Source organism: Massilia sp. Masssp94 (assembly GCF_059491305.1).
Genome location: NZ_CP168501.1, coordinates 2,336,078 through 2,449,148 on the forward strand (window position 1 = coordinate 2,336,078; position 113,071 = coordinate 2,449,148).

At 65.5% G+C, this 113,071-nt stretch carries 109 protein-coding genes, 1 tRNA gene and 1 riboswitch (1 of these 111 only partly in view); of the genes, 35 read left to right on the plus strand and 75 right to left on the minus strand.

The genetic code is table 11. From position 1 onward, the window contains the following. Positions 1-33 precede the first annotated feature (33 nt). Positions 34-402, plus strand: a complete 369-nt coding sequence (locus ACEN9G_RS10275; RefSeq protein WP_413338979.1) for a VOC family protein — start codon at positions 34-36, stop codon at positions 400-402. A gap of 3 nt (positions 403-405) precedes the next feature. Here ACEN9G_RS10275 and ACEN9G_RS10280 read toward each other — a convergent pair whose 3' ends face one another. The 8 genes from ACEN9G_RS10280 to ACEN9G_RS10315 form a co-directional block, all read right to left on the minus strand. Further along, a complete protein-coding gene (locus ACEN9G_RS10280) occupies positions 406-1,545 on the minus strand; it encodes a deoxyguanosinetriphosphate triphosphohydrolase (protein ID WP_413338981.1) in 1,140 nt (379 codons plus the stop codon). Further along, positions 1,542-3,167 (minus strand): bifunctional shikimate kinase/3-dehydroquinate synthase AroKB, encoded by a 1,626-nt coding sequence (gene aroKB / locus ACEN9G_RS10285; protein ID WP_495605554.1) that lies wholly within the window; start codon positions 3,165-3,167, stop codon positions 1,542-1,544. The genes ACEN9G_RS10280 and aroKB overlap by 4 nt, the downstream gene beginning before the upstream one ends. A gap of 116 nt (positions 3,168-3,283) precedes the next feature. Then, complete coding sequence (locus ACEN9G_RS10290) at positions 3,284-5,233, minus strand: hypothetical protein (RefSeq protein WP_413338985.1); 1,950 nt, start codon at positions 5,231-5,233, stop codon at positions 3,284-3,286. Between the two features lie 25 nt (positions 5,234-5,258). Beyond that, the gene (locus ACEN9G_RS10295) at positions 5,259-7,412 is read right to left on the minus strand and encodes a type IV pilus secretin PilQ (protein WP_483126623.1); all 2,154 of its coding nucleotides are present in this window, start codon (positions 7,410-7,412) and stop codon (positions 5,259-5,261) included. Beyond that, the gene (locus tag ACEN9G_RS10300) at positions 7,409-7,948 is read right to left on the minus strand and encodes a pilus assembly protein PilP (RefSeq protein WP_413340198.1); all 540 of its coding nucleotides are present in this window, start codon (positions 7,946-7,948) and stop codon (positions 7,409-7,411) included. Before ACEN9G_RS10300 ends, ACEN9G_RS10295 begins: the two co-directional genes overlap by 4 nt. Continuing rightward, on the minus strand, positions 7,945-8,613 hold the full coding sequence (locus ACEN9G_RS10305; protein WP_413340196.1) for a type IV pilus inner membrane component PilO: 669 nt from the start codon (positions 8,611-8,613) through the stop codon (positions 7,945-7,947). The genes ACEN9G_RS10300 and ACEN9G_RS10305 overlap by 4 nt, the downstream gene beginning before the upstream one ends. After that, a complete protein-coding gene (locus ACEN9G_RS10310) occupies positions 8,610-9,239 on the minus strand; it encodes a PilN domain-containing protein (RefSeq protein WP_413340195.1) in 630 nt (209 codons plus the stop codon). The genes ACEN9G_RS10305 and ACEN9G_RS10310 overlap by 4 nt, the downstream gene beginning before the upstream one ends. Beyond that, positions 9,239-10,312, minus strand: coding sequence for a pilus assembly protein PilM (locus ACEN9G_RS10315; protein ID WP_413340193.1), 1,074 nt, complete (start codon positions 10,310-10,312; stop codon positions 9,239-9,241). Before ACEN9G_RS10315 ends, ACEN9G_RS10310 begins: the two co-directional genes overlap by 1 nt. 298 nt (positions 10,313-10,610) lie before the next feature. Here ACEN9G_RS10315 and ACEN9G_RS10320 point away from each other — a divergent pair, with 298 nt between their 5' ends. Together ACEN9G_RS10320 and ACEN9G_RS10325 are read left to right on the plus strand one after the other, a co-directional pair. After that, positions 10,611-12,962, plus strand: coding sequence for a penicillin-binding protein 1A (locus tag ACEN9G_RS10320; protein WP_413340191.1), 2,352 nt, complete (start codon positions 10,611-10,613; stop codon positions 12,960-12,962). A gap of 158 nt (positions 12,963-13,120) precedes the next feature. Beyond that, complete coding sequence (locus ACEN9G_RS10325) at positions 13,121-13,714, plus strand: PEP-CTERM sorting domain-containing protein (protein WP_413340190.1); 594 nt, start codon at positions 13,121-13,123, stop codon at positions 13,712-13,714. A gap of 36 nt (positions 13,715-13,750) precedes the next feature. Here the strand turns inward: ACEN9G_RS10325 and cyaY are convergent, their stop codons facing one another. Next, positions 13,751-14,080, minus strand: coding sequence for an iron donor protein CyaY (gene cyaY / locus ACEN9G_RS10330; protein ID WP_056126539.1), 330 nt, complete (start codon positions 14,078-14,080; stop codon positions 13,751-13,753). Positions 14,081-14,121: 41 nt separating this feature from the next. On the opposite strand from cyaY, the gene lptM reads away from it, so the two are divergent. Together lptM and lysA are read left to right on the plus strand one after the other, a co-directional pair. Beyond that, positions 14,122-14,397: an LPS translocon maturation chaperone LptM gene (gene lptM, locus ACEN9G_RS10335; RefSeq protein WP_229412148.1), complete on the plus strand. Its 276-nt coding sequence runs from the start codon at positions 14,122-14,124 to the stop codon at positions 14,395-14,397. An 11-nt stretch (positions 14,398-14,408) separates the two neighbouring features. Continuing rightward, positions 14,409-15,686 (plus strand): diaminopimelate decarboxylase, encoded by a 1,278-nt coding sequence (lysA, locus tag ACEN9G_RS10340; RefSeq protein WP_413340188.1) that lies wholly within the window; start codon positions 14,409-14,411, stop codon positions 15,684-15,686. 47 nt (positions 15,687-15,733) lie between these two features. Here the strand turns inward: lysA and ACEN9G_RS10345 are convergent, their stop codons facing one another. The 6 genes from ACEN9G_RS10345 to ACEN9G_RS10370 all read right to left on the minus strand — a co-directional run bounded on the left by ACEN9G_RS10345 (position 15,734) and on the right by ACEN9G_RS10370 (position 21,792). Beyond that, positions 15,734-15,916, minus strand: coding sequence for a hypothetical protein (locus ACEN9G_RS10345; RefSeq protein ID WP_036239466.1), 183 nt, complete (start codon positions 15,914-15,916; stop codon positions 15,734-15,736). Positions 15,917-15,920: 4 nt separating this feature from the next. Then, entirely contained in the window at positions 15,921-16,562 is a 642-nt protein-coding gene (msrQ, locus tag ACEN9G_RS10350) for a protein-methionine-sulfoxide reductase heme-binding subunit MsrQ (RefSeq protein ID WP_413340186.1), read from the minus strand. Between the two features lie 13 nt (positions 16,563-16,575). Next, on the minus strand, positions 16,576-17,553 hold the full coding sequence (gene msrP / locus ACEN9G_RS10355) for a protein-methionine-sulfoxide reductase catalytic subunit MsrP (protein ID WP_413340185.1): 978 nt from the start codon (positions 17,551-17,553) through the stop codon (positions 16,576-16,578). Positions 17,554-17,673: 120 nt separating this feature from the next. Next, positions 17,674-18,840, minus strand: a complete 1,167-nt coding sequence (ccsB, locus tag ACEN9G_RS10360; RefSeq protein WP_413340183.1) for a c-type cytochrome biogenesis protein CcsB — start codon at positions 18,838-18,840, stop codon at positions 17,674-17,676. A gap of 30 nt (positions 18,841-18,870) precedes the next feature. Further along, on the minus strand, positions 18,871-20,964 hold the full coding sequence (locus ACEN9G_RS10365; protein WP_483126624.1) for a cytochrome c biogenesis protein ResB: 2,094 nt from the start codon (positions 20,962-20,964) through the stop codon (positions 18,871-18,873). Between the two features lie 144 nt (positions 20,965-21,108). Next, on the minus strand, positions 21,109-21,792 hold the full coding sequence (locus tag ACEN9G_RS10370) for a c-type cytochrome (RefSeq protein WP_413341176.1): 684 nt from the start codon (positions 21,790-21,792) through the stop codon (positions 21,109-21,111). A gap of 175 nt (positions 21,793-21,967) precedes the next feature. Between ACEN9G_RS10370 and yihA the strand changes: the two genes are divergently transcribed. From yihA to ACEN9G_RS10385, 3 genes are all read left to right on the plus strand, one after another. Next, positions 21,968-22,654, plus strand: coding sequence for a ribosome biogenesis GTP-binding protein YihA/YsxC (yihA, locus tag ACEN9G_RS10375; RefSeq protein WP_413341174.1), 687 nt, complete (start codon positions 21,968-21,970; stop codon positions 22,652-22,654). Positions 22,655-22,668: 14 nt separating this feature from the next. Beyond that, a complete protein-coding gene (hemB, locus tag ACEN9G_RS10380; RefSeq protein WP_056126520.1) occupies positions 22,669-23,682 on the plus strand; it encodes a porphobilinogen synthase in 1,014 nt (337 codons plus the stop codon). 84 nt (positions 23,683-23,766) lie between these two features. Beyond that, the gene (locus ACEN9G_RS10385; protein ID WP_413341173.1) at positions 23,767-25,014 is read left to right on the plus strand and encodes an MFS transporter; all 1,248 of its coding nucleotides are present in this window, start codon (positions 23,767-23,769) and stop codon (positions 25,012-25,014) included. A 176-nt stretch (positions 25,015-25,190) separates the two neighbouring features. Here ACEN9G_RS10385 and ACEN9G_RS10390 read toward each other — a convergent pair whose 3' ends face one another. After that, positions 25,191-26,111, minus strand: a complete 921-nt coding sequence (locus ACEN9G_RS10390) for a LysR family transcriptional regulator (protein ID WP_413341171.1) — start codon at positions 26,109-26,111, stop codon at positions 25,191-25,193. Between the two features lie 106 nt (positions 26,112-26,217). Between ACEN9G_RS10390 and ACEN9G_RS10395 the strand changes: the two genes are divergently transcribed. The 4 genes from ACEN9G_RS10395 to ACEN9G_RS10410 all read left to right on the plus strand — a co-directional run bounded on the left by ACEN9G_RS10395 (position 26,218) and on the right by ACEN9G_RS10410 (position 31,139). Continuing rightward, positions 26,218-27,303 carry a tartrate dehydrogenase gene (locus tag ACEN9G_RS10395; RefSeq protein WP_413341169.1) on the plus strand — a complete coding sequence of 362 codons (1,086 nt, stop codon included), beginning with the start codon at positions 26,218-26,220 and terminating at the stop codon, positions 27,301-27,303. A gap of 130 nt (positions 27,304-27,433) precedes the next feature. Continuing rightward, a complete protein-coding gene (locus ACEN9G_RS10400; protein WP_413341167.1) occupies positions 27,434-28,531 on the plus strand; it encodes a tartrate dehydrogenase in 1,098 nt (365 codons plus the stop codon). Then, positions 28,528-29,502 carry a M14 family metallopeptidase gene (locus tag ACEN9G_RS10405; protein ID WP_413341166.1) on the plus strand — a complete coding sequence of 325 codons (975 nt, stop codon included), beginning with the start codon at positions 28,528-28,530 and terminating at the stop codon, positions 29,500-29,502. The genes ACEN9G_RS10400 and ACEN9G_RS10405 overlap by 4 nt, the downstream gene beginning before the upstream one ends. Before the next feature lie 155 nt (positions 29,503-29,657). After that, complete coding sequence (locus tag ACEN9G_RS10410) at positions 29,658-31,139, plus strand: NAD-dependent succinate-semialdehyde dehydrogenase (RefSeq protein WP_483126625.1); 1,482 nt, start codon at positions 29,658-29,660, stop codon at positions 31,137-31,139. 133 nt (positions 31,140-31,272) lie between these two features. Here the strand turns inward: ACEN9G_RS10410 and ACEN9G_RS10415 are convergent, their stop codons facing one another. The 16 genes from ACEN9G_RS10415 to ACEN9G_RS10490 form a co-directional block, all read right to left on the minus strand. Continuing rightward, the gene (locus ACEN9G_RS10415) at positions 31,273-32,412 is read right to left on the minus strand and encodes an IS4 family transposase (RefSeq protein WP_413346176.1); all 1,140 of its coding nucleotides are present in this window, start codon (positions 32,410-32,412) and stop codon (positions 31,273-31,275) included. A gap of 360 nt (positions 32,413-32,772) precedes the next feature. Continuing rightward, complete coding sequence (locus ACEN9G_RS10420; protein ID WP_413339448.1) at positions 32,773-33,747, minus strand: porin; 975 nt, start codon at positions 33,745-33,747, stop codon at positions 32,773-32,775. A 202-nt stretch (positions 33,748-33,949) separates the two neighbouring features. After that, entirely contained in the window at positions 33,950-34,921 is a 972-nt protein-coding gene (locus tag ACEN9G_RS10425; protein ID WP_413339450.1) for a threonine/serine dehydratase family protein, read from the minus strand. Beyond that, positions 34,914-35,882 (minus strand): ornithine cyclodeaminase family protein, encoded by a 969-nt coding sequence (locus ACEN9G_RS10430; RefSeq protein ID WP_495605538.1) that lies wholly within the window; start codon positions 35,880-35,882, stop codon positions 34,914-34,916. The genes ACEN9G_RS10425 and ACEN9G_RS10430 overlap by 8 nt, the downstream gene beginning before the upstream one ends. 64 nt (positions 35,883-35,946) lie before the next feature. Then, entirely contained in the window at positions 35,947-36,873 is a 927-nt protein-coding gene (locus ACEN9G_RS10435; RefSeq protein ID WP_413339454.1) for a 2-hydroxyacid dehydrogenase, read from the minus strand. 48 nt (positions 36,874-36,921) lie between these two features. Beyond that, the gene (locus tag ACEN9G_RS10440) at positions 36,922-37,698 is read right to left on the minus strand and encodes a cupin domain-containing protein (protein WP_413339456.1); all 777 of its coding nucleotides are present in this window, start codon (positions 37,696-37,698) and stop codon (positions 36,922-36,924) included. Positions 37,699-37,735: 37 nt separating this feature from the next. Next, positions 37,736-38,881 (minus strand): NAD(P)/FAD-dependent oxidoreductase, encoded by a 1,146-nt coding sequence (locus ACEN9G_RS10445; RefSeq protein WP_413339458.1) that lies wholly within the window; start codon positions 38,879-38,881, stop codon positions 37,736-37,738. Continuing rightward, positions 38,878-40,254 carry an FAD/NAD(P)-dependent oxidoreductase gene (locus ACEN9G_RS10450; RefSeq protein ID WP_413339460.1) on the minus strand — a complete coding sequence of 459 codons (1,377 nt, stop codon included), beginning with the start codon at positions 40,252-40,254 and terminating at the stop codon, positions 38,878-38,880. Before ACEN9G_RS10450 ends, ACEN9G_RS10445 begins: the two co-directional genes overlap by 4 nt. Next, positions 40,236-40,544, minus strand: coding sequence for a (2Fe-2S)-binding protein (locus ACEN9G_RS10455; protein ID WP_413339462.1), 309 nt, complete (start codon positions 40,542-40,544; stop codon positions 40,236-40,238). The genes ACEN9G_RS10450 and ACEN9G_RS10455 overlap by 19 nt, the downstream gene beginning before the upstream one ends. Continuing rightward, a complete protein-coding gene (locus ACEN9G_RS10460; protein WP_413339464.1) occupies positions 40,541-42,394 on the minus strand; it encodes an ABC transporter ATP-binding protein in 1,854 nt (617 codons plus the stop codon). Before ACEN9G_RS10460 ends, ACEN9G_RS10455 begins: the two co-directional genes overlap by 4 nt. Position 42,395: 1 nt before the next feature. Beyond that, positions 42,396-43,247 (minus strand): ABC transporter permease, encoded by an 852-nt coding sequence (locus ACEN9G_RS10465; RefSeq protein ID WP_413339466.1) that lies wholly within the window; start codon positions 43,245-43,247, stop codon positions 42,396-42,398. Next, on the minus strand, positions 43,244-44,197 hold the full coding sequence (locus ACEN9G_RS10470; RefSeq protein WP_413339468.1) for an ABC transporter permease: 954 nt from the start codon (positions 44,195-44,197) through the stop codon (positions 43,244-43,246). Before ACEN9G_RS10470 ends, ACEN9G_RS10465 begins: the two co-directional genes overlap by 4 nt. A gap of 2 nt (positions 44,198-44,199) precedes the next feature. Then, positions 44,200-45,780, minus strand: coding sequence for an ABC transporter substrate-binding protein (locus tag ACEN9G_RS10475; protein ID WP_413339470.1), 1,581 nt, complete (start codon positions 45,778-45,780; stop codon positions 44,200-44,202). Positions 45,781-45,809: 29 nt separating this feature from the next. Beyond that, positions 45,810-47,087 carry an NAD(P)/FAD-dependent oxidoreductase gene (locus ACEN9G_RS10480; protein WP_483126629.1) on the minus strand — a complete coding sequence of 426 codons (1,278 nt, stop codon included), beginning with the start codon at positions 47,085-47,087 and terminating at the stop codon, positions 45,810-45,812. Between the two features lie 46 nt (positions 47,088-47,133). Next, entirely contained in the window at positions 47,134-47,805 is a 672-nt protein-coding gene (locus tag ACEN9G_RS10485; protein WP_413346226.1) for a haloacid dehalogenase type II, read from the minus strand. Between the two features lie 203 nt (positions 47,806-48,008). Continuing rightward, positions 48,009-49,493, minus strand: a complete 1,485-nt coding sequence (locus tag ACEN9G_RS10490) for an aldehyde dehydrogenase family protein (RefSeq protein WP_483126630.1) — start codon at positions 49,491-49,493, stop codon at positions 48,009-48,011. A gap of 215 nt (positions 49,494-49,708) precedes the next feature. On the opposite strand from ACEN9G_RS10490, the gene ACEN9G_RS10495 reads away from it, so the two are divergent. Together ACEN9G_RS10495 and ACEN9G_RS10500 are read left to right on the plus strand one after the other, a co-directional pair. Continuing rightward, a complete protein-coding gene (locus ACEN9G_RS10495; protein WP_413344653.1) occupies positions 49,709-50,572 on the plus strand; it encodes a GNAT family N-acetyltransferase in 864 nt (287 codons plus the stop codon). A gap of 15 nt (positions 50,573-50,587) precedes the next feature. Next, complete coding sequence (locus ACEN9G_RS10500; RefSeq protein ID WP_413344651.1) at positions 50,588-51,433, plus strand: GNAT family N-acetyltransferase; 846 nt, start codon at positions 50,588-50,590, stop codon at positions 51,431-51,433. A gap of 4 nt (positions 51,434-51,437) precedes the next feature. On the opposite strand, the gene ACEN9G_RS10505 is transcribed toward ACEN9G_RS10500, so the two are convergent. Together ACEN9G_RS10505 and ACEN9G_RS10510 are read right to left on the minus strand one after the other, a co-directional pair. Further along, positions 51,438-52,379: a 2-hydroxyacid dehydrogenase gene (locus tag ACEN9G_RS10505; RefSeq protein ID WP_483126631.1), complete on the minus strand. Its 942-nt coding sequence runs from the start codon at positions 52,377-52,379 to the stop codon at positions 51,438-51,440. 7 nt (positions 52,380-52,386) lie between these two features. Continuing rightward, entirely contained in the window at positions 52,387-53,961 is a 1,575-nt protein-coding gene (locus ACEN9G_RS10510; protein WP_483126632.1) for a methyl-accepting chemotaxis protein, read from the minus strand. Between the two features lie 185 nt (positions 53,962-54,146). Here ACEN9G_RS10510 and ACEN9G_RS10515 point away from each other — a divergent pair, with 185 nt between their 5' ends. Both ACEN9G_RS10515 and ACEN9G_RS10520 read left to right on the plus strand, forming a co-directional pair. After that, the gene (locus ACEN9G_RS10515; RefSeq protein WP_413340548.1) at positions 54,147-55,532 is read left to right on the plus strand and encodes an aspartate aminotransferase family protein; all 1,386 of its coding nucleotides are present in this window, start codon (positions 54,147-54,149) and stop codon (positions 55,530-55,532) included. Positions 55,533-55,624: 92 nt separating this feature from the next. Beyond that, a complete protein-coding gene (locus ACEN9G_RS10520) occupies positions 55,625-56,122 on the plus strand; it encodes an Lrp/AsnC family transcriptional regulator (protein WP_371759419.1) in 498 nt (165 codons plus the stop codon). A gap of 25 nt (positions 56,123-56,147) precedes the next feature. Here ACEN9G_RS10520 and ACEN9G_RS10525 read toward each other — a convergent pair whose 3' ends face one another. The 5 genes from ACEN9G_RS10525 to ACEN9G_RS10545 form a co-directional block, all read right to left on the minus strand. Beyond that, positions 56,148-57,044: a cell envelope integrity TolA family protein gene (locus tag ACEN9G_RS10525; protein WP_413340546.1), complete on the minus strand. Its 897-nt coding sequence runs from the start codon at positions 57,042-57,044 to the stop codon at positions 56,148-56,150. Between the two features lie 165 nt (positions 57,045-57,209). Continuing rightward, positions 57,210-60,326: an efflux RND transporter permease subunit gene (locus ACEN9G_RS10530; RefSeq protein WP_413340544.1), complete on the minus strand. Its 3,117-nt coding sequence runs from the start codon at positions 60,324-60,326 to the stop codon at positions 57,210-57,212. A gap of 5 nt (positions 60,327-60,331) precedes the next feature. Further along, on the minus strand, positions 60,332-61,507 hold the full coding sequence (locus tag ACEN9G_RS10535) for an efflux RND transporter periplasmic adaptor subunit (RefSeq protein ID WP_413340542.1): 1,176 nt from the start codon (positions 61,505-61,507) through the stop codon (positions 60,332-60,334). A gap of 148 nt (positions 61,508-61,655) precedes the next feature. Continuing rightward, positions 61,656-63,023: an ATP-binding protein gene (locus tag ACEN9G_RS10540; protein ID WP_413340540.1), complete on the minus strand. Its 1,368-nt coding sequence runs from the start codon at positions 63,021-63,023 to the stop codon at positions 61,656-61,658. After that, on the minus strand, positions 63,020-63,748 hold the full coding sequence (locus ACEN9G_RS10545) for a response regulator (RefSeq protein WP_413340538.1): 729 nt from the start codon (positions 63,746-63,748) through the stop codon (positions 63,020-63,022). Before ACEN9G_RS10545 ends, ACEN9G_RS10540 begins: the two co-directional genes overlap by 4 nt. A 228-nt stretch (positions 63,749-63,976) precedes the next feature. Here ACEN9G_RS10545 and ACEN9G_RS10550 point away from each other — a divergent pair, with 228 nt between their 5' ends. After that, on the plus strand, positions 63,977-64,471 hold the full coding sequence (locus tag ACEN9G_RS10550; protein WP_413340537.1) for a Spy/CpxP family protein refolding chaperone: 495 nt from the start codon (positions 63,977-63,979) through the stop codon (positions 64,469-64,471). 107 nt (positions 64,472-64,578) lie between these two features. Here ACEN9G_RS10550 and dsbD read toward each other — a convergent pair whose 3' ends face one another. From dsbD to ACEN9G_RS10700, 30 genes are all read right to left on the minus strand, one after another. Continuing rightward, positions 64,579-66,417, minus strand: coding sequence for a protein-disulfide reductase DsbD (gene dsbD, locus ACEN9G_RS10555; RefSeq protein ID WP_483126633.1), 1,839 nt, complete (start codon positions 66,415-66,417; stop codon positions 64,579-64,581). 111 nt (positions 66,418-66,528) lie between these two features. Then, on the minus strand, positions 66,529-66,924 hold the full coding sequence (gene rplQ / locus ACEN9G_RS10560; protein ID WP_413344803.1) for a 50S ribosomal protein L17: 396 nt from the start codon (positions 66,922-66,924) through the stop codon (positions 66,529-66,531). A gap of 114 nt (positions 66,925-67,038) precedes the next feature. Continuing rightward, positions 67,039-68,016, minus strand: a complete 978-nt coding sequence (locus ACEN9G_RS10565) for a DNA-directed RNA polymerase subunit alpha (RefSeq protein ID WP_056449152.1) — start codon at positions 68,014-68,016, stop codon at positions 67,039-67,041. Positions 68,017-68,257: 241 nt separating this feature from the next. Then, positions 68,258-68,881 carry a 30S ribosomal protein S4 gene (gene rpsD, locus ACEN9G_RS10570; protein ID WP_036240371.1) on the minus strand — a complete coding sequence of 208 codons (624 nt, stop codon included), beginning with the start codon at positions 68,879-68,881 and terminating at the stop codon, positions 68,258-68,260. 238 nt (positions 68,882-69,119) lie between these two features. After that, positions 69,120-69,524 (minus strand): 30S ribosomal protein S11, encoded by a 405-nt coding sequence (rpsK, locus tag ACEN9G_RS10575; protein WP_036172227.1) that lies wholly within the window; start codon positions 69,522-69,524, stop codon positions 69,120-69,122. A 14-nt stretch (positions 69,525-69,538) separates the two neighbouring features. Beyond that, positions 69,539-69,904 carry a 30S ribosomal protein S13 gene (gene rpsM, locus ACEN9G_RS10580; protein ID WP_036240369.1) on the minus strand — a complete coding sequence of 122 codons (366 nt, stop codon included), beginning with the start codon at positions 69,902-69,904 and terminating at the stop codon, positions 69,539-69,541. A gap of 15 nt (positions 69,905-69,919) precedes the next feature. After that, positions 69,920-70,033, minus strand: coding sequence for a 50S ribosomal protein L36 (gene rpmJ / locus ACEN9G_RS10585; protein ID WP_005663407.1), 114 nt, complete (start codon positions 70,031-70,033; stop codon positions 69,920-69,922). Positions 70,034-70,070: 37 nt separating this feature from the next. Further along, positions 70,071-70,289, minus strand: coding sequence for a translation initiation factor IF-1 (gene infA, locus ACEN9G_RS10590; protein ID WP_005663428.1), 219 nt, complete (start codon positions 70,287-70,289; stop codon positions 70,071-70,073). Positions 70,290-70,321: 32 nt separating this feature from the next. Continuing rightward, positions 70,322-71,656 (minus strand): preprotein translocase subunit SecY, encoded by a 1,335-nt coding sequence (secY, locus tag ACEN9G_RS10595; RefSeq protein WP_413339836.1) that lies wholly within the window; start codon positions 71,654-71,656, stop codon positions 70,322-70,324. 29 nt (positions 71,657-71,685) lie between these two features. Then, the gene (rplO, locus tag ACEN9G_RS10600; protein WP_036240364.1) at positions 71,686-72,117 is read right to left on the minus strand and encodes a 50S ribosomal protein L15; all 432 of its coding nucleotides are present in this window, start codon (positions 72,115-72,117) and stop codon (positions 71,686-71,688) included. Positions 72,118-72,144: 27 nt separating this feature from the next. Further along, the gene (rpmD, locus tag ACEN9G_RS10605) at positions 72,145-72,324 is read right to left on the minus strand and encodes a 50S ribosomal protein L30 (protein WP_036240361.1); all 180 of its coding nucleotides are present in this window, start codon (positions 72,322-72,324) and stop codon (positions 72,145-72,147) included. Between the two features lie 11 nt (positions 72,325-72,335). Beyond that, positions 72,336-72,854 carry a 30S ribosomal protein S5 gene (gene rpsE / locus ACEN9G_RS10610; protein ID WP_036240359.1) on the minus strand — a complete coding sequence of 173 codons (519 nt, stop codon included), beginning with the start codon at positions 72,852-72,854 and terminating at the stop codon, positions 72,336-72,338. A 12-nt stretch (positions 72,855-72,866) separates the two neighbouring features. Next, complete coding sequence (gene rplR, locus ACEN9G_RS10615; RefSeq protein WP_036240357.1) at positions 72,867-73,229, minus strand: 50S ribosomal protein L18; 363 nt, start codon at positions 73,227-73,229, stop codon at positions 72,867-72,869. 12 nt (positions 73,230-73,241) lie between these two features. Beyond that, positions 73,242-73,775, minus strand: coding sequence for a 50S ribosomal protein L6 (gene rplF, locus ACEN9G_RS10620; protein WP_056126497.1), 534 nt, complete (start codon positions 73,773-73,775; stop codon positions 73,242-73,244). A gap of 10 nt (positions 73,776-73,785) precedes the next feature. Then, the gene (gene rpsH / locus ACEN9G_RS10625; RefSeq protein WP_036240352.1) at positions 73,786-74,181 is read right to left on the minus strand and encodes a 30S ribosomal protein S8; all 396 of its coding nucleotides are present in this window, start codon (positions 74,179-74,181) and stop codon (positions 73,786-73,788) included. A gap of 14 nt (positions 74,182-74,195) precedes the next feature. Then, positions 74,196-74,501: a 30S ribosomal protein S14 gene (gene rpsN, locus ACEN9G_RS10630; RefSeq protein WP_036240351.1), complete on the minus strand. Its 306-nt coding sequence runs from the start codon at positions 74,499-74,501 to the stop codon at positions 74,196-74,198. Positions 74,502-74,505: 4 nt separating this feature from the next. Next, complete coding sequence (gene rplE / locus ACEN9G_RS10635; RefSeq protein WP_036240349.1) at positions 74,506-75,045, minus strand: 50S ribosomal protein L5; 540 nt, start codon at positions 75,043-75,045, stop codon at positions 74,506-74,508. A gap of 6 nt (positions 75,046-75,051) precedes the next feature. After that, complete coding sequence (rplX, locus tag ACEN9G_RS10640) at positions 75,052-75,366, minus strand: 50S ribosomal protein L24 (RefSeq protein WP_036240348.1); 315 nt, start codon at positions 75,364-75,366, stop codon at positions 75,052-75,054. 10 nt (positions 75,367-75,376) lie between these two features. Next, on the minus strand, positions 75,377-75,745 hold the full coding sequence (gene rplN / locus ACEN9G_RS10645) for a 50S ribosomal protein L14 (protein ID WP_056126494.1): 369 nt from the start codon (positions 75,743-75,745) through the stop codon (positions 75,377-75,379). Between the two features lie 288 nt (positions 75,746-76,033). Continuing rightward, positions 76,034-76,306 carry a 30S ribosomal protein S17 gene (rpsQ, locus tag ACEN9G_RS10650; RefSeq protein WP_036240344.1) on the minus strand — a complete coding sequence of 91 codons (273 nt, stop codon included), beginning with the start codon at positions 76,304-76,306 and terminating at the stop codon, positions 76,034-76,036. Then, positions 76,303-76,494: a 50S ribosomal protein L29 gene (rpmC, locus tag ACEN9G_RS10655; protein WP_036240341.1), complete on the minus strand. Its 192-nt coding sequence runs from the start codon at positions 76,492-76,494 to the stop codon at positions 76,303-76,305. The genes rpsQ and rpmC overlap by 4 nt, the downstream gene beginning before the upstream one ends. A 12-nt stretch (positions 76,495-76,506) precedes the next feature. Next, on the minus strand, positions 76,507-76,926 hold the full coding sequence (gene rplP / locus ACEN9G_RS10660; RefSeq protein ID WP_005663456.1) for a 50S ribosomal protein L16: 420 nt from the start codon (positions 76,924-76,926) through the stop codon (positions 76,507-76,509). A 2-nt stretch (positions 76,927-76,928) separates the two neighbouring features. Further along, complete coding sequence (gene rpsC / locus ACEN9G_RS10665) at positions 76,929-77,723, minus strand: 30S ribosomal protein S3 (RefSeq protein ID WP_036240339.1); 795 nt, start codon at positions 77,721-77,723, stop codon at positions 76,929-76,931. A gap of 11 nt (positions 77,724-77,734) precedes the next feature. Beyond that, positions 77,735-78,067: a 50S ribosomal protein L22 gene (gene rplV, locus ACEN9G_RS10670; RefSeq protein WP_179966292.1), complete on the minus strand. Its 333-nt coding sequence runs from the start codon at positions 78,065-78,067 to the stop codon at positions 77,735-77,737. Further along, positions 78,064-78,339, minus strand: a complete 276-nt coding sequence (gene rpsS / locus ACEN9G_RS10675) for a 30S ribosomal protein S19 (RefSeq protein ID WP_056449183.1) — start codon at positions 78,337-78,339, stop codon at positions 78,064-78,066. Before rpsS ends, rplV begins: the two co-directional genes overlap by 4 nt. Positions 78,340-78,348: 9 nt before the next feature. Next, a complete protein-coding gene (rplB, locus tag ACEN9G_RS10680) occupies positions 78,349-79,176 on the minus strand; it encodes a 50S ribosomal protein L2 (RefSeq protein WP_036240335.1) in 828 nt (275 codons plus the stop codon). Further along, positions 79,176-79,493, minus strand: a complete 318-nt coding sequence (gene rplW / locus ACEN9G_RS10685) for a 50S ribosomal protein L23 (RefSeq protein ID WP_036240333.1) — start codon at positions 79,491-79,493, stop codon at positions 79,176-79,178. Before rplW ends, rplB begins: the two co-directional genes overlap by 1 nt. Then, complete coding sequence (gene rplD, locus ACEN9G_RS10690) at positions 79,490-80,110, minus strand: 50S ribosomal protein L4 (protein ID WP_056126492.1); 621 nt, start codon at positions 80,108-80,110, stop codon at positions 79,490-79,492. The genes rplW and rplD overlap by 4 nt, the downstream gene beginning before the upstream one ends. Before the next feature lie 3 nt (positions 80,111-80,113). After that, positions 80,114-80,770 carry a 50S ribosomal protein L3 gene (gene rplC, locus ACEN9G_RS10695; protein WP_036240330.1) on the minus strand — a complete coding sequence of 219 codons (657 nt, stop codon included), beginning with the start codon at positions 80,768-80,770 and terminating at the stop codon, positions 80,114-80,116. Positions 80,771-81,058: 288 nt separating this feature from the next. Continuing rightward, positions 81,059-81,135 (minus strand) — tRNA-Val (locus ACEN9G_RS10700). Between the two features lie 346 nt (positions 81,136-81,481). On the opposite strand from ACEN9G_RS10700, the gene ggpS reads away from it, so the two are divergent. Further along, the gene (gene ggpS, locus ACEN9G_RS10705) at positions 81,482-83,788 is read left to right on the plus strand and encodes a glucosylglycerol-phosphate synthase (RefSeq protein WP_483126634.1); all 2,307 of its coding nucleotides are present in this window, start codon (positions 81,482-81,484) and stop codon (positions 83,786-83,788) included. 35 nt (positions 83,789-83,823) lie between these two features. Further along, the gene (locus ACEN9G_RS10710) at positions 83,824-84,879 is read left to right on the plus strand and encodes a mechanosensitive ion channel family protein (protein WP_413342250.1); all 1,056 of its coding nucleotides are present in this window, start codon (positions 83,824-83,826) and stop codon (positions 84,877-84,879) included. A 4-nt stretch (positions 84,880-84,883) separates the two neighbouring features. Here the strand turns inward: ACEN9G_RS10710 and ACEN9G_RS10715 are convergent, their stop codons facing one another. Continuing rightward, positions 84,884-85,885: a LacI family DNA-binding transcriptional regulator gene (locus tag ACEN9G_RS10715; RefSeq protein WP_413342248.1), complete on the minus strand. Its 1,002-nt coding sequence runs from the start codon at positions 85,883-85,885 to the stop codon at positions 84,884-84,886. 434 nt (positions 85,886-86,319) lie between these two features. Here ACEN9G_RS10715 and ACEN9G_RS10720 point away from each other — a divergent pair, with 434 nt between their 5' ends. After that, entirely contained in the window at positions 86,320-87,672 is a 1,353-nt protein-coding gene (locus ACEN9G_RS10720; protein ID WP_413342246.1) for a nucleobase:cation symporter-2 family protein, read from the plus strand. Between the two features lie 79 nt (positions 87,673-87,751). Further along, the gene (locus ACEN9G_RS10725; RefSeq protein ID WP_413342244.1) at positions 87,752-89,113 is read left to right on the plus strand and encodes an 8-oxoguanine deaminase; all 1,362 of its coding nucleotides are present in this window, start codon (positions 87,752-87,754) and stop codon (positions 89,111-89,113) included. Positions 89,114-89,290: 177 nt separating this feature from the next. Here the strand turns inward: ACEN9G_RS10725 and rpsJ are convergent, their stop codons facing one another. From rpsJ to rpsL, 5 genes are all read right to left on the minus strand, one after another. Further along, on the minus strand, positions 89,291-89,608 hold the full coding sequence (gene rpsJ / locus ACEN9G_RS10730) for a 30S ribosomal protein S10 (protein ID WP_005663509.1): 318 nt from the start codon (positions 89,606-89,608) through the stop codon (positions 89,291-89,293). Between the two features lie 180 nt (positions 89,609-89,788). Continuing rightward, positions 89,789-90,979, minus strand: a complete 1,191-nt coding sequence (gene tuf / locus ACEN9G_RS10735; RefSeq protein WP_160406738.1) for an elongation factor Tu — start codon at positions 90,977-90,979, stop codon at positions 89,789-89,791. Positions 90,980-91,065: 86 nt separating this feature from the next. Beyond that, complete coding sequence (fusA, locus tag ACEN9G_RS10740) at positions 91,066-93,171, minus strand: elongation factor G (RefSeq protein ID WP_413344049.1); 2,106 nt, start codon at positions 93,169-93,171, stop codon at positions 91,066-91,068. 135 nt (positions 93,172-93,306) lie between these two features. Then, entirely contained in the window at positions 93,307-93,777 is a 471-nt protein-coding gene (rpsG, locus tag ACEN9G_RS10745; protein WP_036240559.1) for a 30S ribosomal protein S7, read from the minus strand. Positions 93,778-93,904: 127 nt separating this feature from the next. Further along, a complete protein-coding gene (gene rpsL, locus ACEN9G_RS10750) occupies positions 93,905-94,288 on the minus strand; it encodes a 30S ribosomal protein S12 (protein WP_036240557.1) in 384 nt (127 codons plus the stop codon). 378 nt (positions 94,289-94,666) lie between these two features. On the opposite strand from rpsL, the gene ACEN9G_RS10755 reads away from it, so the two are divergent. From ACEN9G_RS10755 to ACEN9G_RS10820, 14 genes are all read left to right on the plus strand, one after another. Beyond that, positions 94,667-96,523 carry a phosphoethanolamine transferase gene (locus tag ACEN9G_RS10755; protein ID WP_483126635.1) on the plus strand — a complete coding sequence of 619 codons (1,857 nt, stop codon included), beginning with the start codon at positions 94,667-94,669 and terminating at the stop codon, positions 96,521-96,523. A 159-nt stretch (positions 96,524-96,682) separates the two neighbouring features. Continuing rightward, positions 96,683-97,873: an IS4 family transposase gene (locus ACEN9G_RS10760; protein ID WP_413346191.1), complete on the plus strand. Its 1,191-nt coding sequence runs from the start codon at positions 96,683-96,685 to the stop codon at positions 97,871-97,873. A 395-nt stretch (positions 97,874-98,268) separates the two neighbouring features. Then, positions 98,269-98,378: riboswitch (guanidine-I (ykkC/yxkD leader) on the plus strand. A 54-nt stretch (positions 98,379-98,432) separates the two neighbouring features. Continuing rightward, positions 98,433-99,434: an ABC transporter substrate-binding protein gene (locus tag ACEN9G_RS10765; protein ID WP_413345916.1), complete on the plus strand. Its 1,002-nt coding sequence runs from the start codon at positions 98,433-98,435 to the stop codon at positions 99,432-99,434. Positions 99,435-99,437: 3 nt separating this feature from the next. Next, positions 99,438-100,274, plus strand: coding sequence for an ABC transporter permease (locus ACEN9G_RS10770; protein ID WP_483126636.1), 837 nt, complete (start codon positions 99,438-99,440; stop codon positions 100,272-100,274). Between the two features lie 3 nt (positions 100,275-100,277). Further along, the gene (locus ACEN9G_RS10775; protein ID WP_413343918.1) at positions 100,278-101,111 is read left to right on the plus strand and encodes an ABC transporter ATP-binding protein; all 834 of its coding nucleotides are present in this window, start codon (positions 100,278-100,280) and stop codon (positions 101,109-101,111) included. Positions 101,112-101,128: 17 nt separating this feature from the next. After that, positions 101,129-101,884: an urea amidolyase associated protein UAAP1 gene (locus tag ACEN9G_RS10780; protein WP_413343919.1), complete on the plus strand. Its 756-nt coding sequence runs from the start codon at positions 101,129-101,131 to the stop codon at positions 101,882-101,884. 10 nt (positions 101,885-101,894) lie between these two features. Then, positions 101,895-102,557: an urea amidolyase associated protein UAAP2 gene (locus tag ACEN9G_RS10785; RefSeq protein WP_413343921.1), complete on the plus strand. Its 663-nt coding sequence runs from the start codon at positions 101,895-101,897 to the stop codon at positions 102,555-102,557. A 9-nt stretch (positions 102,558-102,566) separates the two neighbouring features. Then, positions 102,567-106,175 carry an urea carboxylase gene (gene uca, locus ACEN9G_RS10790; protein WP_483126637.1) on the plus strand — a complete coding sequence of 1,203 codons (3,609 nt, stop codon included), beginning with the start codon at positions 102,567-102,569 and terminating at the stop codon, positions 106,173-106,175. A 32-nt stretch (positions 106,176-106,207) separates the two neighbouring features. Then, positions 106,208-107,077, plus strand: coding sequence for a TorF family putative porin (locus tag ACEN9G_RS10795; RefSeq protein WP_413338252.1), 870 nt, complete (start codon positions 106,208-106,210; stop codon positions 107,075-107,077). A gap of 19 nt (positions 107,078-107,096) precedes the next feature. Continuing rightward, positions 107,097-108,869: an allophanate hydrolase gene (gene atzF, locus ACEN9G_RS10800; protein WP_413338250.1), complete on the plus strand. Its 1,773-nt coding sequence runs from the start codon at positions 107,097-107,099 to the stop codon at positions 108,867-108,869. 319 nt (positions 108,870-109,188) lie between these two features. Then, the gene (locus ACEN9G_RS10805; RefSeq protein ID WP_413338248.1) at positions 109,189-110,457 is read left to right on the plus strand and encodes an efflux RND transporter periplasmic adaptor subunit; all 1,269 of its coding nucleotides are present in this window, start codon (positions 109,189-109,191) and stop codon (positions 110,455-110,457) included. 20 nt (positions 110,458-110,477) lie between these two features. Beyond that, positions 110,478-111,194 (plus strand): ABC transporter ATP-binding protein, encoded by a 717-nt coding sequence (locus ACEN9G_RS10810; protein WP_413338246.1) that lies wholly within the window; start codon positions 110,478-110,480, stop codon positions 111,192-111,194. A gap of 10 nt (positions 111,195-111,204) precedes the next feature. Continuing rightward, complete coding sequence (locus tag ACEN9G_RS10815) at positions 111,205-112,515, plus strand: ABC transporter permease (RefSeq protein WP_413338244.1); 1,311 nt, start codon at positions 111,205-111,207, stop codon at positions 112,513-112,515. A 12-nt stretch (positions 112,516-112,527) separates the two neighbouring features. Then, on the plus strand, positions 112,528-113,071 hold the 5' portion of the coding sequence (locus ACEN9G_RS10820; RefSeq protein ID WP_413338242.1) for an ABC transporter permease. The gene runs 692 nt beyond the window's last position; only the first 544 of its 1,236 coding nucleotides appear in the window; the start codon lies at positions 112,528-112,530; its stop codon lies beyond the right edge, outside the window.

The following is a 113,071-nucleotide window of genomic DNA, read 5'->3' on the forward strand; positions in this document are numbered from 1 at the left end:
TGGCCGCACTGTCAACCAACGAAGGAGAACACCATGCTGACCCCGACCTATACCATCCTCTACGTCGCCGATCCGCACGCCAGCGCACGCCTGTATGGCAAGCTGCTGGACGCGCAGCACGTCGAGAGCTCGCCCACGTTCGTGCTGTTCCCGCTGGAGAATGGCCGCATGCTGGGCCTGTGGGCGAAGTCCGATGCGGTGCCGGCCGCCGACTTCCACGGCTGCGGCAGCGAGCTCGCGTTCCGCGTGCCCGACGACGCGCAAGTCGATGCGCTGCACGGCAAGTGGCGCGAGGCCGGCCTGCGTATCCTGCAGGCCCCGGCCAAGGTGGATTTCGGCTACACGTTCAGCGCGGCCGATCCGGATGGACACCGGCTGCGCGTGTTCGCGCGCGGCGAGTGAGCGTCAGAACGTATCGAGCGAATAAATGCGCCGGTGTTCCTTGATCGCATACCGATCCGTCATCCCGGCGATGTAATCCGCGATCTTGCGCGCCTGCTTCACCGTGTCCCCAAGCGCCACCTGGTAGTCCGGCGGCAGCAGCACGGGATCGGTCATGAAGGCGTCGAACAGCTCGTGCACGATGCGGCTCGCCTTCACGCGCATGCGGTTCACCTGGTAGTGGCGGTACAGGTTCGCGTGCAGGAAGCGCTTCAGTGCCGTCGTCTCCTCGCGCATCTTCCGGGAGAAGCGGATCAAAGGCGGACCGGCACGCACGTCCTCGATGCTCTGCGGCGAAGCGTCCGCCAGCAGCTCGGCCGACGTCGCGGCCAGGTCGGCCGTCATCGCCGTGATCATCAAACGGATCGTCTCGTACAGCTCGCGCCGGCCCTGCAGGCCCGGGTACTGCCGCACGACCTCGCGGTGCAGGCGCGCGAACAAATCCACCTCTTCCATCTGCTTCATCGTCAGCAGGCCCGAACGCAGGCCGTCGTCGATGTCGTGGTTGTTGTACGCGATTTCGTCGGCCAGGTTCGTCAGCTGCGCTTCCAGGCTCGGTTGCGTCCTGTCGATGAAGCGCTGGCCGAGGTCTCCCAGCTGGCGCGCGTTCGTCAGCGAGCAGTGCTTCAGGATGCCTTCGCGCGTCTCGAACGTGAGGTTCAGGCCGTCGAAGGCGCCGTAGTGTTCCTCGAGATGGTCGACGACGCGCAGGCTTTGCAGGTTGTGCTCGAAGCCGCCGTAGTCCTTCATGCAGTCGTTCAGCACGTCCTGGCCGACGTGGCCGAAGGGCGTGTGCCCGAGGTCGTGCGCGAGCGCGGTCGCTTCGACGAGGTCTTCGTTCAGGCGCAGGCTACGCGCCAGCGTGCGCCCGATCTGCGCGACTTCGATCGAGTGCGTGAGGCGGGTGCGGAATAAATCTCCCTCGTGATTCAGGAAGACCTGGGTTTTATACTCGAGCCGGCGGAACGCGGTCGAGTGGATGATGCGGTCGCGGTCGCGCTGGAATTCGCTGCGCGAGCCAGGCGACGGTTCCGGATGACGACGCCCACGGCTCTTCGACGACTGCGCCGCGTAGGGAGCCAGGTGGGCGTCGAAGTCAATCATGACGATGGTGTTCCAACCAAGGCCTTCAGCGTGGCGTCGAGCAGTTCGCGCGGCGCATTCGTGATGCTCGGGCTGCCCAGCGGTTTCAGCAGGATGAACTTGATGGCGCCGCCCTCGTTCTTCTTGTCGACTTCCATCAGCTCGATCCAGCGCTCGATGCCCAGGTCCGGCGCGACGACCGGCAGCCCGGCCGCCTTCACGAGCGCGCGCACGCGCTCGAGCGCGGCGTCGTCGATGAGGTTCAAACGGCGCGACAGGTCGGCCGCCATCACCATGCCGCAGCCGACGGCCTCGCCGTGCAGCCACGCGCCATAGCCCAGGCCCGCCTCGATGGCGTGGCCGAACGTGTGGCCGAAGTTCAGCACCGCGCGCAGGCCGCCTTCGCGCTCGTCGCGGGCGACGACGTCGGCCTTGATCTCGCACGAGCGCGCGATCGCGTGCGCGAGCGCCGCGTGGTCGCGCGCCACCAGTTTCTCGATGTTCGCCTCGATCCAGTCGAAGAACGGGGCGTCGAGGATGGCGCCGTGCTTGATGACTTCCGCCAGGCCGGCCGACAGCTCGCGGTCCGGCAGGGTGTCGAGCGTGGCGGTGTCGGCGATCACGGCGCGCGGTTGATAGAACGCGCCGATCATGTTCTTGCCCAGCGGGTGGTTGATGCCCGTCTTGCCGCCGACCGAGGAATCGACCTGCGCGAGCAAGGTGGTCGGGATCTGCACGAACGGCACGCCGCGCATGTAGGTCGCGGCCGCGAAACCGGTCATGTCGCCGATCACGCCGCCGCCCAGCGCCACGAGGGTCGTCTTGCGGTCGCACTTGTTGGCCAGCAGCGCGTCGAACACCTCGTTCAGGCTCTCCCAGTTCTTGAACTCTTCGCCGTCGCGCAGGATGATGGGCACGACCTCGCGGCCGGCCGCCCGGAGCGGGCCCGCGACCTTGTCCAGGTACAGCGGGGCGACGGTGGTGTTGGTGACGATGGCCACCTTGCCGCTGCCGCCGATGTGACGGTTGAGTAAAGAAGAATCGTCCAGCAGGCCGCGTCCGATCGCGATCGGATAGCTGCGGTCGCCCAGCTCGACGTTAAGAGAGATGCATGCCTGTTCGTTCATTGTCGTCTTTGCGTTGGCCTGCTCGCGCGCGGCGTTGTCCGCGTCGAGCTGGTCCAGGATTGTCTGAACCATCGATTGTACGTTAGGTCGGCCCGTGTCGATGACCATGTCGGCGATCTCGCGGTACAGCGGCTCGCGCTGCGCGGTCAGGTCTTCCAGCTTCCTGCGCGGGTCGGCCGTCTGCAGCAGCGGGCGGTTCTTGTCGTGCGCCGTGCGCGCGAGGATGCTGGAGACGCTCGCGCGCAGGTAGATCACGGTGCCCCGCTCCGCCAGCAGCGCGCGGCTGGCCGGGTTCAGCACGGCGCCGCCGCCGGTCGCCAGCACGATGCCGTTCTGCGCGGTGAGTTCGCGGATCACGTCGGCTTCGCGGCGGCGGAAGCTGGCCTCGCCCTCGATCTCGAAGATCCACGGAATCGTGGCGCCCGTACGCGCCTCGATCTCGTGGTCGGAATCGATGAAGGTCATGTCCAGGCGCCGCGCCAGCAGGCGGCCGATGGTGGTCTTGCCGGCCCCCATCAGGCCGACGAGGAAGATGTTGTTGTTCTTACAGTCAGACACGTGTACGCGTTCAAATAAAAACGGCCAGGTAACCCCTGGCCGCTTTGTTGCAATTGGGCATCCCTTAAGAAAACTTATGGGCAGGTGAACGACAGTTTAAACGGAATACTGGTTACGGAGCCAGCGGGCGTCGTGACCGTGACGTTGAACTTGGCCGTGGACGGTCCCGTGCAATTGGTCGGGCTCGTGCTGCCGACGCTGAACAAATGCGTATAGCCCTGCGGGATGCTGCCCACCGTCAGGCCGGTCGGATCGTCGACGGCGCTGTTCGTGTGCGGCGCGACGTTCGGCACCGTGGCGGGCACCACCGGCGCGGCGTTGCCGCCGAGCATACCCGTGATCGCGACCGTGGAATTGGCCGGCATCGGGTTGTTGTTCACGTCGTTGAACTGCAGCCGGAAGCTCTTGGTCGCACTGGACGGCAGGGTGCCCAGGTCGATCTCGCCGCTCGCCAGCGGCGTGGGGCTGGCGTCCATGTAGACGTATTTGACGGCGCTGCCGCTCATGAAGATCGCGGTCCGGGTGTAGACGGTATTCGTGCCGTCCGTCGAGCTGGCGCAGATCGTGGCCAGGCCGGGGCGGGTCGCGTCCGGGGTGGCGGCGTTGCACGGCGTGGCCGGCGTGCCCGGGATCGCGACGCGCGGCGCCTGGGTGCGGAACGCGACCGAGCATACGCCGTTGACGGTGTTGCAGCCGCCTTTGTCGGACGAGCCGATGGCCCCCATGTTCGTCTGGAACACGACCGGCGTGCCGTCCGGGACCGGGTTGCCGAAGGCGTCGGCCACCATCACCTGCACGGTCGTGGCGGACGGGTTGTCCACGCTCCAGCCCTCGACGTTGAACGAGCCCGAGCTCAGCGAGAACCCGCGCTGCGCCGGCAGGCCGGTCGTCACGACGATCGAGTCGGACAGGGTCGAAATGTCCGGACCGCCGTTGGTGCCGGTGCCCTTCAGCGTGGCCTGCACGCGGAACGACGTCGGGGTCGCGCCCGAGTTGACCGTCGTGACCACGCTGCCGGTGGCATCGGTCGTGTCGCTGGCCTTGTTGATGACGACGTCGGCGCCCGCGGGCACCGGCGTGAAGTCCACGCGCTGGCCGGCCAGCGGATTGCCGAAGATGTCGACGACCTTGTACGTCAGGATCGCGGTTTCGGTGCGGCCGTTGCCGCCGTTGCCGCGCACGACGATCGATTGCGTGGTCGGCGTGGCGCCCACGAACTGCACCGACGCGGCGGCCGGCGGCGCGATCGCCAGCGTGGCCGACGCCGACTTGGCGATGCCGGCGGCCGTCACGGTGATGATGTCGTTGTTGGCGCAGCCCTTGTCGCGGTAGACCGTCTGCACGGTGCCGTTATTGGTCGGCACGGTCGCGGCCAGCGTTGCCTTGCCGGCCGTGACGCACGCGGAGCTGAAACTGACGTTGACCTGCTGGTCCGTGTACTTGCTGGAACCATTCAGCACGTCGACCGACAGCACGGTCGAACCGTAGGCCTGGATGCTGGCCGGGCTGGCGGACAGGGTGCCGAACGTCAACGCCGTGGCACCGACCGTGTAAGCTGTTTTGCCGGTCACTGTAGCCCCATCCACCTCCGTAGCGACACTCACGTAACCAGCGCCCTCGGCGGACAAACTGGCCGCGTACATGCTGATTGTAGCCACGCCGTTGACGTCGGTGCGAACGGTACCGCTCGTCGGTTTGAAGGTGGCCAAGGTGCCGTCGGTGACGAAGGTCACGACCTTGTCAGCGATCGGCTTTCCATTCTTATCCAGGACGGTTGCTGTGGCGGTCAACGGCGTGCCGGCAGTAAGCATGCCACCGCCACTGAATGCCACCGCAATCGTTGGCTCCGCCGTCACCGTGGATCCGGTACCGGTCCCCGTGCTGCCGGAACCGGAGCCGGTCCCGCCGCTCACGGCGCCCGGATTGCCGCCGCCGCCGCCGCATGCGGTCAGCACCATGGCCATCAGCAGGCCGGCCACGCGCACGCCGTGGCGCGCCGTGGAGTCGTTCTTGAAGTCGTTCATGTGTGGGTTCTTGTTGATGATTCCGTCAATGACCGTTCTGCAGGCGCTCGGCCACGATCTTCGGCGTGATGAAGACGAGCAGCTCGGTCTTGGTGTTCTGGCGCGACGTCGACTTGAACAGATTGCCCACGACCGGGATGTCGCCGAACAGCGGCACCTTGTTGTCGTTGCGGGTCTCGGTCATCTGGTAGATGCCGCCCAGGACCACCGTGCCGCCGTTCTCGACCATCACCTTGGTCTTCACGTGCTGCGTGTTGATGGCGAAGCCCGACGCGGTCGCCTCGCCCTTCGAATCCTTGGCCACGTCCACGTCCAGCACGACGTTGCCGTCCGGGGTGATCTGCGGCGTGACTTCCAGCTTCAGGTTCGCTTTCTTGAACGTGACCGACGTGGCGCCGCTGCTCGTGGCCTGCTGGTACGGCAGCTCGACGCCCTGCTCGATGATGGCCGGGACGTTGTCCTCGGTGACCACGCGCGGGCTGGAGATGATCTTGCCCTTGCCGTCCGCTTCCAGCGCGGACAGTTCCAGGTTGAGGAAGCGGTTCGCCGCCGACGAGAACAGGGAGAATGCGATCGACGGCGCATTCGTGCCGTTGATGCCGGCCGCCGGCAGGTTCACGAGCGTGGAGTTGGTGTAGCCGTCGCCCTTGTCCGGCGTCTGGCCCGTGACCTGGCCCACGCCCGTCAGGTTGCCGCCGATGGCCACGCGCTGGTTGCCGCTAACCTGGTAGCCCGTGTCGCCGCCGCGCAAGGTGCGCAGGTCGGCAAAACCGAGCTTGGCGCCGAGGTTGCGCGAGAAACCGTCGTTCGCTTCCACGAGGCGCGCCTCGACGAGCACCTGCCTGGTGGCGATGTCGGTCTTCTGGATCAGTTTGCGGATGTCTTCGATCTTCGATGCGATGTCCGTGACGAACAGCTGGTTCGTGCGCGGGTCGATGATGGCGCTGCCGCGCTTGGACAGCACGCGGTTCTTGCCGCCGCCGTCGCCGCTGGCGCCGCCGTTCTGGTCGAGGCCGAACACGGTGCGGAACGACTCGGCCTTCTGGTAGTTCAGCTGGAAGATCTCGGAGCGCAGCGGTTCCAGGTCGGAGATCTGGGCCTTCTGCTCGAGCTCCAGTTTTTCCTTGGTCAGCAGTTCTTCCTTCGGCGCGATCCACAGCACGTTGCCGTTCTTGCGCATGTCGAGGCCCTTGGCCTGCAGGATCACGTCAAGGCCTTGGTCCCACGGCACGTCCTTCAGGTGCAGCGTGAGGTTGCCGGTGACGGAATCGCTCGTGATGATGTTCAGGCCGGACAGGTCGGCGATCGCCTGCAGCGCCTGGCGCACTTCGATGTTCTGGAAGTTGAACGAGACCTTCTCGCCGCGGTAGCCCACGCCGCCTGCGCCGCCGGCCGGCCGGTTCGGATCTTCCTTGACGGGCTTGACGTCGATGACGAGCTGCGTGTCGCTCTGGTAGACGCTCTGCTCCCAGTTGCCGTGCGCTTCGACGACCATGTGCGTGTTCTCGCCCTTGGTCGTCGTCGTGATGCGCGTCACGGGCGTGCCGAAGTCGGTCACGTCCAGGCGCCGGCGCAAGGTCGGCGGCACGCCGGTTTTCATGAAATCGACGAGGATCTGCGAACCGACCTGGCGCACGTCGACGGCGACCTGGCCGTTCGGCAGGTCGACGACGATGCGGCCTTCGCCATGGGTGCCGCGGCGGAAATCGAGGTCGCGCAGCAGCGGCAGGCTGGCCGGGGCTGCGCTCGCCGCGCGGGCCGGCGCGCCGGCGGCGTCGATGGCGCGCGCAGGGGCGCCCGAGCCTTCGACGGTGACGATGACATCCTTGCCGTCGACGGCGGTCGCGTAGTTCAGCACGCGCTTGAGGTTCAGCACGAGGCGCGTGCGCTCGCCCGCCTGCACGACGTTCACGCCGCGCACGTCGCCCAGGTTGATGTCCTGGACGTTCTTGCCGGTGGCGTTGGCGGTGGCGCCGAAATCGAGCGCGATGCGGGCCGGGTTGGTGATCGAAAAGCCGATCGGCAGCTGCTTTGGCGGCGCCTTCATGCCCACGCGAATGACGACGTTGCCGCCCTGCTGGTTGGCGCTGATCGACTCGATCGCGTTGTCCTGGGCCCAGGCGCACACCGTGGCGAGCGCCAGCAGCATGCCGCCCGCGGCGGAAAGGAATCGGGTCATTTACGGTTCTCCTTGATTTGCAGCTCCAGCTTCGTCATGCGTTGCGTCCATTCTCCGGCGGCGTCCTGCACCACTTCGCGGATGTCCACGGCGTCCTCGCCTACGTGCGTCACGACGCCGAAGTTCTGGCCGATGCGCTGGCCGGCCTTCACCTGGTACAGCGCGCGTTCGATCTGCAGCAGCGCGAAGCGCGTGCCGCCCTTTTCCATCGTGCCGACCATCTGCATGGTGTCGAGCGGGAAGGTCTCCAGCTGCTCGCGCGGGCGCTGCAGGTCCGGCTGGTTCGGGTTGTTCGACGTCGCGGCCGTGCGGGCCAGTTCGCCCAGCAGCTTGTTCGCATCGAACGGGTCGACGGCATCCTTCGCGCCGTACGCGTAAGGCAGGAAATCCTTCGGCTCGGGCAGCGGCTTCACGGCCGGGCGCGTGTCGCGCTTGACCTGTTCCATCCAGTCGCGCACTTCGCGCACGTCGGAATCGCCGCAGCCGGCCAGCAGCAGGGTCGCCATCAGGGCGCCGATCGCGATGCGCGGGCTCATGCCTTCCCCTTCTTGGCGGTCTTCTTCGCCTTGCGGGCCTTGGCCTGCGCATCCAGTTCGTCCTGGTCGAGGTAGCGGAAGGTCTTGGCGATCGCGTCCAGCGACAGCGTGCCGTCCTTGCCGGCGGTGAGCGCCAGGTTGTTCAGGGTGACGATGCGGGGCATCCTGGCCATGTCGGCCGCGAATTCGCCGATGTCGTGGTAGTGGCCCGTGACCTTGATGTCGATCGGCAGCTCGGCGTAGTAATCCTTGACGACGACCTGGCCCGGCTTGAACAGTTCGAACTGCAGGCCGCGGCCGATGCCGGCCTGGTTGATGTCGGACAGCAGCGCGGCCATCTCGGCCTTGCTCGGCAACTGCTTTTCCAGGCGCTCGACGTAGCGGTTCACCTGCCGCTGCTGGGCTTCCAGCGCGTCCAGGTTGATCGCCTGCGCCATCTTGACCTTGTAGTCGTCGCGCAGCTTGAGTTCCTGCGTGGCCAGAGCGGCCTGCTCCTCGAACTGGCCGCTCCAGTAAAAGAAGTAGCCGAGGCCGAGGACGGCCGCCATCACGCCAGCCGCGCACAACAGGCGCGGCGCCAGCGGCCACAGGCCGGGATGGCGTCCCTGCAGGCCCTCGAACTGGGCGGCCAGGTCGGCGAAAGACTGTTTCAGATCGATGTTCATGACTTGGTGCCCGCGCTGTTACCCGATTTTGTCGTGGACGGCTTGGCATCCTTGTCGTCGTCCTCGGCGCGGGCGCGCTTGATCGCGACGTTCAACGTGAATTCGACGACCTTGCGGCCGGTCTTGCTCTGCGCGAGCGTGGCCGCGCGCACCTCGGTCAGGTCCGGGCGCTCCAGCCACGGCGAGCTGCCGGACAGGTTGCGCAGCAGCTCCGCCACGCGCTCCTGCGACTGCGCATAGCCGTTCAGCAGCACGCGCTGGCCGTCCTGCTTGAAGCTTTTCAGGTACACGCCGTCCGGCGTCTGGCGCACCAGTTCGTCGAGCAGGTAGACGGGCTGGTTGCGGTCGCCCTGCAAGTCCTCGACGGCCTGCTGGCGCGCCTTCAGCGCCTCGATCTCGGCCTTCAGGCTGGCGATCTTGCCGATCTTCTTGTCCAGTTCCGCGTTGGCGTTCTTGAGCACCAGGTTGCGTTCGTTCTGCGTGGCGATGCGGCTGGCGTTGTACGCGCCGACGAGCAGCACGAGCGCGACGCCGACCAGGCCGCCCAGCGCCATCAACGCGATGAACGCGGCCTGTTTCTGCTTGCGCTTCGCTTCCCGGTGCGGAAGCAGGTTAATGCGGATCATCAGCCGAACCTCCGCAGTGCCAGGCCGCAGGCGACGAGATAGCCGGGACCGTCCGTGCGCAGCTGCTGCTCGCGCACGGCGGGAGCCAGCTGCATGCCGGCGAACGGCGCCACGACGGAGGTCGCGATGCGCGTGCGGCCCGCGATGATGTCGGGCAGGCCGGGCAACTGGGCGCTGCCGCCGGCGAGGACGATCTGGTCGATGCGCGTGTACGGCGTCGACGTGTAGAAGAACTGGATCGCGCGCGTGACTTCCAGCGCGGCGTTTTCGAGCCAGGGCGCCAGCAGGTCGGCGCGGTAGTTGTCCGGCAGGTCGCCCGTCTTCTTGCGCGTTTCCGCTTCCTCGAACGACAGGCCGTAGGCGCGCACGACGTCCTGCGTGAGCTGCACGCCGCCGAACGGCTGCTCGCGCTCGTAGACGGTGTCGCCGTTCTGCAGCACGGAGACGTGGGTCGCGTTGGCGCCGATCTGGAACAGCGCGACGATGCGGTCGCGCGGACCGTTGTCGTTGTCGAGGAGGCGCTGCAGCGCGGCGCGGGCGGCGTACGATTCGATGTCCATCACGGTGGCCGTGAGCCCGGCCGCTTCGGCGATGGCCACGCGGTCCTCGACCTTTTCGCGGCGCGCGGCGGCCAGCATCACTTCCATGTCCTCGGGCGAACTGGCGACGGGGCCGATCACGTCGAAGTCGAGGCTGACCTCGTCCAGCGCGAACGGGATGTACTGGCTGGCCTCGGACTCGACCTGCACTTCGAGCTGGTCTTCCGGCAGGCCGGCCGGCAGGATGATCTTCTTGGTGATGACGGCGGCCGGCGGCATGCCGAGCGCCACGTGCTTGATGCGGGTGCCGCTCTTCTGCACGACGCGGCGCACGGCGTCCGACACCGCGTCGATGTTCTCGATGTTGCCGTCGACGACGGCGCCGCGCGGCAGCGGTTCCGCCGCATGGCGCTCCAGCCGCAACTCACCCTTGCCGCCGTCGGACAACTCGACCAGGCGCACGCCGGACGTACTGATGTCGAGCCCGACGAGCGGCGGGCTCTTTTGTCCGAACAAGGAACCTAGACTGATCACGAGCGCACTCCCCTATCTGCTGCTTCTTTGAACGCCCGCTTGGGGAACTGTTGAAATGGTAGAAATACAGTGCATATATATCAGGCACCGTATTGAATCGTAGCAATACTGATCTATGAGGACAAGAAATTTCTACACGGGAACATAATAGTGCGCAGCATGAAAACGACACTCCTTTCACTCTGATATCAATCAATCTTGCCTCTGTTTTCACACCTATTGTCCGCTTGTCTAGCCGTGCCTCAGATACAAGCGTGACTTATAATGAAATGGATCAATAAAGCGACCGACATTACGCATGAAAGCATCCCAAAACGGGGCCAGCCCCGCGCCGCAGTCTCCTTCGCCGAAGCACACACCCAAGCGCATCCTCCTGACCATCCTCGCCACGCTGGCCGGTCTGGCCGTCTGCGGGGTGCTCGTGGTCGTGTTCGCGCTGGCGATGGCGTACCCGAACCTGCCCGCCCTCGACACCCTGACCGACTACCGGCCCAAGATGCCGCTGCGGATCTTCACGGCCGATAACGTCCTGATCGGCGAATTCGGCGAGGAGCGCCGCACCCTCGTCCACTTCAAGGACATCCCGGACGTGATGAAGAAGGCCGTGCTGTCCATCGAGGACGACCGTTTCTACGAACACGGCGGCGTGGACTACTGGGGCATCCTGCGCGCGGCCATCCACAACGCCACCGGCGGCGCGCGCCAGGGCGCGTCCACCATCACGCAGCAGGTGGCCCGCAACTTCTTCCTGTCGTCCGAGCAGACCCTCAAGCGCAAGGCGTACGAGGCCCTGCTCGCGTACAAGATCGAAAAGAACCTCACCAAGGACCAGATCCTCGAGGTTTACATGAACCAGATCTACCTGGGCCAGCGCGCGTTCGGCTTCTCGTCGGCCGCGCAGATCTACTTCGGCAAGGATCTGAAAGACATCTCGGTCGCGGAAGCGGCGATGCTGGCCGGCCTGCCGAAGGCGCCGTCCGCGTACAACCCGGTCGTCAATCCGAAGCGCGCGCGCGTGCGCCAGCAGTACATCCTGCAGCGCATGCACGACCTGCGCTACATCACCGACGCCCAGTACGAACAGGCGAAGAACGAGGAACTCAAGATCAAGATGGACAGCACGGCGTTCGGCGTGCATGCGGAATACGTGGCCGAGATGGCGCGCCAGCTCGTGTACGAGCAGTTCAAGGAAGACACCTATACGCGCGGCCTGAACGTGTTCACGACGATCACCAAGGCCGACCAGGACGCCGCCTACCTCGCGCTGCGCCGCGGCGTGATGGACTACGAGCGCCGCCACCCGTACCGCGGCCCGGAAAAATACATCGAGATCCCGTCCGCCAAGGGCGAAGCCGACGAAGCGATCGAGGCGGAGCTGGCCGAGCATCCGGATTCGGACGGCATCGTCGCGGCAGTCGTGATGGCGGCGTCGCCCACGCAGGTGAAGGCGGTGCTGGCGTCCGGCGAGGACATCACGATGACGGGTGCCGGCCTGGCGTTCGCCCGGGACTGGCTGTCACCGAAGGCGGCCGAGACCCGGCGCCTGCGCCGCGGCGCCGTCATCCGCGTCATGCAGGACGACGATTCGTCATGGCGCATCACGCAGATGCCGGAAGTGGAATCCGCCTTCATCGCGGTGAGCCCGGACGACGGCGCGATCCGCGCGCTGGTGGGCGGCTTCGACTTCAACCGCAGCAAGTTCAACCACGTGACGCAGGCGTGGCGCCAGCCGGGATCGTCGTTCAAGCCGTTCATCTATTCGGCGTCGCTGGAGCGCGGCTTCTCGCCCGCTACCCTGATCAACGATGCGCCGATCTCGTTCGACGCGGGTGCGACGGGCGGCCAGGCGTGGGAACCGAAGAACTACGACAACAAGTACGAAGGCCCGATGACGATGCGGCGCGGCCTGACCAAGTCGAAGAACATGATCTCGATCCGCATCCTGAACAAGATCGGCGCCCGCTACGGCCAGGAATACGCGACGCGCTTCGGCTTCGATCCGGACAAGAACCCGCCGTACCTGACGCTCGCGCTGGGCGCGGGTGCGACGACGCCGCTGCAGATGGCCGGCGCTTATTCCGTGTTCGCCAACGGCGGCTACCGCATCAGCCCCTACATCATCTCCAAGGTGACGGATGCCGACGGCAAGGTGTTGTCGGAAGCGCGTCCGGACCGGGCCGGCGTCGACGCCAACCGCGTCATCGACGAGCGCAATGCGTGGCTGATGGACAGCATGCTGAAGGACGTGGCCCGCTACGGCACGGCGGCGAAGGCATCGCAGGTGCTGAAGCGCACGGACATCGCGGGCAAGACGGGGACGACGAACGATTCGATCGACGCGTGGTTCGCCGGCTACCAGCCGCACCTGGTGGGCATCGCGTGGATCGGCTACGACCAGCCGCGCAACCTGGGCAACAGGGAAACGGGCGGCGGCCTGGCGCTGCCGATCTGGATCGGCTTCATGCAGAAGGCGCTCAAGTCCGAGCCGGTGGTCGAGCGTCCGGTGCCGCCGGGGCTCGTGCAGTACGGCGACGAGTACTATTACGCCGAGAATCCGCCAGGCACGGGCGTGCAGTCGCTGGACGTGGGGCCGGTGGCCCCGGCGGCCGAGCAGAAGTCGCGCGACGCCGTGCGCAACGAGTTGTTCTGAAACTGTCGGAAGTCTTTACAGTTGAATTGCTCGCTTGGAACACTGTTCGTTCAAGTTGTTGTTTCTAAAAGGCAAAGCGTTTGCATTGCAAAATGGCATGAAGATTGCTCAACAGGAAGCCGACGTCCAACACTGTCCTTTCCTGGTGAGCCAATAACATGATCAAAAAAATACCTGCAATCGCTTTCGCTCTTCTTTCCGGCATCTTTTCGGTACAGTCCGCCAACGCGACCGTGTATTCGGTGGCCTACACCGCGACGGCGCCCAGTTTCTCGATCCTGTCCGGGACGGGCGACGTCGGCGCGACGCTCTCTGTGGGCGATTCGTTGACGGTGACGGTCAACGCCCCCGCCAACAAGGCGTTCAAGACCACCGGGGGATTCTTTTTCAATTACCAGATGTGGAACGGCAGCAGCCAGCTCACCGAGGATGCCACCTACGACTTCTCGCTGGGCGGACTCAGCGTCCTGTCCGGAACCGTGAACAACGCGACGGGATGCTGCTCCGACGTGCGCCTGCCCCTCTACAGCCTGCCTCCGCTGACCTGGGATACCCTGACCTTCACGGCGACGATCGTCAGCGCGAACGGTCCTATCCAGCTGCTGAACCTGTTCGCCTCCCAGCAGGACAACACGCAGTTCATCGACACCGCGGCCGTGCCGGAACCGGCGTCGATCGCACTGATGGCCATCGGCGCGCTGGGCTTCGCGCAGCGGCGCCGCCAGCGCGGCAAGCAGGCCACGCTGGCCTGACCTGGAAGCCGGCGCCCGCCGGCTTTTTTTTCGCCGTCAGCGCAGCTTGACCGGGGCGCCGCCCTGCTGGGTGGCGAAGTCGGACAGCGACGTGAAGAACTCCGTGTCGTCGCGCGTATTGCGCCACTCGTCGCCCACGCGCTTGTAGTGGAAGCCGCCGGCGCGGGCGGCGATCCACATTTCCTGCAACGGCGCCTGGCTGTTGACGATGATTTTCGAGCCGTTGTCGACGAACTCGATCTCGAGCACGTTGCCGCTGCGCTTGCACTCGACGTCGACGATATCCTGCTCGAACAGGCGGTCGAATGCCTGCTCGATATCGTTCAGGGTGGACTCGGCCAGGGCCAAAAATTCGGATTCGGTCATGCTACACTCCAAGGTCTGCTAATCAAACCGTGATTCTAATCGTGAAGTCCCCATTTGCGCTCCTGACAAGCCTGGCGACCCTGATGGCGCTGTCGGCCTGCGGCCAGACCGGTCCGCTCTACATGCCCAAGCCCCCCGCCCGTCCCGGAGCCGCGCCTACCAGCGCCGCCCCGGCCGGCACCACCACGAACACGGCCACTCCGGCGGTCCAGATCTCCCCGCCGGCACCCGCTGCCGGCGTGACCGTCCCCGCCGCCGGTTCGAATGCGAACAATACCGAAGCGAACAACCAGACGCCGCCGGCCACCCAACAGTAAGCACCGATTTCATGTCTCACTTCACTTATCAAGACGGCGTCCTGCACGCCGAACGCGTTCCCCTGTCCAGGATCGCCACCGAACACGGCACCCCGACCTACGTCTACTCGAAAGCCCAGTTGCTGGAAAACTTCGCCGGCTACGCGCGCCCGTGCGCGGGCCGCGACGCGCTGGTCTGCTATGCGATGAAGGCAAACTCCAACCTGGCCATCCTCGACCTGCTCGCGCGCCAGGGCGCCGGCTTCGACATCGTGTCGGGCGGCGAACTGCTGCGCGTGATCGCGGCCGGCGGCGACCCGGGCAAGGTCATCTTCTCGGGCGTCGGCAAGACGGCGGCCGAGATCGCGCTGGCGCTGGAAAAGGGCATCCTGTGCTTCAACGTCGAGTCGATTCCCGAGCTGCACCGCATCAACGAAGTCGCCGGCCGCATGGGCAAGCGCGCGCCCATCTCGCTGCGCGTGAACCCGAACGTCGACCCGAAGACCCACCCGTACATCGCCACCGGCCTGAAGGCGAGTAAATTCGGCGTCGCGTTCTCGGACGCGCTGGACACCTACCGCACCGCCGCGCAGCTGCCGCACCTGGACGTCGTCGGCATCGACTGCCACATCGGCTCGCAGCTGCTGGACGACGCGCCTCTGCTGGAAGCGCTGGACAAGCTGATCGAACTGATCGACGCATTGGCGGCCGAGGGCATCCACCTGCACCACGTGGACGTGGGCGGCGGCCTGGGCATCGACTATGGCACGGGCGAGGACTCGCCGGTACCGATCTCGCATTACGTCGAGCGCGTGTTCGCGCGCGTGGACGCGTGGCGCGCGGAAAAGCACGGCGGCCAGCCGATCAAGGTGATTTTCGAGCCGGGCCGCTCCATCGTGGGCAACACGGGCGTGCTGCTGATGTCCGTCGAATTCCTCAAGCCGGGCGAGGAAAAGAACTTCTGCGTCGTCGACGCCGCCATGAACGACATGGCCCGTCCGACCCTGTACCAGGCCTGGATGGACGTCAAGCCGGTCGTGCAGCGCGATAGTAGCGCGGTGACCTACGACCTCGTCGGCCCCGTGTGCGAATCGGGCGACTGGCTCGCCCGCGACCGCGCGCTGGCCGTCGAGCCGGGCGACGTGCTGGCCATGATGGCGGCCGGTGCCTATGGCTTCACGATGGCGTCGAACTACAACACGCGCGGCCGCGCGGCCGAGGTGCTCGTCGACGGGGACCAGGTGCATGTCATCCGCAAGCGCGAGAATCCGGCCGACCTGTTCGCGCTCGAGACGATTGTGAAGGCCTGAAAACCGTCGCCCCCGCGCAGGCGGGGGCCCAATTTCTCGCGCAGCACCTACTCCCTCCCCCGTGACCGGTCATCCGGCCACATCTGCGCCGCGCACGCGGCAGCCTGCTCGTTCCAGCGACCGCCCAGGTCGAGACAGCGTTCGAGCAGGCCATAGCGCGGCCGCCCCATGCCGAATACGAGCACGAGGGCCAATACGACGACGATCACCAGCGCAAGGGGCCACTTCATGTCGTCATGATCGCACGGAAGCAGGTGTAATACGTTTTTCGGCACGCGTGCGGCTGAGGCTCCACCACACGCGCAACAGCAGCAACACGCCGACGACGCTGCCCCACACGATGGGCTGCTCGAAGTTGTGCTTGCCCGCCTTCATCCACCAGTAGTGCAGGATCGCCAGCGGCGCGATCACGTAGATCACCTTGTGCAGCAGGGCCCAGTTGCGGCCGAGCCGCCTGATCATCGCATTGGTGCTCGTCACGGCCAGCGGGATCAGCAGCACGAAGGCGGCGAAACCCACCGTGATGAACGGGCGCTTCAGCACGTCCTTCCACATGGCGGCCACGTCGAAGAAATGGTCGAACCACAGGAACGTCATGAAGTGCATGAACGCGTAGAAGAACGTGAACAGGCCCGCCATGCGCCGCAGTCGTACGACCCAGTTCCAGCCCGTCAGGCGGCGCAGCGGCGTGATGGCGAGCGTCGCGCACAGCAGGTACAGGGCCCAGTCGCCGCTGCCGTGCGTGAGGAATTCGACCGGGTCGACGGGCACCCCGGCCGCCGTCAGCCACGCCATGCGCAGGAACGGCAGCAGCGCCAGCACGAAGATGACCGCCTTCAGGGCCTTGAACTGCGTCGAGCTCGGGTTGAATGCCATGACAGCCCCCGGCTCAGAAATTTTTCTTGAGATCCATGCCCGTGTACAGCGAGGCGACCTCGTTATAGCCGTTGAACAGCAGCGTCTTGCGCTTGGGCGTGAACAGGCCGCCCTCGCCGATGCGCCGCTCGGTCGCCTGCGACCAGCGCGGGTGGTCGACGTTCGGGTTCACGTTCGAATAAAAGCCGTATTCGTCGGGCGCGATGCCGTTCCACGCCGTGCGCGGCTGGTCGCGCAGGAAGCGGATCCTGACGATGGATTTCGCCGACTTGAAGCCGTATTTCCACGGCACGACGATGCGCACGGGCGCGCCGTTCTGGTTCGGCAGCACCTGGCCGTACATGCCGACGGTCAGCAGGGTCAGCGGGTGCATCGCCTCGTCCATGCGCAAACCTTCCACGTACGGCCATTCCAGCACGCGGCTTTTTACGCCCGGCATCTGGCTGCGGTCGGCCAGGCTCGTGAATTCGATGTATTTCGCGTTGCTCGTCGGTTCGACCTGGCGGATCAGGCTCGAGAGCGAATAGCCGACCCACGGAATCACCATCGACCAGCCCTCCACGCAGCGCAGGCGGTAGATCCGCTCTTCCAGCGGCGCCAGTTTTACCAGGCGGTCGAGGTCGATCGTTTGCGGTTTCTTGACTTCGCCTTCGATCTGCACGGTCCACGGTCGCGTGCGCAGCGTATGCGCGTTGGCGGCCGGGTCGGCCTTGTCCGTGCCGAATTCGTAGAAATTGTTGTAGTGGGTCGCGTCGTCGAACGAGGTCTGCTTCTCGTTCGTCGAAAAGGCCGGGTTGCGCGTGGCCGGCAGTTTCGGCACGGTGCCCTGCGCGAATGCCTCGCGGGTGGCCATTTCCCACAGCGACGAGCCGACGACGGCCGAGGCCGCGACCTTGGCGAGGAACGCGCGCCGGCCTTCGTAGACCTCGCGCGGCGTGATTTCGGACGGGAACGGCAAATCGATGCCGTTCGGATTTTTTCTGATCAACATGGCGGCTCCGGCTGTATGTAATGTTTCTCGCGACATATCAACGTTACACCATCTGGCGCCACCGGGTTGTCCGGGCGGCGATTTGTTACCAATTGCCGCCAACGGACATAAACGAACACATTACAGCTTGCCGTACGAATGCAGGCCCGACAGGAACATGTTCACGCCCAGGAAGGCGAACGTCGTCACGACGAGGCCGACGAGGGCCCACCACGCCGCCGCGCGGCCGCGCAGGCCGGACATCAGGCGCATGTGCAGCCAGGCCGCGTAGTTCAGCCAGACGATCAGCGCCCACGTCTCTTTCGGGTCCCACGACCAGTAGCCGCCCCACGCCTCGGCCGCCCACAGCGCGCCCAGGATCGTGGCGACGGTGAAGAACGCGAAGCCGACGGAGATCGCCTTGTACATCACGTCGTCCAGCACTTCCAGGGACGGCAGGCGGTCGGCCAGGATGCCGTGCGACTTCAGCAGATAGGCCGAGCCGACCATCGCCGCCAGTGCGAACGTGCCGTAGCCGATGAAGTTCGCCGGCACGTGGATCTTCATCCACCAGCTCTGCAGCGCGGGCACGAGCGGCTGGATCTCGGCGGCATCGCGCGCGACCGTGTACCACAGCAGGAAGCCGACGGCGGCCGAGATCACGAGCAGCACGAACGGGCCCAGCTGGCGCGTCTGGTAACGCTGTTCGTAGTACAGGTAGAACATCGCCGTGATCATCGAAAACAGGATGAACACTTCGTACAGGTTCGACACGGGGATGTGGCCGACGTCGGTACCGATGAGGTACGACTCGTACCAGCGCACCATCATGCCCGTAAAGCCGAGCACGACGGCGGCCCAGCACAGCTTGGAGCCGACGCTGCCGCCGAACGGCGAACGCGTGAGCAAACCGAGCCAGTAGAACACGGTCGAGAACACGAACAGCGCGCTCATCCACAGGATCGCGGACTGGCTCGACAGCATGTATTTCAGGAAAAATTTCTGGTTCGCGGCATCGAGCGAGCCGCCGTACAATTGCACGGCCCACAGCGCCAGCAGCGCGACGAGCGGCATCAGCCAGCGTACCGGCTTGAAGGTCCAGCCGACGAAGGCGAACGTCGGCGCGGCCAGCACCAGAATCGCCCGTTCGTAGATGTCCATGTAGGCGCCGAAACGGCTCAGCGCGTACAGCGCGGCGGCCAGGAGGCCGGCGCCGAACAGCCAGTCGATGGCCGTGAGGCGCTTGAAGAAGCCCGGCGGGCGGGTGTACGCCGCGCCTTGCGCTTGCGATGCGGATGAAATGTCCATGGGTGTCTCCTGTTTCCTTGCTCTGCTAGCTTACGCCGATTGCGGCAATTTGGTCTTCAAGTCTTCGAATTCGCGCTCGAAATCGAGCGTCTTGCGCTGCGTGCTCATCGCCATCAGCGCATGCGTGCCGCCGCCAGGTGCCGGTTTCACCCAGACCCAGACGCGACGCTCGCGGATGTAGAACATCGAGAAAATGCCCAGCACCAGCAACAGGCAGCCCACATAGACCACTTTCTTGCCGGGCGAGCGCGTCACCTGCAGCACCGACGCCTTCACTTCCTTGAAATCGTCCAGCGCGAGGAACACGGGAGCGCCGTAGAAAAAGCTGTCCGACAAGGCGTTCGTCGCCTGCTGCAGGAAGCGGCCGTGGGCCTCGGTGGGCGTGGCGGGTTGCTCGCCGGCGCGCGCACGCGCAGCCTGCCACAGCTCCCACATGGCGCCGTTGAGCATCTTCATGAACACGGTGGCCGCCTTTTCCTGCTCCGCGGCGGGGATGCGCTCGAGGAATTTTGACACGGCCAAATAACCGCCCTGGTTGCCGTCGCCCGCGAAGATGGCCAGCGTCTTGGCGGCCGATTCCTGCAACTGCGCGGACAGCGCGCCGCTCGCGTCGCCCGGCGGCAGCGCGCGCGCGGCATAGCGGCGGGCCGCTTCTTCCCGCAGCGACGGGTCGGCGAGCGCGGCGCGCAGGCGCATCCATTCGCGCAGGCCGTGCTCGTCGTCGGCCGGGATGCGCAGGAAGCTGAATTGGTCGGACGGATTGTTGCGCACGCCGGCCAGGTACACTTCATGACCGTCCAGGGTCACGGGCTGCATGTAGTTCAGGAATTCGCGCGCCTGGCCCGTCTTGTCGCGCAGCTTGTATTGCACGCTGGGACCGACGTTTTTCAGGTCCTTGTTGCCCACGTTCTTCGCGGCCGAGCCGGAGTGCTGGGACAAGGTCTGGGCAAACTGTTCCTCAAGGCTCTTGCCCTTGGTGACGGCGCGCGCATCGTTGTTCTGGCTCGTGTTCTCGACGTTGAACGGACGGAAGCCCGACCACTCGACCGAATACACGTCGGCGCCCTGCTTCAACTCGGTCGCATTGCCGACTTCGCCATCGAACGAGAACGATTTGTCGCTCGTGCCCGTCATGGGCCAGCCCGTCAGCTTGAGCTTGCTGCCGCCATCCTCGAAGCTGGACTGGTAGACGGCAATGCCGCGGTAGATCAGCGGCTCGTTGACCTTGATGGTGGCGGGGAACGCCTTGCCCGTCTCGTGGTCGCGGATCACGACTTCGCTGGCGAACAGCTTCGGCATGCCCGTCGAGTAGAAGTCGATGATGAATTTGCGCAGCTCGATCGTGAACGGCAGATCCTGCACGAGCACGCCGTCGGCCTGCTGGAGCAGCGCCGTGTCGCTGGCCTGGCCTTCTGGAATCATCGTGTTGCCGCGGAAGGTCGGGTTGCCGAGACCCAGGCGGTGCTGCGGTGGGATGGCGGAGATGAGGCCCGTGCCGGCATACGGCGTCTTGCCCATGAACCATTGCTGGAAGCGGATAGGCAGGTTCGAATCGAGCAGGCCGCCCAGCAGGATGACGATGATGGCCGTGTGCGCGAAGATGTAGCCGAACTTGTTGCCGGCGCCCTTTTTCGCGGCGACGAGCACGCCGCCCGCCTTGTCGACCATCTTCGTTTTATAACCGGCGTCGACGAGGCGGGACGCCGTCTGCTGCGCGAGCGGGACCATGTCCAGCGGCGCCGTCCATTCGCTTCGGTGGTGGAAATTGCGCAGCGATTCTTCGCGCACGGAATCGCGCCAGCTCCGCATGTCGCGGATGAACTTGGGCGCATTGCGCGCGATGCACAGGCTCGTGGACACGATCAGGAACGCGAGGATCAGCAGGAACCACCAGGCCGAATAGACCGTGTACAGGCTGAGCTTGCGGAACACTTCGAACCAGAACGGCCCGAACTGGTTCACGTAGTCCGGCATCGCCCGGTCCTGTTGCAGGATGGTGCCGATGATGGCGGCAATCGCGATCATGACCAGCAGGGTGATCGCGAAACGCATCGAGGACAGCAGTTCGACCGTTTCCGCTACGCCGCGCCGGCGCGTCTTCAGTTCAATTCCGGTGGTACTCATCGACTTTCACTCTAGACACAACATTCATTGAGGATACAACAAAAGGGCGCACCGCTTGCGCGGCCGCCCTTCCCTGTTGTCCTGCTTTTTTTATTGTAGGCCGATTATTCGGCTCTATTCACTCTGACCGGCTGATACCGGGTATCACTTCAGGCCGGCGATATAGTCCGCCACTGCCTTCATTTCGTCGTCAGACAGGCGCTTGGCCAGCGTGGCCATCTGCGGGCTGTTGCTGCGCCCGCCCGCCTTGAACGCCTGCAACTGGGCGACAGTGTAATCTTGGTGCTGGCCGGCCACGCGCGGATACTGGGCCGGGATGCCGGAACCGGTGGCGCCGTGGCAGCTGGCGCAGGCGGCCACGCCGCGGTCGGCGATGCCGCCGCGATAGATCTTGCGGCCCAGTTCCAGCGTGTCCTTGTTGCGTGCGGCGCCCTGCTTGGGCTGCTGCGTGGCGAGGTAGGCGGCGATGTTCTTCTTTTCGTCGTCGCTCAGCATCTTGGCGTACGTCGTCATCACGGGCTGGTTGCGGGCCGGCGTCGTGAAGTCGACGAGTTGCTTGTGCAGGTAATTGTCGATCTGTCCTGCCAGCTTGGGGTTCGTGTTGATGGTCGAATTGCCGCCGGCGCCATGGCACGACGCGCAGGCCGGCAGGCCGCGGGCATTGTCGCCGGTGTCGTAGAGGGAACCGCCCTTGGCCGGATCGGCCTTGGCGGCGGCCGGGGGCGCGTGGGCCGCGTCCGCTGCAAAAGCGCTGCCCACGATGAGGAAACTGGCCAGCAAGGATTTCACGATCGCCGCACATGCGGCCGGTTGGAACACACGATTCATTCAAGCACCCTGAAAAAGTCAAAGATAAACTTGCAGTTGCAGTGCAGCGGTCATGCTCGTGCCCCCGCGCCGGCAATGACGCCTTCAGGCTCGCCGGCGGCAGGTAACTCCCTATTGTACAATAGCCTTTGTTTCCCGCCCTCACCTTCGTTGTCTTTTTCGCTCCACTTCCCTCATGTCCAAACTCTGGCAAGCCCGTTTCTTCACGACCGTCAACCAGTTGCGGGATCTTCCCAAGACCCAGGTACCGGAAATCGCCTTCGCCGGCCGGTCCAATGCGGGCAAATCGACGGCGATTAATATCCTGACGAACCAGAAGGGCCTCGCGTTCGCGTCCAAGACGCCCGGCCGTACGCAGCACATCAATTTCTTCTCGATCGGCGGAGCGCACGTCGCCATGCACCGCAAGGATCCGACCAAGGTCGAGGAAATCGAGGGCCTGCTCGTCGACCTGCCGGGCTATGGCTATGCAGAAGTGTCGGGCGATGCCAAGCTGCACTGGCAAAGGCTGCTGGGCGACTATGTGCAGCGGCGGGAACAGCTGGCCGCGCTCATCCTGATCATGGATTCGCGCCGCCCGTTCACCGAGCTCGACATCCAGATGCTGGAATGGTTCGCCCCGACGGGCAAGCCGATCCACTGCATCCTCACGAAGGTCGACAAGCTCAACCGCAACGAATCCGTCAACACGTTGCGCCAGGCGCAGCAAGTGCTGGACAGCTATGTCGACGAGGAAGGCAACGGCTTCCCGTTCACCGTCCAGCTGTTCTCGGCGCTGAAACGCATCGGCATAGAGGAAGCCAACGACAAGATCATCGAACTGCTCGGCCTGGAGGACGATCCGGCCGATCCCGAACAATAACCTTTGGAACCGCCATGCCGATCATCACGCCTTCGCAATACCCCGCCGTGCGCATGCGCCGCATGCGCCGCGACCCGTTCTCGCGCGCCCTGATGCGCGAAAACGTCGTCACCGCCTCCGACCTGATCTATCCCGTGTTCATCCTCGACGGCCAGAACCAGCGCCAGCAGGTCGCGTCGATGCCGGGCGTGGAGCGGCTGTCGGTCGACCTGCTGCTGAAGGTGGCCGAGGAAGCGGTCGCGCTGGGCATCCCCGTGCTCGCGCTGTTCCCCGTCATCGAGGCATCGCTGAAGACCTATGACGGCGTGGAAGCGACGAATCCGGACGGCCTCGTCCCGCGCGCCGTGCGCGAGCTGAAGCGCCACTTCCCGCAGTTGGGCATCATGACGGACGTCGCCCTCGACCCGTACACGACCCATGGCCAGGACGGCCTGCCGGACGAAAACGGCTACATCGTCAACGAAAAGACGATCGCGATGCTGACGCGCCAGGCGCTGGCCCAGGCCGAGGCCGGCGTCGACGTCGTCGCCCCGTCGGACATGATGGACGGCCGCATCGGCGCGATCCGCGTGGCGCTGGAAGAGAAGGAACTGATCCACACGCGGATCATGGCCTACTCGGCCAAGTACGCGTCGGGCTACTACGGCCCGTTCCGCGAAGCCGTCGGTTCGGCCGCCAACCTGGGCAAGGCCGACAAGAACACGTACCAGATGGACCCGGCCAACAGCGACGAAGCCCTGCGCGAAGTGGCGCTGGACATCGCGGAAGGCGCGGACATGGTGATGGTCAAGCCGGGCATGCCCTACCTGGACGTCGTGCGCCGCGTGAAGGACGAATTCAAGGTGCCGACCTTCGCCTACCAGGTCAGCGGCGAGTACGCGATGCTGCAGGCCGCGTTCCAGAACGGCTGGCTCGATCCGGACAAGGTCATCATGGAGACCATGATGTCGTTCAAGCGTGCCGGCGCGGATGGCGTGCTCACCTATTTCGCGATGGATGTGGCGCGGCGCCTGAAGGCCGCGGCATAAAACACGCTTGAAACGTTACACATCGTTCATGTGTGACATTTCGATAGCGTCCGGCAATCCTGGATCGGTAACATCTCCAGTTTTATGCCTGCCTTTCCCAAGGATTCCCGGACGTCCCCCTACCGCTGGCTGATCCTGGCCGTCGCCACCGTGCTCCAGGCCGGCGCGGCGTTCGTCACGCAAGGTATCGCCGTGCTGGCCGGGTACCTGCAAAAGGATCTGCACCTGTCCGCCACCCAGGTGGGCCTGCTCATCACCGCCTCGACCGTGGCGCCGATCTTCACCCTGCTCTTCGTCGGCGACCTGCTCGACCGCAAGTCGGAGCGGGCCATCATCGGCGCGGGCATGCTGATCATGGCCCTCGGCCTCGTGGGCGCGTGCGTGGCACCCGGTTTCCTCGCCTTGTGCGCCGCCCTGTTCGTGATCGGCATGGGCTACAGCACGGTCCAGCCGGGCGGTAGCCGGTCGGTATCGCAATGGTTCCACGGCCATCAACTGGGGATCGCGATGGGCATCCGGCAGGCGGGCCTGCCGCTCGGCGGCGCCGCGGCTGCGGCGGCCTTGCCGTTCCTGGTCGGCGTGCGCGACTGGCGCGCCGCCTTCCTGTTCAGCGTCGCCGTCGTCCTGGCTTCCGGCTTGCTGTTCTGGGCGGTCTATCGTCCGCCCACGCTGGCGGACCGTCCCGGCAAGCGTGCCGTGCTGACCGTCTTCTTCCTGGTCCGGATGGTGCGTCAACGGTGGATGCAGCGTGTCGTCTGGTCCGGCATGGCCCTGGTCGGCACGCAATACGGCATCGTCGTCTTCCTGATGCTGTTCCTGCGCGACCGGTTCGGCCTGCCGTTGCGCGAGGGCGGCTGGATGCTGCTGTCGATGCAGCTGTGCGGCGGCGTCGGCCGCATCGTCCTGTCGATCTGGAGCGACCGCTGCGGCAAGACCGGCGACCGGTTCGTGCCCGTGGCGGTCAGCATGCTGGCCACGGGCATCGGCCTGCTTGCCCTGATCGGCCTGCCCGTCGACGCGCCGCGATCCTGGCTGTTCGGGCTGATCGCCGTGCTCGGTTTTTTTGCGCTGGGCTGGTATGGTCCCTGGGTGACCTATATCGCGGATTCGGCACCGGCGGACAGCGTCGGGCTGGCCCTCGGCGCCGCCATGACCGTCAATCAGATCGCCATCGTCCTGACGCCGCCGGCGCTCGGCATGCTCCACGATGCGGCGCGCGATTACGATGCCGTGTGGAGCATCTTGATCGGATGGATCGTGGCGACGCTCGTGCTCCTGCACGTGCTGGGCCGGTTCCACAAGCCGCAGGCGGCCGCGGCGGGCCGGCCGTAGGCTCAGCGGGCTTTCTGGTTCGCGGCGATACACGTACACCGTCGTGTCGTCCAGCTTTTCGATTTCCCGGTGCATCGTGCGGCACGGTGCGCAATCCACGTCGGAAAAGATCGCCACGGCCCGGTTGCCGTTGCCGAATTTGTAGGCCAACGTTTCTCGGATCTCCACGGTGATATTTATTCGCGGCGAAACGAAACGTCGAATGCCTGCGCCAGGAAAGCAACCAGCGTGCGCACGCGCGCCGACTGCTGCCGGTGCTGCGGATAGACCGCATAGATGTCCGCATCGGGCGTAAGGAACTGCGGCAAGACCTGCACGAGCCGTCCGCTGTCGAGGTAGCGCGCGACATCCCATTCCGCACGCAGCAGGATGCCGTGGCCGTCGAGCGCCCAGTTGACCGCGGTTTCGCCGTCATTGGTCGCCAGGTTGCCGCGCACCTTGACGGTTTCGCCGGGGCCGTCGGCGCCGTCCCGGTGCAGGCGCCACGTCCCGTGGGCGTCGTCGCCTTGGCGGATGCAGATGCAGTTGTGGCGCGCGAGGTCGGCGGGACTCGCCGGCGCGCCGCGGGCCGCGAGATACCCGGGCGACGCGCACAACAGGCGGCGGTTGTTCGCCAGTTTCTTCGCGATCACGCGTGCGTCGGCGGGCGCGCCGAACCGGATGCAGACGTCGAACTGGTCGTCCGTGAGGGGCGGCGGCCTGACCGACAACTGCAGCTGGACGTCGACCTCGGGATACCGCAGCGCGTACTGCGAGATGGCGGGGGCGACATGAAGACGGCCGAAACCCAGCGTCGCGTTCACCCGCAGCTGGCCCTTCGGCTGGCCTTTCGACGCGCCCAGCAACTGGTCGAGGTCGGCGATATCGTCCAGGATGCGCCGGGCGTGCTCGAGCAGGACTTCGCCATCGGGCGTCAGGCTCATGCGGCGCGTCGTGCGATTCACCAGGGGCAGGCCCAGCCGTGCCTCCATCTGCGCCAGGCGCTTGCTGACGGCGGCCGTGCTGACGCCGAGCTCACGCGCCGCGCCGCTCAGGCTCCCGCAGGTTGCCAGCGACACGAAAAACCCCAGCTCGGCCGGCTGTAAGCCCGTACTCATCCCGATTCTTGATCCCAGGTTAAAGATGCATTGAGTCTAGCCATGCTGTTTCCGTTCGTCCAGCACCTACAGTAGCGCCACATCATCGAGACAGGAGACAGGCACCATGAAGACATATCGGATCGCAACCATTCCCGGCGACGGCATCGGCAAGGAAGTCGTGCCGGCGGGGCGCGAGGTACTGGAAACACTGGCCGCGGCGGGCGCCGGGTTCAGCGTCGAGTTCGAGGACTTCGACTGGGGCGGCGACTATTACCGGCGCCACGGCGTCATGATGCCGGCCGACGGCCTCGACGCGCTGCGCGGCAAGGACGCCATCCTGTTCGGCTCGGCCGGCGACCCGGACATTCCCGACCACATCACCCTGTGGGGCCTGCGCCTGAAGATCTGCCAGGGTTTCGACCAGTACGCGAACGTGCGTCCGACCCGCATCCTGCCCGGTATCGACGCACCGCTGAAACGCTGCGCGCCGCAGGACCTGGACTGGGTCATCGTGCGCGAGAACTCGGAGGGCGAGTACGCGGGCGTGGGCGGCCGGGTGCACCAGGGTCATCCGATCGAGGCCGCGACCGACGTCTCGATGATGACGCGGGCCGGGGTCGAGCGCATCCTGCGCTTCGCGTTCCGGCTGGCGCAGTCGCGTCCGCGCAAACGGCTGACCGTCATCACCAAGAGCAATGCGCAACGCCACGCGATGGTGATGTGGGACGAGATCGCGCTGCAGGTCTCCAGGGAATTCCCGGACGTCGCCTGGGACAAGGAACTCGTCGACGCCGCGACCGCCCGCATGGTGAACCGCCCCGCAACGCTCGACACCATCGTCGCGACGAACCTGCACGCCGACATCCTCAGCGACCTGGCCGCGGCCCTGGCCGGCAGCCTGGGCATCGCGCCGACCGGCAACATCGATCCGGACGGCCGCTATCCGTCGATGTTCGAACCGATCCACGGCTCCGCCTTCGACATCATGGGCCGTGGCCTCGCCAATCCGATCGGCACGTTCTGGTCGGTCGCCATGCTGCTCGACCACCTGGGCGAGTCCGGCGCGGCGCTGCAGGTGATGCGCGCGATCGAAAGCGTGACCGCCACGCCGTCGCTGCACACCCGCGACCTCGGCGGGACGGCGACGACGGCGGACGTCACGCGGGCCGTGTGCGGCTTCCTGGCGGGGCAGGCGGTTCGTGCCGCATAACATGCCGAACCGGGCCTGAAAAACACAACATCCCCCAACTTGCGCCCCCCACGACGGCCGTTCCCGCCGGCGCTTCGCGCCTACGATAAGGAGATCCATCGTCCCAACCGATCTTCGAGGAGCGTTCTTCATGGGGAAGCACATCTACAACATCGCCGTCATCCCGGGTGACGGCATCGGCAAGGAAGTCATGCCCGAGGGCTTGCGCGTGCTCGATGCCGCCGCCAGCCGGTTCGGCATCCGGCTCGAATACAAGCACGTCGAATGGGCCAGCTGCGACTACTACGCGGCCACCGGCAAGATGATGCCCGACGACTGGAAGGCGCAGTTGTCCGGCATGGACGCGATCTACTTCGGCGCCGCCGGCTGGCCCGCCACCGTGCCCGACCACGTGTCGCTGTGGGGCTCGCTGCTGAAATTCAGACGCGAGTTCGACCAGTACGTCAACCTGCGCCCGGCCCGCCTGTTCGACGGCGTGCCCTGCCCGCTGGCCAACCGCAGGCCGGGCGACATCGACTTCATGATCGTGCGCGAGAATACCGAGGGCGAGTACTCGTCCGTCGGCGGCATCATGTACGAAGGCACCGAACGCGAAGTGGTGATGCAGCAATCGGTCCATTCGCGCATCGGCAGCGACCGCGTGCTGCGCTTCGCCTTCGAGCTGGCGCGGCAGCGGCAACGCAGGCACGTCACGGTCGCCACCAAGAGCAACGGCCTGGCCGTCAGCATGCCGTGGTGGGACGGGCGCGCGGCGGCGATGGCGGCGCAGTATCCCGACGTGGACTGGGACAAGCAGCACATCGACATCCTGTCCGCGCGCTTCGTGCTGCAGCCGCAGCGCTTCGACGTGGTGGTCGCCTCGAACCTGTTCGGCGACATCCTGTCCGACCTCGGTCCCGCCTGCACCGGCACGCTGGGCCTGGCGCCGTCGGCCAACCTGAATCCGGAACGCGCCTTCCCGTCGCTGTTCGAGCCGGTGCATGGCTCGGCACCGGACATCTACGGCAAGAACATCGCCAATCCGATCGGGATGATCTGGTCGGGCGCGATGATGCTCGACTTCCTCGATGCCGGCGGCGGCCCCGGGCGCCAGGCCCACGACGCCATCCTGGCCGCCATCCAGCAGGTGCTGCGCGACGGCCCGCACACGGCGGACCTGGGCGGCCAGGCCTCGACCACGGAAGTGGGCCAGGCCATCGCGGCGGCAGTGGCGGTGGCGGGGGCATGACCATGGACACCGCCACGCGTTCCGCCTATCCGATCGACGTCGCCTTCCCGGACCTGCGCCCCTACGCCGCCGGCAACGGCGGCATCCCGTACCTGTACACGTACGACAGCGGCGTGCCGGGTCCGCACGTGATGGTCAACGCGCTCACCCACGGCAACGAGGTATGCGGCGCCATCGCCGTCGCGGACCTGCTCGGCCTCGGCATTCGCCCGCGCCGGGGCAGGCTGACCCTCGCATTCGCCAACGTCGAGGCCTACCTGCGCTTCGACCCGGCCCATCCCGACGCCTCGCGCTTCGTCGACCAGGATCTCAACCGCGTATGGACCGCGGCCATCCTCGACGACGCTGCCCGCGATTCGTCCGAACTGCGCCGCGCGCGGCAATTGCGGCCCGTGCTCGATACCGTCGACTTCCTGCTCGACCTGCATTCGATGCACGAGCGCTGCGCGCCGCTGTCGGTCTGCGGCCCGCTGGACAAGGGCATCGCGCTGGCGCGCCGGCTCGGCACGCCAGCCTGGATCGTCAGCGACGAGGGCCACCCGGAAGGCCGGCGCATGCGCGACTATGCCGGCTTCGGCGATCCGGACAGCGAGAAGAACGCGCTGCTGGTCGAATGCGGCCAGCACTGGGAAGCCGGCGCGGTGGACGTCGCCCGCGACGTCACGGGCCGCTTCCTGCTGCTGCACGGGGTCGTCGAACCGTCCGACCTGCCGGCCGCGTGGCTGCAGCCGCAACCCGCCGCCACGCGCGTGGTGCGCGTCACCGAGCCGGTGGTCGCGTCCAGCATGGACTTCCGCTTTGCCGCCGACTACACCGGCCTGGAAACCTTCCGGGACGCCGGTGCCGTGATCGGCTGGCGCGACGGCGAGCCGGTCACGACGCCCTATCCGGACTGCGTGCTCGTCATGCCGTCGCTGCGCCAGTTGCGTCCCGGCGTGACCGTCGTGCGGCTGGGACGGTTGCTGGGCTGACCCACGGCACAACATGCCGCCGCGGCGCGAAATACGCAATTTCCGCCGCTTCGCCGCCCGCCGTCCGTACGATCCTGCCGCGGGGTCGGGCCTACCATGAAACGGTGCCGCGTTCTTTGCCGGCCCTTTCCGCTTCCACATAAGGACTCAAGACCATGTCTCTGACACTGACCCGTACCGACCTGCTCAAGGAGCACAATTTCATCGACGGACAATGGCGCGACAGCAGCAGCGGCGTCCGCTACGACGTCGCCGACCCGGCTTCGGACGACTGCTTCGCCACCGTGCCCGCCAGCGGCGCGGACGACGCATTGCTGGCCGTCGCCGCCGCGCAGGCCGCGCTGCCGGACTGGCGCGCCCGGCCCGCGCGCGAACGCGCCCGCTTCCTCAAGCGCTGGCATGCGCTGATCGTGGCCAACACGGACGACCTGGCGAAGCTCATTTCGCGCGAACAGGGCAAGCCGCTGGCCGAGGCGCGCGGCGAAGTGGCCTACGGCGCGTCCTACGTCGAATGGTTTGCCGAGGAGGCCGTGCGCGGCTACGGCGACATCATCCCCGAACAGGTGCGCGGCAAGCAGCTGACGGTGACGCGGGAAGCGGTGGGCGTCGTCGCCGCCATCACCCCGTGGAACTTCCCGCTGGCGATGATCGCCCGCAAGATCGCGCCTGCCCTCGCGGCCGGCTGCACCGTCGTGGCCAAGCCGGCGGAAGACACGCCGCTGACGGCGCTGGCGCTCGTCAGGCTGGCGGAGGAAGCGGGGATTCCCGCCGGCGTGCTGAATATCGTGACGACGTCGCGCGACCGGGTGGCGGACGTGGTCGGCGCATGGCTGCAGGACGCCAGGGTCCGCAAGATCACGTTCACCGGATCGACCGCGGTCGGCAAACGCCTGGCGCGCGAATCGGCCGGCACGCTGAAGCGCCTGTCGCTCGAGCTCGGCGGCAATGCCCCGTTCATCGTGTTCGAGGATGCCGACCTGGATGCCGCGGTCGACGGCCTGATGGCGGCCAAGTTCCGCAACGGCGGGCAGACCTGCGTGAGCCCGAACCGCGTCTACGTGCACGATGCGGTCTATGCCGCGTTCACGCAAAAACTGGCGGCCCGCGTGGAAGCGCTGCGTGTCGGCCCGGCCACCTGGGCCGACGCGCAGATCGGCCCGATGATCAACGCCCGCGCGGTCGACAAGATCGAAGCCCACGTGCGCGATGCGCTGGCCAGGGGCGGCCGGCTGGTCGTCGGCGGCAAGCGCCTGGCCAACGACGTCGCCGACGGCCCGAATTACTACGCGCCGACCGTGATCGCCGAGGCCAGCCACGACATGGCGCTGGCGTCGGAAGAAACCTTCGGTCCGGTGGTGCCGCTGTTCCGTTTCGCGGACGAGGACGAGGTCGTCCGACTGGCCAACGATACCCCGTACGGCCTCGCCGCCTACTTCTACTCGCGCGACATCGTGCGCGTGGCGCGCGTGAGCGAGCGGCTCGAGACGGGCCTGGTGGGCATCAACGAGGGCGTGCTGGCGTCGGAGGCGGCGCCGTTCGGCGGCGTCAAGGAATCGGGCTACGGCCGCGAGGGCTCGCGCTACGGCCTGGACGATTACACGCAAACGAAGTACCGCTGCCAGGGCGGCCTGGCGTAAGGCCCGCCGTCCGTCGCCTGTCCGCCTGCTCCCCGCGAGGGGACGCAGGCTTTTTTTGCACCCGACATCTGTGGCCAAAATTCGGGGTCAGAAAATTCGGGGTCAGAGCCTGAGCCTTCCCCTCAAATTTTGCTCAGATGTCATAGGTAAGCATCATGGAAGTCAGCTCTGACGATGCGTCGGCAAGCTGACTTCGTGTCAGCTTGGTTGCGTGAGGCTCGATCAGCCAATGGCGTGCCAACGACAGGATTGACAGCGTGGTTGCTGCCTTTTTACGGCTGCCGTATTCAATGCGGTACCCGGCGCACCTGACGGCCAAGCCAATCAACCACAGAGCAAAGCCAAGTAACGCCGCGATGAGCAGTAACGCAGCCAAACGTCGAGGTTTTCGCGTTTGTGCAGTAGTCAGTCCCATACCCCATTGCGCATTCTTGAGATCCCGGAAAGTCTGTTCGATCTGCATGCGGCACCTGTACAAGTCGACCACGGAGTCGGCGCTTAGCCGGGATAGCGATGGTGAGGAAGCCAGCAGCCACGGTTCGCGTTGCGAGGCCTGATTCTTGATACTGTGACGGCTGCGCGCCTTTTTGCCAAAGGCGGTCTTGCGCTGACGCCCCTTGCGCGGCTGCTTAATGAGCACGAGACGGCACGCCACTGGATTGGAGCGGACATAAAGAAAATCTCCCAGGTCGCGTGCCTTTCCCTTGGTGTCGGCATAAAGCTGTTTGCATCTGCGCCAAGTACATGAGCCGCTCTTTTTCACCATGTCGCGGTTGCGGATGCGGCCGACCCACGCATAGCCAAGCTCATTCAGCATCTTGAACCATGTGGCCCGAAAACCTGCGTCGCTAATGATGATGGGCTGGCACCCAGGCGGAAGCACCGAGCGCAAATTCTTCATGAAAGCCCGGTGAACCGAAGCGGCGCCATACAGCTCGGTCGGATGCACTTCCTCGTAGATGACCAAGGCTCGTCCACGAACGATCAATGCGGCACGCAGAACGTGCTGGCTTACGTCATTCAGCAAATTGGACCAGTCGACGATGATGCAAACACGCACCTGCTCGTGCAAGGCGCGTCGGGCCAGCGCTCGATACGCTAACAGGCGCTCAGAAGCTAGTTGCGGATTACTCAGCAATCGATCGCAGCGCTTTATGCGATGACGCAAACTAGTCTGGCCAGTGATCGCCTTGCCCATCTTCACCACACCGAGACCGCCACGGGCCGCAGCATCAGTCATCGCCGCCAAACACTCGCGTCGCTTGGCGTGCATGGATGGGCACTGCGCTTGAAGTAACTCCTGTATGATCCGCTGTGCATGCATGGCCTGTTCCCCTTTGTTCGCAGTTGGTAGCTACGAACGAAAGGGCTAACACAGCCATGCATGCGCCGTTTTTGGGATTGAAAGTTAACAGCTTCCCAAGCTGTTTACAACAAAAATTTGAGGGGAAGGCTCAGGGTCAGAGCACATTTCGGATCAATGTCCGGCCGCACAACAAGCGCCCGCACCCACGGCGAGGGGCCGCCGCCCCGTCGCCATGCGGCGTGACAGGCCGGACGCCATGGACTGACGTTCGACCTTACCTCAAGGATCTTGCGCGATAAAGGGACCTGACCCCGAATTTGCGGGCGGTCAGAAGCTGTGGCGGATGCCCCAATCCGCGCGGTTGGCGTTGTTGGGGTCGATGTGGCCGATGGAGGTGAACAGCGAGGTACGCTTGGACAGCGCATACGTGTAGCCGATCGCATACTGCGCCGTATCGGCATTGCGCACCGAGCGGTCGTTCAGCCGGTTGTACGACGCCAGGATACGTCCGCCGCCGGCCGGGATCGTCAGGCCGACCAGCAGGTCGCTCGCGTCCACCGGCGCCAGGCCGGCGGCGTCCGTTTGCTGCCGGTCGAGGCCGAAATGCAGCTTGGCCACGCCGAAGTCATAGTTGCCGCCGACGAAGCGCAGCTTGGCCGCCCCGGTGCCGTTGGCGTCGTTGTTGTTCTGGTAGCCGTACGCCACCTTCAAGCGGCCGACGGTATAGGTGAAGGCGCCGCTGATTTGGCGGTTGGCCGACGTATTGCCGGCCGTCTCGCCGAACGCATACGAGACCTCGCCCTTCAGCCCGCCGACCTGTTTCGCGTAGAAGATGGCGTTCTGCGTGCGGATGTCGATCGCGGCATAGATGTTGCGACCGAAGAACGATTCGGCCGCGCCCGACATGCCGTCCTCGAACGGATCGATGACGTCGGTCAGCAGGCAGTAGGACGGCGTCCAGGTGCGGCCGAAACGCACGGTACCGAAGTCGCCTTTCAATCCCACCCACGACTGGCGGCCGAAGATGCGTCCGCTCTGGCCCGCGGTGCCCGTGTCGGGGCTGAACCCGTTTTCGAGCTGGTAGATGACGGACAGGCCGTTGCCCAGGTCTTCCGAGCCGCGGAAGCCGAGGCGGGAACCCCACCAGCCGCCGGGGTCGACGCCCCAGCGCGTGGGCGCCACGTCCGATTTCGAATACACCAGGCCGATGTTGATCAGGCCGTAAACCGTGGTCGTCGATTGCGCCGAGGCGGGACCGGCAACGGCACTGCACACCGCCGCCGCAAGCAGGATTTTTTTCATGATTGTCTCCTTAAATTATGTTTTGGACGTGGCTTGAGCGGGTTGAAAAACCTGCTGGAATGAGCTCGCGATCATCCGCTCCACACCCATCAATTTAAGGCTGCTCCCTCGGCACTTTTTCTCGAAAGACGGCGGGCCAACAACATGAACACTGCGAAATCACCGTGCCTGACGGCGGAATATGCTGCGCTGTACGGGGACATTATTCGGCGCGCTGGTAGATCGCGGCGAGGTCGCACAAATCCCAGTTCCCGCCGCTTAAAACCGCGCACACTTTCTCGTCCGGCCGGACAGCGACCGCACCGCCCAGCAAGGCGCCGATACCGATGGACGCCGCCGGCTCGGCGATCAATTTCGCATCGTTGGCAAGCATGCGCATGCCCGCGACGATATGCGCGTCGTCCACCAGCACGATCTCGTCCACGTACTTCTCGATGATGGGATACGGATTCCGCCCGGGGACGCTGAGCCGCAAGCCGTCCGCAACGGTGTCCTTCAACGGCAGCGACGTGCGTTCCCCGTTGATCCTGCTGTGGAAGTACTTCGGCGTCAGGGCCGGCTCGGCGCCGATGACCCGCACCGACGGTTTCGTTTCCTTGATGGCGGTGGCGATCCCGGAAATGAGGCCGCCGCCGCCCAGCGGCACGATGACCGTGTCGACGTCCTCGAGGTCGTCCAGAATTTCGCAACCGATCGTGCCCTGGCCCGCCATCACCAGCGGGTCTTCGAAACCGTGGATCACCGCGTACCCGTTTTCTTCGGCGATTTCATACGTCTTTTTCCAGCGGGCCGCGTTATCGCCGTCGAACAGGATGACTTCCGCCCCGAGCGCCCTCGTGTTGGCGATCTTGACCTCAGGCGCGCTGGCCGGCAGCACCAGGAACGCTTTCACGCCCAGCATGCGCGCCGCGTACGCGAGTCCCTGGGCATGGTTGCCCGACGACGTGGCGATCAGGCCGTTCGCCACGGCGTCCCGGGGGAGCGCCAGCGCCGTGTTCAGGGCGCCCCTGATCTTGAATGCGCCCGTGATCTGCAGGGTTTCCGGCTTGAGCCAGAGCTGGCAGCCGAGGGCCTTTTCCATCTTCTCCGCACGTAACAGCGGCGTGTGACGGATGTGGGGTTTCAGCCGTTCCCGGGCTTCCCGGATATCCTGGATGGTGGGGTAGTTACGCATGGTGTCTTTCTGGAGGTTGCGTGAAGAATTCGAAGAAGGCGCCGACCCCGTTTTCCAGCGCATTCCGGTAGATCCGGGACGCGGTGGTGTTGTCCTGGATGGCCATGCCCGTGGAATCGAAGATCGTGATCTCGTCATCGTTCTCCCGGCCCGGTTTTTTCCCCGCCAGGATCTCGCCGATTTCCCCGTGAATGTCGTCCTGCGTGATGATGTGCGCGTTCAGCGGATGCCAGGTTTCGCCCTTCGTGACGCACTGCGCGATGGAATCGTTGACGATCTTCGCGTTGCGGAAGATCGCCGGTTCGAATTCCTGTTTGCCTTGCTGGTCCGTCCCGATGGCCACGATGTGCGTGCCGGGCTTTACCCAACCGGCTTCGACCAGCGTTCCTTTGCCGCGAGTCGTGGTCACGAGGATGTCGGCCCGGCGCACCGCGTCCTCCTTCGACGCCGCCATGACGACGGGAATGCCGAACTCCCTTTCGATATCGGCCTTGTACTGCGCCAGCGTCTCGGGATGGTTGTCCCAGGCGTGGATCTCCTCGATGACCATGACCTCGCTGATCGCCCGGATCTGCAGCCTGGCCTGGATGCCCGTTCCGATCGACGTGACCGTTTTCGCATCCTTCCTGGCCAGGGCCTTGACCGACACGGCGCCGGCCGCACCGGTCCTGAGGCCGGTGATCAGGCTCCCGTCCATCACGCACGTCAGCGCACAGGTTTGCCCGTCGAACAGCAGGATGGTCCCCATGTTGGTGGGCAGACCGTATGTCCTGGGGTTGTCCGGAAATCCGCCGGACGACGCCTTCATCGAAATCACCTCGTTGGCCCGGTAGTAGCCGAGCTTGAAGTCGATTTCCCCGCGCGGGGGAGGCAGGTGGATGCCGATATAGTCGGGTTGCTCGACCTGTCCGCCGCTGAACGCCACGAAAGCTTCCTCCACGGCGGCGATGACTTCGCGCATGCAGATCAGCTGGGCGACTTCTTCCTTTTTGAGTAACAGCGTTTTCATTGCGTTCCTTTCGATATCAGTAACCGAGCGACCGGTCGACCAGGCCGCTCATCGGTAACCCTTCCCAATGCCGCCGGAGGTTGTCGATGACCGCGTCGGCCGCGGTCTCCGGCTGCGTCATGCTGGCGACATGCGGCGTCAGCACCACGCGCGGATGCGTCCACAACGGATCGCCGCGCGGCAGCGGTTCGGGCTCGCACACGTCCAGGATGGCCTGGCCGACCTGCCCCGTGTCGAGCGCCTGCAACAGGTCGCGCTGCACGAGATGCCCGCCGCGGCCCACGTTGATCACGGTGGCGCCTTGCGGCAGCCGGTCGAACAGGCGGCGGCACAGGATGCCGCGCGTGTCGTCCGTCAGCGGCAGCAGGCAGACGAGGATGTCGGTGCGCGCCAGGAAGTGCGCCAAACCTTCCGGGCCCGCATGGCAGTCGACGCCGTCGATCTGCTGCGGCGACCGGCTCCAGCCGGCGCAATCGAAACCGAGGCCGCGCAGGCTGGCCAGTACCGCGCGGCCCAGCACGCCCAGGCCCAGCACGCCGACGCGCCGCGCGGCGGCGGGATACACGCGATGCGGCTGCCAGTGCCCTGCCCGCTGCTGGTCGAGGTAGGTACGCCAGTCCCGGTGGATGGACAGCACGGCCAGCGTGACGTATTCGACCATCCCGCCGATGATGCCCGGCTCGACCATGCGCACCACGGCCACCGTCGCGGGGATGGCGGACAGGTCGAACTGGTCGGTGCCGGCGCCGGTCGAGAACAGGACTTCCAGGCTCGGAAACCGGTCCGCCAGGTCCGCCGGCGGTTCCCACGCGGCCAGGTAGCGCACGGCGTGCGGATCGCCGACGTCGGGCCAGGTGCGGAATGGCAGCGCCGGCGTCTTGCGGGCAAACCGTTCCGCCCAGACGGCCCCGCGGACCGGATCGGCTTTGTACAGGAAGGTCATGGGGCCTCCGCGCCGCATCCCGACAAGGCTGTCACGATCTTCTCCATATCAAGCCGGACGGTAGATCACGTACAGCTTCGCCACGTGCTCGCGGCTGTCCCAGGTGCACGACGCCTTCTGCTCGATGAGGAAGATGTCGCCCTTCGAGAACGTGCCGCTGCGGCCTGCTTCATCGACGAAGGTCACGCTCCCTTCCAGCAGATACATCAGTTCCATGTGGCGGAAGTACAGTGCACGGCGGGCATAGGGCGTCGAGTCCCACGTGCCGCACGTGAATTCCCCGTCTTCGGACTTGTAGTCGGTGTGGTTGCGGCACAGCGGCGTGGGCGTCAGCAGCAGGTCGGGCGACGGGCCGCCGGCCGACGGGCCCATCTCCGGATTTTCCCTGATCGGCACGATCGCGCCGTCGCCCGCCCGGCTCTTGTTGTAGCGGACGAAGATCAGCGACACGGGTCCTTGCGCGGACCAGGCGAATGCCGCGCCATGCTTGAGAATCGCACTCTGGTTCGCCCCCAGCGTGACGGACGTACCCTGCTGCGTCAGGGTCAGGCTGCCCTGGTGGACGATGATGAATTCGTCCGCCGCGAGAGACTGTACGGCGCCGTTGCCGGCGTCGAGCGTGATGACGCCCGCCGTGACCGGGCCGGGCGCCCAGTCCAGGACGCGGCGGCTGGCGAGGAAGCGGTCTTCTCCCGCCGGCGCGGTCACGGCGATGCCCTGGGTCGGGTCCTGCGCGAACTTGCGCAGGTCGACGAAGGATGGCGTATGGACCGGGACGGCAACTGCGGCTTGCCGGAAATTCGACGTGATGGTAGCTCGAGACATGATGGTGGCTTGCATTGAATGTTGATGAGAATGAGGTTCACGCCGCGTTCGCGACCGGCGTGGCGAACCGTCCGATGTGGTAACACTCGATCGGCGTGCTCGTGGCGCCCGTGGCGATCAGTTCCGCCATCACCTCGCCCACGCCCGGCCCCAGCTGGAAGCCTTCGCCGGAAAAGCCGAACGCATAGAACAGGCCGGGTACGCGCGCGCTCGGTCCCATCGCGGGCCGGCTGTCGTCCATGTAGCCCTCGATCCCGCTCCAGACGCGGATGATGTGCAGGTGCTCGAATGCCGGCATCACGCCCGGTGCGCTCTTCAGCTTGTACAGCGTCCGGGCCGGGTTCACGTACGAGCGCCGGCTCTCGATGTCCGCCGGTTCATGGCCGCCGCCGCCGATGACGATGTTGCCGCGCGCAACCTGGCGGAAATAGACGACCTGCTCGAACGTGTCCGCCATCGCACCGATGGTCGGCCGGATCGCGTAAGGCACGGGTTCGGTGACGCACATCTGCGGCGCCCTGGCGATCATCGGCACCGGCTCGCCGAAGTGCGTGCTGATGCGATTGCCCCAGGCGCCGGCCGTGACGAGGGCCACGGGCGCGCGGAAGGTCCGGCCATCCGCGGTGGTCGCGACGAAGTCCGCGCCGTCCTTTTCCAGGCTCGTCATCTCGGTGTTTTCGAACACCTGCACGCCGGCGCGTACCGCCGCACGGCCGATGGCCGGCGCCGCCAGGCGGGGATTCGCATGCCCGTCGTGAGGGGCGTAGCACCCCGCGGTGATGTCCGGCCCGAGGTACGGAAAGCGCTCGTGCAGCGTTTTCGCGCCCAGCATCTGCATGCCGATGCCGAACGACCCGGCATCCTCCGCATACTTCACCATGCGTTCCTCGTGCGCCGGCGTGACGCCCACGCGCAGGTGGCCGTTCAGCAGGAGCTCGACGTCCGCACCGAACAATTCCTTGAACTTCAGCCAGATCGCGCGCGCGCGGTTCGCCAGCGGCAGCTGCTCGATGGGGCGGCCCATCCGGCGCGTGTTGCCGAAGTTGACGCCGCTGGCCTGCTGACCGATCAATCCCCGCTCGAGCAGGATGACGGACATGCCGCGCTGCCGCAGGAAGAAGGCGCTGGAGGCACCCATGATGCCGCCGCCGACGATGATGACATCCGCTTTCAACGCACTCATTTCACTTCCTCCCGCACCGCCATCGACAGCGGCTTCACCGGCGCCTGGCCACGCAGGCGTCCCACCAGTTCCACCGGCACGCCGGCCGCATGGGCGATGACTTCCGCACCGGCGTGCCCGCAATATCGTCCCTGGCAGCGGCCCATGCCGACGCGGCACAGCGCCTTGGCGCGGTTCGCTTCGCATGCCCCCATCTCCGAGACCGTGCGGCGCAGTTCGCCCGCCGTGACGGCCTCGCAACGGCAAACGATGGCGTCGTCCGGCAGCGCCGCCGCCTGCTGCGCGGGCCAGGGGAACGCTTGCGCCAGGCCATGGCGGAAGCGCTCCATCCTTGCCTGTTGCGCACGGAGCGTCCGCACTTCGTCCTGCGCGACCGTGAACTTCAAATCCGTCAGCACGGCCAGCGCCGCCAGGCGTCCGCCGATCTCGGCGGCGTCGGCGCCCAGCACGTTCATGCCGTCGCCGGCGAGATAGACGCCAGGTACCGACGTGCGTCCGTCCTCGCCCACGTCGGGCAGCCACTGGCGCGTCTCCTGGTCGAAGCGGAAAGCGCAGCGCGCCAGGTCGGCCAGCTGCGTCTCGGGACGCAGGTGGTAGCCCATCGCCACCGCGTCGCAGTCGAAGGCAAGTTCGCGGCCCCCCTTGTCGCGCACGACCACGCCCTGCACGCCGGTGTCGGGCGAACCCGTGATTTCCGCGGGCACGATGCCGGTCAGCACCTGCACACCGGCCCGCTTCAATTCCCGGGCGAGCGCCAGGCCGTTGCGCAGCACGGACGGCCGCGCCATCAGCTTCGGCAGCGCGGCCACGCGCCGCATGAAGGGCGACGTGTCGAGCACCGCCGCCACGCCGGCGCCCGCCTTCACGTACTGCGACGCCACCAGGTACAGCAGCGGCCCTGTGCCCATGAACACGACGCGACGCCCGATCGCGCACGCTTGCGCCTTCAGCGCGATCTGCGCCGCGCCCAGGCTGTAGGTGCCCGCCTGGTGCCAGCCTTTCACCGGCATCAGGCGGTCGGTCGCGCCGGAACAGATCACCAGCGCGTCGTACGGCAAGGCGCGCGACGTGCGCTGGTCGGTGACGTGCAGCTCGCGCTGGAAGATGTTCCACGCCAGCGTCTCCGGCAGGTAGTCGATCTTGCCGCGCAACGCGTCGAAACTCGCGTGCAGCGACCGGGCGCGTTCGGCTTCGGTGCCGTACAGCTTCGCGTACGGGCGGGTGAAGTTGTCGGGCTGGCGGCGGTAGATCTGGCCGCCGTCGCGGCGGTTTTCGTCGACGACGGTCGGATGCAGGCCGGCCGCGACGAGGATTTCGGCGCAGCGCACGCCCGCGGGGCCGGCGCCGACGATGATTACGCGAGGTTGGGCCATGTCGCCTCCGGTTGTGTCGTCACTAGGTTCATGCCGTCCGCCACGACGGTGGTACAGGCGCGCAGGCGGCGGCCGTCGGCGGTCCAGACCCAGCAATCCTGGCAGGCGCCCATCAGGCAGAAGCCGGCGCGCCGGCCGTCGCCGAATTCGGACTCGCGCAGCTGGCGCACGTTGTCGAGCATGGCGACCATCAGCGTGTCGCCGGCGAGCGCCTCGACCGGGTGCCCGTCGATCACGATGCGCACCCGCGCGCGGCCCGTCTCGGCCAGTCGTACGAAGCGGCTGCTCATGCGACGTCTCCTTCGACGACGCGCAGCGGCGCCTGGATGGCGCGCAGCTCGGCTTCCGGACGGTGGCACAGGATGCTGCCGCCGTCGGCGAGCATCTGGCGCGGCGGCGGCAGGCGGTTGCACATGCCGTCGACGCGCAACGCGCAGCGGTCCACGAAGGCGCACATGGCGCGCGCCGCTCCGTTCGGCGTCAGCGGCGGCAGCGCCGCCGGCGTGGCGCCCGCAACCTCTTCCAGCCAGCCGCGGCGCAGCGCCGGCACGGACGAGATCAGCAGATGCGAATATGGATGGAATGGCGGCAGCGCCTGCGCCTCGCGCTTGCGCGCCTCGACCTTGCGGCCGGCGTACAGGACGACGATCTCGTCGCAGATGGCGCGCACGGTGCCGATGTCGTGGCTGATGAACATGTAGGACACGTTCAACTCCTTGCGCAGCTCGGCCATCAGTTCGATGATGGCGGCGCCGACCACGGTGTCGAGCGCGGAGGTCACCTCGTCGCACAGGATCAGGTCGGGCTGGGCCGCCAGCGCGCGCGCCAGGTTGATGCGCTGCTTCTGGCCGCCGGACAGTTCGCCCGGCAGGCGGTCGGCCACCGCGGCCGGCAGGCGCACCAGGTCGAGCAGCTGCAGCACGCGCTTGCGGCATGCCTCGCCGCGCATGCCGTGGTAGAACTCGAGCGGACGGGCGAGGATGCGCCCGATGCTGTGTTGCGGATTGAGCGCCGTGTCGGCGTTCTGGAACACGAACTGGATGCGGCGGAACTGCTCGCGCGTGCGTCCCTCCAGCGTGGGCGCGAGGCGCTTGCCGTCCAGGAGGATCTCGCCTTCGGACGGCGCCACCATGCCGGCGATGGCCCGTGCCAGCGTCGTCTTGCCGGAACCGGATTCGCCGATCACGCCGATCGTGGCGCCGCGCGGAATCACCAGGTTGACGTCGTCCAGCACGCATTTGACGGGCGCCCCGCGCCGCGCCGTGCCGTAGGCCGCGTGCAGGCCGCGCACCTCCAGCAGCGGATGCTCGTGCGCGGTCTTCGGGTCGCGCACGGCCGCGGCCGCCGGCTTCGGGGCGATCGCCGCCAGGAGGCTCTTCGTGTAGGGATGGGCGGGTGCGGACAGGATCTGCGCGGTCGGCCCCGATTCGCGGATCTCGCCGTCGCGCAGCACGACGATGCGGTCCGCCATCTGCGCGACGACGGCGAGATCGTGCGACACGTAGACGGCCGTGCTGCCGCGCTCCTTGACCACCTTCTTGAACGCGCGCAGCACCTCGATCTGCGTCGTCACGTCGAGCGCGGTGGTCGGCTCGTCCAGGATCACCAGGGCGGGATCGGTGATCAGGGCCATGGCCGCCATCACGCGCTGCAGCTGCCCGCCCGATACCTGGTGCGGGTAGCGCTGGCCGATCCGATCCGGATCGGGCAATGCCAGCGCGCGGAACAGCTCGACCGCCCTGGCTTCGGCCTCGGCGCGCGGCATCACCTTGTGGATCAGGGCGCTCTCGACAACCTGGTCCATCAGCCGCTTGGACGGGTTGAACGCGGCGGCGGCGCTCTGCGCGATGTACGCCACCGTGTGGCCGCGCAGTCCCGCCAACTGGCTCTCGCTCATCGCCAGCATCCGGTTGCCGGCCACGGTCACGTCGCCGCCGGCCAGGCGGCAGCCGGTGCGGGCATAGCCCATCAGCGCCAGCGCGATGGTGGTCTTGCCGGAGCCGGACTCGCCGATCAGCGCCAGCACCTCGCCCCGTTGAATCGAAAAATCCGCGCCGTGGACGATGGGCACCTCCTCGTCCATGTCGTTGCGCGCCGTGACCCTCAGGCCGGCCACCTTGACGATCGTGTTCGTGTCCATGTCAGCCCTCCCTGCCGCGGCGTTTGCGGCCTGCCAGGCCGTCGATGGCCATGTTGACGGCGATGGTCAGCGTGGCGATGGCGATGGCCGGCATGACGACGGCCGGCGCGCCTTCGGACAGGCCGATGATGTTTTCGCGCACCAGCGACCCCCAGTCCGCATGCGGCGGCTGGATGCCGAGTCCCAGGAACGACAGGCCGCTGAGCAGCAGCACGATGAACAGGAAGCGCAGGCCGAAATCGGCCAGCACGGGCCGGATCATGTTCGGCAGCATTTCGCGGCAAGTGATATAGGCCATGCCCTCGCCGCGCGCCCGCGCCGCCTGCACGTAGTCCATCGCCTGCACGTTCACGGCCAGCGCGCGCGCGATGCGGTAGGCGCCCGGCATGTAGCCGATGCCGGCCGTCAGGATCAGCAGCGGCACCGACGTGCCGAAGCCGGCGACGATGATCAGCGCCAGCAGCTTGTGCGGGATGCTGAGCATGGTGTCGACGATGCGGCTGACGATGGCGTCGAACCAGCCGCCCGCCGCCGCGGCGCACATCGCGAGCACGGTGCCGCCGACGCTGGCCACCAGCACGGCGGCCAGCGCCAGGCCGATCGTGTACGGCGCGCCGTGGAGGATGCGGCTCAGCATGTCGCGGCCGAGGTAGTCGGTGCCGAGCGGATGCAGCGCGCTGAGCGGCGCGAACACGTCGTCGCCGACGCCGCCGGCGTCGTCCGGGGCCAGGTACGGGCCGGCCACGGCCATCAGCAGCCAGAACGCGAAGACGGCGCAGCCGATCAGGCCGGCCAGCGGCAGATGCCGGCGCGGCTTGCGCCGGGCGATGGGAGAAATCACGGAGGTCTTCATTTTCTTAACCTTGGGTTGGAAACGATTGCGCACACGTCCGCCACGGTCAGCAGCACCAGGTAGCCGGCGCAGAACAGCATCGCGCAGGCCTGCACCACGGGCATGTCGCGCATGGTGACGGAATCGACCATCAGGCTCGCGATGCCCGGATAGTTAAAGATCGATTCGATGATGATCACGCCGCCGATCAGGTAGGACAGCGACAGCGCCACCGCGTTGGCGATCGGGCCGATCGCGTTCGGCAGCGCGTGGGACAGCACCATGCGCACTGGACGCACCCCCTTCAGGCGCGCCATCTCGACGTAGGACGCATTGAGCTGGTCGATCACGGCGGCGCGGGTCATGCGCGCCATCTGCGCCACGATCCCGCAGCACAAGGTCATGACCGGCAACGCATAGGCGCGCAGGAACTGGCCCAGGGTGGCGATATCGTCGGTGTGCGACAGCGCGGACAGCCAGCGCAGCTTGACGGCGAACAGCAGCACCGCCAGCGTGGCGATCAGGAACTCCGGCACGGAGACTGTCCACACCGTCGCCACGCTGACGACGCGGTCGAACAGCGAGCCGCGGTACATCGCGGACAGGATGCCGAGCGCCAGCGCGAGCGGCACCGAGACGACGGTGGTGGCCGCCGCCAGCATCAGCGAGTTCGGCAGGCGGCCGCCGATCAGCTCCGTCACCGGCAGGCCGTTCGCCATGGCCACGCCGGGATGGCCGGTCAGCAGCCCGCCCAGCCAGTGCAGGTAGCGCACGTGGGCCGGCAGGTCGAGCCCCAGCTTGGCCCGCAGCGCGGCCACCAGCTCGGGCGTCGCTTCCTGGCCAAGCGCCGCCTGCGCCGCATCGCCCGGCAGCAGGCTGGTGATGGTGAAGATCACCACCGACACCGCCAGCAGCGTCAGCACCCCGACACCCACGCGGTTCAATACCAGTCGTACGGTGGTCCCGTTCATGATCACGCTTCCAGCCAGATCTGGTCGGCGAACATATAGCCCATCATCCCGCCGAGCGGATGGCTGGCGTAGCCCCTGATCTTGTTGCCGAGACCGTCGAGCGAGTGGATGAACATGGGGATGCCGACGCCGCACTGTTCGTGCACGAGCACCTGCATGTCGCCGTACATCTGCTTGCGCCTGGCTTCATCGGTTTCGCCGCGCGCCAGGTCGAGCAGCTGGTCGAACTTCTCGTTCTTCCAGCCCGACACGTTCATCGGCGAATCGGATTTGTAGAACAGCGAGAACATCAGGTCGACCGTCTGGCGCGGATTGATATTCCCGAACGACATCGGGTGCTTGGCCCAGTGGTTCGACCAGTAGCCGTCCGGCGGCATGCGCTTGATGTCGAGGTTGAGGCCGGCCCTCTGCGCCGACAGCTGGATGATCTGGGCCATGTCGACCGAGCCGCCGGCGGCGGTCGAGGCCACGATCGGCAGGGTCTGGCCGGCCATGCCGGATTTCTTCAGGTAGAACTTGGCCTTGTCCAGGTCGAACTTGCGCTGCGGCAGGCCGGCGAAATAGAAGCGGTTGCCGGGCTGCACCGGCTGGTCGTTGGCGATAGTGCCGTAGCCGCGCATTGCCACCTTGCGGATCTGTTCGCGGTCCAGCATGTATTTCATGGCCAGCACGAAGTTCGGGTTCTTCACCGGGCCGAGCTGGTCGCGCATGATGAGGTCGGTGTACAGGCCCGTCTTCGATTCGAACAGCGTGCAACCGGAGCCCGAGAAACTGGCCGCCGAGCGCGGGTTCACGCCGTTGATCAACTGCACGTCGCCCGACAGCAGCGCGTTGACGCGGGCCGCCTCGTCCGGGATCGAAAAATATTCGATCTCGTCCAGGTAAGGCTTGCCCGGCTTCCAGTACTCGTCGTTGCGCACGCCGATCGAGCGCACGCCCGGCCTGAATTCCTTGCACTTGTAGGGCCCGGTGCCGACCGCCGTCGCGAAGTCGGTGGTACCGTCCTTGACGATGGCGAAATGGGACGCGGCCAGCAGCGCCGGCAAGTCGACGTTCGGCGAATTGAGCCTGATCTGCACTTCGAGCGGGCCGGTGGCCTTGATGTCCGCGAACTCGTCGGCCACGGTCTTGACCTTGGAGGCGTTGGCGGGATTCTTGTGGCGCAGCAGCGAGTACACGACGTCCGCGGCACCCAGCGGCTTGCCGTCGTGGAAGCGCACGTCCTTGCGCAGCTTGACGGTCCACAGCGTGCCGTCCTTGCTGTCGACCGATTCGGCCAGCGCCATCTGCGGCGCGAGCTTCGTGTCGATGGTCGTCAGGCAGCTGTAGAACATGTAGTGCCGCACGTAGTCGGCGATGGTGCTGCCCCTGGCGGGATCGAGTGTATCGGCCGTCGATCCGGACCCCATGGCGACCCGGATCCGGCCGCCCTTGCGCGGGGTCTGGGCCAGCGCGGTGCCGGGGAAGGTTAGCAGGCCGCCTGCGGTGGAAGCCAGCATGCCGCCCGCCAGCAGCGTGCGCATCACGTCGCGGCGCGTGGCGCTTGCGGGAACGCCGGCGGCGTCGAATGGTGTGTCGCTCATGATTGTCTCCTTGGTCTTGAAATAATTGTTCAGTGCAGCCAGTCCTGCAGCCGGTAATACACGCCCACCACCGGCAGGAACCAGGGTGTGCCGAAATGCCCGGGCACGGCCGGCCATTCCAGGTGGCGCCACGGGTTCAGTTCGGCGCGGCCGGCCATGACGTCGGCCATCACCTGCCCCATGTGGACCGACATCTGCACGCCGTGTCCGCTGTAGCCCGTCGAGTAGTACATCCCGCAGTGCTCGCCTGCGCGCGGCAGGCGGTCGGCCGTCATGTCGACCAGGCCGCCCCAGCAATAGTCGATGCCGACCCCGCGCAGCGCTGGGAACATCTTTTCCATCGCCGCGCGCAACACGACGCCGCTCTTCCGGTCCGAGCGCGGATTCGACAGCGCGAAGCGCGCCCGCCCGCCGAACAGCAGGCGGTTGTCCGGCGAGATGCGGAAGTAATTGCCGATGTTCCTGGACGTGACGTAGTTGCGGCGCCGCGGCAGCAGGCGGCCGAGCAGCGCCGGATCCAGCGGTTCGGTCGCGATGATGAAGCTGCCCACCGAGATCATGCGGCGGCGGAACCAGGAAAACGGTCCCTGGCGCGAATTGCCGGTCGCCAGCAGCACCTGGCCGGCCTGGACGACGCCGCGGCCGGTGGTGACGCGGAACCCGCCCGCGGGCAGGCGGTCGAGCCCCGTCACCGGGGTGTGTTCATGAATGCGCGCGCCGGCACGGGCGGCGGCCTGGGCCAGGCCGACGCCGAATTTCCCCATGTGCATTTGCGCGCTGGTGTTCTGCAGCAGGCCGCCGTAGAACTGGCTTGATGCGACCTCGTCGCGGATCCGCGCCGCGGACACCATCTCGACGTGCGGGTCGACCTCGCGCCGCAGCACGTCGCAACTGCGCGCCAGCTTGTCGTAGTGCTCCGGCTTGGCCGCCAGCTTGAGCTTGCCGACGCGCGCGAAGTCGCAATCGATGGCTTCCCGCGTGACCAGGCGCTCTACCGTGTCGACCGCGGCGTTGTAGGCCTGGTAGAACGAGCGCGCCGTGTCGACCCCGAGCCGGGCGGCGAGCGCCCCGAAATCGTGCGCGGTGCCGCTGTTGCAATGCCCGCCGTTGCGGCCCGACGCTTCGCCGACGACGCGGCCCGCTTCCAGCACCAGCACCGAGGCGCCGCGCCGGGCCAGCGCCAGCGCCGCCGACAACCCGGTAAAGCCGGCCCCGACCACGACCACGTCGGCGTGCCCCGTCACCGGTTCCGCTGCGCCGCCGGCAAAGGCCGGTGCCGTATCGAGCCAATAAGATTCGAGCTTCATGATCGTGTCCTGTCGAAGTAGCTTTCCGGGTGCATGCGCATGCCGCTTACAGGCCGACCAGCGCCGGCAGGCCGCCCAGGTCCGTGATCTGGTGCGAACCCCACACCGGCCACGCCGGTTCGTGGCCGCGCGCCACGAAGACCTTGTTCTTGATGCCGACGTCGTCGGCCGACAGGTGGTCGTAGCGCATGCTCGACGACACGTGCAGGATGTCTTCGGGATTGCAGCCCAGCTGGTCGATCATGTATTCGAACGCGCGCAGGCGCGGCTTGTAGGCTTGCGCCTGCTGCGCCGTGTAGACGCGGTGGAACGGGGCGCCGAGCTTGTCGACGCTGGCCTGGATCTGGGCATCCATCGCGTTCGACAGGATCACCAGCTTGTACTCCTTGGCCAGGCGCGCCAGCGCGGCCGGCACGTCCGCGTGCGGGTTCCAGGTCGGCACCGCGCGGTAGAAGTTCAGGCCCTCGTTGTCGCGGTATTCGACGGCCCAGCGCTTGCAGGTGCGCTCGACCGAATTGCACAGCAGCTGGTCGTACGGGCGCCAGTCGCCCATCACTTCGTCCAGGCGGTAGCGCGCGAAGTCGGTGGTGAATTGCTGCATGTTCTCCGGGGCGACGCGGTCGGCGAACAGTTCGCGCGCCAACTCCGCCATCTGGAAGTTGATCAGCGTGCCGTAGCAGTCGAAGGAAATGTATTTGGGCCGCAGGTTGGTAGTCATGGTTCTGGTTCCTTAGATGATTGATGTTGGCGATTCGGGTCAGGAAGCGCGTTCGTAGGCGATTCGCGGTCACTGCAACGTCGTCTCCTGCATCCATTACACCATCGCCTCCCTGCACGAAAATCCCGTTTTAAGCCTGGCAAAACAGAACAAACCGTGGCATTTGCGGCGCCTTTCGGCACACTATGCGGCGCCGAAAAACGTCAGTCTTCCAGGGCGAAATCGACCAGCACGCTCTTGTGGCGCAGGTTCGCTTCGTACGCCTGGCGGCCGAGGTCCTTGCCGATGCCGGAGCGCTTGTAGCCGCCCGTCGGAATCACGAAATCGGCCGTGCGGCCATAGCGGTTGATCCATACCGTGCCGGCCTCGATGCCGCGCGCCAGGCGCAGGGCGCGGCCAATGTCTGCGGTATGCACCCCGGCGGCCAGGCCGTAGTCCGGGTGGTCGGCCAGCGCCAGCGCCTCCGCCTCGTCGTCGAACGCCTGCACCGTGATCACCGGTCCGAAGATTTCCGACTTCACGGCGTCCATCGCGGGATCGACGCCGGCCAGGATGGTCGGCTGGTAGTACGCGCCGTCGTTGCCGCAGTCGACCGGGCCGCCGCCGGCGACGAGCCGGCCGCCCGCGGCGATCGTGCGCCGCACGATGCCGTCGATGCGGTCCATCTCGCGGCGCGCGATGATGGGTCCCAGCGTGGCGTCGGGATCCCAGGTGGTCCCGGCCTTGAGTTCGGCGAAGACCGCGGCGAGGCGCTCGACGACGCGATCCGCCACCGCGCGCTCCACGATCAGGCGCGACCCGGCCACGCACACCTGGCCGGCATTCAGCGTGATGGCGCGTGCGACGGTGCGGACGGTGCGTTCGAGGTCGGGCGCGTCGGCGAACACCACTTGCGGGCTCTTGCCGCCCAATTCCAGCGTGACCGGCTTCGTGCCGCTTTCCGCGCACGCGGCCATGATGGCGGCGCCGCTGCGGGTCGATCCGGTAAACGTCACTTTCGCGATGCGCGGATGGCGGCACAAGGCGGCGCCGGCGCCCTGGCCGTCGCCCTGGACGATGTTGAAGATCCCCGCGGGCATGCCGGCCTCGATGGCCAGTTCGGCCAGGCGCAGCACGGAGAACGGCGTCATCTCGGAGGGCTTGAGGACCACCGCGTTGCCCGCCGCCAGCGCCGGCGCCACCTTCCAGGAGGCCATGACCAGCGGGAGGTTCCAGGGGGCGATGGCGGCGATCACGCCATAGGGTTCGGCGATGGTCATGCCGAGATGGTCGGTGCGGGTCGGCGCGATGTCGCCGCCGATCTTGTCGGCCCACTCGGCGAAGAAGCGGATGCCGTCCGCGGTGAACGGCACGTCCCAGGCGGCGGCATCCTTGAGCGGACGGGTCGAGCCGACCGCCTCCAATTGCGCCAGGGCCTGCGCGTCGGCGTCGATCAGGTCGGCCCAGCGGCGCAGCACGCGCGCGCGCTCGCGCGGCGCGCAGCGCGCCCAGTTGCTGGTCTTCCAGGCGCGCCACGCATCCTGTACCGCGCGGTCGACCAGGTCGGCGTCGGCCAGCGGCACGCCGGCGTACACCCGGCCATCGGACGGGCGCCTGACGTCCATCGCCTGCGCGCCGCCCGCCACATACTGCCCGCCGATGAAGTGGGCGCTGCGTACTGCCACCCGGTCGGGGTCGAAACGTTCCATCGTGTGTCCTTTCAGTGTTGCGTCATGTGCGACTCTGAAAAGATTGTAGGAGCGTTCCCCAAGCATTTTATGTCGTCCGGCCGGCCCGGAACGGCACAAGCTTTCGTATTGCAGCGGCAAATGGTGGATCGTTTCGAATTGCATTTACCCCGTCGCCGGACGGATTCGTGTGTGGCATGATGCGGCCGGATAGCCACTCGGCGAGGAGCAATCACATGAAAGATCGAAACCCAAAAAGCCAGGTGCGGTACCGCAGGATGACTGCCGCCGACCTGCCGGCGGCGCACAAGCTGTCGCTGTCCGTGTTATGGCCGCACCGCCTGGAAGACTGGCAGTTCATCCACGCACTCGGCGAAGGCATCGTCGCCGAAGACACGTCCGGCATCGTCGGCACCATCATGTGCTGGCTGCACGGCCCCGGCTACGCGTCGCTCGGCATGACCATCGTCGCACCCGGCCACCGGGACCGGGGAATCGCGAGCGCGCTGCTCGAGCGCATCCTGACGGAGATCGGCGACCGCACCATCCTGCTGCATACCACCGCGACCGGGGTGCGCTTCATCGAACACAAAGGTTTCGTCCAGACGGGCTGGGTGCACCAGCACCAGGGCAGCGTGTTCCGCGCCCCGTTCGTGCCGCTCGGCCCGGGCGAACGGATCCGGCCGGTCGGTCCGCGCGACGAGGCGGTGCTGGCCGACCTGGCCACGCGCTCGACCGGCGTGCCGCGCGCCACCGTGATCAAGCACCTGCTGACCGTGGCGGACGTCGTCGCCATCGACCGCTACGGCGAACTCGTCGCCTTCGCGGCGCTGCGCAAGTTCGGCCACGGCTATGTGATCGGCCCCGTCGTCGCGGCCGATGCCGGGCACGCGAAGGCGCTGATCGCCCATTGGGCCGGCACGCAGGCGGGTGCATTCGTCCGCGTCGACGCGCCGGACAGCAGCGGCCTCAGTCCCTGGCTCACCGAAATGGGCCTCGTCCAGGTCGAGGAATCGGTACACGCGATGATGCGCGGCGACCCGCCGCGGCCCGCGGGTCCCGTCAAGTGCTTCGCCCTGCTCAGCCAGTCGCTCGGCTGACCGGAAGGACAGATCATGACAACGACATATACCGCCATCACCTGCCGCCCGATGCGCGAGGATGACCTGCCCGCGGCGCTCGCGCTGTCGCAAGCCGTGCGCTGGCCGCATCGTCCCGAGGACTGGCAGTTCGCCCTGCGCCTGGGCACCGGCTTCGTGGCCGAGGAAGACGGCACCGTGGCCGGCACCGCGCTGTGCTGGCATCAGGGCCCACACCACGGTTCGCTGGGGCTGATCATCGTGGCCCCGGCCCACCAGGGCAAGGGCATCGGCCGCCGGCTGATGCACCTGGTGCTCGACCAGCTCGGCGACCGCTGCACGGTGCTCAACGCCACCGTGGCCGGGCAGCCACTGTACGAAAGCCTGGGCTTCCAGGCCATCGGCACGCTCCACCAGCACCAGGGCATATTTGCCCCGCCGGCGGCATCGGCGGGACCGCGTGCGCGGCCGGCCACCGCCGCCGACATCCCCGCCATCGTCGCACTGGCGAACCGCGGCACCGGGATGGTGCGCGACGAGTTGCTGAAACAGCTGATCGGCGTGGCCGACGGCGCCGTGCTGGAGCAGGATGGCGCCGTGACCGGTTTTTCGCTGATACGGCCGTTCGGCCGCGGCCACGTGATCGGGCCGGTGGTCGCGGCCGACGCCGCGTGCGCGCAGGCGCTGATCGCGACGTGGGGCGATGCCTACGCCGGCGCCTTCGTGCGCCTGGACGTGACGGGGTCGAGCGGCCTGGGCGAATGGCTGGCGCAGGCCGGGCTGGCCGAGGTGGACACCGCGGTGACGATGGCCCGCCATGGCGTGCCGCCGCGAGACGCTACGGTCCGGCAGTTCGCCATCGTCAGCCAGGCGCTCTGCTGACCGGTCAATAACCGCTGGTCCGGTCGATGACGCCGTCGACCGGCAGTCCGCGCTCGATCCGGGCGATCCTGGCCGCGATCTGGCGCGCGCTTTCCCGGCACAGCGTCAGCGCGGCCACGTGCGGCGTGATCTCGATGCGCGGATGCCGCCAGAACGGGTGATCGGGCGGCAGCGGCTCCTCGCGGAACACGTCCAGCGTGGCCTGGGCCAGCTGTCCACTGTCGAGCGCGCGCAGCAGGTCTTCCTCGACCAGGTGGGCGCCTCGTCCGATGTTGATCAACTGCGCGCCCGGCGCCAGCCGCGCGAACAGCGTCCGGTCGAGTATGTCCGCCGTGTGCGGCGTCAACGGGAGCAGGTTCACCAGCACGTCCAGGCCATCGAGAAAGTCCGGCAACGCGTCCGGCCCGGCAAAACAGGCGACCTGGCCGACCGCGCGCGGCCCGCGGCTCCAGCCGCGCACCGCGAATCCCAGCTGGGCCAATGCGCCGGCCACGGGCGTGCCGAGCGCGCCCAGGCCCATGACTCCGACCGCGTGCGTAGCTGCGTCGCGTCCGGGCAGGGGTTGCCAGCGCCGGGCCCGCTGGAGCGCGGCGTACTCGGGGAAGCGGCGCGCGTGGCGCAGCACGGCGGCCAGCACGTACCGCACCATTTGCGGTGCCATGCCGGCATCGTCCAGCTTGATCAGGGGCACGTGGGGCGGCAACAGGTCCGACTGCGCCGCCAGCAGCGCGAGCACGGCATCCACGCCCGCGCCGAGGTTGAACACGGCCTTCAGCCGCGCGCGTCCGGCGAGCGCCTCCATGGGCGGATTCCAGACCAGCGCATAGTCGGCGGCGGCACGGTCGCCCGGCCGCCATGGGCGCACGCGGGCCGCCGGCAGCACGGCGGCAAGTTCGTCGATCCAGGACGCGGCGTCGCCATCCGGCAGGCATACGAGGATATCCATGTGCGCCTCACGCAAGACGCGCGTTGCCGGCCGCCGGTTGCCGGTCGAGCTGGAAGACGGCCACCAGTTCGCCCAGCGCGCCGGCCTGGTCGCGCAACGAGGCCGCGGCACCGGCGGCATCGTCGACCAGCAGCGCGTTGCGCTGCGTGACCTCGTCGAGATGGCCGATCGCCGCGCTGATCCGGTCGATGCCCGCGCTCTGCCGCTGGCTGGCGGCGGCGATGTCGCCCACGATGTGCGCGACCCGATCGACGCTGTCCACGATGTCCCGCATCGTCTGGCCGGCCTGGCGCACCAGCGCGGTGCCGGCGCCGATCTGGCCCACCGACGCGTCGATCAGCGCCTTGATTTCCCGGGCCGCGCCGGCGGAGCGCTGCGCCAGGCTGCGCACCTCTCCCGCGACCACGGCGAAGCCGCGCCCCTGTTCGCCGGCGCGCGCCGCCTCCACCGCCGCATTCAACGCCAGGATGTTGGTCTGGAAGGCGATGCCGTCGATGACGCCGATGATGTCGACGATCCGGTTCGCCGACGCGTTGATCGACTCCATCCTGTCGACCACGCCGGTCACGACCGCGCCGCCCCGTTGCGCGGTCGCGGCGGCCGAGGCCACCAGCCGGTCGGCGTCGCGCGCGCTGTCGGCGTTCTGCTTCACGGCCCGGGCCACCTGGTCCATCGATGCCGCCGTCTGCCGCAGGGCGTTGGCCTGCTCCTCGATCTGGCCGCGCAAATCCGCGCTGCCGCCGGCGACCTGGGTCGACGCGGCGCCGATCGTCACCGCCGTGGCGTCGATCCGGCCGATGGTCCGGGTCAGGCTGCGCTGCATGGAATCCATCGCGGCCAGAAGGCTGCGCCGGTCGTCCGCGCGCAGGGCGACCGCGCCGCTCAAGTCCCCTGCCGCGATACGGCGCACGATGGCGGCGGCGTACGCCGGCTCGCCGCCGAGATCGCGATAGATGTGGCGGATCAGGTAGCCGCCGAACAGCGCGGCGGCAAGCGTGCCCAGTGCAATGGCCGCTGCCGCGCCGTTGCGCAATACCGTGTAGCGCGCGGCTGCCCGCTCGTACTCGCGCCGTGCCGCGTCCACCTGCAGCCGGCGCAAGCCGTGCATGTCCTCCGCGACCTCGCCCGCCATCGGGCGCATGTGCTCCTGCGCGGCCTTGGCCGCTTCCACATCGCCGCTCCGCAGCGCGGCCATGGCCGGCCGCAGCCCCTCGTCCCGCATCCGCGTCCAGGCGGCGCCGAAGCGGTCGGCCAGGCGCCGCTCCTCTCGCAGGACGGCGGCGGGCAGGCAGGCGCGCCAGGCCTCGTCGATCTCGGCGGCGTTGCGCTCGATGCGCGCCGATTCGGCCTTGATGTCGGCCATCGGGTCGTTGATGGCCTGCGCCAGCGACAGGCGGTTTTGCAGCAGCAGCGCGTCGATGCGCGAGATCCGCTCCAGCATCAGTGCGCGGTTCTCGTACACCTCCTTGAGGCCCTGGTTGGCCAGCTGCATGCCATGCAGGCCGAGCACGCCGATGCCGGCCGCGAGGACCGACAGGAAGGCGATCACGATGCCGAGGCGGGTCTTGATGGTGAGGGTCAAGGCAATCTCCTGGTGGGCTACGGGCTGCGTCGGGCAGGCAGTATCGCACCGGGTGCGCAGCAGGAAATTCCGAATCCTTCGCAATTACGCAATGCCCGCCATGTTTTCCACCGTGCCGGCGGCAGCTATCGCTGCGCGCCCGTGGCTACCATGTCGCTGTCTTCCCCTTTCATCTGGAGCCCTTCATGCCTACCCATTCCCTCGTCGCGCTGGACCGCGACCACCTGATCCACCCGCTCGTGAATTACCAGGCCCATGAGCAAAGAGGGGTCACGATCCTCGAATCGGGCCACGGCGCCTACCTGCGCGACGCGCAGGGCACGGAACTGCTGGACGCGTTTTCCGGCCTGTGGTGCGTCAACGTCGGTTATGGCCAGGAGAGCGTGGTCCGGGCCGCCGCCGAGCAGATGCGCAAGCTGCCTTATGCGACCGGCTATTTCCATTTCGGTTCCGAACCCGCCATCCGCCTTGCCTCACGCCTGGTGGAACTGGCGCCGGCCTCGCTGCGCCACGTGTATTTCACGCTGGGCGGCTCGGACGCGGACGATTCCGCCATCCGCTTCGTCACGCACTACTACAACTCGACCGGCCGTCCGACCAAGAAGCAGTTCATCTCGCTCGAGCGCGGCTACCATGGCTCGTCCACGATGGGCGCGGGCCTGACCGCGCTGGCCGTGTTCCACCACAATTTCGACCTGCCCCTGCCCCAGCAGCACAAGATTCCCTCGCCCTACCCGTACCGCAATCCGGCCGGTTCCGATCCGGACACCATCATCCGCACGTCGGTCGAGGCGCTGCGCGCCAAGGTCCGCGAGCTGGGCCAGGACAATGTAGCGGCGTTCTTCTGCGAACCGATCCAGGGCTCCGGCGGCGTGCTCGTGCCGCCCAGGGGCTGGCTCAAGGCGATGCGCGACGCCTGCCGCGAACTGGACATCCTGTTCGTCGTCGACGAAGTCATCACGGGCTTCGGCCGAACGGGCCCGATGTTCGCGTGCGAGGAGGAAGGCGTGGAGCCGGACCTGATGGTCGTGGCCAAGGGTCTCACGGCAGGCTATGCGCCGATGGGCGCCGTGCTGATGTCCGACGCGGTGTACCGCGGCATCGCCGACCACATGCCGGCCGGCGTACCGGTGGGCCATGGCCATACGTATTCCGCCCACCCGGTGAGCGCCGCGGTCGGCCTCGAAGTGCTGCGCCTGTACACCGAAGGCGGGCTGCTGGCCAACGGCCAGGCCCAGGCACCGCGCTTCGAACAGGGCCTGCGCGACCTGCTCTCGCACCCGCTCGTCGGCGACGCGCGCAGCCGCGGGCTGCTCGGCGCGCTCGAACTGGTCGCCGACAAGGCCGACAAGACCCGCTTCGACCCCGCGCTGAAGCTGCACGAACGCATCGCCGTCGCGGCCTACCGCAACCGCCTCGTGTTCCGCGCCTTCGGCGACAACGTGCTCGGCTTCGCCCCGGCCCTGTGCTATACGGCGGATGACTTCGACCTGATGTTCGAGCGCCTGACCCGGACCCTCGACGAGGTGCTCGACCAGGCCGACGTGCGCCGCGCGCTCAAGACAATTTGATGTGGCCTCAGGGAAAAATCATCATATGCATTACAGAGACGCTGATAGTATGATGATTAGCATCAACGGCGAGACAGAAATGGCAGGCCACGATGATCCCTGATACCCTCAAGCTGGACCGGATCGACATCCGCATCCTCAGCCACCTGCAGCGTAACGGCCGGGTCACGAATGTCGACCTGGCCGATGCCGTGGGCCTGTCTCCCAGCCCGTGCCTGATCCGCGTGAAGCGCCTGGAGAAGGCGGGCTACATCAACGGCTACGGGGCCCATCTGCAGCTCGAGAAACTCGGCGACATGCAGGTGGTCTTCACGCAGGTCACCCTGTCGGACCACCGCCGCGAGGACTTCGCCAAGTTCGAGGCCGCCATCCGTAGCATCGACGAGATCGTCGAATGCCATCTGGTCAGCGGCGGCTTCGACTACCTGCTCAAGTTCGTCACCCGCAGCGTCGCCCACTACCACAGCATCGCCGAGGACGTGCTCCGGCAGAGCATCAACATCGAGAAATACTTCAGCTACATCGTGATCCAGTCGCCCTTCGTCAAGCACCACTATCCGATCGAGAAGCTGTTCTCCTCGCACGAGTGACGATGCCTGGGCCGGCAGCCCCGGCCTAGCGCGGCGGTTTGTATTCCGGGAACATTTCCTTGTACAGGAAGGCCATCAGTTCGTCCGTATCCTGCGGCCGGGCCGACAGCGTGACGACGCGGTTCAGGCGGTGCGAATCCCACTCGAAGTCGCCGGTCTTTTCCTTGCGGATCAGCTCGATCATCTTCTTGACGATGGCCGTCTCGATGTCCGGGTCGCTGCCGCGCTCGACCGTCACCGCCGTCAGCCAGCGGCGCTTGAAATTCGGGTTCCAGCCGCGGAATTTCAGGTCCGCCCGGCTGAACGTCTTGTTGGAGATGCTGAACACGCCGCCCGTCTCGTTCGGATCCTGGCCGCCGCGGCCGTTGATGGCGGCGATGTTCGCGAGCGCGTTGCGTGTGCCGCGCGCGGCTTCGCTTTCCTCGGCCTGGTCCGTCTGCGCCGGGGCGCCGCGGCGCTTGCGCTGGGCCTCGATATAGGCCTGCATGTCGACTTCCTGCGGCGGCGTCTTCGTCTCTTCCTTCGGCGGCTGCGGCTTTTCCTCCACCGTTTTGACCTCCGGCACGGTGATCGTGTTCGGCAGGCGCGGCATCGTGATGCGCGGCGGCGTGAACTTCGGCGCGGCCGCTGCCTTGGCGGTGTGCTTCGGTGCCTGCTCGGCCGGCTTGGCGGCGGGCTTGTTCTGCTTCAGCGGCGGCAGCCACACGACGGCTTCGCCGGCTTTCGGCGGCGCGTGCCTTTCGACTTTCGGCTGGAACAGCCAGACGGCCACGAGCAGCAGGTGCAGCCCGATCGTGATCGCGATGCCGGTCCGGTTCGGGCCCTTCTGCCCATAGATGACCACTTTCCGTCCGGGCAGCGGCTGGCCGCAATGTGCGCAGACATCGCTGTCTTCCAGCGGGATATGGGAATGGTCACGCAAGATAATGAACGCCTCCGGTCGGAGGACAAATAAATGATATTGACGAGGCGCAGTCTAACCCGTTTGGATTAGCCGCGCACGCGCTGTTAAGGATCTGTAATGAGAGTACAAGCTGGGTAGCTTAATGGTTGTTACAGTGTGTATCAACCTTGCCCAGCAGAATCGTCACGCCACCTTCGTCAATACCGGCTTCCGCCCCTGCTCCACATCCACGAGCTGCGTATCCGTCATCGGGCCGCTGCCGCTGTACTTGTCGAGGTACAAATAAATCACCGGGGTGATGTACAGCGTGATGACTTGCGAGAAGATCAGGCCGCCGCACACCGCGAGACCCAGCGGCTGGCGCAGCTCGGCGCCGGCACCGAGGCCCAGCGCGATCGGCAGCGCGCCCATCAGCGCGGCCAGCGTCGTCATCAAGATCGGGCGGAAGCGCAGGATGCACGCCTCGCGGATCGCCTGCTCCGGCGCCATGCCCCGGTTGCGCTGGGCGTCGAGGGCGAAGTCGATCATCATGATCGCGTTCTTTTTCACGATGCCGATCAGCATCAGGATGCCGATGATGGCGATCATCGTCAGGTCCAGGCCGAACAGGCGCAAGGTCAGCAGCGCGCCCACCGCGGCGGACGGCAGGCCGGCCAGGATCGTGATCGGGTGGATGAAACTCTCGTACAGCACGCCCAGCAGCACGTAGATGACGCCGACCGCGGCGACGATCAGGATCAGCTGGCTCGACTGGGAATCCTGGAACACGGCCGCGTCGCCGCCGTATTTCGTGATGATCGACGCGGGCAGCTTCATGTCGCGGCCCATCTGCTCGATGGCGGCCGTGGCGTCGCCGAGCGGCGCGTCCGGCGCGAGGTTGAACGACAGCGTGATCGCCTGCAACTGGCCCTGGTGGTTGACGGCGATGGGGCCGACCGTGCGTTTCACCGTCGCCACGCTGGAGAGCTGCACCAGCTGGCCCGTCTTGCTGCGCACGGACAGGCGCGACAGCGCGTCCTCGAACTGGCGGTCCTCGTTGGCCGTTTCCAGGATCACGTAGTAGCTGGCCGCGCTGGAATAAATCGTCGAGACCTGGCGCTCGCCGAACGCCGCGTACAGCGCTGTGCGGATATCGCCCAGCTGCACGCCCAGCAGGTTCGCCTTGTCGCGGTCGATGTCGAGCTTGGCCTGCAAGCCCTTTTCCTGCGTATCGCTCGTCACGTCACGGAACAGCGGGTTGTTGCGCATGCGTTCCTGGTACTCGTTGGCCCACTGGCCGATGTCCGCCCCGGACACGCTCTGCAGCGTGTACTGGTAGCGGCTCTTGCTCTGGCGGCCGCCCAGCTGCAGGTTCTGCACGGGTGCCATGTAGACGTTGACGCCGGCGATCCCGCGCAGCGACTTGCGCAGGCGGTCGACGACTTGCGGCATCTTGTCGCGCTGGTTGCGGGGTTTCAGCACGATGAACATGCGGCCGTTGTTGCCGCCGCCGGTGAACGACGTGACGTCCTGCACGGCCGGATCGGCCTGGATGACTTCCGCCACCTTCGTCTGCAGCACGACGAGCGCGGACGACGAAATGTCCTCGGCTGCCTCGGTCGTCACGCGCAACTGGCCGATGTCTTCCTCGGGGAAGAAGCCTTTCGGGATGGTCGTGTACAGCACGACGGTCAGCGCGAACGTGCCGAACGCGACGATCAATACGACGAAGCGGTGCTTCAGCGCCACGTCGAGCGTCTTCTCGTAGGCATTGCGCAGCGCCGTGAAGCCGCGCTCGAAATGGCGGCCGATGAAGGTTTTCTCTTCCGTGTGGTCGTGGCCATGTGCCGGGAGCAGGCGCGATGCCAGCATCGGCACGAGGGTCAGCGACACGGCGGCCGACACGAGGATCGCGAGGCCAACGATGACGGCGAATTCGTGGAACAGCAGGCCGATCACGCCCGGCATGAAGAAGATCGGGATGAACACGGCGATCAGCGACACCGAGATCGACACGATGGTAAAGCCCATCTCGGCCGAGCCGTCGAGCGCGGCGCGCAGCGGCTTCTTGCCCATCTCGATGTGACGCACGATGTTTTCCAGCACGACGATCGCATCGTCGACGACGAGGCCGACGGCCAGCGTGATGCCCAGTAGAGAAATATTGTCGAGGCTGTAGCCGAGCCAGAACAGCAGCGCCAGCGCGCCCAGCAGCGAGATCGGCATCGTGATCGCGGGGATGAACGTGGCCGACGCGCGGTGCAGGAACAGGAAGATCACGAGCACGACGAGGCCCACCGTCAGCGCCAGCGTGAAGTTCACGTCGTGGATCGCCTCGCGGATCGATCTGGAGCGGTCGTTGACGAGGTTGATCTTGATGGACGCCGGCAGCTGCGACTGGAAGCGCGGCAGCAGGCGGCGCACGCCGTCGACCACTTCGACCGTGTTCGCGTTCGGCTGGCGCTGCACGAGCAGCACGATGGCGCGCTCGCCATTGTAGGCGCCGAAGGCCCGGGTCGACTGGTAGCTGTCCTCGACGGTGGCCACGTCGCGCAGGCGCACCGGCAGGCCGTCGCGCGTGGCGACGATCAGGTTTTCGAAGTCGGCCGCCTTCATCATCTGGGCGGGGCCCTGGATGGTCATGGTCTGCTGCGGGCCGTCGAGGATGCCCAGCGCCGAATTCGAGTTGGCCGAGCGCAGCGCCGTCGCCAGCTCGTCCATCGTGATGTTGCGGGCATTCATGAGATCGGTCTTCGCGCGCACGCGCACGGCGAAGCGCTTGCCGCCGTTGACGGACACCTGCGCCACGCCCGGCAACGTCGAGATCGCGGGCGACACGAGGTTTTCCGCGTAGTCGTTCAGCTCGGACAAGTTCATCGACGGCGACGTCATCGTCATGAACAGCACGGGCGCATCGGCCGGATTGACCTTGCGGTACGACGGCAACGTCGTCATTTCCTGCGGCAGCTGGCGCTGGGCTGCAAGAAGTGCGGCCTGGACGTCGACGGCGGCCGCGTTGACGTCGATCGACGGGTCGAATTCCAGGGTGAGCGACGTGCTGCCCTGCGTGCTCGTCGACGTGATCAGGTTGATGCCGGCGATGGTCGAGAACTGCTTTTCGAGCGGCAGCGCGACGGACGACGCCATCGTCTCGGGACTGGCGCCATCCAGGTTGGCGTTGACGTTGATGACGGGCGTGTTATAGCTGGGCAGCGCCGCGACGGGGATGTGCGAATACGCCAGGATGCCCACGAGGATCAGGCTGATCGACAGCAGCACGACCATCACGGGCCGGCGGATGCACAGTTCGGACAGGTTCATCGTGTTCAGCCCTTGTCGGCGACGTGGACGTCTTTGCCCTTGCCTTTACCCATGTCGGACGCCAGGCGGACCTTGGCGCCCGGGCGCACGTTCTGCTTGCCGTCGGTAATGACCTGCTCGCTGCCGGCGAGACCGCTGACGGCCGCATCGACGCCCGCCCCGTACACGCGGCGCACGGGCACGAGGCGGGCCGAGTGGTCCTTCTCGAGCACGTAGACGAACGTGCCCTGGGCATTGGTGATGATGGCGTTCTGCGGGATCACGACGGCATCCTTCAAGGTCTGCACGATGACCTTCGTGCTCACGTACTGGCCGGGCCACAGCGTGGTCTCGCGGTTGTCGAACTCGGCCTTCACCTTGATCGTGCCGGCTTGCGGGTCGACCGTGTTGTCGACGAAGCTCAGCAGGCCCTTCACCGGTGCCAGGTCGGCGCCCGGCAGCGCCTCGACCTCGACCTTGCCCCGCTTCTGCGCCGCCAGCAGCGACGGCAGGCTGGATTCCGGCAACGTGAACGCGACGGTGATCGGGTCGAGCTGGGTGATCGTCGTGAGCGACGTCGCCGGCTGCACGAGGCTGCCCGGATAGACGTTGATGCCGCCCACGCGGCCGGACATCGGCGCGCGGATCGCGGTGTAGCTCGTCGTGACGCTGCTCGCGCGCGCGGCGGCGCTGTCGGCCTGCAGGGTGGCGCGGGCCTGGTCGACCTGGGCACGCAGCGTGTCGACGGCGCTCTGGGCGATGAAGTGCTGCGCGAACAGGTCCTGGCTGCGCTTGTATTGCCGCTCGAGGTCGGCCAGCGACGCGCGGTCGCGCGCGACCTGGGCCTGGGCCTTGTCGAGGTTGGCGCGGTCTTCGCGGTCGTCGAGCGAGAACATCAGCTCGCCCTGTTTGACGAACTGGCCTTCCTTGATGTGGACTTGCCGGATGGTCGCGGTCGTCTGCGGGTGCAGGTCGACGGCGCGGACCGGCGTCACGGTGCCGTTGGCCTGCTGCACGACGGCGACGTCCTGGCGGTGCGGCGCCACGACGTTGACGACGGCCGGCGGCTGCGCCCCTTTACCCTTGCCGCCCGGGGCGGCGGCCCCGTCGGCATGCGCATCGGAACCGCGGTTCACGGCCCACGTGCCGGCGCCGACGGCAATGACAATGCCGGCGACGATCGCGATATTCTTGGTCTTCATTCCACTCCCTGTGCCGCCTGTCCGCGGTCTTTCTCTTTGTGTATTTATGCGATGAGGGTGACGCCGGCCGCAAGACCGAGTCTCCGCCGGAGATTGTCCCACACGGGTGTAACAGTAATGTTTCTGCCCGTGCGATTTTTCAGCGTGCTTATTTGCCGGGATAAAACTCCGGCAACATCAGGGTCGCTTCGAGCCCGCCTTCCGGATGATTGGCGAGGTTGATGCTGCCGCCGTGCTGCTCGGCGATGTTGCGGGCGATGGTGAGCCCGAGGCCCGTGCCGCCCGATTCGCGCGAGCGCGACGTCTCCACCCGGTAGAACGGGTCGAACACGCGGGCCAGCTCGGCGCCCGGGATGCCGGGGCCGGCATCGCGGATGCGGATGCGCGCCGCGCCGTTGATGCGGTCGACGCTGACCCTGGCCGCGTGGCCGTACTTGACGGCGTTGTCGATCAGGTTCACCAGGCAGCGGCGCAGGTCCATCGGCCGGCCCAGCAGCGCCATGCCGGCGTGGCCCGTCAAGGTCACGCGCTGGCAGCTCTCGGCCGCGTCGGCGACGACGGAGTCCAGCAACGAGTCGAGGTCCAGCATCTGCATGGCCTCGTTCGTGTCCATGCTGCGCGCCAGGTCGAGGCCTTCGCGCACCATTGCCTGCATCGCGGACAGGTCGCCGATCAGGCGCTCCTGCAGTTCCGGCTCGTTGACCTTTTCCAGGCGCAGGCGCATGCGCGTGAGCGGCGTCTGCAGGTCGTGCGTGATGGCGGCCAGCATCTGCGTTCGCTGGAAGATGTACTGGCGGATGCGCGCCTGCATCGCGTTGAAGGCGGCGCTGGCCTGGCGGATCTCGTCGGCGCCCGTGAGGTCGAGCGGCGGGTGGTTGATGTCGTTGCCGAGGTCTTTCGCGGCCTGCGCCAGCTGCTTCAGCGGCCGAGTCGTCATGCGCGCCACGAGGTAGGCGAGGAAGGCCACGCTGACGAGGAACATCGAGATCGTCCACGTGTAGTCGGTGCGTTGCGGCGACGTGGCCGAGCGCGGCGGCAGCACGGACAGCACGAGGTCGTCGCCGTCGCGCAGGCGTACGGCGATGCTCTCGCACGTGCCGCGCCACTTCATGCGCAGCAGGCCGAACACGACGGGCTGTTCGCGCGCCGTCGAGCACGCGGCGGGACGCGCGGCCAGCGACCGCATCACATACCCTTTGCCCATGCGGGCGGCGAGCGCCTGGGTGAATTCGGAGTTGGTCGGGGCAAGCGCCGCCGGATGGGTGTCGACGTCGGCGAGCTGCATGCCGGGACGGTTGGCCACGTCGAGGTAGGCCTTGCGTGCGGACTCGGGGACGATCTCGGTGGCCATGATGAGCTGTTCGGCCCGGTCGAGGTTGTGCAGGTCGCGGAACTCGTCGATGACGCGCGCGCGTTCGGCGTCGGCCAGCAGCTGGGTCAGCGCGGCCGTGAGCACGATGCCCAGCAGCAGGGTAGCAAACACGCGGCCCGTCATCGAGCCGAGGAAAGCTCTCACGCGCTCGGCTCCACCGTGACCTGGCCGGCCAGCACGTAGCCGCCGTTGCGGACGGTCTTGATGATCTGCGGCATGCGCGCATCCTCGCCCAGCTTCTGGCGCAGGCGGCTGATCTGGATGTCGATCGAGCGGTCGAACGGATCGGCGTCGCGGCCCTGCGTGAGGTTCAGCAACTGGTCGCGGTTCAGCACGCGGTTCGGGTGCTCCAGGAAAACGCGCAGCAGGCGGAACTCGGCGCCCGACAGCATGATGACGACACCTTGCGGATTGACGAGATGGCGCGCGGTGAGGTCGAGCGTCCAGCCCGAGAATTTCATCTGCTGCACGTTCTCGACCTGCGAGTTCGGCGGCATCGCGTGGCTGCGGCGCAGCACGCTGCGGATGCGCGCCAGCAGTTCACGCGGCTCGAAGGGCTTCGGCAGGTAGTCGTCCGCGCCCATTTCGAGGCCGAGGATGCGGTCCAGAGGCTCGCTGCGGGCAGTGAGCATGATGACGGGCATGGTCGAATGCGCGCGCAGCTTGCGGCACAGCGTGAGCCCGTCGTCGCCCGGCAGGTTCAGGTCGAGCACGATCAGGTCCGGACGCGACTCGTCCAGGAGTTTCCACATGGCGGTGCCGTCGGCCGCGGCAAGCGCGCGGTAGCCGTTCGCTTCGAGGTAATCGGCCAGCAGCGAGCGGATATCGCGGTCGTCGTCGACGATCAGGATGGTAGATGGATTGTCCATATCGCCATTATCGCGAGTTGTTCGAACCCTGAACAGTCACTTTGTATCGGCTTGTATATGGATCTTCCAGGGAAACAAATTGATACAAAGAACGAGAGACGGGAAACGCTGCGCTTACATCTTGCGCCCATGATGGGAACCGTGCGAAGACGACGCGATGCACGCAGATCGGAGCATGAAGACAACGTTTGGCGGTTTGCCAACTTTAACCCTACTAGGAAACCTGAGATGAAAACCTATCGCAAACACCTCCTCGCCGCCCTGTCCGCGCTGACCCTCGGCGCTGCCGCACTGGGCGCCCATGCACAGACGACGGACCAGGCCGCACCGCAGGCCCGCCACGGCATGCAGCACCAGAAGCTGACGCCGGAACAGCGCGCGCAATTCCGCGCCAAGCGGATCGCGAAGCTGCACGACCAGCTGAAGATCACGCCGGCCCAGGAAAACGCCTGGAATGCGTTCGTGGCGTCGATGCAGCCGCCTGCACGCCAGCCCCACGACCGGGCCGCTTGGGCCAACCTGACGGCGTCGGAACGCATGGCGAAGATGATCGAGCGGCAGAAGCTGCGCACGGCCGCCCTCGAACAACGCCAGGCGTCGCTGAGCACCTTCTACTCGGTCCTGAGCGCGGACCAGAAGAAGACGTTCGATGAGAAGGCGGCACGCTTCGGACACCGTGGCCATGGTGGCTGGCAGCATCGCGGCCACACCGCACAAGGCTGAATACCCACCCTCGCTCCCGCGAAGGCGGGAGCCCAGGTTTCTCGACCAAGCCACGAACCCGGGCCCCTGCCTTCGCAGGGGCGACGTGGCTTTGTACAGCGTGAGGATTACTGCAGCTTGCCCAGCGAACCCAGGAACTTGTTCGCATCCTGATAGCCGATCACCCGGCTATCAGGAATCTCTTTCCCCTGCTTGTCGAACAGGATGATGCCCGGCGGCCCGAACAGTCCGAAGCGCTTGAGCAGCGCCCGGTCATCCGCATCGTTGGCCGTCACGTCGACCTGCAGCAGCACCGTGTTCGCCAGCCGCGCCTTGACGGCCGGATCGACGAACGTCAGCTTTTCCATTTCCTTGCACGACACGCACCAGTCGGCGTAAAAATCCAGCATCGCGGTGCGGCCACCGGTGGCGGCCAGCGCGGCGTCGAGCTGGTCGACGGTCTTGATGCGCGTGAACGCGAGCGGCAGCGCGGGCGCGCCGCCCGTGAAGCGGGCCAGCGGCGCGAGCGGGTCGCGCGCACCGCTGGCCACGCCGACGAGCTGCGTGGCGCCCAGCACGACGCTGGCGGCGCCGAGCGCGAGACCGGCCCAATGCCCGCGCAGGCCGCGCAGCAGGTAGAAACCATAGCCCAGCAGCAGCGCAGCCCACAGGACCATCTGCACGATGCCCGGCAGGACGGGCGCGGCCATCCACAAGGCCATCGCCAGCATCAGGACACCAAAGAAACGCTTCACGGATTCCATCCACAGCCCGGCGCGCGGCAGCAGCGAGCCGGCGGACACCCCCACGAGCAGCAGCGGAATGCTCATCCCGACCGCCATCGCGAACAGCGCGGCGCCGCCGATGACGACGTCGCGCGTCTGGCTGATGTACACGAGCGCACCCGCGAGCGGCGCCGCCACGCACGGGCCGACGATCAATGCGGAGATCGCCCCCATCACGAACACGCCGGCCAGCTTGCCGGACGACTGACGGCCAGAGGCACTGGTCAGCCGCGTCTGTAGCGCGGCGGGAACCTGCAACTGGTAGACGTCGAACATCGACAACGCCATCACGACGATCAGCAGCGCGAAGCCGCCCAGTACCCAGGGATTCTGCAGCGCCGCCGCCAGCCCTTCGCCGAGCAGGCCGGCCGCCACGCCCAGCGCCGTGTAGACGATCGCCATCCCGAACGAGTACGCGAGCGACAGCACGAAGCCGCGCGTGCGGTGCACCTGTTTGCCTTCACCCACGATGATCGACGACAGGATCGGCACCATCGGCAGCACGCACGGCGTGAACGCGAGGCCCAGTCCCAGCAGGATGAACGCGGGGACGATGGCCAGCAGGCGGCCGCCCTGCAGCAGCGAGGCGATGCCGGAGAGTTCGGACGGTGCCGCCGGTTTCACGGGCGCGACGGGCGCCGGTGCGGGTGCGGGTGGCGTATCGACCTGCGGCGCGGGTTGTCCCGGGAAGTTGAACCCGCCGCCCTGCCCCGGCGCGACGCTCATCTGCGGCGCGCTGCCGCCGGCACCCGGCGTGAGCTGGACCGACGCATCCTGCGGCGGATAGCACAGGCCCTTGTCCGCGCAACCCTGGCCGGTGGCGGTCAGCGTGAACGGCCCGGTGGCGTCGACCGGGATGCGGATCTCGACGCCGTTGTGATAGGTCTCGACGTTCTTCTGGAACGTGTCGTCGTACTTGATCTTGCCCGGTGGGATGGCCGGCTCGCCGAGCTTCGCGCCGCTTGCCGTGAAGCGGAAGCGCTCGCGGTACATGTAGTAGCCATCGGCGATCGCGTAATTGACGACGATCGTGTGCGCGTCCGCCATTTGCGCGGAGAACTTGAATGCCTGCTCAGGCGGCAGGAAGTCGTCGTCGGCGTGGGCGGAAGAGACGAAGGCGAGACAGGCCAGCAGCCAGGCGGCCAGCAGTCGCGTGATCGACAGGGAAAAAGATCGGGACATGGTCGGAATATTGGTTCAACGCATCAGCATGGTACACCGGGTCCGCGTCGTCCGCTGCGGGCAAAAAAAAACCAGGCCGGAGCCTGGTTTTTCATGTTGCCTGAACCGCGATTACTCGGCGGTCGGCGCGTCTTCAGCCGAGGTGACTTCCGGACGGTCGACCAGCTCGACGAAAGCCATCGGGGCGTTGTCGCCAACGCGGAAGCCCATCTTCAGGATGCGGATGTAGCCGCCCGGACGCGCGTTGTAGCGCGGGCCGATTTCAGCGAACAGCTTCTGGACGATTTCGCGGTCACGCAGACGGGCGAATGCCAGGCGCTTGTTGGCCAGGGTGTCGTTCTTGCCCAGGGTGATGATCGGCTCGACGACTTTGCGCAGTTCCTTGGCTTTCGGAACGGTGGTCTTGATCGCTTCGTGACGCAGCAGCGAAACGGTCATGTTGCGCAGCATGGCGAGGCGGTGGGACGAGGTACGGTTCAGCTTGCGAAGGCCGTGACGGTGACGCATGGTAATTCCTTTCGAGTTAAGTTTAAATCCGAGCTCTTCGATCGCCGCTGTGTGCGACGCGGGCCGGTTGGCGACAAAACGCCCGGGACACCTGCCCCGGGCGGGTACTACGAATTACTTTTCCAGACCTGCGGGCGGCCAGTTTTCCAGCTTCATGCCCAGGGTCAGACCACGGGAAGCCAGGACTTCCTTGATCTCGTTCAGCGACTTGCGGCCCAGGTTCGGCGTCTTCAGCAGTTCGTTTTCCGAACGCTGGATCAGGTCGCCGATGTAGTAGATGTTCTCGGCCTTCAGGCAGTTTGCCGAACGGACGGTCAGCTCCAGGTCGTCCACCGGACGCAGCAGGATCGGATCGACCAGCGGTGCACGCGACGGTGCTTCCGCGGCGGCTTCGGTGCCTTCCAGGGCAGCGAACACGTTCAGCTGGTCGACCAGGACGCGGGCCGACTGGCGGATCGCTTCTTCCGGCGTGATGACGCCATTGGTCTCGATGTTGATGATCAGCTTGTCGAGGTCGGTACGCTGTTCGACGCGGGCCGATTCCACGGCATACGACACGCGGCGGACCGGCGAGAACGATGCGTCCAGGATGATGCGGCCGATGGTCTTGTTCGTGTCTTCCGACAGGCGGCGCACGTTACCCGGCACGTAGCCGCGGCCTTTTTCGACCTTGATCTGCATGTCCAGCTTGCCGCCGGCGGTCAGATGGGCGATCACGTGGTCCGGGTTGATCAGTTCCACGTCATGCGGCAAGTCGATGTCCGATGCCAGGACCGGGCCTTCGCCTTCCTTCTTCAGGGTGAGCGTCACGGAGTCGCGGTTGTGCACCTTGAACACGACGCCTTTCAGGTTCAGCAGCAGGTCGACGACGTCTTCCTGCACACCGTCCAGCGACGAGTACTCGTGCACGACGCCGGCGATCGTCACTTCGGTCGGCGCGTAGCCGATCATCGACGACAGCAGCACCCGGCGCAGCGCGTTACCCAGCGTGTGGCCATAACCACGTTCGAACGGTTCCATCACGACTTTCGCGTGGCCGGCGCCGAGCGTTTCGACATCGATAATACGTGGCTTCAACAAACTATTTTGCATGAGTGTCCTCTTCAATACCCTCGGCTCGTTACACCGATAAGGCTGATGGCATCAGTAGTGGAAACGCCTGCTTCTGGGAGCAGGCGGTAAGGCGAATTCGGTGTTGCCGTCGTGTCCGGCACTGCCGGACACGACTTCCCGCGGAAGCGGGAACCCATACACAGTCGGCTTTAGCCAGCTCAGCATGGATCCCCGCTTTCGCGGGGACGACTTCGGCGCGGGATGACCGCGCCAAAGTCGATTAACGCGAGTACAGTTCGACGATCAGCGCTTCGTTGACGTCGGCAGCGATCTCGTTACGCTCCGGATAGGCGCGGAAGGTTGCTTCCATTTTCTTGGCATCGACCGACACCCAGCTCGGGAAACCAACCTGCTCGGCCAGCGACAGCGCTTCGACGATACGGGTCTGCTTCTTGGCCTTTTCGCGGACGGCGATGACGTCGCCGGTCTTGACCTGGTACGAAGCGATGTTCACGACGTTGCCGTTCACGGTCAGCGCTTTGTGGCTGACCAGCTGACGTGCTTCGGCGCGGGTCGAGCCGAAGCCCATGCGGTAGACGACGTTGTCCAGACGCGATTCCAGCAGCTTCAGCAGGGTCTCACCGGTGTTGCCCTTGCGGCGCGACGCTTCGGCGAAGTAGCGGCGGAACTGACGCTCCAGCACACCGTAGATACGCTTGACCTTCTGCTTTTCACGCAGCTGGTTGCCGTAGTCCGACGTACGCTGGCCCGACTTGACGCCGTGCTGGCCCGGTTTGACGTCCAGTTTGCACTTGGAGTCGAGCGAGCGGCGTGCGCTCTTCAGGAACAGGTCGGTGCCTTCACGGCGCGACAGTTTTGCTTTAGGTCCGATATAACGTGCCACGTTAAACTTCCTTTGTTTGAATGATCACGCCCCGGATGCGGCTTGAGCCACAACAGGCGCTAGTCCAGTTCTTCGATGAGACCGGACGTGGCTTACAAAAACCTCATGACCAGGACGGCCCGAGGCGACAATAGCCGGGCAGTATAACCCATTTCCGGGTTAACTGCGCCGGCGATTCTTTACACCACGGCGTGTGGCGCATCAATGCTGCGGCGGGCGGCGAACCGCCCGGGCAACATTAGATACGACGACGCTTCGGCGGACGGCAGCCGTTGTGCGGAACCGGCGTCACGTCCTGGATCTCGGTGATCTTGATACCCAGGTTGTTCAGCGCGCGCACAGCCGACTCACGGCCCGGGCCCGGGCCCTTGATGCGGACTTCCAGGTTCTTCACGCCGTATTCCTGAGCAACCTTGCCAGCTGCTTCAGCTGCGACCTGAGCCGCAAACGGGGTCGATTTACGCGAACCCTTGAAACCTGCGCCGCCGGACGTCGCCCACGACAGGGCATTGCCCTGACGATCGGTGATCGTGATGATGGTGTTGTTGAACGATGCGTGGACGTGTGCGATGCCTTCGGCGACGTTCTTTTTGACTTTCTTGCGGATGCGGGCTGCAGCCGCCGAGCTTTGTTGCTTAGCCATGGTCAGTTCCTAGATTATTTCTTGAGCGATTGAGCTGCCTTGCGCGGGCCCTTGCGGGTACGTGCATTGGTACGGGTGCGTTGACCGCGGACCGGCAGGCCCTTGCGGTGACGCATGCCACGGTAGCAGCCCAGGTCCATCAGACGCTTGATGCTCATGGACAGCTCACGGCGCAGGTCGCCCTCGACCACGAACTTGCCGACTGCATCACGCAGCTTTTCCAGCTCGTTGTCGTCCAGGTCCTTGACCTTCTTGTTGGTCGCAACGCCGGTCGATTCGCAGATCTGCTTCGAGCGGGTACGGCCGATACCATAGATCGCCGTCAGGCCGATGACGGTGTGCTGGTGATTGGGGACGTTGACCCCTGCAATACGTGCCATTCGATATTCCTCGTATTAACCTTGACGCTGCTTGTGACGCGGCTCGACGCAGATCACACGGACCACGCCCTTGCGCTTGATGATCTTGCAGTTGCGGCAGATCCGCTTGACTGAAGCGTTAACTTTCATTTTGCACTCTCTTCCAGATTCGATAACTTGATTAGTTTTACTTGGTGCGGAACACGATGCGGGCCCGGGACAAGTCGTAAGGGGTCAGCTCCACCGTTACCTTGTCACCCGGAAGAATGCGGATGTAATTCATCCGCATTTTACCCGAGATATGTCCAAGCACCACGTGCCCGTTTTCCAGCTTCACGCGAAAGGTCGCGTTCGGGAGGTTCTCCAGAATCTCCCCTTGCATTTGGATGACGTCGTCTTTTGCCATTCGGTCTATTCACTCCTGGGGGCGCCAGCCGCTCAACGCGACGGGATACCGCCCTTGAAATTAGCCTTGCGCAGCAGCGATTCATATTGCTGCGACATGACGTAGTTCTGCACCTGCGCCATGAAATCCATCGTGACGACCACGATGATCAGGAGCGAGGTTCCGCCAAAGTAGAAAGGTACTTTCCACTGGCTCTGGAAGAACTCCGGCACCAGGCACACCAGCGTGATATAGACTGCACCGGCCAGGGTCAGGCGCATCAGGATCTTGTCGATGTAGCGTGCGGTCTGCTCGCCCGGACGGATGCCCGGTACAAACGCGCCGCTCTTCTTCAAGTTGTCCGCCGTTTCCTTGCTGTTGAATACCAGCGCCGTGTAGAAGAAGCAGAAGAACACGATGGCCACCGCATACAGCAACGCGTGGATCGGTTCGCCCGGGCTCAGCGAGGCAGCGAGGTCTTTCAGGAACCCGACGACGGGGCTGTTGACATCTTTGCCGCGCGTGAACCAGTCGACGATCGTGGCCGGGAACAGGATGATCGACGAAGCGAAGATCGGCGGGATCACCCCAGCCATGTTCAGCTTCAGCGGCAGGTGGCTGGTTTGGCCACCATAGATCTTGTTACCGACCTGGCGTTTCGCGTAATTCACCAGGATCTTGCGCTGGCCGCGTTCGACGAACACGACAGCGTAAGTCACCAGGGCTACCAGAATCACGATGACGATCGCGGAGAAGCTACCGATCGAACCGTTCGACACCAGGGTGAACAAGCCACTCAGTGCGCCCGGCAGACCAGCTGCGATACCGGCAAAAATGATGATCGAGATACCGTTGCCAAGACCACGTTCGGTGATCTGCTCGCCCAGCCACATGAGGAACATGGTGCCGGTCAGCAGGGTCACGACGGTTACGAGGCGGAAGCCCATGCCCGGATCGAGCACGAGGCCTTGCTGCGCCTCGAGCGCGACGGCGATACCGAACGCCTGGAACAGAGCCAGCACGACCGTGAAATAACGGGTGTACTGGGTGATCTTGCGGCGGCCGGCCTCGCCCTCCTTCTTCAGTGCCTCCATCTGCGGCGAGACGATCGACACCAGCTGCATGATGATCGAAGCCGAAATGTACGGCGTGATGCCAAGTGCGAACACGGCAAAACGAGACAAGGCACCACCCGAGAACATGTTGAACATGCCGAGAATGCCGCCCTCGTTCTGCTTGAACAGCTGGGCCATGGCGACCGGATCAATCCCGGGGACCGGGATATGAGCTCCGATACGGTACACGACCAATGCGCCAAGCAAGAACCACAACCGGCCCCAGGGGAAACCGGATGCAGCGCTTTTACCAAGTTGTGAATTAGTCGCCAATTTTTGCTCCGATCAGGCAGCGGTCGCGTTTAGGCGACCGAGCCGCCAGCTGCTTCGATCGCTGCTTTCGCGCCAGCGGTTGCCTTGATGCCTTTCAGGTTCACCGCTTTGGTGATTTCGCCCGACAGGATCACGCGCACGTCGCGAGCAACGACCGGCAGCACGCCGGCTTGCTTGAGCACCAGAACGTCGACGTCGGCAACGGCCAGGTTGTTCAGGTCCGACAGACGCACTTCAGCCTTGAACGTAGCGTTCAGCGACTTGAAGCCACGCTTCGGCAGACGGCGCTGCAGAGGCATCTGACCGCCTTCGAAGCCGACTTTGTGGAAGCCGCCCGAACGCGATTTCTGACCCTTGTGGCCGCGGCCGGCGGTCTTGCCCAGGCCCGAGCCGATACCGCGACCGACGCGGCGCTTGGCGTGTTTCGCGCCTTCAGCGGGTTGGATGGTATTGAGTTGCATTATTTTCTCCGTTGACCAAGCCGCGGCTTAGTCGACAATTTTCACGAGGTAGTTGACCTTGTTGATCATGCCGCGGATCGCCGGGGTGTCCTGCAGCTCGGAAACCGAGTTGACACGACGCAGACCCAGACCGCGCACGGTGGCGCGGTGATCCTGGCGGGTACCGATCAGGCCTTTGACCAGCTTGACTTTGATGGTGTTTGCCATAGTTATTCCCCTTAACCCAGGATCTCTTCCACCGACTTGCCGCGCTTGGCAGCGATGTCGGCCGGAGTGCTCATTTTTGCCAGACCGTCGAGGGTCGCGCGAACCAGGTTGTACGGGTTCGACGAACCGGTCGACTTGGCGACGACGTCGGTCACGCCCATGACTTCGAAGATTGCGCGCATTGCGCCACCTGCGATCACGCCGGTACCCGGCTTGGCCGGCGACATCATCACGTACGACGCGCCGTGGCGGCCGGTGACGGAGTGCTGCAGCGTACCGTTCTTCAGGGGCACCTTGATCAGGTTGCGGCGGGCTTCTTCCATCGCTTTTTGCACGCCGACCGGAACTTCCTTCGACTTGCCTTTGCCCATGCCGATGCGGCCATCGCCGTCACCGACAACGGTCAGCGCTGCAAAACCCATGATACGACCACCCTTCACCACTTTGGTGACGCGGTTGATCGCGATCATTTTCTCGCGCATGCCATCATCCGGCTTGTCGCTTGCCATTTTCGCTTGCATTTTTGCCATGACGATTCTTCCTTAGAACTTCAGACCAGCTTCGCGCGCGGCTTCTGCCAGCGCCTTCACACGGCCGTGGTAACGGAAACCCGAACGGTCGAATGCGACTTCGGTGATCCCTGCTTTCAGTGCTTTTTCTGCGACGCGCTTGCCAACCAGTGCGGCTGCAGCGGCGTTGCCGCCGGCACCCGACTTGCCGCCCAGCTCGGCGCGCACTTCTGCTTCCAGCGTCGAAGCCGAAACCAGGACCTTCGCATCCGGGCTGATCAGGTTCGCATAGATGTGCAGGTTCGTGCGGTGCACCGACAGGCGGTTCACGCCCAGCTGCGCGATCTTGATGCGGGTTTGGCGTCCGCGACGCAGACGCGATTCTTTCTTGTCCATCGTCAGCTCCGATTATTTCTTCTTGGTTTCTTTAAGCTTCACCACTTCGTCCGCATAACGGACACCCTTGCCTTTGTACGGCTCAGGCGAGCGGTAAGCGCGCACTTCTGCGGCAACCTGACCGACCTGTTGACGGTTGATACCCTTGATCAGGATCTCGGTCGGGGTCGGGGTCGCTGCGGTGACGCCTTCCGGCATCGCGTGCAGCACAGGGTGCGAGAAGCCCAGCGACAGGTTCAGGGCGTTGCCTTGGACGGCGGCCTTGTAACCCACGCCGACCAGGGTCAGGCGCTTTTCGAAACCTTTGGTGACACCGGTCACCATGTTGTTCACCAGTGCACGCAGGGTGCCCGACATGGCGTTCGATTCGCGGGAATCGTCGATCACGTCAAAGGTCAGCGTGCCATTGTTGTTTTCCACTTTGACCAGGCCGTTCAGCGGCTGGGTCAGGGTGCCCAGCGGGCCCTTGACGGTGATCGACGACGCGTTGATCGCGACATCGGTACCGGCCGGGACGGCGATTGGCATCTTAGCTACTCGAGACATCGTCTACTCCTTAAGCCACGTAGCAAATCACTTCGCCACCGACACCGGTAGCGCGTGCTTTGCGGTCGGTCATCACACCCTTCGGGGTCGAGACGATCGCCACGCCCAGGCCGTTCATGACCTGAGGGATCTCGTCTTTGCCCTTGTAGATGCGCAGGCCAGGACGGGAGACGCGCTCGATGCGCTCGATAACCGGACGGCCGACGTAGTACTTCAAACCGATTTTCAGTTCAGCCTTGCCACCTTCGGTGGACACGGCGTAATCTTCGATGTAACCCTCATCCTTCAGGACGTTGGCAATCGCAACTTTCAGCTTCGACGACGGCATTTCGACGGTGGTCTTCTGCACGCCTTGCGCGTTGCGAATACGGGTCAGCATATCGGCGATAGGATCGCTCATACTCATTGCTTATTCTCCTATTACCAGCTAGCTTTGGTCATACCCGGGATTTCGCCTTTCATGGCGAATTCGCGGAGTTTGGTACGGGCCAGACCGAATTTACGGAAAGTGCCACGGGGACGGCCGGTCATGGCGCAGCGGTTACGCTGGCGGGTCGGCGCCGAGTTACGCGGCAGGGCCTGCAGCTTCAGGCGTGCTTCGTAACGCTCTTCTTCGGTCTTCGACTGGTCGTCGATGATTGCTTTCAGAGCGGCACGCTTTGCGGCGAATTTCTCCACCAGGTCTGCACGCTTCTGTTCGCGGTTAATCAGTGCAAGTTTTGCCATGTTCTTAGTTCCGGAACGGGAATTTGAATGCGGCGAGCAGCGCTTTGGCTTCTTCGTCGGTCTTAGCGGTCGTGGTGATCGAGATGTTCATGCCACGCAGCGCATCGATCTTGTCGTAATCGATTTCCGGGAAGATGATCTGCTCTTTGACGCCGATGTTGTAGTTGCCGCGACCATCGAACGATTTGCCGCTGACGCCACGGAAGTCACGCACGCGCGGCAGGGCCACGGTGATGAAACGGTCCAGGAATTCGTACATGCGGGCGCCACGCAGGGTCACCATCGTGCCGATCGGGTAGCCTTCGCGGATCTTGAAACCTGCGATTGCCTTGCGAGCCTTGGTCACGACCGGCTTCTGGCCAGCGATCTTCGTCAGGTCGCCGGTTGCGTGCTCGATGATCTTCTTGTCGGCGACAGCTTCCGACAGACCCATGTTCAGGGTGATCTTGGTCAGGCGCGGCACTTCCATCACCGACTTGTAACCGAATTTTTCGGTCAGTTCGGCAACGACTTTGTCTTTATAAACTTGTTGGAGACGGGCCATTTCTCATTACCCTTTCACTACTTCGCCGTTCGACTTGAAGACGCGGACTTTTTTGCCATCCACTTCTTTGAAGCCAACGCGATCAGCCTTGCCGGTCGCTGCGTTAAACAGCGCGACGTTCGACACGTGAATCGGCATGGTCTTGTCGACGATACCACCAGTTACGCCGGTCATCGGGTTCGGCTTGACGGCCTTCTTGGCCACGTTCACGCCTTCGACGATGACGTGCTCAGCATCTACGCGCTGCTGAACGACACCGCGCTTGCCTTTGTCTTTACCGGCCAGAACGATGACTTCGTCGTTTTTACGAATCTTATCCATTGCTGCTCCCTTACAGAACTTCAGGTGCCAGGGACACGATCTTCATGAACTTCTCGGTACGCAGTTCGCGCGTCACCGGTCCGAAGATGCGGGTACCGATCGGCTCCAGCTTGCTGTTCAGCAGGACGGCGGCATTGCCGTCGAACTTCACCAGGGAGCCGTCCTGGCGGCGCACACCTTTAGCGGTACGCACGACCACGGCGTTGTAGATTTCACCCTTCTTGACGCGGCCGCGCGGAGCAGCTTGCTTCACGGTGACCTTGATCACGTCGCCAATGCTGGCGTAACGGCGCTTGGAGCCGCCCAATACCTTGATGCACAGAACTTCTTTTGCACCGGTATTGTCGGCCACTTCGAGCCGGCTTTCGGTTTGAATCATGATATTTTCTTTCCCAACTTAAGCCGAAGAAACCCCACGGAAAACCGTAGGCCTGCGGTCAGTCTTGGTCCCGCCGTCCGCACTCATTGCAAGCGCGTACGTTTGGGTGATTGGACTTTCCAATGTTCGTTGCAGGCCGCAGTTACCGAAGGACAAACTGCGGCAACACATGAACGAAGCCCGCTAGTATTCCACATACCAGCGGGCCACGCAAGACAAATTTTCCGGGGGCGTTGTAAAACCTACTGCGCAAAGCTCGCTACGGTTTTACAAGGCCCCGGTTTTGGATCAGAGAACCGGAGCGACCTGCAGAACTTTGGTCAGGGTCCAAGCCTTCGTCTTCGAGATCGGGCGACCTTCCGCGATCTCGACGGTGTCGCCGATTTTCGCCTGGTTGGTCTCGTCGTGCGCGTGATACTTGTTCGAGCGCACGATGATCTTGCCGTACAGCGGGTGCTTGACGTGACGCTCGATCAGCACGGTCACCGTCTTGTCCATCTTGTCGGACACGACTTTGCCGACCAGCGTACGCTTCAGCGCCGTTTTAGTGGTGTCGTTCATTTGGCTTCCTTCTGGTTCATCACAGTCTTGACACGCGCGATATCGCGGCGCACCTTCTTGAGCTGGGCGGTGTTCGTCAGTTGCTGCGTAGCGATTTGCATGCGCAGGCCGAACTGTGCCTTCAGCAGCTCATTCAGCTCTTGTTGCAGAGCTGCCTGGTCCTTGCCGCGGAGTTCCGTTGCTTTCATTCTTAACTCCTGTTATTGACCGACTTGACGCACGACGAACGTCGTCGCCAGCGGCAGTTTGGCGGCAGCCAGACGGAAGGCTTCGCGCGCCAGTTCTTCAGCGACGCCGTCCATTTCGTACAGGACCTTGCCCGGCTGGATCTCGGCCACGTAGTACTCCGGATTACCTTTACCGTTACCCATACGGACTTCAGCCGGCTTGTTCGAGATCGGCTTGTCCGGGAAGATACGGATCCAGATACGGCCGCCACGCTTGATGTGACGGGTCATGGCACGACGTGCAGCTTCGATCTGGCGTGCGGTGATACGGCCGCGGGCAACTGCCTTCAGACCGAATTCGCCGAACGAGACCGCGGTGCCGCGGGTGTGCGAAATGCCGGTGTTGCGGCCTTTCTGCTCTTTACGATACTTTCTGCGGGATGGCTGCAGCATGCTTATTCTCCTGCTTTCTCAGCGGCCGGCTTGGCAGCACGGCGGCCTGCGGGTGCGGTACCTGGCTTGGCGCCCGGGCGGCCACGGCCAGCCGGTTTGCCATCGTCACGACGCGGACCGCGCGGCTTTTTCTCGTCGGCCGGAACGTCGATCACCGGTGCTTCGCCGGTCGGCGAACGGTCACCCTTGTAGACCCAGACTTTCACGCCGATGATGCCGTACGTGGTCGAGGCTTCGCTGGTGCCGTAGTCGATATCGGCGCGCAGGGTGTGCAGGGGCACACGGCCTTCGCGGTACCATTCGGTACGTGCGATCTCGATGCCGTTCAGGCGGCCCGACGACATGATCTTGATGCCGACAGCGCCCAGACGCATCGCGTTCTGCATCGCACGCTTCATGGCGCGGCGGAACATGATACGTTTTTCGAGCTGCTGGGCGATCGAGTCGGCGATCAGCTGCGAGTCGATTTCCGGCTTGCGGATTTCTTCGATATTGACGTGCACCGGCACGCCCATGATCTTCGTCAGCGACGACTTCAGGACTTCGATGTCTTCGCCCTTCTTGCCGATGACGACGCCCGGACGCGACGAGTAGATCGTGAAGCGCGCGTTCTTGGCCGGACGCTCGATGACGATGCGGCCGACGGAGGCGTTCTTCAGTTTCTTCTTCAGGAAAGCGCGGGCTTCCAGGTCTTCCTTCAGCATGTCGGCGAAGTTGCCGTTGCCAGCGTACCAGCGCGATGCCCAGTTACGGGTGACCGCCAGGCGGAAGCCGGTTGGGTGGATTTTCTGACCCATCGTGTGACTCCTTAGTTACCGACAGTCACGAAGATGTGACAGGATTGTTTCGAAATGCGATCGCCGCGGCCTTTGGCACGTGCCGTAAAGCGCTTCAGGATCGGGCCCTTTTCGACATAGATCTGAACCACTTTCAGTTCGTCGATGTCGGCACCATCGTTGTGCTCGGCGTTCGCGATTGCGGACTCCAGCACTTTCTTGATGATGGTCGCGCCTTTTTTCGGGCTGAACTGCAGGATGTTCAGCGCGGCGTCGACTTTCTTGCCGCGGATCAGATCGGCGACGAGGCGGCCTTTCTGTTCCGACAGGCGGACGCCTTTGAGGATAGCTTTAGTTTCCATTATTTCTTCGCCTTCTTGTCAGCGGCGTGGCCCTTGAACGTGCGGGTCAGGGCGAATTCGCCCAGCTTGTGACCCACCATGTTCTCGGACACGTACACCGGCACGTGCACTTTACCGTTGTGAACGGCGATCGTCAGACCGATGAAGTCCGGGGTGATCGTCGAGCGGCGCGACCAGGTTTTGACCGGCTTTTTGTCTTTGTTCGCTTGCGCGGTTTCGACTTTTTTCACCAGGTGGGCGTCAATGAACGGCCCTTTTTTCAATGAACGAGTCATGTCTTATCCTTATTTCTTGCCGCGGCGCGAGACGATCATCGACGACGTGCGCTTGTTCGAACGCGTCTTCTTGCCCTTCGTCTGCTGGCCCCATGGCGACACCGGGTGACGACCCGCAGCCGTACGACCTTCACCACCGCCGTGCGGGTGGTCGATCGGGTTCATCACGACACCGCGAACGGTCGGGCGGACACCGCGCCAACGCATTGCACCGGCTTTACCGATCTTGCGCAGGTTGTGCTCGCCGTTGCCGACTTCGCCAACCGTTGCGCGGCACTCGATGTGCACGCGGCGCACTTCACCCGAGCGCAGGCGAACCTGGGCGTAGGTACCTTCGCGAGCCATCAGCACGACGCCGGCGCCTGCGGTACGGGCCATCTGGGCACCCTTACCCGGCAGCATTTCGACGCAGTGCATGGTGGTACCGACCGGGATGTTGCGGATCGGCAGGCAGTTACCCGACTTGATCGGCGCTTCCGAGCCGTTCATGACGGTATCGCCCACGGCCATGCCCTTGGTAGCGATGATGTACGCGCGGAAACCGTCGGCGTAGCACACCAGAGCGATGTGCGCGCTGCGGTTCGGGTCGTATTCAATGCGCTCGACCTTGGCCGGGATACCGTCCTTGTTGCGCTTGAAGTCGACCACGCGGTAGTGGTGCTTGTGACCACCGCCGATGTGGCGGGTGGTGATGTGACCGTTGTTGTTACGGCCAGCGGTCTTCGATTTCTTCTCAACCAGGGCTGCGAACGGACGACCCTTGTACAGGTCGGCGTTCACAACCTTCACCATGCCGCGGCGGCCTGGGGAGGTTGGCTTCATCTTAACGAGTGCCATTATTTAGCCTCCTCGACAAAATTGATTTCCTGGCCCGGTTTCAGGGCCACGAAAGCGCGCTTGGTGTGGTTGCGGCGACCGGTGAAACGGCCCGAACGCTTCTGCTTGCCTTCGCGGTTCACGGTCTGGACCGATTCCACTTCGACTTTGAACAGCAGCTCGACGGCGGCTTTGATTTCCGGCTTGGTCGCGTCCGGCAGGACCTTGAACACGATCTGTTCGTTCTTTTCCGCGACGAAGGTCGCCTTTTCGGAAATGACCGGAGCCAGCAGCACCTTCATCAGGCGCTCTTCGCTGAATTTGATTGCGGCGCTCATGCGTACATCTCCTCGATCTTGGCCAGAGCAGCTTTGGTGACCAGGACTTTCTTGTAGAACACCAGCGACATCGGGTCGGCGTGCTTCGGCTCGACAACCAGCACGTTCGGCAGGTTGCGCGATGCCAGCAGCAGGTTTTCATCGATGGTGTCGGTGATCACCAGGACCGAGTCCAGACCCATGCCCTGCAGCTTTTGCGACAGCAGCTTGGTCTTCGGTGCTTCGACGGTCAGGTTCTCGATGACGCTCAGGCGGTCTTCGCGGGCCAGCTGCGAGAAGATCGAGCAGATACCTGCGCGATGCATCTTCTTGTTGACCTTGTGCGAGAAGTTCTCGTCCGGCGAGTTCGGGAAGATACGGCCACCACCGCGCCACAGCGGCGACGACGACATACCGGCACGAGCACGGCCCGTACCTTTTTGACGCCACGGCTTCTTGGTCGTGTGGGAGACTTCTTCACGATCCTTCTGCTTGCGGTTGCCCGAGCGCGCGTTGGCGGCGTAGGCGACCACGATCTGGTGGATCAGGGCTTCGTTGTAATCACGGCCGAACACGGTGTCGGCGGCGTTGACTGCGGCGCCAGCTTGACCTTGCTCATTCAGGAGCTTGAGTTCCATCGCTTATGCTCCTTTCTTGGCTTTGACCTTGACTGCCGGCTTGACGATCACTTGACCGTTCTTGGCGCCAGGAACGGCACCCTTAACCAGCAGCAGTTGACGCTCGGCGTCGATACGGGCGATTTCCAGGTTCTGGGTCGTGACAGTGACGTCACCCATGTGACCGGTCATGCGCTTACCCGGGAACACGCGGCCCGGATCCTGTGCCATACCGATGGAACCCGGCACGTTGTGCGAACGCGAGTTACCGTGGGTGGCGCGGCCCGACGAGAAGTTGTAACGCTTGATGGTACCGGCGTAGCCTTTACCGATCGAGGTGCCTTGCACGTCGATCTTCTGGCCCACTTCGAACAGCGAGACGTTGACTGCGTCGCCAGCTTTGAAACCAGCGGCTTGAGCGGCTTCGACGCGGAATTCCTTCAGCATCGTGCCAGCTTCGACGCCAGCTTTGGCGTAGTGACCGGCAGCGGCCTTGTTCACGCGGGAAGCGCGACGTTGACCGAAGACGACCTGAACTGCGGCATAACCATCAGTTTCAGGAGTTTTGATTTGCGCAACACGGTTGTTCGACACGTCCAGCACGGTAACGGGGATCGAATCACCGTCGTCCGTGAAGATGCGCATCATGCCAACCTTGCGACCGAGAAGGCCCAGGCTCATTTTTTCTCCATTCCCACCTGCGATTGGGCGGGGCTAGTTGACTATCGGAAGTTTTAAAAAAACTTCCTCTTAAACGCATGGGCCAAAAAAAGATAGGCCCACACCGAAGCCGGCTAGTATAGCGCGCGCAACGGATGGACGCAACAGGAAAATGCGAAGCTGACGCGGCCTGTTGCGCTTTACGCTAGAGTCGTGGAGATCAGAGAATCCGTTCAAGCTGAACGGCACAGAAAAGACACCTTGGCATCTTTTCTCTACAGGCTCGAGGCCTGCGATATGGAGGAATTCTGGTGGGCGGTGCAGGATTCGAACCTGCGACCCCTTGGATGTCGACCAAGTATTCTAACCAGCTGAACTAACCGCCCGGGGAGCCGCATTATACGAGGATGTTTTAGCAAAGCGCAATACCCAATCCAAAAAACTCGCCATTCCGTGATTCGGTGCAATCATCTCACAGGTTGTCGATGTTATTTTGCAATGTTATCCTTGACGGGTTCCACCGGGGACGAGCGCCGTCTCACACCATAAATACAACCCTCACGCTGGCGCCCCGTTTCAAGCTCACCGTCCGTCCCCGTCGCGTGGATGCCAAGCCGCATCCGCTTTCCTGCGCGCGCACCCGGCCACCGGCCGCGGCCCTGCACGCCTCACTCCCTGCCACGTCCGCGCTCGAGCGGGCCGCGTGGCGGACATCGCTCGACAAGGATGACCATGACCGCATTGCCTTTCCGTTCCCGTACCCCTTACCTCGATCCGCGCAAGCTCGTGCTCGCCACCGACCTCGACGGCACCCTGCTCGCCGGCCCGCAGGAAGCGCGCCGGAGAGTGCGCGAGCTGTTCGGCGGCGGCCTGGAGGGCGCCACGCTCGTGTTCGTCACGGGCCGAGGACTGGAATCCGTGATGCCCCTGCTGGCCGATCCGACCATTCCCACGCCCGACTACATCATCGCCGACGTGGGCGCCACCATCGTGCACGGCAACCTGCGTCCCGTGGAACCGCTGCACCATGAGATCGCGGCGCGCTGGCCCGGCAGCCAGACCGTGCTGAAGGCGCTGGCCGGCTTTCCGCAGCTGGAACGCCAGAGCGTGCCGCAAGAGCGGCGCTGCTCGTTCATCGCGCCCGAGGGTGCCGTCACGCCGGCGCTGCGCAGCGCGGTGGCGGCGCTCGGCTGCGAGCTGCTGTTCTCCGCCGGGCGCTACCTGGACGTGCTGCCGCGCGGCGTCGGCAAGGGTCCCGCGCTGCGCCGGCTGATCGATGCGGCCGGCTTCGACCCGGCCCACGTCGTCGTCGCGGGCGACACGCTGAACGACCTGTCGCTGTTCGAGACGGGCTTGCGCGGCGTGGTCGTGGGCGGCGCGGAGCCCGCGCTCGTCGCGCGCGTGCGCCGCATGCCCAGCGTGTTCATCGCGGAAAATGCCGGCTGCGGCGGCATCCTCGACGGCCTCGCCCACCACGGCCTGCGCACCCATCACGCGGGCACGGCGGACGTCGCGCACCTGCCCGGCAAGGCGGAACTCGTGATGGTCTACCACCGGCTGCCGTTCGACGAGGCGGTCGAGGATGGCGTGGCCGTGCGGCGCCGCCCGAAAAGCCCGAACGGCATCATGCCGACCCTGCTGAGCCTGTTTTCGGGCGGCCGCACGGGGTCCTGGGTCGCGTGGTCGCAGCAGGACTCGCGCGATCCGGACGGTTTTGCAAGCCACGTCCCCGTCGATCCGGAGCAGTATCCGAACCTGCAGGCGGCACGCATCGCGCTGACCGGGGAGGACGTGGACCTGTTCTATAAAAAGTTTTCGAAAGAGGCGTTCTGGCCGATCATCTTCTCGTTCCCGGACCGCGCCGAATTCCGCCGGGACCACTGGGAACGCTACCTCGACGTGAACCGCCTGTTCGCCGAGCAGGCCGCGCGCGAGGCGGCGGAAGGCGCCACGGTCTGGGTGCACGACTACAACCTGTGGATGGTGCCCGCGTTCCTGCGCCCGCTGCGCCCGGACCTGAAGATCGCGTTCTTCCACCACACCGCCTTCCCGTCCAGCGACGTCTTCAACATCCTGCCGTGGCGCCGCGACATCGTCGCCAGCCTGCTGCAATGCGACTACGTGGGCTTCCACATCCCCCGCTACGTCGAGAACTTCGTCGATGCGGCCCGCTCCTGTGCGCCGGTCGAGGTCGTCGCCAGCGCCCCGTGCGCGCCCCGCTTCCTCACCTATGGCTGCGCGCTGGGCGTCGACACGACGACGACGGCGATCGAGGCCGGCGGCCGCCGCGTCGCGCTGGGCGCCCATCCGGTCGGCACGGACGTCGCGCTGATCGGGCGCCTGATGCAGACGCCGCAGGTCGCGGCGGATCTCGCCGAGATCGACGGCTACCTGGCCGGCCGCACCGGCATCGTCTCGATCGAGCGCCTGGACTACGTAAAAGGGTCGCTGGAAAAGCTGCAGGCGTTCGAGCGCCTGCTGGAACAGCATCCGGCGCTGGCGGGCAAGGTCACGCTGCTGAACATCATCACGCCCGCCGCGCCCGGCATGGAGATCTACGACACGCTGCGCGAAGAACTGGACCGCACGGTGGGCCGGATCAACGGGCGTTTCTCGACGCTGGACTGGGTGCCGGTACGCTATTTTTATCGCTCGCTGCCGTTCGAGGCCGTGCTGGCCCATTACGCGGCCTGCGACATCGCGTGGATCACGCCGCTGCGCGACGGCCTGAACCTCGTCGCGAAGGAGTACATCGCGGCACGCCACGCGGTCGGCAAGCCGGGCGTATTGATCCTGTCGGAATTTGCCGGCGCCGCAGTCGAACTGCACGGCGCCCTGCTGACGAATCCCTACGACGCGCATTCGATGACGGACAGGCTGTACCGCGCCATTACAATGGGGCCCGACGAGGCCGCCTATCGCGCGGAGCGCATGGCCGCCATCGTCGCCGACCATGATGTCGCGCGCTGGGGCGGGGAGTTCCTCGCCGCCGTCGCCGACGCGGCGGCCGGCACCGAGGCATTGCCCGAAGCCGCCTGAGCAATCCCACCGCAACCACCGGAAAGGATGATCGGATGAATGTAGTATTTTTCGATAACACGACGCTGGCCTGGCTCACGGCCCTCGGCATCGCGGCCGGCGTCGCGCTGGCGCTGTACATCGCGAAACGACTGGGCGTGCATCACATGCGCAAGCTGGCCGAGCGCACGGAGACGCGGCTGGACGACATCGTCGTCGAAGCGCTCGACGGCACGCGGCTGCTGGCCATCGTCATCATGGGCCTGTTCGCCGGCAGCAAGTTTCTTGTCTTGCCGCCGGAAGTGCATTCGTTCGCGACACGGGCCGCCATCGTCACGGGCCTGATCCAGGCCGCCGTCTGGGGACATCGCGCCCTACGGGCCTGGCTGACGGATTATTACCAGAACCGCGCCGGCGACCCGGCCCGCGCCACGTCGGCGGCGGCCGTCGGCTTCATCGCGCAAACCGTGCTGTGGACCGTGCTGCTGTTGATGGTGCTGGACAATCTCGGCGTCAACATCACGACCCTCGTCGCCTCGCTGGGGATCGGCGGTATCGCGGTGGCACTGGCCGTCCAGAACATCCTGGGCGACCTGTTCGCGTCGCTGTCCATCGTGCTCGACAAACCCTTCGTCGTCGGCGACTTCATCATCGTCGACAAATACCTGGGCACCGTGGAATACGTGGGTTTGAAGACGACCCGGCTGCGCAGCCTGGGCGGCGAGCAGCTCGTGTTCTCGAACGCGGACCTGCTCAAGAGCCGGCTGCAGAACATGACGCGCATGAGCCGGCGCCGCGTCGCGTTCACGGTCGCCGTCGCGTACGACACGCCCACGGACAAGCTGCGCCAGATCCCGCCGCTGCTGACGGAACTCGTCAAGGCGCACGAAGGCGTGACGTTCGACCGCGCCCATTTCGCCGGCATGGTGGCACCATCGCTGAACTTCGACGTCGTGTACTGGGTGGAGTCGGCGGATTACGTCCGCTACATGGATATCCAGCAGGAGATCTATCTGCAGCTGATGGACCGTTTCGCCGCGCTGGAGATCGAGCTCGCGTTTCCGACGCAGCGGCTGCATCTGCACGACGCGCGCGAGCCGGCGGCCACCTGACGGATCATTGCGGCGGCGCGGTCGATGCCCGCACGACGAGCGTGCTGGCCAGCGCCGTGTTGCGCAGCGGCGCGTACTGGCCGCGGATGCGATCGATCAGCAGCTCGATCGCAAGCTGCGCCATGGCGCGCTTGGGCGGCGCCACCGTCGTCAGCGGCGGCAGCGCATAGCCCGCGCCGGCAATATCGTCATAGCCCACCACGGACAATTGCGCCGGCACGCGCACCCCGGACGCACCGGCGGCGCACAGGCCGCCCAGCGCCATCAGGTCGCTCGTGACGAATACGGCCGTTGGCCGGTGCTCCCGTCCCAGCAGGCGCGTAAATGCCGCGTGGCCGCCGGCGCTCGTGAATTCCTCGTGCACGATGCCGTCCGGCGTCACCGCCAGCCCCGCTTCCGCCATCGCGCGCAGGAAGCCGCCGACGCGTTCGCGCGTGCGCGGCAGGTCGGCTGGGCCGGACACGCAGGCGATGTCCCGGTGCCCCAGCTCGATCAGGTGGCGCGTCGCCTCGTACCCGCCGTCTTCCTGGCCGGCCTGGACCAGGTCGGCATGGAGCCCCGGCAGCGCCCGTTCCAGCTGGACGATCGGGACCGCTTCATGGCGCAGCAGCAGATCCTGTTCGTCGTCGGCACCGCTGGCGACGAGGACCAGGCCGTCGATGCGCTTTTCCATCAGCAGCCGCAGATAGGCGGCCTGCTTCCGTGCGCCGCCGTGCGCGTTGCAGAGGATGATGTTGTAGCCGACCTCGAACGCAGCGTCCTCGATCCAGCGGATCAGTTCGGCGAAGTATGGATTGGACGAGTTCGGCACGAGCACGCCGATGGTGTGGGTCTTGTCGTTCTTGAGGCTGCGGGCGATGGCACTGGGGATGTAGCGCATCTCGTCGATGATGCCGAGCACGCGCTGGCGCACGTCGTTGCTGACCACGCGCGTGTTGTTGATCACGTGCGAGACCGTGGAGATCGACACTCCGGCACGCTCCGCTACCTGTTTCATGGTCGCCATCGCTTCCTCCTGAGGCGCGATTATTACCGATGTGTTTCAGTAATTACAACTCCCGGGCGTTCATTCTTCAAGATCAGGTCGCTATCGGGCTTATCAAGAGGGCCACGACCGGCGGGTCGATCTGATATTTCCACGCAAAACGGTTTTGAAAAATTGTATACAGAGGGCGCCAAAATTCCCTGCCTTCCCTCTGTGAGAGAGCGGATTCTCCTACTTATTATTCGATAGAAACTGTATACAAATTCGTTGACACTGCCGGCAGGCAGGGGCATCATGATTTGAAAACAAGCCGCCGCAGAGTGGCCCAAGCATTGTGGAGACAGCGCAATCGGTTGCATCCGGATCCCGGATTGCCTGCCGTGGTCGACCGTCTCCACCGTCCGGAAATCATCGAACCACCCGACGCAGTTCAGGACACATCGACGGAGACATACATGAACAATCTGCTGTACAAGGTCGACGACCGCCCTCCCCTCATCACCACGACCCTGCTCGCCGCCCAGCACATGCTGGCCGCCCTCGGCGGCATCATCGCCGTGCCGCTCCTCGTCGGCGCCATCCTCAAATTGCCCGCGGACCAGATCGTCGCGCTCGTCAACGCGGCGCTGCTGGGCTCGGGCATCGTCACGATCATCCAGTGCAAGGGCATCGGCCCCGTCGGCATCCGGCTGCCGTGCGTGATGGGCACCAGCTTCGCCTTCGTCGGCGCGGCCATCAGCATCGGTTTCGAGCATGGCGTGGCGGGCATCCTCGGCTCGTCGCTCGCCGGCTCCGTCGTCATGATCGTCGGCAGTTTCTTCATGCCGCAGATCCGCAAACTGTTCCCGCACCAGGTGACGGCCGTCGTCGTCACGATGATCGGCCTGTCGCTCGTCCCCGTTGCCGTCGACTGGGCGGCCGGCGGCAAGGCGCCGGGTGCGGACTACGGCGCGCCCGCGAACCTGGGCATCGCGCTGTTCGTGCTGGCCATCGTCGTCGCGCTCGTCCAGTTCGGCAAGGGCATCATCTCCGCCTCCGCCATCGTGATCGGCATCGCGATCGGCTACGCCGTCTGCCTGGGCCTGGGCCTCGTCGACTTCTCGAGCGTGCAGAAGGCCGCCGTGTTCGCGCTGCCGCAGCCGCTGCACTTCGGCATGAGCTTCCCGCCGAGCGGCATCCTCGCGATGGCCCTCGCCTACGTCGTGACGATGGTCGAAACGACCGGCACCTTCATGGCGCTGGGCGCCGCGACGGAAACCAAGATGCGCGGCACGCTGCTCAAGCGCGGCGTGTTGTGCGACGGCGTCGGTTCCGCGTTCGCGTCGACGCTGGGCGCGCCGCCGATGTCGACGTTCGCGCAGAACGTGGGCGTCATCTCGCTGACCGGTGTCGCGAGCCGCCACGTCGTCGCCCTCACCGGCGTGATGCTGGCGCTGGCCGGCCTGTTTCCAGTGCTGGGCGCCGTCGTCGTCACGATCCCGCAGCCCGTGCTGGGCGGCGCGGGGCTCATGATGTTCGCGATGATTCTTACCGCCGGCGTGCAGATGCTGGGCAAGGTCGAGCACGACAAGCGCACGGGCCTCATCATCGCCGTCTCCATCGGCTGCGGCCTCGCCGTCAGCGTGCGTCCGGAACTGCTGGCCAAGCTGCCTCCGTTCGTGAACGAAATCTTCGGCTCGGGCATCAGCACGGGCGCGATCATGGCTGTCCTGCTGAACCTCGTGCTGCCGAATCGTCCCGTGGAAGTGCACGACGACGAAGAAGACGTCCCGCAGCCCCTGCTGGTGAAAGACCTGGAGGCGGTCTGACGGGGCTTACCCCGACATTGTTTCCGCAGTGCCCGCGCATTGTTTCCGCAGTGTTGAACTCTAAAAAAGTGGAAAATCTATGAGCAAAACTCTCCTGATCAAGCATGCGCGCGTCCTCGTCACGATGGACGCGCAACGCCGCGAAATCGTAGACGGTGCCGTCTTCATCCGCGACAACGTGATCGACAGCGTGGGCACGACGGACGCACTCCCGCAGGACGCCGACGAGGTCATCGACGCGGCCGGCCACGTCGTCATCCCCGGCCTCGTCAACACGCACCACCACATGGTCCAGAGCCTCACGCGCGTCATCCCGGCCGCGCAGGACGGCGAACTCTTCAATTGGCTGACGAACCTGTACCCCGTGTGGGCGAACCTGACGGGCGAGATGGTCCACGTGTCGACGCTCACCGCGATGGCGGAACTGATCCTGTCGGGCTGCACGACGAGCAGCGACCACCTGTACATCTACCCGAACGATTGCCGCCTCGACGACAGCATCGAAGCGGCGCACACCATCGGCATGCGCTTCCACGCGGCGCGCGGCGCGATGAGCGTGGGCCGCTCGAAAGGCGGCCTGCCGCCGGACAGCGTCGTGGAAGACGAAGCGGCGATCCTGAAGGACACGCAGCGCCTGATCGAAACGTACCACGACGCGGCGCGCCACGCGATGCAGCGGATCGTCGTGGCGCCCTGCTCGCCGTTCTCCGTGTCGCGCGACCTGATGAAGGAAGCGGCGCTGCTGGCGCGCAGCCACGGCGTGTCGCTGCACACGCACCTCGCGGAAAACGTCAACGACATCGCGTACAGCCGCGAGAAATTCAACAAGACGCCGGCCGAATATGCGGAAGACTGCGGGTGGGTCGGCCACGACGTGTGGCACGCGCACTGCGTGCAGCTGGACGACGCGGGCATTCATTTGTTCGCACGGACCGGCACCGGCGTCGCGCACTGCCCGTGCTCGAACATGCGCCTCGCGTCCGGCATCGCGCCCGTGCGCAAGATGGTCGACGCCGGCGTGCCCGTGGGCCTCGGGGTGGACGGCAGCGCGTCGAACGACGGCGCGCACATGCTGGGCGAGGTGCGCCAGGCGATGCTGCTGCAGCGCGTGGGCTTCGGCCCGGATGCGATGACGGCGCGCCAGGCGCTGGAACTCGCCACGCTGGGCGGCGCGAAAGTGCTCAATCGCGACGACATCGGCAGCATCGCGCCGGGCATGTCGGCGGACGTCGTCATGTTCAAGCTGGATGGCGTGGGCTTCGCGGGCGCGCTGCACGATCCCGTCGCGGCACTCGTGTTCTGCACGCCGGCCAACGTGAATCATAGCGTCATCAACGGCAAGGTCGTCGTGAAGGATGGGGTGTTGCGGACCGTCGATCTGCCGGTGGTGCTGGAGCGGCACAACCGGCTGGCGGAGGAGTTGGTGCAGTTGTCGAGATAAGAAACACTTAAAACCGTCGTTCCCGCGCAGGCGGGACCCCAGGTTTGCCAGCTGTGCAACGAACTTGGGTCCCTGCCTTCGCAGGGACGACGGCAAAAGCAAACGGCCCATCTACCGCGAAGTAGATGGGCCGTTTTGCATGCGCCGGCGGCAAGGCCGCCAGGGCGCTTGAAACGATTACTGCAGCTTGATTTCGACGTCAACGCCAGCCGGCAGGTCCAGCTTCATCAGCGCGTCGACGGTCTTGTCGGTCGGGTCCACGATGTCCATCAGACGCTGGTGCGTACGGATTTCGAACTGGTCGCGCGAGGTCTTGTTCACGTGCGGGGAACGCAGCACGTCGAAGCGCTGGATGCGGGTCGGCAGCGGAACCGGGCCCTTGACGACTGCGCCGGTGCGCTTGGCGGTGTCGACGATTTCCAGTGCGGACTGGTCGATCAGCTTGTAGTCGAACGCTTTCAGGCGGATACGGATTTTCTGATTCGGAGCGGACATGCTATTTCCTTAAAAAAGAACGAACCGGCACGCGGGCCGGCAATCATGTGTCAGGTACTGCGGATACTGCGGAGGGGACGGCAGTATAACACCGATTCACCCCTTACTGCACAAACAGAAGGGACAGAACTTTCGCTCTGCCCCTTCTGTCGTATTGCTACTACTTAGATAATCGCTAAATTAGGCGATGATCTTGGCAACCACGCCGGCGCCGACGGTACGGCCACCTTCGCGGATTGCGAAGCGCAGACCTTCTTCCATCGCGATCGGAGCGATCAGCTTGACGGTGATCGACACGTTGTCGCCCGGCATGACCATCTCTTTGTCGGCCGGCAGAACGATCGAGCCGGTCACGTCAGTCGTACGGAAGTAGAACTGCGGACGGTAGTTGTTGAAGAACGGGGTGTGACGGCCGCCTTCGTCCTTCGACAGGACGTACACTTCGCCCGTGAAGTCGGTGTGCGGCTTGATCGAACCCGGCTTGGCCAGAACCTGGCCACGCTGGACGTCTTCACGCTTGGTACCGCGCAGCAGCAGGCCGACGTTGTCGCCAGCTTGACCCTGGTCCAGCAGCTTGCGGAACATTTCCACGCCGGTGCAGGTCGTCTTGACCGTATCGACGATACCGACGATTTCGATCTCTTCGCCGACCTTGATGATGCCGCGCTCGACACGACCGGTCACCACGGTACCGCGGCCCGAGATCGAGAACACGTCTTCCACCGGCATCAGGAAGGCGCCGTCAACAGCACGTTCCGGGGTCGGGATGTAGGTGTCCAGGGCTTCAGCCAGGCGGATGATGCAGTCTTCGCCCATTTCGCCCTGCTGGCCTTCCAGCGCCATACGAGCCGAACCCTTGATGATCGGCAGGTCGTCGCCCGGGAACTCGTACTTCGAGAGCAGCTCGCGCACTTCCATTTCGACCAGTTCCAGCAGTTCCGCGTCGTCGACCAGGTCGCACTTGTTCAGGAACACGATGATGTACGGAACACCCACCTGGCGAGCCAGCAGGATGTGTTCGCGGGTCTGCGGCATCGGGCCGTCAGCAGCGGAGCACACCAGGATCGCGCCGTCCATCTGCGCTGCGCCGGTGATCATGTTCTTGATGTAGTCGGCGTGGCCCGGGCAGTCGACGTGTGCGTAGTGGCGGTTGGCCGTTTCGTACTCGACGTGCGCGGTGTTGATGGTGATGCCGCGTGCTTTTTCTTCCGGAGCCGCGTCGATCTGGTCGTAGGCCTTGGCTTCACCGCCGAATTTCTTCGACAGAACGGTTGCGATTGCAGCCGTCAGGGTGGTTTTGCCGTGGTCAACGTGACCGATCGTGCCGACGTTCACGTGCGGCTTGGTCCGTTCGAATTTTTCCTTTGCCATTTTGATCTTCCTTTAAAAGACAATATTTTATTTATTTGTGGGACAGAGCAGGGTTTACCGCCTTCTGCTCCGTCCCCAACTGACTATTACTTGGCCTTAGCCGTCACGATGGCGTCCATCACATGCTTCGGTGCTTCAGCATAGTGCTTGAATTCCATCGTGTAGGTCGCACGACCCTGGGTTGCCGAACGCAGCACGGTCGAGTAACCGAACATTTCCGACAGCGGGACTTCGGCCTTGATGATCTTGCCGCCGCCGCCCGGGATTTCGTCCATGCCCTGCACCATACCGCGGCGGGACGACAGGTCGCCCATCACGGTACCGGCGTAGTCTTCCGGCGTCTCGACTTCCACGGCCATCATCGGCTCGAGGATGACCGGGCTGGCTTTACGGCAGCCGTCCTTGAATGCCATCGAACCGGCCATGCGGAACGCGTTTTCGTTCGAGTCCACGTCGTGGTACGAACCGAACACCAGCGTGACCTTGACGTCCACGACCGGGTAGCCAGCCATGACACCGCTCGACAGCGTCTCGCGCACACCCTTTTCGACTGCCGGGATGTATTCGCGCGGAACCACACCGCCCTTGATGGCGTCGACGAACTCGAAGCCCTTGCCCGGCTCTTGCGGTTCGATGTTCAGGACGGCGTGACCGTACTGACCACGACCACCCGACTGCTTGACGAACTTGCCTTCGACGTCGGTGACGGCCTTGCGGATCGTTTCGCGGTATGCAACCTGCGGCTTGCCGACGGTCGCTTCCACGCCGAATTCACGCTTCATGCGGTCGACGATAATTTCCAGGTGCAGCTCGCCCATACCACCGATGATGGTCTGGCCCGATTCTTCGTCGGTACGCACGCGGAACGACGGGTCTTCCTGAGCCAGACGGTTCAGTGCCAGACCCATTTTTTCCTGGTCGGCCTTGGTCTTCGGCTCGACGGCCTGCTGGATCACCGGCTCCGGGAACACCATCTTTTCCAGGATGATCGGTGCCGACGGGTCGCACAGCGTTTCACCGGTGGTGGCTTCTTTCAGGCCCACGGCTGCGGCGATGTCGCCTGCACGAACTTCCTTGATCTCTTCGCGCTGGTTCGCGTGCATCTGCAGAATACGGCCGACGCGTTCTTTCTTGCCCTTGATCGGGTTGAACACGGTGTCGCCCGAGTTGATGACGCCCGAATACACGCGGAAGAAGATCAGCTGGCCGACGAACGGGTCGGTCATGATCTTGAATGCCAGCGCTGCGAATTTCTCGTCGTCCGATGCCTTGCGGGTCACCGGCTGGTCGTCTTCGTCGGTACCTGCGACCGGCGGGATGTCGACCGGCGACGGCAGGTATTCGATGACGGCGTCCAGCATCGCTTGCACGCCCTTGTTCTTGAACGCGGTGCCGCACATCATCGGGACGATTTCGCCGTTGATGGTACGTGTGCGCAGTGCGTTCTTGATCTCGTCTTCGGACAGTTCGCCCTCTTCGAGATACTTGTTCATCAGGTCTTCGGTCGCTTCGGCAGCCGTTTCGACCAGCTTCTCGCGCCATTCGTTGGCCTGGTCGACCAGCTCGGCCGGCACGTCGCGGTAGTCGAACTTCATGCCCTGCGAAGCGTCGTCCCAGTAGATCGCCTTCATCTTGACCAGGTCGACCACGCCCTTGAAGTTGTCTTCGGCGCCGATGGGGATCTGCAGCGGGATCGGGTTGGCCTTCAGGCGGGCGCGCATCTGCTCGTACACCTTGAAGAAGTTCGCACCGGTACGGTCCATCTTGTTGACGAAGGCCAGACGCGGGACTTTGTACTTGTTAGCCTGACGCCACACGGTTTCCGACTGCGGCTGCACGCCGCCGACTGCACAGTAGACCATGCAGGCGCCGTCCAGGACGCGCATCGAACGCTCCACCTCGATGGTGAAGTCGACGTGGCCCGGGGTATCGATGATGTTGAAGCGGTGCGGCTCGAAGTTGTTGGCCATACCCTTCCAGAAGCAGGTCGTCGCTGCCGAGGTAATGGTGATGCCGCGCTCTTGCTCCTGCTCCATCCAGTCCATGGTTGCTGCACCGTCGTGCACTTCACCGATCTTGTGGTTGACACCGGTGTAGAACAGGATGCGCTCGGTGGTCGTCGTCTTACCGGCGTCGATGTGAGCGGAGATACCGATGTTACGGTAGCGCTCAATAGGGGTAGTGCGTGCCATAAATTTTCCTAACTTTTGAATGGACAAAACCGAGCAGCATTCTGGTGATCAAAATGAGCTCGGCCTGAACAACGGATACTGCATGGCCGCACCACCCCGGAGGCGTTCTGCCCCCGAAGCGATTGGGCCATTTGCTTAGAAGCGGAAGTGCGAGAACGCCTTGTTCGCTTCAGCCATACGGTGAACTTCATCACGACGCTTCATCGCGCCGCCGCGGCCTTCTGCTGCTTCCATCAGCTCGCCACCCAGGCGATGCGGCATGGATTTTTCGCTACGCTTGTTTGCGGCTTCGCGCAACCAACGCATAGACAGGGCCATACGGCGGACCGGACGCACTTCAACCGGCACCTGGTAGTTGGCGCCACCGACACGGCGGGATTTCACCTCGACCATCGGCTTGCAGTTGTTGATCGCGGTTGCGAACACTTCCAGCGGGTCCTTGCCCGATTTGGACTGGATGTAGTCGAATGCACCGTAGATGATGTTCTCAGCGACCGATTTCTTACCGGACAGCATCAGAACGTTGACGAACTTGGCGACATCGGTGTTGCCGAATTTCGGATCCGGCAGAATCTCGCGCTTGGGTACTTCACGACGACGTGGCATTTCAATTCCTTTTTGTCTTCAGTTGAGCGCTTATCGCACTCGCGAAAGGCCATCAAAGCCCTTCACTTACTCGGCCTTCCGGCCGCCTCAACTAACTCAATATTAATTTACCCAGATTGCAAGAAGATTACTTCTTGGCAGCCTTGGCACGCTTGGCACCGTACTTCGAACGGGCCTGCTTACGGTCTTTCACGCCCTGGGTATCCAGTGCACCGCGGACCATGTGGTAACGCACACCCGGCAAGTCTTTCACACGACCGCCGCGGATCAGCACGACCGAGTGTTCCTGCAGGTTGTGGCCTTCACCGCCGATGTACGAAATGACTTCGAAACCGTTGGTCAGGCGAACTTTGGCGACTTTACGCAGTGCCGAGTTCGGCTTCTTCGGGGTCGTCGTGTAGACACGGGTGCAGACACCACGCTTTTGCGGGCAGTTTTCCAGTGCCGGCGACTTGCTCTTCACAACCGCGGCTTCACGCGGCTTGCGAATCAGTTGATTGATGGTTGGCATCGTTCAAAAATCCAACAAAATGACTACTAGTTAATGACCCGGGGTTCTTGCTTCCCGGGGGCTGAAACCTTGTCCCGCTACTTTCCGTACAGGCGACGAAAGCCACTCACCAGCGGGAGCGGCTGTTATGCGTAAACCATGCGCAGAATAATTCGAGAACTCGCGAGTATAGACCTGAAGCGGGACCGGGTCAACAAACTTGCTGACCGGGCACCGCGACAGCGGCGGAAGATTGTGTAATTGCTCAGTAGATGTCGTGATAACGACACAACCAGTGTACGCCGGATTTCATCCGTTGTGCAGATGGAATGGCGTTACCCCTGGCAAAAATCGGATAATAGCGGACTTCGCCTCCGCGCTGCCGCACACGTCCGTTCGATGTCATTCCTGCTACGCCCGCGCAACCTGTACGTCGCGCTCACTTATCTGCTCCTGTCCTGCGTGCCGTACGTGGCGCCGCTGTTCGGCCAGCCGCTGTCGCACCCCGGCCAGGTGGCCGGCATCGAACTGCTGGCCTGGCTGGGCGTGTGGGGCGTGTTCAAGCGCCCGGCGTACTTCCACTGGCTGCTGCTGCCCGCCTTCCTCGCGCTGCCCGTCGAGCTTTATTTATATGCGTTCTACGGCCAGGGCATTTCCACGCACCACCTCGGCATCATCGCGGAGACGAGTCCGGCCGAGGCCATGGAATTCCTCGGCAGCAAAGTCTGGCTGCTGGTCGGCGTCTTCGTCGGCGTGCTCGCGTGGTTCGTCACGAGCTGGATCGCCGCCTGGCGCACGCGCGACCTCGACTGGGCCGACGTGTCGCGCCCCGTCGTGGTGGGCGTACTGGCGGTCGTGGCCGTCGTGTTCGCCTACGGCCTGAAGTACGGCGTCGCGCCGCCGCCGCTCGCGGGTGCCGGCCCGGCAGCGGCCAGCGTGCGGCTCGTGAAAGCCTCCGACAGCGTCGAGGCCGCCAGCGAAGAGACCGCCCCGCCCCGTCCATCCAGCATCCCCCGCCCCGCCTCGCTGCCGCCGCTGGCGCACTGGATGAAGCTGCCGTTCGACCTGGACACGTTCGCGCACTCCTGGCCGTTCGGCCTGGCCGCGCGCGGCGTCGATTTTTACAAGGAACGGGTCTATCTCGCCGACCTGAACCGGCGCAGCGCCTCCTTCCGCTTCCATGCGCACCTGGCCGAGCCGAACGACGACCCGCAGGTGATCGTGATGGTGATCGGCGAATCGTCGCGCTACGACCGCTGGAGCCTGAACGGCTACGACCGCGAAACGAACCCGCTGCTGTCCAAGGAAGACAACCTGGTGCCGCTGCGCGACGTGATCACGTCCGTGTCGGCCACGCGCCTGAGCGTCCCCGTCATCATCTCGCGCAAGCCGGCCACGCAAAGCCTCAAGGACGGGTTCTCGGAAAAATCGTTCCTGACCGCGTTCAAGGAAGCGGGCTATAAAACGTTCTGGCTGTCGAACCAGATCTCGTTCGGCAAATTCGACACGCCCGTGTCCGTGTTCGCGAAGGAAGCGGACGTCGTCGACTTCCTGAACCTGGGGGGCTTCACGGACAATTCCAATTACGACGAGATCCTGTTCGGTCCGCTGAAGCATGCCGTCGCGGATCCGGCGCCGAAGAAACTGATCGTGCTGCACACGCTGGGCAGCCACTGGAACTACAGCCACCGCTACCCGAAGCAGTTCGACAAATGGCTGCCGTCGCTGTACGGCATCGACAAGCCCGTCTACACGGACATCGGGATCAAGGACAAGCTGAACAACAGCTACGACAGCTCGATCCTGTACACGGACTGGTTCCTCGACCACGTCATCGGCACGCTGAAGGAAGCCGACAAGCCGGCCGCCATGCTGTACGTGGCCGACCACGGCCAGACGCTGTACGACAACAGCTGCCGCCTCGCCTTCCATGGCCACAACACGCAATACGAATTCCACGTCCCCGCGTTCGCCTGGTATTCGGATACGTACGCGGAGCGCTTCCCGGACAAGGTCACGCAACTGCGCCGCCACCGCAAGGCGAAGCTGGCGACGGAAAACATGTTCCACACCCTGCTCGACCTGGGCGACGTGCGCTACCCGGACGAGCGCCTGGAGTGGAGCTTCGTCAACGCCGCCTTCAAGCAGCACAAGCGCTACGTCGACAGCTACGGCTGGACCGACTACGACAATGCCACCATCAAGGGCGACTGCCACGAAGTCATCGCCAAGGGCAAGCCATTGCCGCGCGACTGATGCGCCATCTCAAACCGGGGTCAGAGCCTGACCCTTCCCCACATATTTTTCTTGTAGGTGGACGGGGTTGCTGTTAGCTTCCGGTGAAAAAAGCTGGTGCATGCATGGCTGTGTTAGCCCTCTCTTTCGTAGCGTCCAAACTGCGAAGGAGAATCAACCATGCACGCACACCGCATCATACAAAATCTATTGGACACGAAGTGTCCCGAGATCCATGCCAAGCGCCGCGGCTGTATAGCGAAAGTGGCAGAGGCCGGCAGAATCGGCGGGCTTGGTGTCGTCAAGATGGGGCGCTGTCTAGACACGAAGACGAGCATTCGTCATCGCATCAAGTGCTGTGATCGTCTGCTGAGTAATCGTCATTTGCCGGCTGAGCGGCTAACGATTTTTCGTGCTCTGGACGAAGCCGTCCTGGCTGGTCATCGGCACATTGCCATTAGTGTCGACTGGTCCAATTTGGTGCCTGACGGAAGCTTGCATCTCTTGCGCGCCGCGGTCACCGTCAAGGGACGTGCCTTGGTTCTTTACGAAGAGGTGCATGCGGAATGCGACCTGGGATCTCCGAAGGTACATCGCCGCTTCCTCGAGACGTTATGCTCGCTATTGCCCGATCAATGCCTGCCGATACTGGTCACTGATGCCGGGTTCCGGGCAACGTGGTTCAAGCTGGCCACGAGAATGCACATTTCGTGGATTGGGCGCATCCGGAACCGTGACATGGTATGTGCCGAAGGATCCGGACAATGGGACGGCTGCAAGACCTGGTATGCCGGAGCGACAGCAAAGCCACGCTGTCTTGGCCGTTTTGAGTATGCACGCTCCAACGCGACGCCATGTCAGCTGGTGCTGTACAAAAAGGCACCTCAAGGGCGCCATCATCGCACCAGCTTCGGCAAGAAGACGACGAGCTCCAATAGCAAGAAAAACAGGGCTACTCAAGTTGAACCGTGGTTACTCGCCGTCTCCCCGGACCTGGAAGCATTGAGTGCGAAACAGGTAGTGGAGATCTACGCTGGCCGGATGCAGATCGAGCAGACCTTCCGGGATTTAAAAAATGCTCAATGGGGAATGGCATTATCAGAGAGCCAGACGCGCGCGCCCCAACGTCTGGAAGTACTCTTGATGCTGGGAGCATTGATCAGCTATGCCCTCTGGCTGATCGGCTTGGCGGCGGCAAGCGCTGGCTACCACATCAATTACGGCAACACGAAGAAGTCGGGGCCCACGCTCTCAATACTAACCCTGGCACGTCATTATTTGGCCGATTGCGTACGACCTCAGTTGGATCGCCACGCCTTCCAGCTCGCCCGACTTACACTGATCAATCTGGTGCAGGTAGTGAAAATTTGAGGGGAAGGGTCAGGGTCAGAGCCCTTTTTTGGGAAATTTCCAAAAATCGGGCTCTGACCCCGGTGGTGCCGGCCGCGAGGCCAGCAGGTACAGGAACGCCCAGGCGAGCCGGGCGAGACGGCGACACAAGGTGCTGGCAAAGGTGGACATCGGTGCTCCGCGGCGTGATCGTGATCCATCCCATGCAAGGTCGATGCCCGCCCGCGTCCACCGCCGTGGCGCACGGCCTGCGCGAAATACGCACCAGATCGGCGCATGGATGCACCGCTGCGGCGCGCCGCGAACGTGCGCCCGCGGCCCTCACACAGGTAAAGCCCGGCCGGACCCGGCTGGCACCGTTCTTGCAAATTGAACCTGCAACGAGAGGTGGGCCGATGTCGGCATCGCGCACATCTCGACAAGGTGGCTAGGGTTCCGACCGCGCGAGCGGTGCTGGTCCGAGAGCTGCCGGTTCCCCGCCGCGCCGCGGCAAGGAGCTACACGGAGGGATAAAAGCCCGGGAGGACGATTGCGCCGCAATCGCTTGCCTCTCGTTTTTATCCACTTCGGGAGCTCCATCATGCGTTTCTTCCAGCACCACCGCATCCTTCGCAGTTCCATCGCAACGGTCCTCGCCCTGTGCGCGGCGCTGTCGGCCGCCGGGCCCGCGCACGCCGAGGTCAAGGTCGGCCTGTCCGACTGGCCGGGCTGGGTGGCCTGGTACGTCGCGGACCAGAAGGGGTTCTTCAAGCGGCACGGCGCCAACGTCAAGCTGGTCTGGTTCGGCAATTACACGGATTCCGTCGCCGCGCTGTCGGCCGGCCAGCTCGATGCCAATGCGCAGACGTGGTCGGACACCATGACGCCGCTGGCGAAGAAGGTCGACGTGAAGGCCGTGCTGGTCAACGACAACTCGGCCGGCAACGACGCGCTGATGGTCGGCCCGAAGATCAAGTCGTTCGCGGACCTGAAGGGCCGCACGGTGGCGCTGGAGCAGTTCAGCATCTCGCATTTCGTGCTGGCCACGGCGCTGGCCCGCAACGGCATGGGCATCAACGACGTCAAGGTCGTCAACCTGTCCGCCGGCGATGCGGCCGCCGCGTTCGTGGCGGGACGCGTGGACGCCGCCGTCGTGTGGAACCCGTGGGTCAACAAGATCCAGGCGAGCGGCAAGGGCCACCCGTTGTTCACGTCGCGCGACATGCCGGGCCTCGTCCCCGACCTGCTCGTCGCCCACGGCAAGGCCCTGCGCGACAAGACCAAGCGCCAGGACCTCGTCGGCATGATCCAGGCGTGGTTCGACACGCAGGCCTTCATCCACGACCATCCAGACGAAGCGGTGCAGATCATGGCGAAAGTCGTCGGCATCAAGCCGGCCGAGTACAAGGTCTTCCTGCCGGGCACGCGCTTCTTCGACCGCGCCGACAACCAGGCCGCGCTCGATGCCAGCAAGCCGAAGTCGCTCGTCGCGGCCGGTCCCGAGATCCACAAATTCCTCAGCACGAACAAGCTGGTCGCCGGCCCGGTCGACTACGCCGCCGGCATCGATGCCTCGCTGCTGGCCGACGCCCTCAAGAAGTAAGCCATGCGCGACGACCTGCCCCCTCCCGATCGCGCGGTCACGCGCAACCGCCGCTCCCCCTGGGACGTGCGCGGCGACCTGCGCCGCCGCAGCGCGCTCGCGCTGGCCGTCGCCGGCTTCGTGCTGCCGCTCGCCGTGTGGATCCTCGTCTCGCTGAACGGCTGGGCCGATCCCGTATTCCTGCCGCCGCCGTGGCAGGTGCTGGCCCAACTGGGCGAGTGGTACCGCGACGGCGACCTGCTGGGCGACGTCATCGTCAGCATCGGCCGCGTGCTGGGCGGCTTCTGCGTCGCGGCCCTCGTCGCCGTGCCGCTCGGCGTGCTGGTCGGGACGTATGCGCCGGTGCGCGCGTTCCTCGAGCCGCTGACGGAATTCACCCGCTACCTGCCAGCCGTCGCGTTCATCCCCCTGATCATGCTGTGGGTCGGCATCGAGGAAAGCGCGAAGGTCGCCGTGATCTGGGTCGGCGTGTTCTTCCAGATGCTGCTGCTCGTCGCCGCCGACGTGGCGCGCGTGCCGGACGCGCCGATCGAAGCGGCGCGCACGATGGGCGCGACCAACGAGGAGATCATCAAGTACGTGCTGATCCCGGCCGCCCGTCCCGCGATCCTGACGACGCTGCGCGGCGCGATGTGCCTGGCGTGGACGTACCTCGTCGTGGCCGAACTGGTGGCCGCGAACTCGGGCCTGGGCTACGCGATCCTGAAGGCGCAACGCTTCCTGCAGACCGACAAGATCTTCGCCGGCATCCTGCTGATCGGCCTCGTGGGCCTGCTCACGGACCAGGCGTTCCGCTGGCTGCACAAGCGCTGCTTTCCCTGGCATCACCTGCGAGGCTGAACCATGACACCCAAGATAGCCGTACGCGGCCTGTACAAACACTATGGCCGCGGGGCCCGGCGCACGCTCGCGCTGCAGCACGTGGACCTGGACATCGCCGTCGGCGAATTCGTGACCCTCGTCGGCGCCTCCGGCTGCGGCAAGTCGACGCTGCTGCGCACGATCTGCGGCCTGGAGGAATACGGACAAGGCAGCATCGTCTGCAACGGCCGCGACGTCGACGGCCCGGGCGCCGACCGCGCCATGGTCTTCCAGAGCTACAGCCTGTATCCGTGGCTGACGGTGAAGGACAACATCCGCTTCTGCCGCCGCCTCAGGCACCACGCCGCCGCCACGTCGAGCGACGTCGAAATCGCATCCGGGCGCGCCGACGCCCTCATCGGCCTGATGGGCCTCGCCCACGTGGCGCATGCGTATCCGGCAGAGCTTTCTGGCGGCATGCAGCAGCGCGTGGCGATCGCGCGGGCCCTGATGGCGCGGCCGGACGTGCTGCTGATGGACGAGCCGTTCGGCGCGCTCGACGCGCAGACGCGCGAGGTGATGCACGACCTGATCCGCCACGTCCACCACCTGGAAAAGACCACCATCGTGTTCGTCACGCACGACGTCGAGGAAGCGATCTACCTGGGCGAGCGCGTCGTCGTGATGGCGCCGCGGCCGGGCCGCATCGATTCGATCGTCGACGTGCCGTTCGGCGCCAGACGCCACCAGGACCTGAAGCTCGCGCCCGAATTCTCGGCATTGAAGCGCCGGATCCTGAACCGCATCCGCGAGACGTCCGGCGTCAAGACCGACCTGGAACAGCTCGAAAAACTCACCCGCACAGCACAAGACTAACGACTGACGGAGCCACCATGACCCTCACCGAACACACTCTCGAACTGGCACCGGACCTGGACCCGGCCCGCGTGCTGTGGACCGAACGCTTCCCCGGCGGCGCGCACTGGTCGTATCGCGTGCGGCGCGGCACCACGCTGCGCTTCATCGCGGTGGAAGCCGGCACCAACGCCTCCGTGCTGCTGTACCGCGCCGACGAGCGCATGGAGCGCCTGAACGTGCCGGACACGCTGAAGGCCCAGCACACGGCACATCTCACGGCGGGCCACGTGCTGTACTCGGACATGGGCCGCATCCTCGCGTCGATCCCGCGCGACACGGTGGGCTGGCACGACCCGCTGTGCGGCCTGTCGGACGCCGAAGGCATCGCCCGCCGCCACGGCGTCAAGCGCTACCAGGAACACCGCAACGCCATGCACCGCAACGGCAAGGACAGCCTGCTCGTCGAGATGGGCAAGTGGGGCCTGGGCCTGCGCGACCTCGTGCCGAACGTGAACCTGTTTTCCAGGGTGGCGGTCGATGCCGACGGGCGTTTCCGCTTCGCCGGGAACCACGCAAAGCCCGGCGACTTCGTCGAACTGCGCTTCGAGATGGACACGCTGGTCCTCGTCTCCACCGCGCCGCACCCGCTCGATCCGCGCCCCGACTACGCGCCGGGCAAGGTCACCATCGTGGCCTGGGATTCCGGCCCGGCCGGCGCCGACGATGCGTGCCGCCTGTCGTGCGCCGAAAACGGCCGCGGCTTTCATAACACCGAACTGATTTACCGCTGAGGAGACCGTCATGCACACCCTGCGCGAGAGCACGCTCGATCCCGCCGCCGCCCTGGCCATCCACGACCTGCCGGCCGGCGAACCGTGGCTGCACGAAGTCAAACGCGGCCAGACGCTGCGCTTCGTCGACCTGGAAGGCAACCAGGCCGTGGACACGATCTTCTACAACGCCGCCGACACGGCCGAAAGCTACAGCGTCACCGACACGCTGCAGCGCCAGGGCGGCATCTACCTGTCCGCCGGCTCCGTGCTGTATTCGAACCGCGGCCGGCCGATGCTGGCTATCGTGGCCGACACGTGCGGCCGCCACGACACGCTGGGCGGCGCCTGCGCGGCCGAGAGCAACACGGTGCGCTACGCGCTGCAAGCGAAATTCATGCACAGCTGCCGCGACAACTATCTCCTGGCCCTCGCCCGCGCCAAAAATGGAGCTGAAATAAGCGGCATGGACAAGCGCGACCTCGTCCCCAACGTGAACTTCTTCATGAACGTGCCGGTGACGGAAGGCGGCGGTCTGTCGTTCGAGGACGGCCTGTCCGCGCCGGGCAAGTACGTCGAGCTGCGCGCCGAGATGGACGTGCTCGTGCTCGTGTCGAACTGCCCGCAGCTGAACAACCCGTGCAATGCCTATAACCCCACCCCGGTCCGCTTCGTGATCTGGGACGCCGCCTGAAAGACCGCCATGTTCGACAAGATCCTGATCGCCAACCGCGGCGAAATCGCCTGCCGCGTGATCCGCACCGCGCGCCGCCTCGGCATGAAGACGGTGGCCATCTATTCCGAGGCCGACGTCGAATCGCTGCACGTGCGCCTGGCCGACGAAGCCGTATGCGTGGGCCCGGCCGCCGCCGGCGACAGCTATCTGTCGGCCGAGCGTGTGCTGGCGGCGGCGCGTAACACGGGCGCGCAGGCGATCCACCCCGGCTACGGCTTCATGAGCGAGAACGCGGGCTTCGCGGAAGCGTGCGCCGCCGCCGGCATCGTGTTCATCGGCCCCACGCCGCAGCAGATGCGCGACTTCGGCCTGAAGCACACGGCGCGCGAACTGGCGCAGAAGGCCGACGTGCCGCTGCTGCCGGGGACCGGCCTGCTGGACGGCGTCGAGGAAGCGCTGGCGGAAGCGCGCCGCATCGGCTATCCCGTCATGCTGAAAAGTACGGCGGGCGGCGGCGGCATCGGCATGCGCCTGTGCCGCGACGACGACGAACTGGCGGGCGCCTACGCGTCCGTGCGCCACCTGTCCGAGAACAACTTCAAGAACAGCGGCATCTACCTGGAAAAATTCGTGCAGCGCGCGCGCCACGTCGAGGTACAGATCTTCGGCGACGGCCGCGGCAACGTCGTGTCGCTGGGCGAGCGCGATTGCTCGGTCCAGCGCCGCAACCAGAAGGTGATCGAGGAAACGCCCGCGCCCGGCCTGTCGGACGGCACGCGCCATGCGCTGGCCGCCACCGCCGTGCGCCTGGGCGCAGCGATCGACTACCTGTCGGCCGGCACCGTCGAATACGTGCTGGACGCCGACACGGGCGCGTTCTACTTCCTCGAAGTGAACACGCGCCTGCAAGTGGAGCACGGCGTGACGGAAGAAGTGTTCGGCGTCGACCTCGTCGAATGGATGATCCGCGCGGCGGCCGGCGAACTCACGCTGCCGGAGCAGGCATCGCTCGTGCCGAACGGCCACGCGATGCAGCTGCGCGTGTACGCGGAAGACCCGGCGCGCAATTTCCAGCCCTGCTCCGGCGTGCTGACGGCCGTCGACTTCGCGCCCGACCTGCGCGTGGACACGTGGGTCGAGCGCGGCGTCACCGTCAGCCCGTATTACGATCCGCTGCTGGCCAAGCTGATCGTCAAGACGGACAACCGGGCCGCGTCCGTCGACCGGCTCGTGCGCGCTCTCGAAACGTCGCGCATCGACGGCATCGAAACCAATCTGGCCTACCTGGCGCGCATCCTGCGCTACGACGATTTCGTCGCCGGCCGCCAGATCACGCAGATGCTGGCCGCGATGGACTTCGCGCCGCAGACCGTCGAAGTGCTGGACGGCGGCATCCAGACGACGGTGCAGGACTACCCGGGCCGCCTGGGCCTGTGGGCCGTCGGCATCCCGCCGTCCGGGCCGATGGACGCCTACGCGCACCGCGTGGCGAACCACCTGGTCGGCAACGACATCGCGGCACCCACGCTGGAGATGACCCTGCAGGGCGCGACGCTGCGCTTCAACTGCGCATGCACGATCGCGCTGGCCGGCGCGGACCTCGGGGCCAGCGTCGCCGGAGCGGACGGCAAACGCGAGCTCGCCAACTGGCGCGCGCATGCCGTCGCCGCCGGCGAAACCTTGCGCTTCGCCGGCGTGCGCGGCGCGGGCGTGCGCGCGTACATCGCGTTCGCGGGCGGCCTGGACGTGCCGGACTACCTCGGCAGCCGCGCCACGTTCACCTTGGGCCAGTTCGGCGGCCACGGCGGCCGCGCCGTGCGCGCGGGCGACATGCTCAAGCTGAAGCCCGTGCCGGCGTTCACGCGCGAACTCGCACCCGCCGCGATCCCGGCCTATGCGCACCACTGGGACATCGCCGTCCACTACGGCCCGCACGGCGCACCGGACTTCTTCACCGACGACGACATCGTGACGTTCTTCGGCACGGACTGGCAGGTGCACTTCAATTCCAGCCGCACCGGCGTGCGCCTCGTCGGCCCGAAACCGCGCTGGGCGCGCACGGACGGCGGCGAAGCGGGCCTGCACCCGTCGAACATCCACGACAACGCCTATGCCATCGGCTCGATCGACTTCACCGGCGACATGCCCGTGATCCTCGGCCCGGACGGCCCGAGCCTGGGCGGCTTCGTGTGCCCCGCCGTGATCGTGTCGAGCGACCTGTGGAAGATGGGCCAGCTGAAACCGGGCGACACGGTGCGCTTCCACCGCGTGTCCGTCGACGAGGCGGCGGCCCTGCGCGCGGCGCTGGACGCCGTGTTCGAGCGGCCGGATGCGGCGCCCGTGTGGACGCCGCCGGCGTCGCCGCAAGGCCTGGCGCAGCCGGCCATCGCGGGCGAGGCGGCGCTGCCGGACGGTACGCGCGTCGTGTTCCGCCGCGCCGGCGACGACTACCTGCTGGTGGAATTCGGCGACCTCGCGCTGGACATCAACCTGCGCTTCCGCGTCCATGCGCTGATGTGCGCGCTGGAGGATGCACGCCTGGCTGGTGTCGTCGACCTCACGCCCGGCATCCGCTCGCTGCAGGTCCACTTCGACCATCGCCGCCTGGGCGCCGCGCGCCTGCTGGAGCGGATCGGCGCGCTGCTGGCGGCGCAGGGCCCCGTGGAGGACATGGTGGTCCCGTCGCGCATCGTGCACCTGCCGCTCGCCTGGAACGACACGCAGACGCGCCTCGCGATCCAGAAGTACGAGACGACCGTGCGCCCGGACGCGCCCTGGTGCCCCAGCAACATCGAATTCATCCGCCGCATCAACGGCCTGGACTCGATCCGCGACGTGTACGACGTCGTGTTCAAGGCGAGCTACATGGTGCTGGGCCTGGGCGACGTCTACCTGGGCGCGCCGGTCGCGACGCCGGTCGACCCGCGCCACCGCCTCGTGACGACCAAGTACAACCCGGCGCGCACATGGACGCCGGAAAACGCGGTCGGCATCGGCGGCGCCTACCTGTGCGTGTACGGCATGGAAGGCCCGGGCGGCTACCAGTTCGTCGGCCGCACGGTGCAGATGTGGAACCGCTACCGCCAGACGGCCAGCTTCCGCGACGGCAAACCGTGGCTGCTGCGCTTCTTCGACCAGATCCGCTTCTACGAGGTGACGGAAGACCGCCTGCTCGAGCACCGCCGCGACTTCCCGCTCGGCCGCTTCGACGTGCGCATCGAGGAAACGACGTTCTCGCTGGCCGACTACAACGCGTTCCTGGCGCGCGAAGCGGACGCCATCGCCGCGTTCAAGACGCGCCAGCAGGCCGCGTTCGAGGCCGAGCGCGAACGGTGGCGCACGAGCGGCCAGGCCGAATGGGTCAGCGAGGAAGCGACGCTCGATGCGGGCGCGCTGGCCGACCTGCCCGACGGCAGCCAGTACCTGTCCGCCGTGGTTCCCGGCAGCGTGTGGAAGATCGTCGTGCCGCCCGGCGCCGCCGTGCGCGAGGGCGAGACGCTGGCGATCTTCGAATCGATGAAGATGGAAATCCCCGTCGTCGCCACCGCCGACGGCGTGCTGGACGAATGGCTCGTCGCCGAGGGCAAGCCCGTCGCCGCCGGCCAGCGCATCGCGGTCTTCACGGCCGCATCCTGAATCCGCAACCCATCCCCTACAAGGAGTCCCGCATGCACGACAAGAAGATCATCCTCGCCATTGCCACCCTGCTGTGTTCCGGCGCCGCCTGGGCCGACGACGCGCCCGCGTTCACCGGCCACGTCGACCTGGTCAGCAAATACATCCTGCGCGGCGTCAGCTCGACCTATGGCCCCGGCCTGCCGGGCCTGGGCAACGCCGGCGCCGACGCGCCCGAGTCGGACCAGCCCGCGCTGCAATGGGGCGTGGACTGGAACGACCCGTCCGGCTTCTTCCTCGGCTACTGGGCGTCGCAGATCAACTACTCGTACAAACGCCTGGGCGAATCGTATGCCGACCGCGGCATCGCCGACTTCCAGCACAAGAAATCGATCGAGAACGACGTCTACGGCGGCTACAACGGCAAGGTGGGCGACATCGGCTACACGGTCGGCCTGACAGGCTATTACTACATCAACGGCGAACACGCCAACGCGCTCGAGACCAAGCTGGGCGCCAGCTACGGCCCGTTCAGCGTGACGGCGCAGACCCTGCTCAAGGACGTCGTCTGGGGCAACCGGGGCGACACCTACTGGACGCTGGCCGCGAGCCAGCCGCTCCCGCACGACATCACCCTGTCCGCCACGCTCGGTTTCTACACGTACCACAAGGAAGGCCGCTACCTGGGCACGGTCGACACGCTGACCGGCACGCGCTGCCCGGCCGGCACGAGCTTCATCGTCAACGGCTGCTTCGCGGGCGGCGCGCCGGCGTCGGGCGGCTGGCGCCACCTGACCGTCGGCTTCACGCAGCCGCTCGGCGCCGGTTTTACCTGGGGCCTGCAAGGCCTCCTCGGCGGCGACAACCGCTACGGCGTCAAGCAGGGCAACCGCCTGCTGGCCACCCTCGGCTACGCCTTCTGACCCTCTTATGCGAGACATCATGACGATCACCGACATCCACGCCGGCTACCTGGGCGGCGCATCGACGCCAAGCCGCTGCATCGAGCAGGTACTGGCCCGCATCGCCGCCGCGGACCGCCCCGAGATCTGGATCAGCCGCGTGGACGACGCCGCGCTGCGCGCACAGGCCCGCGCGCTCGACGCCATGCTGGCGGCCGAAGGCGCCGCCGCGCTGGCGCGCCTGCCGCTGCTGGGCATCCCGTTCGCCGTCAAGGACAACATCGACGTGGCGGGCATGCCCACCACGGCCGCCTGCCCTGCCTACGCCTACGTGCCGGACGCATCGGCGCCGGTGGTGCAACGACTCGTCGCGGCCGGCGCCCTGCTGGTCGGGAAGACGAACCTGGACCAGTTCGCGACGGGCCTCGTCGGCACGCGCTCGCCGTACGGCGCCGTGCGCAACGCGGTCGATCCGGATTACGTGTCGGGCGGCTCCAGTTCCGGCTCCGCCGTCGCCGTGGCGCTGGGCATGGCCGGCTTCGCGCTCGGCACGGACACGGCCGGCTCCGGCCGCGTGCCGGCTGGCCTGAACGGCATCGTCGGCCTCAAGCCCACACGCGGGCTGCTCTCGACGCGCGGCGTGGTGCCGGCGTGCCGCATGCTCGATTGTGTCTCCGTGTTCGCGGCGAGCGTGGCCGACGCGTGGAAGGTCGTGCAGGCCGCGGCCGGGTACGATGCGCTCGACCCGTATTCGCGCCGCATTGCGCCGCAGGGCGTGCGCCGGCGCGGCTATCGCATCGCCGTGCCCGCGCAGCTGGAATTCTTCGGCGACGCCGCCGCGCAAGCCGCATTCGAGGCGACCCTGGCGCGCCTGCGCGACCTCCCCGGCTGCACGTTCGGCACCGTCGACTACACGCCGTTCCGCGACGCCGCCGCCCTGCTGTACCAGGGCCCGTGGGTCGCGGAGCGGCACGCCGCCGTCGGCGCCTTCATCGACGCGCAACCGGACGCCGCGCATCCGGTGGTGGCCGGCATCATCGAGCAGGCCAGGGAGTACGACGCCACGGATGCGTTCAAGGGCCAGTACCGGCTGGCGGCGCTGCGCCGCGCGGCCGATGACAGCCTCGCGGGCTACGACTTCCTGCTGGTGCCCACTACGCCGACCATGCCGCGCATCGCCGACGTGCTGGAACGCCCGGTGGAACTGAATGCGCAACTGGGGTATTACACGAACTTCGTGAACTTCTTCGACATGGCCGCGCTGGCCGTGCCGGGAACGGCGCGGCCAGACGGCCTGCCGGCCGGCGTCACCTTGATCGGCTCCACCGGCAGCGACCACCTGCTCGCGACCGCCGCCGCGGCTCTGCTGGACGGCGCGGAGGCCGCTGCGCTGGCCGCCGACCCGCTGCCGTTCGCCGAACCGACGGTGCAGGTGGCGGTCGTCGGCGCGCACCTGGCGGGCCAGCCGCTGAACTGGCAGCTGCTGGAACGGGGCGCGCGCAAGGTGGCGGCCACGCACACGGCGCCGCACTACCGCCTGTACGCGCTGCCGGGCACGACGCCGTCCAAGCCGGGCCTGGCGCGGGTCGACCGCGACGGCGCGGCGATCGAGGTCGAAGTGTGGGAACTGCCGCTGCGCCGCTTCGGCGAATTCGTGGCCGAGATCCCGGCGCCGCTGGGCATCGGCTCGCTCGAACTGGCGGACGGCAGCTGGGTCAAGGGCTTCATCTGCGAGCCGGCCGCCATCGCGGGCGCCACCGACATCAGCGTGTTCGGCGGGTGGCGTGCGTACCTGTCACGACAGGCTGCCTGACAGCCGGGATCAGACCCCGATATTTGGAAATTTCCCAAATTCGGGGTCAGAGCACATTATTTTTTGGCGTCTTCGCCAACGCCTGTCTTTTACCTCGCTACGGGCAGGCAATGTCGGCCAAATCGACGGCTCGATTTCAGAAAATGTGCTCTGACTCCGAATCTGTCCGGACATCAAGACCGTCCGCACTGTCCGCCCACACTGCCCCCGGACAGTCGCGGACGCGGCGGTGTCCGCTGTCCGCGCCAATGAAATCAATGGCTTAGCGGCTGGCATGGATCATGCAAATACGACACTGTCCACAACCCGTGTCCACATCATGATCCGCGATACATCACAACAAGACGCCGTCATCGCCCCGCCCCCGGGCCACAAGCTGAAGCGCCGCGCGCTCTGGATCGGCAGCGCCGTGCTGGTGGCCGCACTGTGCGCGGGCCTCGTGTCGACGTGGCGCGGCAGCGAGGCGTCCGTCAGCGCGTCGCGCCTGCGCATCGCCGAGGTCACGCGCGGCACGCTCGTGCGCGACGCCTCCGTCAACGGCCGCGTCGTCGCCGCCGTCAGCCCGACCCTGTATGCCAAGGCCCCCGCCACCGTCAACCTGAAGGTCGCGGCCGGCGACACGGTCAAGAAGGGGCAAGTGCTGGCCGTGCTCGAATCGCCCGACCTGGCGGACGTGCTGAAACGCGAGACGTCCGCGTACGAAGGCCTGAAGGCCGAGGTGGCACGCCAGCAGATCCTGTCGCGCAAGCAGAAGCTGCTGGCGCAGAAAGAGGCCGACACCGCCGAGATCGACCGCCTGTCCGCCCAGCGCACCCTGGAGCGCTACGACAGCGTGGGCCAGCTGGGCATCATCGCGAAGATCGATTACCAGAAGGCGAAGGACGCGGTGCAGTCCGCGCAGATCCGCGCGAAGCACGCCTCGCAGGCCGCGCTGCTGGAAGGCGAGGACGTCGCGCTCGCGATCAAGACGAAGCTGAACGACCTGGAACGCGCCCGGCTGTCGATGGAAGAAGCGCAGCGCCGCGTCGACGAGCTGACCGTGCGCGCGCCCGTCGACGGTTTCATCGGCACCCTGAACGTGCAGGACCGCATGATCGTCGCCGCGAACGCGCCGCTGATGACGCTCGTCGACCTGTCGAAGCTCGAGGTCGAGATCGAGGTGCCGGAGACGTATGCGGCCGACCTGGGCCTGGGCATGAACGCCGAGGTCACGCTGCCCTCGGGCACGGCGACGGGCAAGTTGTCGGCGCTGTCGCCGGAAGTCGTGAAAAGCATGGTGCTGGCGCGCGTGCGCTTCGACGGCGAACAGCCGAAGGGCCTGCGCCAGAGCCAGCGCGTGACGGCGCGCCTGCTCATCGAGGAACGCCCGAACGTGCTGATGGTGGCGCGCGGCCCGTTCGTCGAAAGCGAGGGCGGACGCTATGCCTACGTCGTGCGCGACGGGATCGCCGTGCGCACGCCGATCCGCATGGGCGCCACCAGCATGTCGGCCGTCGAAATCGTCTCGGGCCTGAAGCAGGGCGACAAAGTGGTGGTGGCCGGCACCGACGCCTTCAATAACGCGCAACGCATCTCGATCAATCAGTAACCCAACCCAAAGGAACAGCCATGCTGCGCATGACCAATTTGAGCAAGGTGTACCGCACCCACATGATCGAGACGCACGCGCTGCGCGGCTTCGAGATCGAAGTCCGCGAAGGCGAGTTCGTCACCGTGACCGGCCCGTCCGGCTCGGGCAAGACGAGCTTCCTCAACATCGCCGGCCTGCTCGAGGAATTCACGTCCGGCGAGTACATCCTCGACGGCGTCAACGTGAAGGGCCTAAACGACAACGCCCGCTCGCGCCTGCGCAACGAAAAGCTGGGCTTCATCTTCCAGGGTTTCAACCTGATTCCCGACCTGGACCTGTACGACAACGTCGACGTCCCGCTGCGCTACCGCGGCTTCAACGCGGCCGAGCGCAAGAAGCGCATCGAGGACGCGCTGGCGAAAGTCGGCCTGGCGTCGCGCATGAAGCATTATCCGGCCGAGCTGTCCGGCGGCCAGCAGCAGCGTGTGGCCATCGCGCGCGCGCTCGCGGGCTCGCCGAAACTGCTGCTGGCGGACGAACCGACCGGCAACCTCGACACGCAGATGGCGCGCGGCGTGATGGAACTGCTGGAAGAAATCAACGCGGCCGGCACGACGATCCTGATGGTCACGCACGATCCGGAACTCGCGGTGCGCACCACGCGCAACGTGCACATCATCGACGGCCAGGTGTCGGACCTCGTGCGCCGCGGCCCGACGCTGGTCGACACGAAGTCCGCCACGGTCACCGCATAAGGAGCGCACCATGTTCGGCTATTACTTCAGGCTCGGCGTGCGCAGCCTGCGCCGCAACCCTGCCCTCACCGCGCTGATGGTGCTGACGCTGGCCGTCGGCGTGGCCGCGAGCGTGTCCACGCTGACGATCCTGCACATGATGTCGAGCGACCCGATCCCGCAGAAGAGCACCCGGCTGTTCGTGCCGCTGATCGACAACGGCCCGGTCGAGGGCTACACGCCGGGCGAGGATCCGGACGACATCCAGATCAGCTACAAGGACGCCGTCAATCTGGTAAAAGGCGGCCAGGGCGTGCGCCGCACGGCGCTGTACGGCGTCTCCGCGCCGATCCAGCCGCCACGCACGGACATCCAGCCGTTCAACCTGTCCGGCCTCGCGCCCACGCGCGACTTCTTCGCCATGTTCGACGTGCCCTTCCTCCACGGCCAGGCCTGGACGGAACAGGACGAGGCGCGCGGCGCCGACGTCGTGGTCCTCAGCCGCGAGATCGCGGAAAAACTGTACGGCGACGCCAACCCCGTCGGCCAGCGCGTCATGCTGATGGGCTTCCCGTTCACCATCGTGGGCGTGATCGACAACTGGATGCCGCTGCCGCGCTTCTATCGCCTGAACGGCGGCGTGCGCTACGGCGCCGGCGAGGAATTCTTCATCCCGTTCACGACGTCGATCCGCCACGAAGTCACGCACAACGGCAGCATGAGCTGCTCGGGCAATCCGGGCGCCGGGTTCGCCGCGCGCCTGGCATCGGAGTGCACGTGGATCACGGTATGGTTCGAAACGGCGGCGGCGAGCGACCGCGCCGACCTGCAGGCCTGGCTCGACAACTACGCGGCCGACCAGCGCAAGCTGGGCCGCCTGAAGCGCAACGCCGTGAACCGCCTGTACGACGTGCCGGAGTGGCTCGTGTTCACGAAGGTCGTCGGCAAGGACAGCAAGCTGCAGACGTGGCTCGCGTTCGGCTTCCTCGTGCTGTGCCTCGTGAACACCGTCGGCCTGCTGCTGGCGAAATTCTCGGTGCGTGCGTCCGAGATCGGCGTGCGCCGCGCGCTGGGCGCCTCGCGTGCCGACATCTTCCGCCAGTTCCTCATCGAGACCGGCGTCGTGGGCCTCGTCGGCGGCGTGCTGGGACTCGTCCTCGCGTTCGGCGCGCTGGCCCTGATCTCCATGCAGGGCAAGCAGACGGCCGCCGTGGCCCACATGGACTGGGAGATGCTGATCGTGACCTTCGTGATGTCGGTCGGGGCCGCCGTCCTCGCCGGCCTGTTGCCGACCTGGCGCGCCTGCCAGGTCACGCCCGCCATCCAGCTGAAATCACAGTAAAGGAGAACCGCCATGGAAATCCGCCCCATCCTGTCCGCACTCCTGCGCAACAAGACCGGCCCGATCCTCGTCGCGCTGCAGGTCGCCCTGAGCCTCGCGATCCTGGCCAACGCGGCCCACATCGTCAACGAGCGGCGCGCCGTCGCCGCGCGGCCGTCCGGCCTGGCCGACGAGCACTCGACGTTCTACATCACGGTGCGCAACCTGTCGAACGACACGCCGGAGCAGCGGCTGGCCAACATCAAGCGCCAGACCGCCGTGCTGCGCGCCGTGGCCGGCGTCGCGTCGGTCGCCCACGTCAGCCAGATGCCGCTGTCGCGCAGCGGCAGCAACACGAGCGTGGCCGTCAACGACCGCCAGGACAAGCCGAGCGCCGTCGCCTCGCAGTTCGTTTCCGGCGACTCGCTCGTGCAGACCTTCGGCCTGAAGCTGGTCGAGGGCCGCGACTTCCTGCCGGCCGAGCTCCTCGACGTGAACGAGGACACGACGGCCGAACCACCGCCCCAGGTCATCCTGACGAAACCGCTGGCCGACAAACTGTGGCCGGAGCAGCCGG

Bases quoted from the DNA above. Each gene is read 5' to 3' on its own strand.
- ACEN9G_RS10450 (WP_413339460.1), bottom strand. From the start codon at position 40,254: ATGGCCCAACCTCGCGTAATCATCGTCGGCGCCGGCCCCGCGGGCGTG.
- ACEN9G_RS10460 (WP_413339464.1), bottom strand. From the start codon at position 42,394: ATGGACACGAACACGATCGTCAAGGTGGCCGGCCTGAGGGTCACGGCG.
- aroKB (WP_495605554.1), bottom strand. From the start codon at position 3,167: ATGGGGGCCGGCAAGACCACCATCGGCCGCCTGCTGGCGCGGCGCCTG.
- ACEN9G_RS10420 (WP_413339448.1), bottom strand. From the start codon at position 33,747: ATGAAAAAAATCCTGCTTGCGGCGGCGGTGTGCAGTGCCGTTGCCGGT.
- infA (WP_005663428.1), bottom strand. From the start codon at position 70,289: ATGGCAAAAGACGACGTCATCCAAATGCAAGGGGAGATTCTGGAGAAC.
- ACEN9G_RS10370 (WP_413341176.1), bottom strand. From the start codon at position 21,792: ATGAATCGTGTGTTCCAACCGGCCGCATGTGCGGCGATCGTGAAATCC.
- rpmJ (WP_005663407.1), bottom strand. From the start codon at position 70,033: ATGAAAGTTAACGCTTCAGTCAAGCGGATCTGCCGCAACTGCAAGATC.
- ACEN9G_RS10805 (WP_413338248.1), top strand. From the start codon at position 109,189: ATGATCCGCGATACATCACAACAAGACGCCGTCATCGCCCCGCCCCCG.
- rplC (WP_036240330.1), bottom strand. From the start codon at position 80,770: ATGAGCCTGGGCCTTCTCGGTCGCAAGGTTGGCATGATGCGCATCTTC.
- ACEN9G_RS10810 (WP_413338246.1), top strand. From the start codon at position 110,478: ATGCTGCGCATGACCAATTTGAGCAAGGTGTACCGCACCCACATGATC.
- rplQ (WP_413344803.1), bottom strand. From the start codon at position 66,924: ATGCGTCACCGTCACGGCCTTCGCAAGCTGAACCGTACCTCGTCCCAC.
- ACEN9G_RS10465 (WP_413339466.1), bottom strand. From the start codon at position 43,247: ATGAAGACCTCCGTGATTTCTCCCATCGCCCGGCGCAAGCCGCGCCGG.
- ACEN9G_RS10410 (WP_483126625.1), top strand. From the start codon at position 29,658: ATGTCTCTGACACTGACCCGTACCGACCTGCTCAAGGAGCACAATTTC.
- ACEN9G_RS10430 (WP_495605538.1), bottom strand. From the start codon at position 35,882: ATGCGCGAAGTCATCGCCGCCGTGGAGGAAGCTTTCGTGGCGTTCAGC.
- ACEN9G_RS10725 (WP_413342244.1), top strand. From the start codon at position 87,752: ATGAGCAAAACTCTCCTGATCAAGCATGCGCGCGTCCTCGTCACGATG.
- ACEN9G_RS10495 (WP_413344653.1), top strand. From the start codon at position 49,709: ATGAAAGATCGAAACCCAAAAAGCCAGGTGCGGTACCGCAGGATGACT.
- ACEN9G_RS10550 (WP_413340537.1), top strand. From the start codon at position 63,977: ATGAAAACCTATCGCAAACACCTCCTCGCCGCCCTGTCCGCGCTGACC.
- ACEN9G_RS10720 (WP_413342246.1), top strand. From the start codon at position 86,320: ATGAACAATCTGCTGTACAAGGTCGACGACCGCCCTCCCCTCATCACC.
- msrP (WP_413340185.1), bottom strand. From the start codon at position 17,553: ATGTTGATCAGAAAAAATCCGAACGGCATCGATTTGCCGTTCCCGTCC.
- rpsN (WP_036240351.1), bottom strand. From the start codon at position 74,501: ATGGCAAAACTTGCACTGATTAACCGCGAACAGAAGCGTGCAGACCTG.
- ACEN9G_RS10395 (WP_413341169.1), top strand. From the start codon at position 26,218: ATGAAGACATATCGGATCGCAACCATTCCCGGCGACGGCATCGGCAAG.
- ACEN9G_RS10775 (WP_413343918.1), top strand. From the start codon at position 100,278: ATGACACCCAAGATAGCCGTACGCGGCCTGTACAAACACTATGGCCGC.
- ACEN9G_RS10345 (WP_036239466.1), bottom strand. From the start codon at position 15,916: ATGAAGTGGCCCCTTGCGCTGGTGATCGTCGTCGTATTGGCCCTCGTG.
- ACEN9G_RS10480 (WP_483126629.1), bottom strand. From the start codon at position 47,087: ATGAAGCTCGAATCTTATTGGCTCGATACGGCACCGGCCTTTGCCGGC.
- rpsL (WP_036240557.1), bottom strand. From the start codon at position 94,288: ATGCCAACCATCAATCAACTGATTCGCAAGCCGCGTGAAGCCGCGGTT.
- ACEN9G_RS10785 (WP_413343921.1), top strand. From the start codon at position 101,895: ATGCACACCCTGCGCGAGAGCACGCTCGATCCCGCCGCCGCCCTGGCC.
- ACEN9G_RS10475 (WP_413339470.1), bottom strand. From the start codon at position 45,780: ATGAGCGACACACCATTCGACGCCGCCGGCGTTCCCGCAAGCGCCACG.
- ACEN9G_RS10400 (WP_413341167.1), top strand. From the start codon at position 27,434: ATGGGGAAGCACATCTACAACATCGCCGTCATCCCGGGTGACGGCATC.
- ACEN9G_RS10435 (WP_413339454.1), bottom strand. From the start codon at position 36,873: ATGACCTTCCTGTACAAAGCCGATCCGGTCCGCGGGGCCGTCTGGGCG.
- dsbD (WP_483126633.1), bottom strand. From the start codon at position 66,417: ATGTCCCGATCTTTTTCCCTGTCGATCACGCGACTGCTGGCCGCCTGG.
- ACEN9G_RS10290 (WP_413338985.1), bottom strand. From the start codon at position 5,233: ATGAACGACTTCAAGAACGACTCCACGGCGCGCCACGGCGTGCGCGTG.
- ggpS (WP_483126634.1), top strand. From the start codon at position 81,482: ATGACCGCATTGCCTTTCCGTTCCCGTACCCCTTACCTCGATCCGCGC.
- ACEN9G_RS10455 (WP_413339462.1), bottom strand. From the start codon at position 40,544: ATGAGCAGCCGCTTCGTACGACTGGCCGAGACGGGCCGCGCGCGGGTG.
- msrQ (WP_413340186.1), bottom strand. From the start codon at position 16,562: ATGGCATTCAACCCGAGCTCGACGCAGTTCAAGGCCCTGAAGGCGGTC.
- rplE (WP_036240349.1), bottom strand. From the start codon at position 75,045: ATGGCCCGTCTCCAACAAGTTTATAAAGACAAAGTCGTTGCCGAACTG.
- rplF (WP_056126497.1), bottom strand. From the start codon at position 73,775: ATGTCTCGAGTAGCTAAGATGCCAATCGCCGTCCCGGCCGGTACCGAT.
- ACEN9G_RS10385 (WP_413341173.1), top strand. From the start codon at position 23,767: ATGCCTGCCTTTCCCAAGGATTCCCGGACGTCCCCCTACCGCTGGCTG.
- ACEN9G_RS10470 (WP_413339468.1), bottom strand. From the start codon at position 44,197: ATGAACGGGACCACCGTACGACTGGTATTGAACCGCGTGGGTGTCGGG.
- ACEN9G_RS10490 (WP_483126630.1), bottom strand. From the start codon at position 49,493: ATGGAACGTTTCGACCCCGACCGGGTGGCAGTACGCAGCGCCCACTTC.
- ACEN9G_RS10425 (WP_413339450.1), bottom strand. From the start codon at position 34,921: ATGCGTAACTACCCCACCATCCAGGATATCCGGGAAGCCCGGGAACGG.
- hemB (WP_056126520.1), top strand. From the start codon at position 22,669: ATGCCGATCATCACGCCTTCGCAATACCCCGCCGTGCGCATGCGCCGC.
- rpsM (WP_036240369.1), bottom strand. From the start codon at position 69,904: ATGGCACGTATTGCAGGGGTCAACGTCCCCAATCACCAGCACACCGTC.
- ACEN9G_RS10405 (WP_413341166.1), top strand. From the start codon at position 28,528: ATGACCATGGACACCGCCACGCGTTCCGCCTATCCGATCGACGTCGCC.
- ACEN9G_RS10500 (WP_413344651.1), top strand. From the start codon at position 50,588: ATGACAACGACATATACCGCCATCACCTGCCGCCCGATGCGCGAGGAT.
- rpsE (WP_036240359.1), bottom strand. From the start codon at position 72,854: ATGGCAAAAATGCAAGCGAAAATGGCAAGCGACAAGCCGGATGATGGC.
- ACEN9G_RS10520 (WP_371759419.1), top strand. From the start codon at position 55,625: ATGATCCCTGATACCCTCAAGCTGGACCGGATCGACATCCGCATCCTC.
- ACEN9G_RS10530 (WP_413340544.1), bottom strand. From the start codon at position 60,326: ATGAACCTGTCCGAACTGTGCATCCGCCGGCCCGTGATGGTCGTGCTG.
- atzF (WP_413338250.1), top strand. From the start codon at position 107,097: ATGACGATCACCGACATCCACGCCGGCTACCTGGGCGGCGCATCGACG.
- ACEN9G_RS10440 (WP_413339456.1), bottom strand. From the start codon at position 37,698: ATGTCTCGAGCTACCATCACGTCGAATTTCCGGCAAGCCGCAGTTGCC.
- ACEN9G_RS10545 (WP_413340538.1), bottom strand. From the start codon at position 63,748: ATGGACAATCCATCTACCATCCTGATCGTCGACGACGACCGCGATATC.
- ACEN9G_RS10445 (WP_413339458.1), bottom strand. From the start codon at position 38,881: ATGAGTGCGTTGAAAGCGGATGTCATCATCGTCGGCGGCGGCATCATG.
- ACEN9G_RS10715 (WP_413342248.1), bottom strand. From the start codon at position 85,885: ATGGCGACCATGAAACAGGTAGCGGAGCGTGCCGGAGTGTCGATCTCC.
- ACEN9G_RS10765 (WP_413345916.1), top strand. From the start codon at position 98,433: ATGCGTTTCTTCCAGCACCACCGCATCCTTCGCAGTTCCATCGCAACG.
- rpsG (WP_036240559.1), bottom strand. From the start codon at position 93,777: ATGCCACGTCGTCGTGAAGTACCCAAGCGCGAGATTCTGCCGGATCCG.
- ACEN9G_RS10305 (WP_413340196.1), bottom strand. From the start codon at position 8,613: ATGAACATCGATCTGAAACAGTCTTTCGCCGACCTGGCCGCCCAGTTC.
- ACEN9G_RS10390 (WP_413341171.1), bottom strand. From the start codon at position 26,111: ATGAGTACGGGCTTACAGCCGGCCGAGCTGGGGTTTTTCGTGTCGCTG.
- ACEN9G_RS10415 (WP_413346176.1), bottom strand. From the start codon at position 32,412: ATGCACGCCAAGCGACGCGAGTGTTTGGCGGCGATGACTGATGCTGCG.
- rplO (WP_036240364.1), bottom strand. From the start codon at position 72,117: ATGCAACTCAATACCATCCAACCCGCTGAAGGCGCGAAACACGCCAAG.
- uca (WP_483126637.1), top strand. From the start codon at position 102,567: ATGTTCGACAAGATCCTGATCGCCAACCGCGGCGAAATCGCCTGCCGC.
- ACEN9G_RS10310 (WP_413340195.1), bottom strand. From the start codon at position 9,239: ATGATCCGCATTAACCTGCTTCCGCACCGGGAAGCGAAGCGCAAGCAG.
- ACEN9G_RS10505 (WP_483126631.1), bottom strand. From the start codon at position 52,379: ATGGATATCCTCGTATGCCTGCCGGATGGCGACGCCGCGTCCTGGATC.
- rpsQ (WP_036240344.1), bottom strand. From the start codon at position 76,306: ATGAACGACACCACTAAAACGGCGCTGAAGCGTACGCTGGTCGGCAAA.
- ACEN9G_RS10535 (WP_413340542.1), bottom strand. From the start codon at position 61,507: ATGAAGACCAAGAATATCGCGATCGTCGCCGGCATTGTCATTGCCGTC.
- fusA (WP_413344049.1), bottom strand. From the start codon at position 93,171: ATGGCACGCACTACCCCTATTGAGCGCTACCGTAACATCGGTATCTCC.
- ACEN9G_RS10515 (WP_413340548.1), top strand. From the start codon at position 54,147: ATGCCTACCCATTCCCTCGTCGCGCTGGACCGCGACCACCTGATCCAC.
- rplR (WP_036240357.1), bottom strand. From the start codon at position 73,229: ATGGACAAGAAAGAATCGCGTCTGCGTCGCGGACGCCAAACCCGCATC.
- ACEN9G_RS10325 (WP_413340190.1), top strand. From the start codon at position 13,121: ATGATCAAAAAAATACCTGCAATCGCTTTCGCTCTTCTTTCCGGCATC.
- rplW (WP_036240333.1), bottom strand. From the start codon at position 79,493: ATGAGCGCCGCAATCAAATTCAGCGAAGAGCGCCTGATGAAGGTGCTG.
- ACEN9G_RS10320 (WP_413340191.1), top strand. From the start codon at position 10,611: ATGAAAGCATCCCAAAACGGGGCCAGCCCCGCGCCGCAGTCTCCTTCG.
- cyaY (WP_056126539.1), bottom strand. From the start codon at position 14,080: ATGACCGAATCCGAATTTTTGGCCCTGGCCGAGTCCACCCTGAACGAT.
- ACEN9G_RS10365 (WP_483126624.1), bottom strand. From the start codon at position 20,964: ATGAGTACCACCGGAATTGAACTGAAGACGCGCCGGCGCGGCGTAGCG.
- rplD (WP_056126492.1), bottom strand. From the start codon at position 80,110: ATGGAACTCAAGCTCCTGAATGAGCAAGGTCAAGCTGGCGCCGCAGTC.
- ACEN9G_RS10755 (WP_483126635.1), top strand. From the start codon at position 94,667: ATGTCATTCCTGCTACGCCCGCGCAACCTGTACGTCGCGCTCACTTAT.
- rplX (WP_036240348.1), bottom strand. From the start codon at position 75,366: ATGGATAAGATTCGTAAAAACGACGAAGTCATCGTTCTGGCCGGTAAA.
- ACEN9G_RS10710 (WP_413342250.1), top strand. From the start codon at position 83,824: ATGAATGTAGTATTTTTCGATAACACGACGCTGGCCTGGCTCACGGCC.
- ACEN9G_RS10815 (WP_413338244.1), top strand. From the start codon at position 111,205: ATGTTCGGCTATTACTTCAGGCTCGGCGTGCGCAGCCTGCGCCGCAAC.
- yihA (WP_413341174.1), top strand. From the start codon at position 21,968: ATGTCCAAACTCTGGCAAGCCCGTTTCTTCACGACCGTCAACCAGTTG.
- lysA (WP_413340188.1), top strand. From the start codon at position 14,409: ATGTCTCACTTCACTTATCAAGACGGCGTCCTGCACGCCGAACGCGTT.
- rpsH (WP_036240352.1), bottom strand. From the start codon at position 74,181: ATGAGTATGAGCGATCCTATCGCCGATATGCTGACCCGTATTCGCAAC.
- ACEN9G_RS10485 (WP_413346226.1), bottom strand. From the start codon at position 47,805: ATGACTACCAACCTGCGGCCCAAATACATTTCCTTCGACTGCTACGGC.
- rplN (WP_056126494.1), bottom strand. From the start codon at position 75,745: ATGATTCAAACCGAAAGCCGGCTCGAAGTGGCCGACAATACCGGTGCA.
- rpmC (WP_036240341.1), bottom strand. From the start codon at position 76,494: ATGAAAGCAACGGAACTCCGCGGCAAGGACCAGGCAGCTCTGCAACAA.
- ACEN9G_RS10795 (WP_413338252.1), top strand. From the start codon at position 106,208: ATGCACGACAAGAAGATCATCCTCGCCATTGCCACCCTGCTGTGTTCC.
- rplP (WP_005663456.1), bottom strand. From the start codon at position 76,926: ATGCTGCAGCCATCCCGCAGAAAGTATCGTAAAGAGCAGAAAGGCCGC.
- rpsS (WP_056449183.1), bottom strand. From the start codon at position 78,339: ATGACTCGTTCATTGAAAAAAGGGCCGTTCATTGACGCCCACCTGGTG.
- tuf (WP_160406738.1), bottom strand. From the start codon at position 90,979: ATGGCAAAGGAAAAATTCGAACGGACCAAGCCGCACGTGAACGTCGGC.
- ACEN9G_RS10295 (WP_483126623.1), bottom strand. From the start codon at position 7,412: ATGACCCGATTCCTTTCCGCCGCGGGCGGCATGCTGCTGGCGCTCGCC.
- ACEN9G_RS10770 (WP_483126636.1), top strand. From the start codon at position 99,438: ATGCGCGACGACCTGCCCCCTCCCGATCGCGCGGTCACGCGCAACCGC.
- ACEN9G_RS10300 (WP_413340198.1), bottom strand. From the start codon at position 7,948: ATGAGCCCGCGCATCGCGATCGGCGCCCTGATGGCGACCCTGCTGCTG.
- rpsC (WP_036240339.1), bottom strand. From the start codon at position 77,723: ATGGGTCAGAAAATCCACCCAACCGGCTTCCGCCTGGCGGTCACCCGT.
- rpsJ (WP_005663509.1), bottom strand. From the start codon at position 89,608: ATGTCCGCTCCGAATCAGAAAATCCGTATCCGCCTGAAAGCGTTCGAC.
- ACEN9G_RS10565 (WP_056449152.1), bottom strand. From the start codon at position 68,016: ATGCAAAATAGTTTGTTGAAGCCACGTATTATCGATGTCGAAACGCTC.
- rplB (WP_036240335.1), bottom strand. From the start codon at position 79,176: ATGGCACTCGTTAAGATGAAGCCAACCTCCCCAGGCCGCCGCGGCATG.
- ACEN9G_RS10760 (WP_413346191.1), top strand. From the start codon at position 96,683: ATGCACGCACACCGCATCATACAAAATCTATTGGACACGAAGTGTCCC.
- ccsB (WP_413340183.1), bottom strand. From the start codon at position 18,840: ATGGACATTTCATCCGCATCGCAAGCGCAAGGCGCGGCGTACACCCGC.
- rpmD (WP_036240361.1), bottom strand. From the start codon at position 72,324: ATGGCAAACACCATCAAAGTCAAGCTGGTCAAAGGCCTGATCGGTACC.
- ACEN9G_RS10780 (WP_413343919.1), top strand. From the start codon at position 101,129: ATGACCCTCACCGAACACACTCTCGAACTGGCACCGGACCTGGACCCG.
- rpsK (WP_036172227.1), bottom strand. From the start codon at position 69,524: ATGGCTAAGCAACAAAGCTCGGCGGCTGCAGCCCGCATCCGCAAGAAA.
- ACEN9G_RS10280 (WP_413338981.1), bottom strand. From the start codon at position 1,545: ATGATTGACTTCGACGCCCACCTGGCTCCCTACGCGGCGCAGTCGTCG.
- ACEN9G_RS10275 (WP_413338979.1), top strand. From the start codon at position 34: ATGCTGACCCCGACCTATACCATCCTCTACGTCGCCGATCCGCACGCC.